The sequence below is a fragment of the Bradyrhizobium sp. Leo78 genome (assembly GCF_059512425.1).
The window spans coordinates 1-115343 of the sequence record NZ_JCAMOT010000001.1 but is presented as its reverse complement, the minus strand read 5'-3'; the positions used below and the strand labels follow the sequence as shown (position 1 = coordinate 115343).

Below are 115343 nucleotides of genomic sequence, written 5' to 3'. Positions count from 1 at the left end.
CTGCAAATGATAGAGCACCTGGTTGCAGGCGATCCTGCCCTTACCCGAAACTTCCAGCATCTCGCCGAGATCATCGGCGTCGAAATTGCTGACGCCCCAGGACCGTATTTTCCCGGAGGCGACCAGTTCCTCGAACGCCGCGACGGTGTCCTCCAGCGGATAGGATCCGCGCCAGTGCAACAGATAGCAGTCGAGGTGGTCGGTCTTCAGCCGCTTCAGCGAGCGCTCGCAGGCAGTGATGGTGCCGCGGCGCGAGGCGTTGCTGGGCAGGACTTTCGAGACCAGGAACAATTCGTCGCGCCGGCCTTGAATCGCATCCGCGATCACGAGCTCGGCATCGCCGTACATCTCCGCAGTGTCGATATGGGTCATGCCGAGCTCGATGCCACGGCGCAGCGCCGCCACCGCCGCCTTGCGGTCGCCGCGGTCGAGATACCAGGTGCCCTGCCCGATCACGGAGACATTGGGGCCATGGTGGCCGAATTTTTTGGTGCGCATGATCGCCTCGCTCATCGGGGACGACCAACCCTAGACGATTGGTGAGGCGATGTCGCGGCAATACGCCCTGTCGTTCCTGCGAAAGCGGGACCCATAACCACAGGAAGATGTTGTGGCGCGAGTAAGCAGCTACAGCCACGCATCTCATCAAGTCCTGTGGTCATGGGTCCCGGGTCAAGCCCGGGACCACAGCGGAGTTTGTGGCGCGCGCATGCATGTCGCCGTCAGACGTTGAGGTTCATCCAGACCGCCTTTGGCTCGGTGAAATTGTCGATCGCGGCCGTGCCGTGCTCGCGGCCGAGGCCTGAATCGCGCTCGCCGCCCCAGGGCAACCGCACATCGGTGTAGCCATAGGTGTTGATCCACACCGTGCCGGCCCGCGCGCGCTTGGCAAAGCGCTGCACGCGGCCGATGTCGCTGCTCCAGACACCGGCGGCGAGGCTGTAGGCGGTGCCGTTGGCGATCCGAAGCGCATCGGCCTCGTCCTTGAACTTGATCACGCTGACGACGGGCCCAAAGATCTCCTCCTGCGAGATCCGCATCTCGTGCTTCACATTGGCGAACACAGCCGGGCTGATGAAATAGCCGCGATCGCCGACGCGGTCGCCACCGGTCACAAGCAACGCGCCTTCCTGCTTGCCGATGTCGACGTAATCGAGAATGGTCTTCATCTGCTTGTCCGAAATCACCGGTCCGAGCGCCGTGGCGCGGTCCTGGGGATCGCCGATGCGGAGCGCGCTTGCGCGTGCGGCCAAGCGTTCGACCACCTCGTCATAGACGCTCTCCTGCACCAGCACACGCGAGCCGGCCGAGCAGACCTGCCCGGCGTTGAAGAAGATGCCGGCGGCCGCAGCCTTCGCCGCGGCATCGAGGTTCGCGTCCTCGAAGATGACGTTGGCCGACTTGCCACCGAGCTCCAGCGACACGCGTTTGAAATTGCCGGCTGCGCCGCGCATGATACCGCGACCCACACCGGGCGAGCCGGTGAACGTGACCTTGTCGACGTCAGGGTGATTGACCAGCGCCTCGCCGGCAATGCGGCCGGGGCCGGTGACGATATTGAGCACGCCGCGCGGCAGGCCGGCTTCAAGTGCGAGCTCGCCGATCCGGAGCGCTGACAGCGAGGTCAGCTCGGCCGGCTTCATGACGATGGTGCAGCCGCAAGCCAGTGCCGGCGCGAGCTTCCACATGCCGATCATCAGCGGAAAATTCCAGGGCACGATCGCGGCGACCACGCCGACCGGCTCGCGGACCGTGTAGGTGAGCGCATCGTCGCGGGTGCTCACCACATCGCCGCCGATCTTGTCGGCCCAGCCGGCGTAATACGTCAGCGTGTCGATTGCCGCCGGAAAGTCCTGCCGCAGCACCGCCGCGATCGGCTTGCCGGCATCGAGGCTTTCGAGCTCGACGATCTCGTCGGCATGCTGCTTCAAGAGCTCTGCCCATTTCAGAAGGATGTGCCCACGTTCGGCGGCGCGCATGGTGCGCCATGGTCCCTCAAAAGCGCGGCGCGCGGCAGCGACAGCGCGATCGACGTCCGCCGCTCCGCCTTCCGCAATCGTCGCGATCACTTCCTCGGTCGCGGGGCTGAGGGACTTGAATGTGCGTCCGGAGATGGCCGGGACGCGGGCGCCATCGATCAGCAGCAACTCTTCCGGGGCGGCGGAACGGCCGAGGGCCTCCCGCGCATAGTCATATGCAATTGACATCATATTTCCTCTTGGTTGGTATACCAAACCTAGGAGCATATGCCCTGCAGTAAATATGATATGTTCTGCCTATGGCTCGCGAAAATATGAAGTTTGTTTCATAATGAGAAGCTACGACGATGCTGCACATCGAGATTGAAACCATCTGGCGATTTCACCGCGAAGGCAGCCCGCAGACGGCTGTGGTGATCCTCGGCATCCTCAACGAGATCCGCAAAACCGGGAAAATCTCCAGCGCGGCCACTGACGCGCACCTGTCCTATCGCCACGTCTGGAACCTGATCGACCAATGGTCGGAGTTCTTCGGCGTGCCGCTGGTGGAGACCCAGCGCGGTAAGGGCTCGAAGCTGACGTCGTTCGGCGAGAAACTGGTCTGGGCCGGCGAGCGCATGCAGGCTCGCCTTGGCCCGCAACTCGAAAACCTCGCGCAGGAGCTGGTCACGGAGATCAAGCCGTTCCTGCACCAGCGTCCCTCGGTGATCCGCGTTCATGCGAGCCACGGTTTTGCGGTGTCAAAGCTGCGTGAATTCCTCGACCGCGAGCCCGGCATGGGCGTCGACCTCCGCTATGTCAGCAACCAGAACTCGCTGGTGTCGCTGGCGCAGGGCGCCTGCGACCTTTCCGGCGTGCACCTGCCACGCAGCGAATTGCGCGCGCAGGGCATCAAGGCGTGCCGCGACTGGCTCGATCCGCGCGAGGACCGCGTGATCAGTTTCGTCACGCGCGAAATGGGCCTGATGGTCAAGCGCGGCAATCCGCTCAAGATCAGCTCACTGAAGGATCTGGTCGATCGCAAGGCGCGCTTCGTCAACCGCGATCACGATTCGGGCACAAGGCAGCTTTTCGACCAGCTGCTGGCACTGCACCGGATTGCCGAGAGCAGGATCAATGGCGCACAGCAGATGGAATTCACCCATGCCGCCGTTGCCGCCTATGTCGCCAGCGGCATGGCGGATGCGAGCTTCGGCGTCGAAGCGGCCGCCCGCCAATTCGGGCTCGATTTCATCCGGCTACTGACGGAAGATTATTTCTTCGTCTGCAAGAAGGCGTTCCTCGAGTCAGAGCCGATGCGGCGCCTGCTCGAGATCATGAAGAGCGGCGCTTTCCACAAGGCCATCGACGCCCTTCCCGGCTACGTTGCCTCCGAAACCGGCAAGGTCAGTGGCGTGAAGGATTTCCTGGAACGCATGCACTCTGATCGCTGAGGCCGCGCCGGCCGTTCGCTGGCCGAAATTGCACTGCTCGAGCACCGGCTGCAGCAGGACCTGCCGACGCTCGGGATCTACCTCGGTGCCCAGCTCATGGCACGCGCGCTCGGCAGCCGCGTATTCGCCGGCCATGCCAAGGAGATCGGCTGGGGAACCATCGACCTCACGGGCGAAGGCGCCTCGTCCTGCCTGCGCCGCCTCGGGAAAGGGCCGACCGTGCTGCACTGGCACGGCGACACTTTCGATCTTCCGCAGCAAGCTGTGAGGCTCGCTTCAAACGCCAATTACGAGAACCAGGCCTCCGCCTATCGGCAGAACGCGCTTGCGCTCCAGCTCCATCTCGAGGCCGACCGGCGTCAGCTGGAAGAGTGGTATGTCGGCCACGCGGCCGAATTGTCGGCGTTAAAAACGGGGTGGCGGTTTGAGGCGGTCCATGATTCAAGCTTCTGATGTGGACAGCATGAATCGGACCCAGACGGCCGCCGGTGTTGGGGGCACCTCAAGCGTCCGTTGTTGGACTCGGCGACACCTTGGAACGACACCTTGGAGATTGGACACATGGCGCTCAAGCGGATGGACAACGTAGGAATCGTCGTCGAAGACCTCGGAGGGACGATTGATTTCTTTCGCGAACTCGGCCTCGAGCTCGAAGGGCGTGCCACGATCGAAGGAGAATGGGCCGGACGTGTCACCGGATTGGGCGATCAGCGTGTCGAGATTGCCATGATGCGCACACCGGACGGCCACAGCCGGCTCGAGCTCTCCCGCTTCCTCACGCCGCCTGTCGTCGCAGATCACCGGAACGCCCCGGTCAATGCCCTAGGCTACCTCCGCGTCATGTTCGCCGTGGACGACATCGACGAGACGCTTGAAAGGCTCCGCACGCGCGGCGCGCAGCTCGTAGGCGACGTAGTCCAGTATAAAGACGCGTATCGGCTCTGCTACATCCGTGGGCCTGAAGGGCTTCTGATCGGACTCGCCCAAGAACTCGGCTGAGCGCAATACGAAGACAAACGGCGAAGAGTGACCAATTTCGGCGAGCGCGCCCGAGGCCGCCCCGCCTGTTCGAGATCAATCCCTCCAACCGACGGCCTCTGCCGTCGTTACACCGCGGCCCCGATACTCGCTGACTGCTTGCTGCCAATATGATAGGCTGATGCCCCTAATCGAGGAGAATGGATGCCATGGTACGTGGCCCCTGTTGCGGGGGCGGGATGAAATAGGCGGCTAGGCCGCACGATGGGAGGAAACTATGACCATCGAAAGCATTCTGAGGCGGAAGGGCACCGAGGTTACGACAATAGCTCCGGACGCCAGCATCAAGAGGGCGGCAGACTGGCTCCGCGCAAAGAATATTGGCGCTCTCGTGGTGACAAGTGAGGACTCTGTTCTCGGCCTGATTTCCGAACGTGAAATCGTTCATGCATTTTCTCGCTATGGCCAGACAGCCGGGTCGATGCTGGTCAAAGAAATCATGCAATGCGGTGTGACCACCGTGTCTCCAGACGAGAGTGTCAATCGCGTGATGAAACTGATGACGCACCATCGCGTGCGCCACATGCCGGTACTGCGCGCTGGCAAGCTGGCCGGCATCATCAGCATCGGCGATGTCGTCAAAGATCGACTCGAGGATCTGGAGCTTGAGACGAAAATTCTGCGTGACGTCTACCACGCAGCGCGCTGACGGCCCGGGCGGCGGCTCATAGGTGCGCTGTCAATCGTCCGGCGCGCTTTCATATGGGCATCGCCGGGCTCGCGCCAGGCCAATGGAGCCGGCACCTGGCACAGTTCGGAACGAAGGCTCGCTTCCGCCCGTGACTCATTGGACACGTTCGCGGTCCACATGGAAAGGGTCGAAGTTGAGCGATCTTGGGACCGCGTGTACTGATTGGTAAAAGTCGAGGGTGCAATGGCGAGGCTTATCGCGCTGGCTGGCTTGCCCGGGGTCGGCAAGTCAAGCATTGCGCAGTATCTGGCGCGGCGCTGCGGAGCCATTTGGCTACGAATCGATTCAATGGATCAGGCGATCTGGGCATCGGGTACAGCGCCGAGCGATCTCTTTGACTGAAGCTACCGAGCAGCCCAAGCAATCGCCGCCGACAATTTAGCTCTCGGCTTGGACGTAATCGCGGACTGTGTAAACGATTGTCAGGAGGCACGGGACGGTTGGGAGACGGCAGCGCAACGTACCGGAGCCGAAGTTAAATGGCTCGAAGTCGTGTGTAGCGATTCCTTCGAGCACCGTCGGAGAATTGAAACAAGATCAAGCGACATTGTGGGACTGGCGTTGCCCGACTGGGATGCGGTCACCATCCGCTCCTACGACAAGTGGAATCGGGATCGTCTTGTTATCGACACAGCACATCGCAATTTGGAGATGTGCGTGGAAGAGGCTCTCGAACTCCTACGTGGATGACAACCGCTATTCGCCCCGAAGCGGAAAAGCTCAAAGCTCGACGAGGCCGATGGCCGGACGCAGCTGACAGCACAGGAACAGCGATTTCAAGCAGACGCCGAGAGCCTAAAGCTTGCCTAGGTGATATTCCCCCGCGTCGACAAAGCTGCGGAAAGCATCGCATCCAATAAAAACGTTGTGGCTGTGAACGGGCTCACAATGCAACCAGCGCGATCATGTTTTGATCTAAGCGCATCAACCATTGATAGAATGGGATGCGACGGTCGCCGGAGGGCTTCCCCAGGAAAGGGGTAAGACATGAACAGCAAACCTCCCACTCCGAAGCGGGGTGCTTTCCCTACGCCGAAAGAGGTGCGCGACAAAGCACCAAAGTACAACCCTGACGCATCCGACACAGCCGACGATCAGGAAGGCAAGGAGACAGACTCTTCGCCGGACCAGCAGCGGCACGAGGATGCTCAGCGTGGACCGAAGAACGAAGCAATGGAGCCTAAGCGGAAATAATCGAAGTTCATTTCAGCAAACGGAGACTACCATGGCAATTCAGCTTGGAGGAAGCGGACAAGGTAGATATCCCAAACGCGGAGCGACTCCCACGCCGAGGAGCGTTTTGGCAGCCGCCACTCCACATAGTGTCGTTGGCCTTGCAGCGGCACCTCCCCATTTCATCACGATCCCTCATAGGCTGTCCTCTTGGGGCAATTTCGATCACGGCGATTGCGTCACTGCCGAAGAAGCGTTCGCGAAGGCGTGTCACAATCCGGAAATCTTCATTTCGGACAACGAAGTGATACGATGGGCGACGAAACATGGGGTGCTGGAGGGGGCCTATCTGCATCAGGTGATGCTTTGGATGCAGGAAAACGGCTTCCATCAGAACCGGCACATCTATGATGACGGCCAGATCTATTCGGTCGACTGGACGAATCCCTCCACGTTAAACAGCGCAATTGCGACAGGTCCGGTCAAGATTGGCGTTGCCGCAACCCAAATCCAGACCGCATGGAACTCAACGAACGGCAAGACCGGATGGTTTGCCCTTGGATTCAACAAGGACACCAACGAGGACCATTGCGTCAGCCTTTGCGGATACGGCTCGCTCAACTGGCTCGCACAGCAGCTTCAGGTCACCGTGCCGGCCGGTGTCGACGGTACAAAGCTCGGCTATGCGATGTTCACATGGGACTCGATCGGTATCATCGATCAGCCTTCCATGATCGCCGTTACCGAAGAGGCATGGCTCAGAACCCCGACGACGATCGTCAAGCCCGCAAAGACGCCCGCGCAGGAAAGCGTCACGGCGTAGCACGCTTCAGTGGAATGACTGCACCGGCGCGGAGCCTGCTTCACCGGCAGAGCTTCGCGCCGCCCTACAAATCCGCGGGGCGTCTCTTGCAGGCGAAGAACGCGGTGACGGCGAGCGGGATTGCGAGCGCGATCCATGAGGTCGTGTCCCAGATGCCATCGCCGAGCAAGGCGGACACAAGGCCGAAAGCGACGATCACCGCGATGATCGCCGGCAACAGAAAGATCTGGGTGAGCGAACGACGGGCGTTGATCATCAGAGGTGCTCCGGAACTTGCACGGCGGGATATCGGGATTCGGCCAATTCACCCACCACTCTACTCCGCGGGCGGCGCATGCGGTGTTTCGGCCGGTTTGCCGAAACGGCGTTTCGCCTCTTCGCGCCAGCGCTGGAAGGTGACGTAGAGCATCGGCACCAGGAAAATGCCGATCGAGCTTGCGGCGAGCATGCCGCCGAACACCGCCGTGCCGACCGCCCTGCGGCTGATCTCGGCGGCACCGGTCGCGACCACCAGCGGCACCAGGCCGAGGATGAAGGCGATCGAGGTCATCATGACCGCGCGGAACCGCATCTGGGCGCCGAGCTCGGCGGCCTGCGCGATCGGCAATCCGCCCTCGCGCTGCTCCTTGGCAAACTCGACGATCAGGATGCCGTTCTTGGCGGCGAGCGCGATCAGCACCACGAGGCCGATCTGGCCGTAGAGGTCGAGGTTCAGGCCTGCGACCTTGATCGCGATGTACGAGCCGAGCACACCGACCGTGACCGCCAGCAGGACCGGGATCGGAATGGTCCAGCTCTCGTAGAGCGCAACCAGGAACAGATAGGCGAACAGCACCGCAAGCGCGAGGATGATGCCGGTCTGCCCCGAGGCCGCTTGCTCCTGATAGGCGGTGCCGGTCCATTCGTAGGAATAGCCGGCCGGCAGCGTCGCCCGCGAAATCTCCTCCATCGCGGCGATCGCGGTGCCTGACGAGACGCCCGGCGCCGGACTGCCGTTGATGGTGACCGAGCGGTAGTTGTTGTAGCGGGTGATGACCTGCGGTCCGGTGACGATCCTCACGCTCGCGATGGAGCGCATCGGCACCATCTCGCCGCCGCTGTTGCGGACATAGATCTGCCAGATGTCGGAGATGTCACCGCGATTGGCGGCCTCGCCCTCCACATTGACCTGCCAGGTGCGGCCGAACAGGTTGAAATTGTTGACGTAGATGCCGCCCAGCGTCGCCTGGAGCGCGGTGAACACGTCGGCCATGTTCAGCCCGAGCGCCTGCGCCTTGGCGCGGTCGATGTCGAGATAGATCGACGGATTGGTCGCGGTGAAGGTCGAGAACACGCGCGCCAGCCGCGGATCGCGGTTGGCCGCATTGATCAGGCCGGTCATCGTGCTGCCGAGCGCGGCCGGATCCTGCCCCTCAAGCGCATCGAGCTGATATTCGAAGCCGCCGGAGGTCGAAAGCCCGATGATCGGCGGCAGGTTGAACGGCAGGATATTGGCCTGCCGGATCTGCGCGCCCTCACCAAACATCCGCCGGATCGTCGCCTGCACCGAATCCGCCGCGGCCTGCCGATCGGCGAACGGTTTCATGCGCGCCACCATGAAGGCCGAGTTCGGCTCGCTCGCGCCGTCGAGCAGCGAGAAGCCGATGATCGAGAGCACGTGCTCGACCTGCGGCATGTTCTTCAAGAGCGCCTCGACCTGCTTGGTCACCTCGCTGGTGCGCGACACCGACGCACCGTCAGGCAATTGCACCGAGATGAAGAAGGCGCCCTGATCCTCCTCGGGCAGGAAGCCCGTCGGAGTTATTCGCGACACGCCGAGAACGCCGCCGGCAAACACCAGCACCGCGACCAGCGACAATATCGCCACCCGCAGCAGCCGGCGCACCATGCCGGCATAACGGTCGCGCACCCAATCGATGCCGCCGAGCACGCGCCCCATGATGCCGCGGCGCGGCCCGGTATGCCGCAGGAACACGGCGCAGAGTGCCGGCGACAGCGTCAGCGCGTTCAGCGCCGAAATCACCATCGCCGCGCTGATCGTCACCGCGAACTGGCGAAACAGGGTTCCGGAGATGCCGGGGATGAACGCGATCGGCACGAACACCGACAACAGCACCAGCGAAATCGCGATGATCGGCGCGGTGATCTGCGCCATCGCCTTTTTGGTGGCCTCCGCCGGCGACAGCTCGGGCTCGCTCTCCATCACGCGTTCGACGTTCTCGACCACGACGATGGCGTCGTCGACCACGATGCCGATGGCAAGCACCATCGCAAGCAGCGACACGGTGTTGGCGGAATAGCCGAGGATGAGGAGAACCGCGAAGGTGCCGATCAGGCTGACCGGCACTGCGACCGCCGGGATCACCGTGGCGCGCAAATTGCCGAGGAACAGGAACACGACGATCACGACCAGCACGAAGGCTTCGCCGAGCGTCTTCAGCACTTCCTTGATGGTATCGGAGACGAAGGTCGTGGAGTCGTACTGCACCAGATAGGTCAGACCCGGGGGAAACCGTTCCGACAATCTGGTGAGCGTCGACTGCACCGCGGCGGCGGTGGTCACCGCATTGGCGCCCGGCGCAAGATAGATGCCGATCGGTACGCCGGGCTGGCCGTCGATCCGGGACTCGCTGTCCATGTTCTGGGCGCCGATCTCGACCCGGGCGACGTCGCTGACCCGGAGCACCGAGCCGTCCGGATTGGCGCGCAGCACGATATTGCCGAACTGGGCCGCCGTCGTGAGCCGCCCTTGCGTCTGCACGTTGAACTGGAACTGCTGGTCCTCGGCGATCGGACGGGCGCCGATGCGGCCGACCGGCGCCTGCACGCTCTGCGCCCGGATCGCCGCGATCACATCCGAGGGCGCCAGATTGAGGCTGGTGAGCCGCTGCGTATCGAACCAGATCCGCATCGAGTAGTTCAGCTTCGCGAACAGCGAGGCCTGGCCGACGCCCGGCGTGCGCGAGATCGCATCGAGCACGTTGATGATCGCGTAGTTGGTGATGAACAGCGGATCCTGCTGGCCGCTCTTGCTGTACAGCACGATGAACTGCAGCACGGCCGAGGATTTCTTCTGCACGACCAGGCCTTGCGCCTGCACCTCGGTCGGCAGTTGCGCGAGCGCGCTCTGGACGCGGTTGTTGACGTTGACGGTGTTGATATCAGGATTGGTGCCGAGCGCGAACGAGACGGTCAGCGTGTAGCTGCCGTCATTGCCGCTGGTCGACTTCATGTAGAGCATCTTGTCGACGCCGACGACCTGGGCTTCGAGCGGCTGCGCAACGCTCGATTCCACCACTTCGGCGGAGGCGCCGGGGAAATTGGCGGTGACGGTGACCTGTGGCGGCACGATGTCCGGAAACTGCGCCACCGGAATTTGCAACAGCGCCAGCGCGCCCGCGATGGTGATGACCAGCGCGATGACGATGGCAAGCCGCGGACGATCGACGAAGATGGCGGAAATCATGGGCTGGTGCCCGCAGGCTTCGGACCGATCGCGCCGCTGCTCCGGGGCGAGCCGGTGTTTTCCGCCGTTTCCTTCAGGCTCGACTGGATCAGCGCGCTTGCCGGTGCCGGCGCCACGGGCTGGCCGGGCCGCACCCGCTGCATCCCTTCAGCGATCACCTTCTCTCCGACCGAAAGCCCAGAGGTCACCGAAGCGATGGTCGCGGTCGACTGTCCAAGGACGATCCGCCGCTGCTCCGCCTTGTTGTCGGCCCCGAGCACGAAGACATAGTCGCCCTGCTGGTCCGACAGCACGGCCGAGCGCGGGATCGCCACCACGTCGACCGGCTGCGCGCCCTCGAGCAGGACGGTGACGAACTCGTTGTCGGTGAGCTGGCGCACCGTGACGTTGTCCGCCGACGACAGACGAGGCAGTATGGGATTGGGGATAATGCCGCGCAGCGTGATGGTATCGGTGTTCTGCGCGATCGTGTTGTTGACGAAGTTGAGCTCGCCGACCTGGTCATAGAGCTTGCCGTCGGGCAGACGGATCCTGATCACCACCGCCTTGAACCCGCCCAGCGTCGCGTAACGGTCTCGCAGCACGAGGCCTTCGCGCACCGACACCGGGAAGGTCACATACATCGGGTCCTGGCTCACGATGGTCGTGAGCACGCCTGAACTCGGGCTGACGACGTTGCCCTCGGTCACGGCCGTGCGGCCGATCTTGCCGTCGATCGGCGAGCGGATCTGGGTGTAGTCCAGATTGATCTTTGAGAGGTCGACTTGTGCCTGGGCAGCCTGCACCTGCGCTTCCAGGCTCTGCTCGTTGGCGAGCGCAGCATCATAGGTGGACTGCTGGCCGGCCGGGCCGCCGAGCAGGGCCTTGGCGCGGCCGGTCGTCAGCTTGGCGTTGACGAGGGTGGCCTGCAATTGCGCGACCTGCGCCTTCTTGGACTCAAGGTCCGCCTCGAACGGGCCGCGCTCGAGTTCATAGAGCATATCCCCGGTCTTGACCTCGGCGCCTTCGACGAAGTTCCGCTTTTCCAGGAAGGCGGTGACGCGGGCGACCACGTTGACCCGATTGGTGGCCTCGATCCGCCCCAGAAACTCGTTGGATTGCGTCACGGGCCGCTTGACCGCCTCGATGATACCGACCGCGGGAGGTCCCGCGGCCTGCTGGGCCTCGGCGGCGGTCAGCGCGCCGAACATGGCGCTGCCCAACGCGACGACCCCGGCGAGCCGGGCCATTGTTATCCCTGCAAGATTCACTGTTCGCGCCTTTGTCCCGTTTGACCCGGATCAATAGCATCCGCATCGGGAAAGCCAACGGTATGAACGTATGGCAGCGCTCAATCGATGCTCTCTCGATGGCCAGATCGCCGTGTCGCACCAAAATGTGATGGCGGAGGAAGGGATCAGGTCCGCAGGCCTCCGCTGGTAGCGCTGTGTGGCCCCGCCGCTACTGGAACGAACTTTTTTGGCCAGGCGCTGCACAACCTGTTGAATGTTGCTTGCTGCACGATGGGCCAGCAAGCCAAGCTTGGCTAGGCGCCGTGGGGCCGGTCGCCGGGGAGCTTTCCGATGGCAAAGCTCGGGATTTGCACGGCAGTCCTTCTTGCGATTGTCGGCGGATCGGAGACAAGGGCAGCCGACGTCGCGCCGACCAAGGCGCCGCCGGCAGCGTCCACGACGCCGCGCCCCTGCACCGACCCGTCGGACTTCGTCACGACCAACTGCCAGCTCACCTGGGAAGGCATCACGGTCTTCGGCATCATCGACACCGGCTTCGGCTGGCAAAGCCACGGTGCCTCGTTTGATCCGCGATCTGCAGTTGCAGCGTCCTACCTGGTCCAGAAACAGAACCGCTTGGCGACATGGACGCTCGCGCCCAATGCCTTGAGCAATTCGACCATTGGCATCAAGGGAACCAGGCCAATCGGCGAGGACTTTTCTTTCGTCTTTGACCTCGATGCCGGCTTCGACCCCTATTCGCTGCGATTCTCGAATGGACCCGGAGCTATCGCCGCGAATGCCGGCCTCCCGCAAAACCTGCAAACCGCCTATTCGGATTCAAGCCGGGCGGGCCAGTGGTACAACGGCCAGGGTTACGTCGGCGTCAGCTCCCCCACCTATGGCACGCTGACCCTCTTCCGACAGAACTCGCTGACGCTGGACGCCGTGTTCGATTACGATCCGTTCGGCGCCTCCTACGGTTTCTCGGCGATCGGCTTCCAGGGAATAACCTGCGGCGGCGGCAACACCGAAAATTGCAGACACTCGACGTCATTGAAGTACCGGTACAACTTCAACCATTTCCGGGCGGCGGCGCTGTGGCAGTTCGGCGGCTATGACGAGAACAATGCGTCCAATGGCGCCTATCAATTCCAGCTCGGCGGCGACATTCCGATCCGCGGCAATGACGTGCTCTCGGTCGATGCGATCTACAGCCATGTCAAGGATTCCGTGTCGCTCGCGCTTGCACCGGGAGCCAACAACGCGTTCGGGACGCCGATCGCCCCGTTCCTGCCGCAGACGCTGACGGCGACGATCTCCGACAACACCGCCGCGATGTTCGTGGCGAGATACACGACCAAGTCGCTGAAGCTGTACGCCGGTTACGAATACATTCGATACGAGCCGCCGAGCAATCCGCAGCTCGCCTTCACCGACATCGCCGGAAATTTCCTCTGCCGGGGCTGCGATGCCTTCAACGGCACGAACATCAATAATGCGGCGTTCGGCGTGAACGGGCTCGGCAACAAGACCTTTCAGGTCATGTGGGCCGGCATGAAATACGCCGTGAACGACGATCTGGATGTGATCGCCGCCTATTATCACTACATCCAGAATTCCTTCTTCGGCACTGCCGCCGGAGGCGCCTCCTTCTGCTCCTCCAGCACGCACGCGCAATGCGCCGGCACGTTCGACGCAATCTCTGCCGCGGTCGATTGGAGATTTGCGCCGAAATGGGATGCCTATTTCGGCGTGATGTTCACGCAGGTCAATGGCGGCCTGGCGTCCGGCTTTTTCCAGCACAGCAACGTCGCGCCCACAGCCGGGCTGCGCTTCCGCTTTTGAGACGGCGGATCTACGCTGACCGTTGCGACCAGCCTACCGGCGCCTCGATATCGAAATTGGCGAGCTCATAGCCGCGCCGGAAATCGACGATGTGCTTGTCCATCCAGGACCGCGCCTCGGCGGGATTACGCATCGAGAGCGCTTGCAGGATCTTCTCATGGGCGAACACCAGGCGCTCGCCCGCATTCAAGCGGGAGAACACCCGCAAGAAAGCCGGATAGAATAGCTGGCTCATCGGCTCGCGGCTGAGCTGCAGGGCGCGGTTGCGCGAGGCTCGCGCGATGATCTGATGAAACTCGATGTCGAGCGCAACGAGGCTCTGCTTGTCCTCGAGCGCGGCCTTGGTGTTCTCGACATTGGCGCGCAGCGCGGCCAGCAGGTCCTCGTCGATCCGCATCGCGGCGCATTCCGCCAGCACCGGCTCGAAACAGCGCATGCTTTCCCAGAGTTCGAAGAAGCTGATCTCCTGCAGCACGATCGCGGCCGTCACCTTCTCCGAAATGTCGGCCTCGCGCGGCGCGGTGACATAGAGCAATTTGCCGCCGTCGTGACGGCGGACGAGGCCGTTCTGCTCCAGCACCCGGATCGCTTCCCGGACCGTCGAGCGGTGCACACCAAAGCTTGCCGCCAGCGCGATCTCCGCCGGCACCCGGTCGCCGACCGCCCAGTCGCCCGACATGATCTTGGCCTCGATGCTGCGCACCACCAGCCGGTAGACCGGCTCGTTGCGCTCCTGGGCGTTGTTGCTGAGATCCGCTACAGACATCAGGCGACGCCTCGCGCGAACTCGCGGTCGCGCAATTCGCGGCGACGGATCTTGCCGGTGATCGTCATCGGAAGCTCGGCGATGTACGCGATCGCGCGCGGATATTTGTAAGGCGCGGTGACCGACTTGACGTGGTCCTGCAATTCGCGCGTCAGCTCCGGCGACGGCGCATGGCCTTGCCGCAGCACGACGAACGCCTTCACGATCTCCCCACGCTCGGCATCGGGGCTGCCGACCACCGCACACATCTGCACCGCCGGATGCTCGGCCAGCGCGTTCTCGACCTCGATCGGGCCGATGCGGTATCCGGCTGAATTGATGACATCGTCCGAGCGCCCGCGATACCAGAGATAGCCATCGGCATCCTTCTCCGCGCGATCGCTGGTCAGAAACCAGCGCCCGTCCGGACCATCGATAAAGCAGGCCGCGGTGCGCTCCGCATCCTTCCAGTAGCCGAGCATCAATTGCGGGTGTGGCACTTTCAGTGCGAGGTCGCCCTCCTGCCCCGGCGGCAAGCGGTTGCCCTTGGCGTCGATCACATCAAGGTCGGAGCCCGGCGATGGGCGCCCCATCGAGCCGTAACGGACCGGCTCGGTTGGATAGTTCAGCGCGACCATCAGGGCTTCGGTCTGCCCATAGGCTTCATCGATGCGGATGCCGGTCGCCGCTTCCCAGCGCTCGGCGACGACGGGGTTCATGGCTTCGCCCGCAGTGACGACGCGGCGCAGCCGGCCGAGATCATCGCGCGCGCGGACTTCGCCGACGACCCGCGACAACTCCGTGCCGGGCGCGCAGTAGACGGTGACCTGGTGCTTGCGCAGCAGTGCGAGCCGGTCCTTCGGCACGAACGGGCCGTCGAAGAAAAACGAGCAGGCGCCGCAGCTCAGCGGCCCGAAGATGATGCTGGTCCCCGCCTTGCTCCAGCCGGTGTCTGCCGTGCACCAGATCACCTCGCCGGGACGCAGATCGAGCCAGTAGATCGCGGAGACCCGCCACGCATAGATCGCGCGCGCCGCATGGACGACGGCCTTCGGGTGGCCGGTCGAGCCTGACGTATAATACATGATCGCGGGATCTTCGGCCCGGACGATCGCCGGCTCGATCGTCTCGGAGGCGCGCGCCATTTCGCTGTTCCAATCGAGCCAGCCTGACGTCTGGCCGAGCGCGATCCGCACCGGGATGAGCTCCTCCACGGATGCGAATTTGCCGGTCTGCTCGGGACGGCAGATCGCCGCCTTGGCCTCGGCATTGGCGACGCGATATTCGATATCGCGCGCCGTCAGCATCTCGATGCACGGGATCGGCACCGCGCCGATCTTCATCGCCGCAATCAGCGCGACGAACCATTCGGGTAGCCGCGGCAGCATGATGATGACGCGGTCACCCTTTTCGACGCCGTTCGCCCGCAACACATTCGCGAGCCGGTTCGATAGCAATGACAGATCGGAATAGCTGTAGCGTCGCGTCTCGCCCGCGGCATTCTCCCAGATCAGCGCCGGCCCATCCTGCTCGCGGGCGCGGCGGTCGATGATGTCAGTGCCGAAGTTGAAGGTCTCCGGCACCTGCCAGCGGAAATTGGCGCACAGGCTTTCATAGCCTTCGACCGCAGGCTCTTTGGGCGGTGACCAGACATCTCGCATCGTTTCCTCCTGCTCGCGCGTTTTGCGCTTGTTGTTCTGTTTCTGCGGCGCGCTCTTACCGCCGCCTATCTCGCGCCGTGAGTCACGATCCGCCGTCCGATCGCCCAGCGGTGCACTTCGGACGGGCCGTCATAGATGCGGAAGGCGCGGACGTCGCGATAGAACCGCTCGACCACCGTGTCGCGGGTGGTGCCGAGCCCGCCGAGGATCTGCAGCGAACGGTCCGCGACGCGCGCGATCGCTTCCGAGCAGATCACCTTGGCCATCGAGCTCTCGGTCGAGGCCCGCTCGCCTTTGTCGAGCAGCCAGGCCGTATGCCAGATCGTCAGTTGCGCCTGGTGGATATCCATCGCGTTGTCGGCCAGCATGAAGGAGACGCCCTCGTGCTCGCCGAGCGGCTTGCTGAACGCCTTGCGACGCCGCGCGTACTCGGTCGCGATCTCCTGGGCGCGGATCGCTGCGCCGAGCCAGCGCATGCAGTGCGTGAGCCGCGCCGGCGCGAGGCGAACCTGGGCGTGGCGAAAGCCCTGTCCGATCTCGCCGAGCACGGCGTCGGACGGCACGCGAAGTCCATTGAAGCGGACCACCGCATGCCCGCCGACAAAGCTGGAATCGATAGTGTCGAGCGTGCGCTCGATCGTGATCGCGGGGTCGGACATGTCGGCGAGGAACATGGTCGCGGCCCCCTCCATTCCTGCGCCGCTCGTCTTCGCCATGATGATCGCAAAGGCCGCGCCTTCGGCGCCGGTGATCAGCCATTTCTCGCCGTCGATGACCCAGTCATTGCCGTCGCGCCGCGCCGTGGTCTGCAACTGGCCGGGATCGGAGCCCGCGCCGGGAGCGGGCTCCGTCATGCAGAAGCAGGAGCGGATATCTCCGGTCGCGAGCGGCTTCAAATAGCGCTCGCGCTGGTCCGGCCGCGCCACGACATCGAGGAGATGGATGTTGCCCTCATCAGGCGCGGCGCAATGCAGCGCCACGGGACCGAGCATGGAATAGCCGGCGGCGGTGAACACGGCGGCGCGGCCGATATGCGACAGATGCTGGCCGCCATATTCCGCCGGCGCATGTGGCGCGAGTACGCCGGTCTTGCGCGCGAGCGCGTTGAGCTCGCGCCGTAGCTCGTCGGTCGGCCCATGGGAGGTCCAGCGCTTGTCCTTCTCGAACGGGACCACCGTGTCCTTGACGAAGGCTTTGACGCGATCGGCCAATTCGGACACGCGCGGCGGCAGCGAAAAGTTCATGTCGAGTTGATGCATCGTCAGTTTCCTCGCTCAGTTCCGGTCGCTGCGTCGCGCGCGACCAGGAGAATGTCTTCGCCAAGACGGGCGAAGTCGGCATAGCGACTGTCCTTCACCGCGCCGTTGACCCATTGCCGGTGCAGTTGCAAGAATACGATCCCGAGCTTGAACAGCGCGAGCACGCGCATCGCCGGCAGGTCATCGATATCCAGCCCGGTCAGGTCGGCATAGCGCCGCGCAACCTCGGCACGCCGCCAGAATCCAGCATGAGTCGTCGGCATCTGTTGCAGGCGCTGCAACGCCGGCGGATCATCCGGCTGCGCCCAGTAGCTCAAGAGCGTCGCCAGATCGAACAGCGGATCGCCCCGCGTGCCCATGTCCCAATCGACTAGCGCGACCGGCGAAAGCGTCTGCGGATTCAGGATCAGATTGTCGAGCTTGAAATCGCAGTGCAGCAGCGTCGACGCCCGCTCGCGGAATGTCTGCCGGGACAGCCACTGCGAAATGTCCTGCAGCAGACCTCGCAACGCGCCGTCCTCGGCAACCAGCGCGCCGCGTTTCGACCAGCCGGCAATCGCGCGGGCGATGAACCCCTCGGGGCGGCCAAGATCCTCGAGTCCGACCGCGCGCGCATCGACCCCGTGCAACGCGGCCAATGTTGCAACCATCATCTCCGAAAGAATCCCGGGTGCATCGTCGCGTCCTTGCAGCGGCGACAGATCTGCGCCGCGGATGACGAGCCCTGCCCGATACTCGATCAGTTGGAAGGGAACGCCGATGACGCTGCGGTCGCTGCAATAATGCAGCCCCCTCGCGATGAACGGGAGCGCATCGGCAAGGCGCGACAGGATGCGATGCTCGCGCGCCATGTCGTGGGCGCCCGGCGGCAGATCGCCGTCGGGCGGACGGCGCAGGACAGTCGGTGCGCCGTTGACGATCAGGAGATAGTTGCGATTGGCGAGGCCACCGGCGAACTGCCGGATCGGCTGCGCCAGATCGACATTCATGCCGTGGGCTTCCAGATAGCGCGCAAGGCGATCCCAATCGGCCGGCGCGGTTTCCGCGGCCGACAGCAGTCCCGGATTTCCTGATAGCGACGGATCAGCAATCACGCGCGCCTCGACCTCCCTGTTCCGAATATCAAGGTTGGAGCCCTCGCCTCCCGCCGCTTGGACGGCCCGGGATCCATTATTGTCGGACCAAAAGTTAGCGCCAGGACAGCCGAACTTGCAACTGGCAATAGCGAAATCGACACTTCGCGCCAAGCTATTCTCATAAGCTTTTGTGATTTATAGATATTTTTCGAAACGGCTTCCGAGAAGCCAGATCCACCGGAACGCATATGTCGGACAATAAATTAATGCTCCCGGGCACCGAAGCGATGACGGTAGGCGGTCGGGCTGATGCCGGCGACTTTCCGGAAGCGCGATCGGAAGGTAACCGCGGATTCGAATCCGACCGAGCTTGCAATCTGATCGACCGAAGCCACGCTGGTTTCGAGCAGTTCCTGCGCCCGGCGAATGCGCATCTTGAGCAGCCATTGCAGCGGCGTCGTTCCGGTCTGCTCCTGGAAGCGTCGCGCCAGTGTCCTCGGACTCATGCGCGCCCGGTCGGCCAGCGACCGAACCGTGAGCGTGCGGTCGAGATTGGCGCTCATCCAGTCGAGCAGCGAGGCCAGGCTGGCGGCGGATTTTGGCGGTTCGTGCCTGATGAACTGGGACTGGCCGCCGTCCCTGACCAGGGGAGCAACGGCGAGCCGCGCCGCGTCGGCCGCGACCGCTTGACCGTGATCGCGTCGTAGCAGATGCAGGCACATGTCCACTCCCGCTGAGGCTCCGGCGGAGGTGATCAGGCGCCCCTCGTCGACGAACAGCACGTTTGGATCGACCTGGATGCGCGGATAGCGCCGTGCGAACTCGTCTGCGCAGATCCAATGCGTCGTGGCCCGGCGTCCATCCAGGAGGCCAGTTGCCGCCAGAACGAAGGCTCCCGAACAGATCGACGCCAGTCTGGCGCCGCGCTCCCAGGCAGATTGAAGCGCCCCAAGCACGGCCGGGGAGACCGGAGCGGTCGGATCTTCCACTCCCGGCACCAGGACCGTATCGGCCGACGCGAGCTCCTCAAGGCCCCACTCCGTTTGTAACGTGAAATTCCTCGACCGAACTTCGCTCGCTTCGCTGCACACGCGGACACTATAGCTGGCGACGCCCGCCGCTCCACTCGCGCGGCCGAACACCTCGCACGGGACCGACAGGTCGAACGGCACGAACCCGTCCATCGCGAGAACTGAAACTTTATGCATGACCACCTCGGAGCGAGCATTTTCCAGGGCGAACATAGCCGAAACGCGTTTTGGCAGGAAATGATCGCAGGTTGTCATTTCGGTCACTCACCGAATGCGCGAGGCATTGTCTATGCATGCCGGCGGTCTCGAAGCGAGAAGGTGGGCGTGTCCAACGATTACGAATCGACGCAGTTGCGGTGGCTTGGAATGCTGTCGGTCCTCGAGGCGACAACGCTGGTCCTGCTTGTCGCAGTCGCCGTGCCACTGAAGCATATCGCCGGCTGGAACGTCGCCGTCCATGTCATGGGGCCGGTCCACGGCCTTGCGTTTCTCGGCTATTGCTGGGCTGCGATCCAGGCGATCGCGGAAGGCGGCTGGAGCCGATCGGAGGCGGTGCGGCTGTTCGCGGTCGCGTTCATCCCGTTCGCGGGCTTTGCCAATGCGCGGCTCATTGCACGAAAGTCCGCGGCCTTGCGCACCGGTGTGGTCCAGTGAGCCTTGCTACGCTTTACCCATGGCTGAAGGCGTTGCATGTCGTCAGCGCTTTCTTTTTTGTAGCCGGTACCGTCACCACGTCGATGGTGCTGGCAGCGGAGCGCGCGAATCCGGGGTCGGTCGAGCCCGTTGCGGGTTTTCTGGCCAAATCGGAACGCTGGCTGACCACGCCGGCCATGCTGCTGGTCTGGGCTTTCGGCTTGACGTTGGCGGTCACGGCCGGGTGGTTCTCAAGCACCTGGCTGCAAATCAAGTTTGCCTTTGTCGTTGTGCTCTCGGCCGTACATGGAATCCAGTCAGGCCAGCTCCGGCGCCTTGTCAGGAATAAGGCGCTAAAACCCCGGACAACGCTGCCCTTGATCCTCGTCTGCGTGATGGCGGTGGTCGTGCTGGTCGTGGTCAAGCCTTAGCCGCGCCCGCCTTGGGGCGCAGGCCATCCTGAGAGTGGAGCGAGATCTGCTGCCGAAGCAGCCAGCGGATCTCCGAAGGGGTATCGATCTCGCGAATGTCCTCCGCCAGCGACGCTGCGCGCTGGCGATATCTCGGATCATCCAGCACCGAGCGTACAGCGGGACGCAATTGCTCTGCGGTGGGTGCGTTGGTCGCCAGATTGACGCCGACCCCGGACCAGGCGACGCGGATGCTGACATCGCCGCGGTCGGCTGCCGTTCCCGCTGCGACGATGGGAACGCCGTAACTCAAGGCTTGATTGACACTGCCGTAACCGCCGTTCGTCACGAATGCATCGGCTTTCGACAACGCCCACTCAAACGGGAGATACTGCGCGACCCGCACATTTCCAGGCAGGGGTCCACCGAGCGCGTCGATCGGACGCCCGCCGGTCGTCACCATGACGAGAACATCCCGCTCGTTCGCCAGCGCCTCCAGCGTCGGCAGGGTCAGCTCGCTGAAATCGTTGTTGGTCAACGTGCCCTGGGTCACAAGGACGACCTTGCGTGAACCGTCCAACTCGTAGGCCCACGACGGCACTGGCGCCTGGTTCGGCGTAATCGGCAGCGGGCCGACGAAGTGCACCGAACTTGGCAGCCGGCGGCGCGGCAGTTCGAACCGCGGCACCGTGAGCTGCAGATAGATATCGGGCAGCTCCACCATCGCGTCATAAAGATTCAAACGCAGCGGCCTGCTCCCGATCTGGGCCAGGTACTCGTTCACGCATCGTCCGGCCGGGCCAAAGACGGATTGTTCGTAGGTTTGAAAGAGCGAGGCATACTCCCTTAGTTGCTGGTCGTTGCGCGCGGGCCGAATGCCTGCATCGTTCGGGGCGCCGTCGTCTCGACGTGACAGGAGGTAGGTGGTTCCAAGCAGGGCCACGGACGGCCGCTGCGCACGAGGACCAAGCAGCATCGGCAACACACCCAGCATGAGATGATCGCCGATGATGATGTCGGGAGGAAACTCCTGCATGACGATTTTGATGCTCTCATACTGAGCCAGCATAAAATTGGCGAAACCCTGCTCCAGGATCAGCCGCAACTGCTGTGCGCCCGGCGCCGCTGTCATGATTTCCGGAAACAGTTTGGCGGCGTCTCGCGTATCGACGTCGGCCGCCGGCACGAAACTGCGGAATTGAGCGCCGATCTTTTCGACACGGTCTCGCAGATAGCTCGATGTCAGGCCCATGACATTCCAGCCGTCGGCGATCAGTATCCGCCCGACTCCCAATACTGGATGGAGATGTCCCATCATCGGGGACGAGACGAGAAGCGCCTTCATGCACGGTCTCCGTTGAGCTGAGCAGTTGAGCCGCGGTCATTGACGGCTCGTCGGCTGCGACGGGCCAAGCACGGCGTCTCATTATTGTTCGGTCGCTGTTACGGCAAAGTCACCGGAATGGACGAATGCGCTACAGCCGCAACAATCGGTCGAATCAGCTTCGCGTTACGGAAGTAACAGAGCGCGTGCGGACTGAAATCAACGCGCAATATTGCGCTGACAGTGTTGGGCGAGGTCCTTCGATCCGGCGCTCAGTTGACTGACAGAACTTCGACAAGCTCAATCCAAATGACGGCGCTTCCAGGCAAGACGGACTCGCTCGCGTTCACGTGCCTGCTCGGTTTGATGGCCACCCTTCCGGGCTTCGGCACCGACATGGCACTGCCGGCCCTCGCGGACACAGCCACGTCTCTTGCAGTTCCGGTACATAGTGCCGGCCTGACGATCAGCAGTTACATGATCAGCTTCGGCCTTGCGCCGCTGCTGTTCGGGCCGCTGTCGGATCGATACGGTCGCAAACCGATGGTCACGCTTGGCACCATCATCTTCATCATGGCATCGGTCGGATGCGCGCTGGCACCGTCGCTGCCGGTGTTGATTGCATGCCGCGTCATCCAAGGCATCGGCGCGGCGGCCATGACCCTTGCCATCGCGATCGCCCGTGACGCGTTCGACGATACTGTCGTCCGCCAAAAACTGTCGAATATCGTGATGGCGATCTACGTCTCCCCGATCGCCGCGCCGATGGCCGGAGCGGCTTTGCTCGACCTTGCGGGCTGGCGCGCGATCTATGCAAGCCTTGCAGCGCTCGGAATTGTCTTGCTGGTAGGCCAGCGCTTTGGCCCCGACTATGACCTGAAGCCGCGATCGGCGACCCGCTTGAGCCTTCTGGCGCTTATCGGAGATTATCGCTGCGTCCTGTCGCATCCGACCTGCCGCGCATATCTCCTTGCCGCCGCGGCGTCCTTCGGGGTTCTCGCCGCCTATGCGACCGGATCGGCCCTTTTCCTTGTCCAGGTCGCCGGGATGAGCTCAAGTCAATATGGAATCATATTCGGCCTGACTGCATTCGCCGGAATGGCTGGAGCGTTCGTCGACGGCCGGCTCAACGCGCGCGGAGTTCCATCGCATTATTCGTTGTCGATCGGATTTGCCATCCAGGTTCTTACATCGTCGATCCTGCTGGCCATGACGCTGCTGAGCTGGACGCCGACCACCGTCGTCATCCTGCTATTCGTCACGCTCACATTCAGCGGAGGGATCGCGGCGCCGGGCCTCATGCAGGGAGCGCTGCAAGCGCTGCCGGACATGGCGGGCACCGTCAGCGCCGCAACCAACAGTCTTGTGATGATATCAGGCTCATTGACCAGCGCGCTCACGGCCGTTCTCTTCGACGGCCGGACGGCACTGTCGATGGCCGGCGTGATGGAATTCTGCGCTCTCGTTGCGCTGCTATTCTTGGGAATGGCAGTCGGACGAGCCAGGCAACAGGCCGTGATACACATACCGCCGTCGTCCCGGGCTTGACCCGGGACCCATGACCACAGGCCCCTGTTGTGTGCTCGGCTGCAGCCACTTGCTTGCGCCACAACCACTCCCTGTGGTTATGGGTCCTTGCTTTCGCAGGGACGACAGCGCGGCTGAGGTCTGCGCCTTGTACCACCAACATAGGCCAACGAGCGAAACTCGCTCGTTGGCCCTGGACCTCACGCTACCTCACAGCGTCTTGTCGACCTGCGCGTAGCCGCCTTTGCCGTCCCACTTATAGACGACATAATCGATGGCCTTGATGTCACCCTTTGCATCGAAGGCCAACTTGCCGATCACGGTGTCCCATTCGCCGGCCTTTATGGCATCGACCACCTTCTTCGGGTCGGTCGTACCGGCCTTCGCCACCGCCTGCGACCACACCTGGAACGCCGCATAGGTGTAGAGCGTGTAACCCTCGGGATCGATGTTCTTGGCCTTGAACTTCTCGACGATGGCCTTTGCGGTCGGCTTTTCGCGAGGATCGGGACCGAAGGTGAACAATGTGCCCTCCGCAATAGGCCCGGTGATCGAGGCGAACTCGCGGTCGTTGATCGCATCGCCCGCCATCAGCACCGTCTTGAGCCCTTGATCGCGCATCTGGCGCAGGATCAGGCCCGCTTCCTGATGATAGCCGCCGACATAGACCAGATCGATGTTCTCGCGCTTGAGCCGAGACACGATGGAATTGAAATCCTTGTCGCCCTTGTTGAAGGACTCGAACATCTTCTCGGTGACGCCGGCCTTGTTGAGCGCCTTCTTGGTTTCGTCGGCAAGTCCCTTGCCGTAGGTGGTCTTGTCGTTGAGGATCGCGATGTTCTTGCCGGCGAAGTTCTTGGCGATGTAGCCGGCGGCAACCAGGCCCTGCTGGTCGTCGCGGCCGCAGACCCTCAGCACGTTCCACAGCTTGCGCTCGGTAAGCAGCGGATTGGTCGAGCCCGGCGAAATCTGCAGCACGTTGCCGTCCGCATAGGCTTCCGAGGCCGGGATCGACGACGAAGAACAATAGTGGCCGGCGACGAACGGAATTCTCGCGCTGGCGATCTTCTCGGCGATCGAGCGCGCCTGCTTCGGATCGCAGGCATCGTCGTTGACATCAAGCACTAGCTTCCTGTTGAGGAGACCGCCGGCGGCGTTGATATCGGCCACCGCCTGCTCGGCGCCGTTCTGGAACTGGCGGCCGAACGCAGCTTCGCCGCCAGTGATCGAAGAGGCAACCGCCACCCTGATGTCCTGGGCCAGCGCTGCAGAGGACAGCACAAGTGACACACCTAGTGTTAGACCGAAGAGCTTGACCACTTTCATACGAAAGTCCTTGGGGTTGTTTTAGAGAGACGGCGACTGCGCCGGTCCCTTCATAGCATGGCCGGCTGACATCGGCGCGATGTCAGCGTATTTTTTTTACCAATGGTGCTGGCTGCATCGAGGGCGAGGTGGCGTGAGCTCTGTTATGCGTTATCGCCAGGAAGGCCGCCGCGGCCCCGCGTTACGGCCGTAGCCGTATTTTCCCGCGTCGGAATGTTCCGGAAACATGGCCGCGCCAGAGTCTCGGCGACTGATATTTGCAGGGAGATATCGATGTCGCACATCGACCAACTGTTCTACACCCGCCCATATCCGAAACAGATCCAACAGGCGCCGAACGCTCCGCGATGGTATGTCTCGATCAGCGCGATGGTGACGTTCCTGCTGTCGAAGATGAGGGAAGAACTGGCGATACGCCAGGCCATGGCAGAGCTGCGGGATCTCGACGACCGAATGCTGCGCGACGTCGGATTATCCCGCTACGATATTGCATCCATCCGCAGGCGCGAAACCTAGCCGGTTACACAGCGCGCAAGGACCTCGATCGCTGATGATCAACGGCGCGCACCGCGCGCCCGTTGAATTCGCGCGCCGACACGGTTTGCATTTCGATAGGACAGCATCATGAAGCACGAAACTCTGTTGCAGACATCGGCTGCGACCTCGGGCCTGGTCAGAAGGTTGGTTCGAGCCCAGGGTGATCCGGCGAAGCAACGTATACGCGCATGGCTTGGCAATATCTGTGACGAGAAACTCTTGAACTTCGGACTCTCGGCGGCCGATATCGCGCTCTTGCGGGCGCGTTGCCCTGAGAACTCTGATGCATCGGGTCGCAAATTGGAGGCCCGACGAATCGCGTGAGAGCTTCAGCGAGACGAATCGCGCCGGCACTCTGTCGGCGTGACTCCGAAACGGCGGCGGAACCGCTGGTTGAAGTAGGAGACCTCGCCGAAGCCGCATGCGAGCGCGATCTCGCTGATCTTGAGACGATCTCCCTGCTCGCTCGTAAGCATCTGCCGCGCCTGCTGCAGGCGACGCTCCAGCAGACGCTCCGTGAAGCTCTGGCCCGTCTCGTGCAAGAGATCCTGCACATATCTGGTCGAGAGACCGAGATGGCGGGCAACGTTCGCTGCTGAGAAACCGGCACTCATGAAGCTTCGATCGATCTCGGCAATAATGTCGTGAATGCGCGATGCCCGCAGGCCACGCGTCGTGGCGATCTGCGCGGCATCACCGCGCGCGCCGAGCACCAGCGCGGTCAGGTCGAGAAGGGTGGTGCGAATATGCCCGTCGAGCTGCGGATCGTGGGGCGCACGCGACAGCTTCACGACGCTTTCGATATAGCGCCGCAAGTGCGCAACGGCCGGCCGCTGCGGATCGAGCGGCCGCGCCAACAGGTCGTCTGCCTGGCTGACCAGCGCGGTCAGCTGATCCCGGCTGACCGTCAACGTCGTCCAGGCAAAGGGCGTATCGGACGCCATGTCGGTCGGCACGCCATTTGTCCCGAGAAATACGCCGCCGGAAGGGAGATTCGCTTCGCGGTGTGACTGATCTACTCGCAGCGTGCCCGTACCGCGGTGGAAGACGAGGCAGAAGTCGTCATCGGGGCCGCGAGAAATCGCGCTTCTCGATCGCCTGACCCTGCCGAAGGTGCCGCCGAATCGTGTGACGTGAATGTCCTGAAAGCCGGACCAGCGAAGAAAGCCGGAAAACGGTCGGTCCTCGAACCTCGTGATGTCGACGCAACAGGTGAGCGCCTCCACTTTCTCGTACCAGAGGGAAAACCTTCGATCGTCTTCGAGCGGCGGATCGAGATTGTCGGAGTGGAAGCTTGATTGATGCATTGTTCTTGAAATTGCACTTACACACGCATGCTACCGGGGCTAATCGACGCGGGCCATGAGTAACTCTGCCGCAGCGCGCCCTGAATCGCGCGCATGCCGCTTCGGGTTGTTGCGCAACGGCCACAGGGACGAACGGTTTAGCGGGAGCGCGCTCGGGCTAAAATCCGGTGCGGGCGAGAACAAGACCATCGGTGCAACCCCTGCCATGTTGCGACACGGCTGCTGCGAGGAACTGCGTCGAGCTCCCCCCTGCGAGGTCGCGACGCGCTCGCCCAGCCTTCACATGTCGCCGTTCCATGACGGCGATGCATTGGAAAACCCTTTCTCCAGGGAAATTTAGGGGCGTGGTAATGAAGACGTTTCTACTCGGCACTGTCTTTGGTTTTGGCCTGGCGGCGGGCCCGACCTTTGCCGCCGATCTGTCCTATCCGGTCAAGGCGCCGCCCATCGCGGCCGTCCCAGTGTTCTCCTGGACCGGCTTCTATATCGGCGCCAATGTCGGCTTTGGCGGCGACAAGTTCAACTATCCGTTCCAGGCATTCCAGCGGCAGCTTCAGGCGGAAGCGCCTGCGCTCGAATCGAGCATCGCCGGCAATCTCAACCTGAACTCGAGCGGTTTCTTCGGCGGTGGCCAGATCGGCTACAATTATCAGTTCGCCAACAATGTGGTCGCCGGCATCGAAGCCGATTTCGAATGGTCGGGTATCGAGGGCAAGCTCGCGGGCGCCGCGCTCTTCACCGCTCCGGGCGTTGTCGGCAACGCAAGCTTCGACATCGGATCCGAGATCGAATGGTTCGGCACCGTTCGCGGTCGCCTCGGCTACACCTGGGACAGGGTCCTTCTCTACGCGACCGGCGGCGCGGCTTACGGCAAGGTCAAATCGCACGCCAGCTTCAACGCCAATGGACTTGTCGGTCCGCTGCCGGCCGTGATCTCGGCGAGCGACACGCAATGGGGCTGGACCGCGGGCGCCGGTCTCGAATACGCCCTCGCGCCGAACTGGTCCTTCAAGACCGAATATCTCTACGTCGACCTTGGCAGCCACACCGTGTTCAACAGCGCGGTCGATGACGTCGCCAACGGCTTCTTCTCGAGCGCCAGCATGGACGTCAGCACCAAGCTTCACACGGTCAAGGCCGGCGTCAATTACAGGTTCTGAGCGAATCCACGATCTTCAATGACCTGAGGGCTGCGGCATCGCCGCAGCCCTCGCCGTTTCCGGCTCTGCTCAACCGCCACCGAATCGATCGAATTGTAGTGAATTCGCTCTCGTTACTTTAAGGTCGGGCGGATAGCTGGTCGTGCTGGGGAAAGGTCCGGAGTTGTGGTCCTTGTTCGATATGTTCACCGTCGGGCTGTTGGCCGAGGCCGCATGCGCGATTGGCTGCTTGATCGTTGTGATCACATGGGTGCGGGATCGCTCCACTAAGTCCTATTCCTGGTGGATCCTCGGGTTCCTGCTGTCCTTTCTTGGCGTCATCCTTGCCGCACAGCGCCAGACGCTGCCCCAGCTCTCGGCCTTCGGCGTTCCCGGCTTTTTCGCCCTGTTTGGCGCGGGCGCGCTCTGGTGCGGTGTGCGTGTTTTCGACCAACGACCGCTACCTGTATTGGCCTTGCTGCCGCCGCTGATCTGGGCAGTGGGCCTGCCGTTCGCGTATCCGAGCTACGCGCTTCGCCAGATCGATTACAATCTCGCGATCGGCACGATGACCCTGCTGATCGGCCTCGATCTCTGGCGTTCATCGTCCCGGGAACTTTCGCCGCGGCTCTGCATCGCGCTGATCTGCCTGTTTGAGACGGTCGTCAGTTACAGCCAGGCCATTGCCATCTTCGTCATGCGCGACGAAATCGGCGCGGGCCCGCTCCGGGGGTGGCTCACCTTTGCGCCGTTCCAATCCGCCGTCGCGATGGTGGCGATCGTCGTCCTCGGCATTCTGATGATCGGCGAGCGTTCCGAGCGCCGGCTCCGCGATCTCGCGATGAACGATCAGTTGACTGGCGTCCTCAATCGACGCGGCTTCTTCGAGACCTGCGCAGCCCGGCTTGCCAAACTATCCGGCAAGTCGTGCGAGATCGCGATTGCCCTCTTTGACATCGACTACTTCAAGGCCATCAACGACAAGCATGGCCATCCTGCCGGAGACGAGGTCATCGCCGAGTTCGCCAGGCGTGCCGCGCGGGCGATCCGCCAGGGCGACGTCTTCGGCAGGATCGGCGGGGAAGAGTTCGCGCTGCTGCTGCCGAACACCACGATCAACGATGCAAGGCTCGTCGTCGATCGAGTTCGCGCCACGTTCAGCGATGCGCCGATCCTTCATGACAACATTCAAATCATGGCCACCGCGAGCGCCGGGATATCGATCGCCGACGCTCGAGACATCGTCTTGGATCGGCTGATGTCGGCGGCCGATTCCGCCCTGTACGCGGCGAAGAAGGCGGGACGCAATCGGACCAGCATCCTGCACCCGGTGACGCCGACCGATCGCGACGCTGCGCCGATCGTCCGCAGCTCGTCCTGACTTTGCCTGGAGCCTAGCCGTCGAACCCCGCCGGGATGAAGGCCGGCAGCTTCTCCTCGATGAACTGCTTCACCTGCGGCGAATTGAAGACCTGGATGAACGCCTTCAGGCGCGGATCGTCCTTTTTGTCGGCACGGGCGGTGAAGCGCAGCACCAGGCCGTCATCGATGGTTCGGTCGATGATCAGCGCCGATTTCGGATCGCCGCCGGCCGGGATCAGATAGGTGACGTTGACGAGCGCCAGCGTGACGTCGTCAAGCGAACGGTAGGTCTGCGCGGGATCGAGTTCGACGATCTTCAAATTCTTGGGATTTTCGATGATGTCGAACTTGCTCACCGAAAAACCCTTGCCCGGCGTCAGCTTGATCAGGCCGGCGCGTTCGAGCAGGATCAATCCGCGCGCCCCGTTCAAGGGCTCGTTCGGAATCGCCACACTGTCGCCGGACTTGATCTCGTCGAGGCTCTTGATCGTCTTCGAGAACAATCCGACCGGCGCGATCACGCCCACCTTGTCGACCTGAACGAGATTGAAGCCGCGCTGCTTGTTCTGCAGCGCCAGGTAAGTCCCGTGCTGGAACAGGTTCGCATCGACATCGCCGCTGTTGACCACTTCGTTCAGCGCCACCCAGTCGCTGAGCTCGACAATCCTGACGTCCTGCCCCTTCTCCTTGGCGAGCTTGGCCGCATAGCCAGCCAACTGCCCGACCGGGCCGGCACTGGTCGCGATCTTCAGCGGCTCGTCGGCAACCGCGGCTGTGGTGAGGGCAAGCAACAGGCCGGCGGCCTGCGCCATACGCATGAACGTCTTCATCTTGTCAGGTCCATCCCTTCTCGAAGGATCGTATGAGGCGGCCTCACGAGCGCCGTTGACGAATGATGCTTGCCGATCTCTGCTCTGTCGAGAGATCGGAGAAAATAGCGATGCGCGTGCTGCCGCTTTGCCCTGGGGCGGCGGTAATCTTTCATCCGGTGCGGCAAATTGAAAACAACGTCGTCCGGCTTGCGTGATACGTTTTCGCGAAACACAAAACCTTTGCCGGAGAACGGCTGATGACGAGACCGCGAGAACTTCGCTTCAACGCGTTCAACATGACCGCGCCGAGCCACAATTGGGCCGGCCTGTGGTCGCATCCGCGCGATGCGTCGATCGACTACAACACGCTTCATTATTGGACCGACTATGCCAGGACCGCGGAGCGCGGCCTGCTTGACGGCATCTTCCTTGCCGATGTCTTTGGCGTCTACGATGTCTATGGCGGCAATCCGGATACGGCGATCAGCCACGCCGTCCAGTTGCCCAACGCCGAGCCGACGCTACTGGTCTCCGCAATGGCGCTGGTCACCGAGCATATCGGCTTCGGCATCACGTCGAACCTGACGTTCGAGCATCCCTATCAATTCGCGCGCCGCTTCTCGACACTCGATCATCTCACCAAAGGACGGATCGGCTGGAACATCGTGACCGGCTATCTCGACAGTGGCGCTCGCGGGATGGGCCTGCCCACCGCCCGCGCCCATGACGAACGCTACGACGCGGCGGAGGATTTTCTCGCCGCCGTCTACAAGCTCTGGGAAGGCAGTTGGGAGGATGACGCGGTCCGCCGCGACCGCGAAACGCGCGTGTTTACCGATCCGGCGAAAGTCCATCGTGTCAGGCACGAAGGCTCGCATTATCGCGTCGACGGCATCCATCTCGCCGAACCGTCGCCGCAGCGCACGCCATTGTTGTATCAGGCGGGAACGTCACGGCGCGGCCGCGCCTTCGCCGCGAGGCATGCGGAAGCGATCTTCCTCAACGGCCAGACCAGGCCGATCCTCGCCCGCGCCGTCCGCGAGATCAGGGAGGCCGCCAAGGAGTTCGGGCGCGATCCCTATGACATCAGGCTGTTCGCCGGCGCCACCGTTATCGTCGCGCCGACTCGCGCCGAAGCCAACGATCTACTCGCGGACTATGCCCGCCATGTCGACCAAGCCGGGCAACTCGCGCTGCTCTCGGGATGGACCGGCATCGACTTCTCGACCTACCGTCCCGAAGAGGCCGTGCAATATGTCGAGAGCAATGCGATCCAGTCGATGGTCGAGAATTTTACGCTGCGCAGCGAGCGGCCGGTGAAGATCGGCGACCTTGCCAGCTTGAGCCACCTCGGCGCACGCTCACCCTTCGTGGTCGGCTCGCCGCAGGACGTGGCCGACGAACTGATCGCCTGGGCGGAAGAGACCGACGTGGACGGATTCAACCTGTTCCGTCTTGTCGTGCCGGAATCGCTGAACGCGTTCGTCGATCTGGTGGTGCCCGAACTGCAATCCCGCGGCGTCTACAAGACCGCCTATCGCGACGGCACCTTACGGGAGAAGCTGTTTCCGGGACGCGGACCGCGCCTGCATGCGACGCATCCGGGCGCGGGATTTCGCCGCCTGGCGACCGATGCCGTTCGATCCAACGCCGCCGAATAGTGTATTAGCCGTTCGGCAGCGCGAAGCGAACAAACGCCGCGTAGGGTGGGCAAAGGCGCTCTTTGCGCCGTGCCCACCATCAAGCACTCCGCTCGCAATGGTGGGCACGCTTCGCTTTGCCCACCCTACGTCAGGTCTATCACCACGTGGCGATATAGGTGCCCTTGAAGCGCTTATCGAGGAACTCCTTCACCTGTTGCGAGTGATAGGCGTCGACGAGTTGCTTGACCCAGGGCTTGTCCTTATCTTCCTCGCGTACAGCGATGATGTTGACCCACGGGCCATCTTTCGACTCATGCGCAATCGCATCGGTCGCGGGATTGAGGCCGGCCTGCACCGCGTAATTGTTGTTGATCGAGACGAGGTCGACGTCCTGCAGCGAGCGCGGGAGCTGCGCCGCGTCGAGCTCGACGAAACGCAATTTCTTCGGATTGTCGGTGATGTCGGCAATCGTCGAGGCGACGTTGTTCGGGTCCTTCAGCTTGATCACGCCGTGAAGGGCAAGGATCATCAGTCCACGCGCGCCGTTCGAGGGATCGTTGGCGATCGCCACCCGCGCGCCCTCCGGCAGATCCGACAGCTTCTTGTATTTCAGCGAGTAGACGCCCTGCGGCGAAGCGATGGTATTGGCGACCTTCACGATCTTCCAGCCGGTCTTGGAGATCTGGTTCTTCAGATAAGGCTCATGCTGGAACGAGTTCGCTTCCAGATCCTTCAGCGCCAGCGCCTGATTGGGAATGACGTAGTCGGTGAATTCGACGACCTTGATGTCGAGGCCGCGTTCGGCGGCCACTTTCTTCACCACCTCGATGATTTCGGCGTGGGGCCCGGCAGTGACGCCTACCCGGATGGTTTCGGCCCGTGCGGCGCCGGCAAACAATGCGGCTGCCGCAACGATCGCGGTAAAGATTCGCATAAAGCTCTCCAAAGATCACACAAACGTAACTCGGCTGGCACTAGCGCCGATCATTGGTGGCTTCAACCGCCTGCGCGACAAAACGACGAAACGGCTGCGATCATTCAGCGTGGGGAACAAAACATTTGCTCTACATGGTGCAGCGCGATGCTTCTGTTCTCCGCAGCCGATCGGTCCTCCGTACGAACGGATGATGCAGCACGGTGACAGCATGTCACGCGAAACGTAATTCTCTTAATTGTCGTCCGCGGAGAATTTTGCCCCACATCGGACGACTTCTCCGGAATTGCCACCGGCACGCGATTGATCGCAAATGAGGTTCCGGAATTCATCTGCATTATTTTGGAAGCCACAGATATGTTGTTCTCGCCTCGCCCGCGTTCGCAAGTTCCAGCCGCCTCCCGGATCAAACCCATCACGCGCCGGCTCGCCATGAGCGCGCTTGGCGTGCTGGCGATGATCTCGCTGGCGCGGCCTGCGATCTCGGAGGAAATCCGGATCGGCTACCAGAAATCCTCGACGCTCACCGCGATCCTCAAGACCAATGGTGAATTGGAGAAGGCGCTCGCGCCGCTTGGGATCACCGTGTCGTGGCACGAATTCACCAGCGGATTGCCACTGCTCGAGGCCATCAATGTCGGCAGCGTCGATTTCGGCGCCGACGTCGCAGACACCGTGCCGATCTTTGCGCAGGCCGCCGGCGCCAAGCTCGCCTATGTCGCCGAGGAAGCCGCATCGCCGTCGGCGCAGGCGATTTTGGTGCCGAAGGACTCGGCCGTGAAATCTGTGGCCGATCTCAAGGGCAAGAAGGTCGCGGTGACAAAAGGCGCCGGCAGCCATTTCCTGTTGCTTGCAGCGCTCGCCAAGTCCGGCCTCACCTTCAAGGACATCACGCCCGCCTACCTGACGCCGGCCGACGGCCGCGCCGCCTTCGTCAGCAACAATGTCGATGCCTGGGTGGCCTGGGATCCCTTCCTCACCAGCGCCAGCCGCCAGTCCGGCGCGCGGACCCTTTCCGACGGCAGCAACGGGCTCGCAAGCTATAAGCGTTACTATGTCGCCTCGGCTGCCTTTGCCGATCGCCGCGGCGACGCGCTCAACGTGATCTTCAACAAGCTTGCCGAGACCGGGAAGTGGGTGAAGGCCAACCCCAAGGATGCCGCGACCATTCTCGCCGGCCTCTGGGGCATCGACGCCGCGGCAGTGGAAGAAGCCAACAGCCACCGCTCCTATAACGTCGGCGCAGTCACCGTCCCCGGCCTGTCGGAGCAGCAGCGCATCGCCGATGCGTTCGTCGCCGAAGGCTTGATCCCGAAGAAGGTCAATACCACCGACGTCAAGATCTGGGCGCCGAAAGGATCCTGACGGCGCCCGCGAGGGCTCAACGATGGCGCAGCCGGCGGTTGACCCGGCGCGCCAGATAGTCGCCGGCGGTCTGCACTGTCTGCACCAGCGCGATCAGGACCACCACCACGGCCAGCATCATGCCCGGCATGAAGCGCTGATAGCCGTAGCGGATGCCGAGATCGCCCAGCCCGCCGCCGCCGACTGCGCCGACCATCGCCGAATAGCCGAGCAGGCTGACCACCGCGAGCGTCAGCGACAGCACGAGCCCCGGCAGCGCCTCGGGGATCAGGACCTTGAGCACGACCTGCAGCGGGGTGGCGCCGAACGACGACGCGGTTTCGATCAGACCGGCATCGACCTCGCGGATCGCGCCCTCGACAAGGCGCGCGATGAACGGCGTCGAGGCGATGGTGAGCGGCACGATCGCCGCTCCCGAGCCGATCGAGGTTCCTGCGACAAGGCGCGTGAACGGGATGATCGCGACGACCAGGATGATGAAGGGCGTGGAACGCGTCGCGTTGACGATGACGCCAAGGATCGCATTCGCAGCCGGCGCGGCAAACAATTCGCCCTTGCGGCTGGTCGCGAGGAACACGCCGATCGACAGGCCGAAGAACGTGCCGAGCGAGGCGGAGACCGCGACCATGAACAGGCTTTCGCCGGTCGCCTGGATGATGAGATTGATGAGTTCAGGCGACATAGCCGAGGCGCTCCGCGGAAAACCGATGTTGGACAAGGAAAGACAGCACGCGCGCAACCACGGCCTCATCGCCGGGCACGCCAAGCGTCAATGACCCGACCTGCTGGCCACCGATCTCGTCAATCCGCGCCGACAACAGCGCCGCGTCGATCGCGAGCTCGCGCGACAGGCGCGCCACCAGCCGGTCGCCGCCATCGCCGCGGACGAGCACGCGGATCACGGCCTGGCCACCTGGCGTCGGTTGCTGCTGCAGCCGGCTCGACAAGGAAACCGGAACCGCGTCGCCGAGGACCTCGGAGAGAAAGCTCTGGGTAATCGCATGTTGCGGATGGGTGAAGATGTCGGCGACATGACCGCGCTCGACGATGTGCCCGGCATCGAGCACGATCACCTCCTTGGCGAGCTGTCGTACGACCGACATCTCGTGGGTGATCAGGATGATGGTCACGCCGAGCTCACGGTTGATATTGGCGAGCAGGTCGAGAATCGAGCGCGTCGTCTGCGGATCGAGGGCCGAGGTTGCCTCGTCCGACAACAGCACGTTCGGCCGGGTCGCCAGTGCACGCGCGATGCCGATGCGCTGCTTCTGGCCGCCGGATAGCTCCGACGGATAGCGATTGCGCTTGTCGGCGATATCGACGAGGTCGAGCAGCTCGGTGACGCGCGCGGCGATTTCGGCTTTCGACCAGCCGGCGATTTCAAGCGGCAAGGCGATATTGTCCGCCGCCGTCCGCGACGACAGCAGGTTGAAATGCTGGAAGATCATGCCGATCGAGCGTTGGGCCAGCCGCAGCTCGCGACCGGAAAGCGCCGAGATGTCGCTGCCATCGACGATGACGCGGCCGGTCGTCGGTTTCTCCAGCCCGTTGATCAGCCGGACTAGGCTCGACTTGCCGGCGCCGGAGCGGCCGATCACGCCGGTGATCGCGCCGCGCGGAATTGCGAAGTCGATGTCCTGCAGCGCCGTGACGCTCGGCTTACCGCGATAGGCGGGGTAGGTTTTCGAGACGGCCTCGAACCGCACCATCGCCTCCTTGGAGACGACATCGGGGGCGACGGGCGGAAATGCCTCCGGCGGTCGTGAGGCCGCGAGAGATTGATGCACATTCATTGCTGAAATCCGGTCTTTCGGCTGCGCGTTGCACTGCAAAATTACGCGAGCAGGGGCCGCTGGCAATTCCAGATATCGGCGGAGACGTAGGCCAAGCTTTCGTCGCTCGCCTTGGCAAGAGAAATTCCTTCCGCCAGACTGTGTGCTGGTTTTTTGGGCACCGACCGATCGCTAGCGTGAACCTGCCAACAATGCAGTTCCGTCGGCCGCCGCCGCGGACTGCGCCTGCCGCACGCGCGGGATGACCTCCCTGGCAAAACGCTCCATCTCGGCCTCGAACGGCTGGAACTGCAGCATGAACAGCTCGATGCCTGCTGTGTGGAATGCAAGGATGCGCGACGCCACCTCGTCATAGCTGCCGACAAGGCCGGCCGCCGTGCCGCCATTGCTGCCGACCCGCGCGGACTTCTGCATCGTCTGCATCATCACGACCTTCGGATCGGTGTTCTGCTTCTGGATCGCCCGCAGCGGCGCATCCTTGGCGGCGAGGTCCAGGAGCCGCCGGTACGCCGCCTGCGCCTCGTCGTTGGTCTGCCGCGCGACCACGAACGCCGAAAGGCCGAAGCGCAAGGGCGCCGAGAGCCGCGGGCGCGCCGCGACATCGGCAATCAGCGCCGCGACATCCGCCAGCGGCTGGCCGTTGATGAACCAGACGTCGCCGTGATCGGCGACCAGCGCCCGCGCCGGCTCGGATTCGCCGCCGACATAGATCAGCGGCCGTTGCCGGTAGAGGTCGGCGGGCCGGAGCGCATAGTCGCGCACGTCGAAATGCTCGCCCTTGTAGGTCAGGTGTTCGCCCTGCATCAGGCGCGACACCACACTGATCCATTCGCGGCCATAGGCATAGCGCGCGTCATGCTCGGCAAAGCCGATGCCCGCCTTTTCGAGCTCGGGCTTATTCCAGGCATTGACGAGATTGATCGCGAAGCGGCCGCGGCTGATGTTCTCGATGCCGAGCGCCATCTTCGCCAGCACCACCGGATGATAGAGATACGGCTTGATCGCGGCGATGATCTCGATCCGGCTCGTCAGTGCCGCAAGCGCCGCCGCCGCGCTCCACGCCTCCAGCTGATCGAGATCCTCTTGATGCGGATTGATGGTGTGCTGCGCGACCAGCGTGGAGTCATAGCCGAGCCGCTCCGCTGCCAGCACCAGATCGCGGTTGCGTTCCCACGACGCATCATACGGCTCCTCCGGATCGTGATGCGCGGCACGCGGTCCATGAACCAATGCCCAGATGCCGAAACGAAGCGGTCGTGCCGTCATTTGTGATTTCTCTCGAATTGCGCGCATCATGCCGTGGCGGAAGCGCGGCTGTTTTCGCCAAAGCGCGAAGCGAGATCAAGCGCAGCCGCGGTGAAAGATATTCTTTGCCGTCTTGCGCGCGCAAAGAAACCAGAAAACTCTCCGGCACCAGACAATTGGAAAACCGCTCTATTTCTGTCCGGCTAAATTCGTGGGACATTTTGCGACGTATGGAAGGGCGTGCACTCACGCGGCGGAGCGCCGCAGTTGGGTGGGTGCTCCGATGTGCCTCGCGCGTGGCATCCTGATGTCGCTTCATCGGCGCGCGCATCATGCAACACGATGAAGCGAGGACGACGTTGTCTTGAGCAACCTGGAACAAACCGTTTCCCCGGCCGAATTTGATGGGACCGAGAGCAAGGACGGCGCGGCTGCATCCCCGCGGAAACCATTCGAGCTGAGCCGCCGCGGACTGCAACTGCTCTCCTGGCTCGCACCGGTGACGCTGCTCGTCGTTTGGGAAGTGCTGGCGCAGGCCGGATGGCTGTCGCCGCACGTGTTGCCGGCACCAAGCAAGGTCGTCAGGACGGCGTTCAAGCTTGTGACCACCGGAAGCCTGCTCAACGATCTCGGCATCAGCCTGCTGCGTGCTGTGGCCGGCTTTGCGATCGGCGGCGCCATCGGCTTTGCGCTTGGCACGCTGGTCGGCTTCTCGCGCATCGCGGAGGCCGCAATCGACCGCAGCGTACAGATGATCCGCGCGATCCCGTTCCTGGCGGCGCTGCCGCTCGTGATCGTCTGGCTCGGCGTTGGAGAGGCCGAGAAGATCTTCCTGGTCGCGCTTGGCGTCACCTTCCCGATCTACATCAACACGACATTGGGAATTCGCCAGGTGGATCCGAAACTGATCGAACTCGGACGCATCCAGGGTCTTGGCACGCTTGAATTGATCCGGCGGATCATCCTGCCGGGCGCCCTGCCTTCGATCCTGACCGGCGTGCGCTATGCACTCGCGACCGCATGGCTCGCCTTGGTGGTGGCCGAGACCATCGGCGCGCAGTCCGGCATCGGCTTCCTCGCGATGGATGCCCGCGAATTCCTGCGCACGGACGTGATCGTACTGACGATCGTGATCTATGCGCTGATCGGCGTCGCTGCGGACGCGATCGCGCGCTTGCTCGAGCGGCGCTTGCTCGCCTGGCACCCGAACTATGGAGGCGCGCGATGACCCTTCATGTCGTGCCCTCCTCCGTTGCCTCGCCCGCGGTGGTGGTGACCAACCTGCGCCGCGCCTATGGCAAGCGCGTGGTGATCGATAACCTCAATCTGCGCATCGAGCGCGGCGAGTTCGTCGCGCTGCTCGGCGAAAGCGGTTGCGGCAAGACCACGCTGCTGCGCGCGCTGGCCGGGCTCGACCCAATCGACGGCGGCCGCATCGTGGCGCCGCGACGGCCGGCTGTCGTGTTCCAGGAGCACCGCCTGCTGCCGTGGGACAGTCTTTGGCGCAACGTGTCGCTCGGGCTTCAGGTGAAGGATCCGCGCGAGCGCGCCGCAGCAGCGCTGGCCGAGGTCGGCCTCGGCGACCGGCTCGATGACTGGCCGCGCAATCTTTCCGGCGGGCAGGCCCAGCGCGTCGCGCTGGCGCGCGCCCTGGTGCAGCAGCCGGAGCTATTGCTGCTCGATGAACCCTTTGCCGCGCTCGACGCGCTGACCCGTATCCGCATGCACGATCTCGTCCGCGAACTGGTGGCAAACCATCGGCCGGGCGTCCTGCTCGTGACACATGACGTGGACGAAGCGATTGCGCTCGCCGACCGCATCCTCGTGATGCGCGAGGGCCGGATCGCGTTTGAGCATCGAACCAAAAGGGATGGCGCTGGCCGCATTGCGCGATCCGAGCTGCTCGCAGAGCTTGGCGTCGTTGCGTCTCACCATACAGCTTGAGCTCTTCGGAAGGACCGTTCATCCATGTCTGACTTCTCGTCTGCAAAGCCCTCCCGCCGACGTTTTCTCGGCTCCGCCGCCGCGGGCCTTGGCGTGCTTGGCGGCTTCGGCTTGCCCAAGACCGCGCGGTCGGCGACCGGCCGCACCACCGACACGGTCCGCCTGACCTGGGGACTCAGCGGCCTCAACCTGATCGCAAAGGAGCGCGGCGAGTTCGACAAGCTCTTGGCAAAGGACGGCATCAAGGTCGAATGGCTGGGACCGTTCCCGAACCATGCCCCGACGCTGCAGGCGGTGACGGGCGGCAGCGCGGACTTCAGCTTCGGCGGCAGCACCACGCCGGCGCTGGCCGCGATCATCGCCGGCTCGCCGCTGGTATTCACGCAATTCGTCGTTTACGAGCCACGCACCACCGCGATCATCGCCAAGGACGATTCCGGCATCAACAAGATCGAAGATCTCGTCGGCAAATCGGTTGCGGTGAACCGTTCAGGGCTCGGCGAATTCCTTCTGGTCGCGGCTTTGGAGAAGCACAAGGTCGACCGCTCCGCGGTGAAATTCGTCTATCTCAATCCGCCCGACGCGGCGCCGGCGCTGGCCTCCGGCAAGGTCGATGCGTGGTCGATGTGGAGCCCCGGCGTCGACATTGCGCGGCTCGAATACAAGGCGCACGATATCTTCCTGGAGGGGCGCGACCTTGATTTCCAGATCGACTACACCTCCTATCTGACCACCCGCAAATTCGCGACCGACAATCCGGCGCTGGTCCGCGCTGTCAACGACGCCTTCCGCGCCGAGGGCAAATGGATTTCCGAGAACAGCAAGGACGCGGAGTACATCGCGCAGAAGGCGGGCAAGTACAGCGACCAGGTGCGTGACCAGTTCATCGCGCTGCAGCGGAAGTACCGCTACTTTCCGGTCAATGACGAGAAATTTCTCGCCGACTTGCAGAAGGCCGCCGACTGGCTGGTGGCGCGCAAGGTCTTGCCTGAGCCGGTCAAGATCACCGACCACCTCGCGCAGCTCTGAACGATCATTCCAACTCCATCCAGGTCAAACGATGAACAAGCCTGTATCTGCACTTTCCTTGGGATCGTCGCACCGTCTCGATCCCCGCTCACCAGATGTTGAAGCGCTCCTGAAACATATTGCCGAAGGCGCCAGCGAGCGCGAGCGCGACCGTGTCCTTCCGTTCCAGGAGATCGACCTGATCCGCAAGGCGCGGCTCGGCGCGCTGCGGCTGCCAACGGCGGCCGGCGGTGCCGGCAGCACGATCCGCGAATTGTTCGAGGTCGTGATCCGCCTTGGCGAGGCCGACGCCAACGTCGCGCATATTCTGCGCAACCACTTCAGCGTGGTCGAGCGTCTGGTGCGCACGCCCAAGGACGAGCAGAGCCGCGAATGGCAGAAGGCGGTCGCGGGAGGCGCCATCATCGGACTTGCGACCACGGAGCTGGAGAGCCCGAAGGTCGGCGACATCACGCCCAACACGACGCTGACGCCCGATGCGAACGGTGACTTCCTGCTGAACGGCACGAAATATTACAGCGCCGGCACGCTGTATTCGGACTACGTCCTGGTGCGCGCCGCCGATCCGTCCGGAGCGACTGGCGCCACGATCATCCCGGTGAAGCGAGAAGGCGTCGAGCTGATCGACGATTGGGACGGGCTCGGTCAGCGGCTGACGACAACCGGTACCACCCATTTCCGCAACGTGAAGGTCAAACGGCAGGAGGTCGTGTTCGATGCGCCTGACATCGGCTACGGCGTGCCCTATTCGAACACGTTCGCGCAACTGTTCCTGACTGCGATCGTCGCCGGCATCGCGCGCTGCAGCCTGCGCGAGGCCGCTGCCCTCGTCCGCTCCCGCAAGCGGACCTTCTACTATGCGCCAAGCCAGATCCCGACCGACGATCCGCTGCTGCAGCAGACCGTCGGCCAGATCGCAAGCGGCGCGTTCGCCGCGGAGACCGTCGTGCTCGCTGCGGCCGACGCGCTTGACGTCGCGACCGATGCGTTCGACGCGGGTGCCGCCAACGCGGTCGAGGCCGCGCACAAGGCCGCGCTGCTGTCGGCAAAGGCCAAGATCGTGGCGGACGAATTCGCGATCCGCGCCGGCAGCCTGTTGTTCGACGTCGGCGGCGCCTCCGCCACCAAGAAGGTCACGAACTTCGACCGCCACTGGCGCAATGCGCGGACCCTGTCCTCACACAACCCAACGACCTTCAAGGCGCGCTCGATCGGACAATACGAGATCAGCGGCACACCGCTGCCGGCGAAGGGCTTCTTCTAGAGCATGCGTCGGAAAAGCCCGTCCCGGGTTGCCGTGCTGACGCTGCCGGAACGCGCTCCGACTTTGACCTGAAGGTGTGATCTCGATCACAAATAAATCGGGCCAACCGCGCTAACGTCCGCCCCGCTTGCTGAATGTCTGCGGGGACAAAATCGATGGACGATGAGTTTTGCAGAGAAAGAGCGCGCGCGGTTCGGGCTATTGCGGAGCAAGCAGATCCATTCATCAAGCGGCGCCTGCTGCAGTTGGCTCACCACTATGAGCGACGCATTCGCCTGTCTGAAGGCAACAAGGATGACAGGGACCCGGATCGGAAGGTGCCGACCGAGTCCCAGATGAAGTCCGCCCGTGGCACCTAGCCCAGCACCGGCAGCGTGATGATCTCGTAGCCGTGGCTGATGCTGCGTTTCAAGACGGGATCTTCAATGACATAATCGAAGCGGCTGGCCGGGCGGATGCCACCCTTGGCAGCGAAAGTGCCGCAGAACATGGCACAGCCATCAGGCAGTCGGGCAGTGCCAAATCCGCGCTCGATCAGATCGGGCACCGGCAGCATTCCGCTCAGCGCGCCTTCCTGATAAAGCACGCGTTCGCCGTCGATCGTCGCCCAGGATCGCAGCATGATCTGATCCCAGTGGCTTTCGATGTCAGCGAGATCCCACAGCATTGGCGCCACAGGCTTGTCGCACATCTGCTTTGATACCGTGATGTTGTAGGTCTCGACCTTGCGGTCGGTATGATCGGAGCCGACGCCGACGAACGTACGCCCTTCGAATCCAAACAGTACGAACTCGACCTCCCCGCTCGACTCGGTGCCGGTGCATTCAATGCTGCCGGCGGTCGTCAGCCTGCGCGCGGCACATCGGTAATAGATCGGGGTCGAGGCCGGGGGCGCGATGCCGATCGCCGCAAGCTCGGCAATGTGCTCGTCGCGCGCGACCGGATCGCGCCCGGTCCAGCCGGCGATCACCGCCTGCGTGATCGACAGTTTGAGCGGCGTCGTGGCGTTCTTGGCAACCAAAGTGAATTCGATATCGTTCTTCATGTCCGTTCCATGTGGCGTGCTCGATTTTCTTGAGCCGAGCTTTACAGGCTACGATCCGGGGTGAGTTGATTGCGATTGACGCGCAGTTCGATGACGGTCGGTAGATCCGCCCTTGCCGCCCGGGCAAAGGCATCGGGGAATTGATCGTGGTGATCGACGATCTCGCCGTGCGCCCCATACGACTTCGCCAGGGCCCCGAAATCTGGATTCAGCAAGTCCGTGCCGCTCGGCCTGGCCGGAAAATGGTTTTCCTGATGCATCCGGATCGAACCGTACATGCCGTTGTTGACAATGATGACAATGATCGGAAGCTTGTGCTGAACCGCGGTCGCGAACTCCTGCGACGCCATCATGAAACAGCCGTCGCCGGCGAGACAGACCACCGTACGCTTCGGGTGACGCAGCTTCGCTGCGATCGCGGCCGGCAGCCCATAGCCCATCGAGCCGGACTTCGGCGCAATCTGGGTACCGAGTTGCCGGTAGCAGTAGTAGCGATGCAGCCAGATCGTGTAGTTCCCGGCGCCATTGGTGACAACGGCATCATCAGGCAACACGCGATTGAGATGGGCGATCACCTTGGAGAGATCGAAGCTCGCTGTCGCCGGCCGAGGTGACTGATAATCGACCAGAGCCTGGCGTGACTCCTCGCGCCATGTAGCCCATGGCTTCGCATCCAGTGGCCGCAGCTTCGCAAGCGCGGCCACGAAATTGGACGATTTCGATTGGATCGCGAGCGTCGGATTATAGGTCCGGCCGAGCTCCTCGGCTCCCGGAAACACGTGGATCAGGACTTGCTTCGGCGTCGGCACGGCGAGCAACGAAAAATGGTTGGTGGTGACATCACCAAGCCTGTCCCCGATCACCAGGAGCAGGTCTGCCGCTTTCACGCGCTCCATCAACGCCTTGCTGCAGCCGAGACTGAGATCGCCGACATAGTGCGGGCTTCGATTGTCGAGCACATCCTGCGACCGGAACCCTGCAACGACCGGCAGATCGTTGCGCACAACGAACGCGTCGAATTGCTTAGCCGCCTCCGGCGTCCAGCCGAGATTGCCGACGATGACGAGCGGCTTCCGGGCACGACCGAGCAGCTCGCCGACCTGCGCTATTTGCTGATCTGACGGCGCGGTCTGGACAATCTGCGCAGGGAGCGCATCGGCGACATCGCTCGTGCTACTCAGGACGTCTTCGGGGAGCGACAGCACCACCGGGCCGGGGCGTCCCTGCATCGCGATGTGGACTGCACGATTGACGAACTCGGGAATCTGGTCCGGTGACTGGACCTCGCCGACCCACTTCGTCATGTCGTCGAACGTTCTGACGTAGTTGATCTCCTGGAACGCCTCGCGACCGCGGTGGCTGCGCGGCACCTGTCCGATGATCAGGATCATCGGCGTCGAATCCTGCCAGGCGGTGTGCAACCCGATCGCGGCGTGCATCGCGCCGGGGCCGCGGCTGACGACGCAAACGCCGGGACGTCCGGAAATCTTGCCGTCCGCTTCCGCCGTGTGCGAAGCCGTGGCCTCATGACGACAGGTGACGAAGTGGATGCCTGCATCCAGCAGCGAATCGAAAATCGGCAGCGCGCTCTCGCCGGGCACGCCGAACATTCGGTCGATGCCATTGACGCGCAATGCGGAGACCAATAGCTGGCCGCCGCTGCGCAAAGCCGTTACCGGACCGGCCGGTTGCTCCGGATCATGCTTGTTCACGCTCGTTCCTGATTGCGTTACGGCGCCTTGCTGGCCGCTCACTCCTGGAAGACTTCGACGCGGCGCTGCCGCACCGTCGGCATCATGATCGAGATCAGCAAGGCTGCCGAGATCAGGAGCAGCGCGAGACTTATCGGCCGCTGCAGGAAGACCATCGGATCGCCATGCGAGGTGATCAGGCTGCGCCGAAAGTTCTCCTCGACCATGGGTCCGAGCACAAAGCCCATCAACAATGGCGCCGGCTCGGCGTCGAGCTTGCGCAGGACGTAACCCAGCAGGGAAAAGCCGACCGTCATGTAAACGTCAAAACTCGAATTATTCACCGAGTAGACACCGATGGCGCAGACGACGACGATGACCAGATAAAGCAGCCGGTAGGGAACCGCGAGCAAACGAACCCAGATCCCGATCATCGGCAGATTGATGATCACCAGCATTGCGTTGCCGAGGAACATGCTGGCGATCAGGCCCCAGAACAGGTCTGGCTGCCGGGAGATGATCATCGGTCCGGGCGCGATGCCGTGCAGCGTCAACGCACCGACCATCAGCGCCATGGTGGCGCTGGTCGGGATACCCATCGTCAGCAGCGGCACGAACGAAGTCTGCGCCGCAGCGTTGTTGGCGCTTTCCGGCCCCGCCACGCCTTCAATGGCGCCATTGCCGAACCGTGACCGATCCTTGGCGACGCGCTTCTCGAGGGCGTAGGCGGAGAACGACGCGATGGTCGCGCCACCGCCCGGCAGGATGCCGAACAGCGTACCGAGCGCGGTGCCGCGCAGAACCGCGCCCCATGCCCCTCGCAATGCGCTGAATGACGGCCAGATGGTACCGATCCGCATCTTGTTGACGATGCGGACCGATGCCCCTTCGAGATTGGAGATCACTTCGGCGACGCCGAAAAGCCCCATGACCAGCGCGACGAAATTGATGCCGTCGGACAGTTCAACAAGGCCGAAGGTCATGCGGGCTTCGCCGGTGTTGAGGTCCATGCCGACCATGCCGAGCAGCAGGCCGAGAAAGATCATCGCGATGGCGCGAAACGCGGAGCCGTTGGCGAGCACCACGGCCGAAACGAGCCCGAGCACCATCAGCGAGAAATAGTCCGGCGACGCGAACTGCTGCGTCATCAAGGCGAGCGGCGGTCCAAGCAGCGCGATGACGACGGTGCCGATGCATCCCGCGATGAAGGAGCCGATGGCCGCAATCGCGAGCGCCTCGCTCGCCCTGCCCTGCTGGGCCATTTTGTAGCCGTCGATGGCGGTGACCACGGAGGTGGATTCGCCGGGAATGTTGACCAGGATCGCCGTCGTCGACCCGCCATACTGCGCGCCGTAGTAGATGCCGGCCAGCATGATGATCGCGGAGACCGGACTGAGCGCATAGGTCGCCGGCAGCAACAGCGAGATCGTGGCGACCGGACCAAGGCCCGGCAACACACCGATCAACGTGCCGCAGATGGCACCGACCAGGCAGAAGAAGAGATTTATCGGCGTCGCGGCGACGGCGAAGCCATGACCAAGCTGGGCGAAGACATCGGTCATGGCAAGAGGTCCACCGGAATCTTGAGAAGCCACACAAAGATCACGGCCGAGGCCGCCGCGAGCAGCACGCCGCTCACGAGGCTCTGCCGCCAACGCGTCTCGACGGAGGCAAAATGCGCAATGGCCACCTGCGCGAGGATCGCGATGATCAACCCGGCGCGCTCGACCAGCACGCCGAAAGCCGTGAACGACAGCAGGATGCAGATCAACGGCCGCAGATGGAACGATCCAATCGGACTGCCTTCGGCGAGCAGCCCCTTGACGGCGAGGCAAAGCCCCATGCCGAGCAGAACGAGCGCAAGCCCGAGGGGGAAGTAGCCCGGCCCCATCTCCAGGACGGTGCCAACTGAAAGCGTTCGAATATAAAGCAGTGCCACGATCGCAACCGCGATCAGCAGCAAGCCGGAATAGAAGTCGGTATTGTTGCCGCGTCCGGCAGATGACCTCATGCTGATATTGCCTCCCGCTGACCTATCCCGAGGCCAGTCAGTTCTTCTTCTCGGCGATTTCCTTGAGGAGCTCCCACCACTGTTCGACTTCAGCTGCGATCTGCGCCTTGTATTCGTCAGGCGTGGTGAACACGGTCGAGGCGCCGACCACCGCCATGCTCTTCTTGACCTCGGGGTCCGCCGCCATCTTCTTCAGCACGTCCGACAGTTTGGCGATGATCGGGTCCGGCGTGCTGGCCGGCGCCATCAGGCCGTTCCATGACTCGACGCTGTAGCCCGGCGTCACCGTTTCAGACACCGTCGGCAATTGCGGCGCGAACTCGTTGCGCTTGGCCGAGGTCACCGCCAGCGCGCGCACCTTGTTGGCTTCCATCTGCGGCAACGCATCGGTCATGTTGGTGAATGACAAATTGACCTCGCCCGACACTACAGCAGCCGTGGCCGGCGAACCGCCCTTGAACGGAACGTGGGTCATCTTGGTGCCGTTCCGCGCATCGAAGAGCTGCACCGAGTAATGCATCAGGCCGCCGGCGCCGCTGGACCCATAGCTCAGCTTGCCGGGGTTGGCTTTCGCGTAGGCAACGAGATCCTGCATCGTGTTGATCGGGAGCGACGGGTTGACGATCACGGTCTGCGGAATCGTGCTGACGACACTGACCGGCTTGAAACTCTTCACCGGATCGTACGATGTCGTTTGCGCGACCGGAGCGACCGAAATGGCGCCGACGCTGCAGATGCAGAGCGTGTAACCGTCGCCCGGCGACTTCGCCACGAGGTCGGAGCCGACAATGCCGCCGCCGCCGGCGCGATTGTCGACGATCACCGTCTGTCCCAATTCCTTCTCGAGATATCGCGCGGTGATGCGCGCGACTGAATCGGTGTAGCCGCCGGGCGCATAAGGCACGACCAGCTTGATGGTTTTGCTCGGCCACTCCTGCGCCGATGCCGCCGTGGCGCTCAATGCCATGCCTGCCGACAGAATGGCCGCCGCAATTCGCATCATCTTTCGTTTCCCCGCCTGTGATCTATTGAGTGAAGATGGTTCAGGTGATGTTCGATCCCGCAAGGCCGAGAGCGTTCCTGGCGACCGCCTCGCCCGCGGTGAATTCACTGAGCTCTACCGGCGTCGGCGCGAATTCGACCCGCCGGAACTTGTCCTGATCCTCGAACGGCACCGTGGCGTCGATGCCGAGCTTGGTACGCACGCCCTCTTTGCTGACGCGCACATATTCGTGGCCGCGCGCACCAGGGATCATGAACAGGTCGGCGGACGCTTCCATCCGCGTCGCCACCGCATATTCCACGTCGATGGGATCGCGGATGTCGATATCGTGGTCGACCACGGTGATGAGATCGAGATCCTTCAACGCACCGAATGCGGCCAGGATCGCGTTGCGCTGAAGCCCGTTGTGCTGACGGCTCTGCTTGTGGACCTGGATCACCGCGTGGAAGCGATGCAGACCGCCTGACGTCATCTCGACGTCAGTCACGATTGGAATCGCCGACTGCAGCACTTTCAAAAGGCTGGCTTCGAGTACATATTTCCGCAGGATGATGGTCTCGCGTCCGAAGCCGTTGATGACGTGGTAGATCGGACGCAGCCGATGCGTGACCGCGGTGATCTTCAGGACCGGCGCGTCGGCCGCCGGCGCGGCGAAGCCGACGAACTCGCCGAATGGCCCCTCGGGAGCGACCTCGTCGGCGAGGATCTCACCTTCGAGGACAAACTCGCTCTCCGCCGGCACCAGGATGTCTTGCGACACTGCCTTACCGACCGTGAGCGGACGGCCCGCGAGCCCGCCCGCGACGGCAAGCTCGTCGGCGCTTTCCGGCATCTGCGACCCCATAGTCGCCGCGGTAAAGTGCAGCGCGAGGTCGGTACCGATGCAGACCGCGACCGGCAGCGACCTGCCCTGCTCCTTGGCGCGCTCGAACGCCAGCCGCAAGTGACGACCGAAGTCGAGCTTAATCGCGACGCGGTCCGGCCCCAAGAGCTGCAGGCGATGGTAGGAGGCGTTGTAGATGCCGGTGACCGGATCCTTCACCACCACGATGCCGGCGGTGATGTAGCGGCCCGCATCGCCCGGTGCGTGAAACAACGCGGGTATGATCTTCGTAATATCAAAGCCGGTGCGGAGCACCACTTCCTGAACAGGAACTTCTTTCACGAGCTCGGGCTTCAGCGGACCACCGAGGGCGCGCTGCACGAGACCGCGGATGCCCCTGAAATCCAGCCCGAAACCCGCTTCGCAGTTTTCTCTCGAACTCAGGAGATTGCCGACGACCGGAACGTCCGCGCCCTTGACCGACGGAAACAGCAGGACCTGCTTGCCGTCGTGCTTCTTCAACATCGCGGCGAGCTCGAGGTGCGGATCGACCGGCTTTTCATAGGTGAGGATGCGGCCACGTTGCGCCAGACGGGCCAGCGCCGAACGGAAACGCGTATCGAGAACTTCAGGCTGCAAGATCGATCCCATCTAAATTACTAAACAAGAATAGCTAAGCAATAAAGCTAGTCAAGCCTGCTTGCTAGGCACGCCGTGCTGAAGATGTGCGCGCCGTGCGCGCAGACTTAGTTGGAAGGTCCAAGCGCTCGATCGACAATCGCGTCGATCAGCGAGAGCTGCGCCGCACTCGGCTCGCCTTGGCGCTCTTGCAGCGCAAAATCAATCACGGCTCGCAATGCGCTGACGATGTCCTTACGCTGCAGTGCACGCGAGCGCGCCGGCAGCTTCGCAAGCCATTGCGCGAGCGCTTCATTCTGCAACCGTTCGGCGGACAGTTCGGCCGCCTTGATGCTCGACCGCAATTTCTCGGTCTGCTCGTTTGGCGCCGGCGCAGGCCCCGATTTCAACGTCGTGCGGAGCGCGCGCAGCGGAAGCACGATCCGCTCACGCCAGTCGCGACATGCTGCATCCATCCCTGCAATATCGGATGGCGTCAGCGCGATCCCACGGCGGACGGCGGCGAACGTGGCCATCAACAACATCATGACGTCGACGGCGCATTCGTTCTGTAATGCAAGGCAGGCATCGGCGATGCCCGGCTCGGCATAAAGCTCCAGCGCAAACGCCCAGCTTTCCGCATCGATTGCCTGGCTCGCGCCGGCCGTGGCGCCGTTCTCTTCCCCTGACGCCGCGCCGCTCAACGCGGTTCCTTGGCATCGGCAGGCGCAAGCCCCCGCCAACGACTGACCACGTTAGTCGAGATATCAAAGAGGTCGAGGACGCGGCCGAGCGTATGATCAACCATCTGATCGAGGCTTTCCGGACGCGCGTAGAACGCGGGCACCGGCGGGTAGACGATGGCGCCGATTTCGGTCGCGGCCACCATCGACTTGAGATGGCCGAGATGCAGCGGCGCCTCACGCACCATCAGCACGAGCCGGCGACGCTCTTTGAGGACCACGTCGGCAGCGCGGGTCACCAGCGACGACGTCACGCCGCTGGCGATCTCGGCGAGGCTCCGCATCGAACACGGCGCGATCACCATTCCGAGCGTCTTGAACGAGCCGCTCGAGATCGAGGCGCCGATATTATCGACCTGGTGGACGACATCAGCCAAGGCCGTCACGTCAGAGACCTTGAGGTCGAGCTCCTGGGTCAGCGTGATCTTTGCCGAACGGCTCATCACCAGATGAGTCTCGATCGGCATCGACTTCAACAGTCGCAGCAGCCGGACGCCATAAATGGCGCCCGATGCTCCGGTGATGCCGACGATCAGACGCCTCGGCTCGCCCTCAGGCGGGATCGAAATAGTGAATCTCCATCAGAAGGCAGCCGGTCACCGACTTGAACGGTCCATGATAGACGCCCGGCGGGCGGCATGCATAGGTATTCGGCTTGAACGACTCGCCGCCATTGCCCTGCTCGTCATTACCGACGATCAGGTCGCCCGAAAACAGGAACACCTCTTCCCAATATTCGTGCACGAACGGCTTGGTCGTGTAAACGCCCGGCTCGAACCGAAGCAGCCGGGTGCGGCTGCCGCGCTTGTTCACTTCATCCAGGGCGCCCGAGAGGATTTTCTGCTGGATACCGGCCGGATAGCCCGGGGGCGTCTCCCACCCGCTGGACATATCGATGGCGCGAAACTCGTCGTGAAGCTTGTTGATTGCCATTTTTCGACTTTCCTGAAGTTTAGGCGACCGCTCGGGACGATGAAGCCGGTTTTTGGCCGTTGGTCAATTCGTCCGTCAGATCGTAGCTCGACAGCATCTTGTCGAGCAACGCCGCCGACTTCTGCCAGTCATAGGTGCGGAAGGCATGCCCCTTGGTGACGAAGGTCGCACCGGCATAGAACATCTCATATTGCGCATGCCGCGAGGCGAATTCCGATCCGACCGCATCCCAGGCGAGCTTGTAGAACTTCACCTTGTCCACGGCGCCGGCGGCCGGCGATTGCTGGGTCTTGCCGATCAGCTTGGCCAGATCCGGATTGTCGAAATCCTTCACGGAGGACGGCAGCATGATCATGCCGCCGCCGGCAAGCTCGCGCAGCGCGTTGATGATCTTGGCATAGAGCTGCTGCGTCATGGTCTGCGCCCCGTAGAGCATCTGCCGATCCGGCACAAAGTAAACGCCGCGCTGCTGGCCCTTGGTCTCCATCGCGACCATGAACGCTTCCACCATGCTGACCTCGGCGGCGAGCTGGCCGAGCGTCTCCTTGACCTGCGGGAAACCGATGATGCCATTGGTTTCCGCGATACGGTGCGCGATTCCCGCAAGGAAGCGCAACTTGATCGAGAGCCGGATCATGGCCTGGTAGTTCTGGTAGACGTGCGCCGGCGTGACGTGGAACTGCTTCTGGCACATCGCGATGTCATCGACGATGAACACCCTGTTCCAGGGCACCTTAACCTCATCGAAATACAGAACCGCATCGTTCTCGTCGAAGCGGCTCGCCAGCGGGCTGTCGAACACCGCCCCGGCCCCCGCCTCGTAGGATTTGCGCGAGAGGATCTTGAGTCCCTTGGTGTTCATCGGGATCGCAAAGGAGATCGCGTATTTTTCATCGCCCGGCTGCAACGGCTGGATGCAGGTGACGAACACCTCATTGGCCATGATCCCGCCGGTCGCCAGCATCTTGGCGCCGCGCACAACGATGCCGTCAGCATCGCGCGACACGATGCCCGCGGTCAGGTAGGGATCGGCCTGCCCAGCGGCGCTCTTCGAGCGATCGGCCTGCGGATTGATGATGACGTAGGTCAGATAGAGATCGTTGTCGCGCGCGTAGCGATAATAATCCGCAAGAGCCTTGGCGCGCTCCTTGTCATAGGCCTCGAAGACCTCGAGCCCCATATACATGCCCGCAATGCACGAGGCGACATGGTCCGGCGCTCGCCCCATGAAGCCGGCATGCAGCTCTGTCCACGCTTCCAGCCCGCGCCGGCGCCTGACCAGCGCCTCATAGCTGCCCGGCAACTCCCAAATGCGATTGGCGCGGGTGCCGGTGTCGGTCTCAAACGTCATGAGCTCGCGATTTTCCGGCGCGCTTTGGAAGTCGAACATCCGACCGACCGAAGCCACGGCGCCGCGAAACGCCGGATGCGTGGTGACATCGGTCACCAGCTCGCCATCAAGATAAACTTCGCGTCCGTCGCGTAGGCTCGCAATGTGCTGTGCGCCAGTCTTGATCATGAAGGCCTCGAGATCTCCTGGATGGATTTACTAGTAGTGCATTGGAAGCGGCCATTCCGGGCTGCTTTCGGTTCCGGCAAGGCTGCGATAGGCCCCGCGAAAGAATATAAGCGGTTCTTTAGGAGGATGGGCGGAAAACCGCACGACCCTCCCGACGAAGATCACATGGTCACCTCCGTCATACTGCGCGTAAGGCACGCATTCGAAATGCGCCAGCGCGCCGGCGATCAGCGGCGCCGACATATGGCCGATCGTGTGCTCCACCGCAGTCCATTTATCGCCGAGCGCCCGGGCGAATTGGTTCGACAGATGCTCCTGATCGTGCCCCAGGATGTTCACGGCATAACCCTTGGCCTCCGTCATCGCGGTCAGGCTGAAGGCCTTGCGGTCGATCGAGAACAGGATCAGTGGCGGATCGACCGAGACGGAATTAAACGAGCTCATGGTCAGCCCGATCGCACTTCCGTCGGCAGCCTGCGCGGTGATCACGGCAACCCCGGTGGCAAACTGCCCCAACGCCCGGCGGAAGGCACGCGAGTCGATATCTGTGGTTGCGGTCATCAGGAGTCACAAGCCCATAATTAGCTTTATAACAAAGCTATATTATCGAGGTAAAAAGACCGCTGTCAAGCAAGCCGATGCCGATCTTTGCGGCAGCGCAACGCAAGCTGTTCGTGCTTGTGCCAGACGACATATCGCGGCGCAACAGCGAGGAATTCATGCAGAGCAAGACAAGATCACGGACAGCCAAGACCAATCGGAAGGCACAAAAGCCTGGAATTGAGCCAACGGTCTCGATCCCGCATTTGATGATGGATGGGTCCGACTGGGCCTTTCGGCACTTCATTCACGATGCGCTCGCCTTTTTTACAAGATTGCAGGCGGTACGGAGCCAACTCGGCGCGGTGCTCGGTCTGTCCGGAACGCAGTATACGGTGCTGATTGCGGTCGCACATCTGAGCGGCGAGAACAGGAAGATTGGAGTGAACCAGATCGCCGAACATCTGCACTTCAGCAGCGCCTTCGCCACAATCGAGATCAACAAGCTCGCTGCCAGGGGCCTTATCCACAAGCACGTCGATTCGGTGGATCGGCGGAGGGTCATCCTGACAGTGAGCCCGAAGGGCCGAGCCTTGCTCAGCGAGTTGGCGGCGGTGCAGCGTCCGGTCAATGACATCCTGTTTCGCGGGTTGTCGGCAACCGACTTCCGGAAAATGCGCAAGCTGATGTCCGGCATGGTCTATGCCGCGGACGAGGCGACACACCTGATCGAGAATAGGTTACGCTGCCGCCAGCGGGCGATGTGGGATCGTGAGGCTTCCTGATTGCCCCCAGTTCTTGTGGCCCGTTATCCACGTCAGATTGGCGCCTGCCGCGTTCTTGCTTCGCAACTAAGCTATTGCTCAAACATATTTGATGCGGCAGGATTTGCAGCAACTGGTTTGGGAGAAACTCATCAAATGAAACTCGATGTCAGGCGCCTGCTCTGTTTCACCGATCATAAGGAGATCGAGGCTGGCCAGCGCCACGCGAGGCCGCTGCGCCGTGTCGCCGCGGTCGCGATCATCCAGAACCCCTACGCCGGCCGCTACGTCGAAGACCTGTCCGAAGGGACCGCTGCCAGCGCGGAGATTGGAGCAGTGCTGGCCAAGCTGGCGCTCGAAGCGCTCGGGCCGCACAAGGCCGAAAGCTATGGCAAGGGCGGGGTCGTCGGCCTCGGCGGCGAACTCGAGCACGCCAACGCCTTGCTGACCACCACCTTTGCGACGCCGCTGCGGGAGGCCGTCGGCGGCGCCAAGGCCTGGATCCCCTCCTTCACGAAACTCGCGGCGCCAGGGTGCCTGATCGACGTTCCGTTGGCCCATAAGGACGCCCTTTACGTCCGCTCACACTACGACGGCGTCTCGGTGACGCTGCCGACCGACGCACCGGCCGCCGACGAAATCGCGCTGATCGTCTGCCTCGCCAATCGCGGCCGCCTCAACGCGCGTGTTGGAGGCCTGTCTGCTGACGCCATCGTCGGCGAGGACGGACTACACTAACCCCAGCGACAGGACTCTCCATGCGCACCGCGATCGTCAACATCGGCACCATCGTGACGGGCGACCTTGCCGCTCCCTTTGCCAAGGGCGACGGCATCTTGATCAATGATGGCAGGATCGTCGAGATCGGAACGCTTTCCGCTGACGCGGTCGCAGCTTGCGATGTGGTGATTGATGCCGCGGGAACGACGGCGGTGCCCGGGCTGATCGACAGCCACGTGCACATCACTTTCGGCGACTACACCCCGCGCCAGCGCGTGGTCGGCTATCTCGAAAGCTATCTGCACGGCGGCACGACGACGGCGATCACCGCATCGGAAGTGCATGTGCCTGGCCGACCGAAGGATGCGACCGGCGTCAAGGCGTTGGCGCTGGCGGCGCGGGCGTGCTTCCTGGATTATCGTCCCGGCGGCGTGCGGGTTCACGCCGGCTCGGTCATTCTCGAGCCCGGCCTCACCGAGGGTGATCTTGAGGAACTCGCAGGGGCCGGCATCTGGCTCGCCAAGGCAGGGTTCGGCGCCTTCGCCACGCCTTTCGACTATGCACCGCTGATGCAGGCGGCGCGACGATTGGGCATGGTGACCACCATGCACACCGGCGGCTCCTCGATCCCCGGCTCGTCAGGGATCTGGGCCGAGCATGTGCTGGCGTCCAATCCGACCGTGTCCTTTCACGTCAATGGCGGTCCGGTGGCGATGCCGGAGGCGGGCTTTGCCCGGCTGGTCAACGAGAGCACCATTGCCTTGCAGCTTTGCACCGCGGGCAATCTGCGCACCGCGCTCCTGACCGCCAAACTGCTCGACGAAGCGGGGCAGCCGGAGCGGCTGTTGATCGCCACCGATACGCCGACCGGAAGCGGCATCATGCCGCTCGGCATGTTCTACACGATCAGCCACCTGGCAAGTCTCGGCGGCATGCCGCCGGAACAGGCGATCGCCGCGGCCACCGGCAACAATGCGCGCGTCTATCGGCTCAACACCGGTTTGCTGCAACCCGGCAAGGAAGCCGACGTGCTCCTGATCGATGCCTGCGCCGGCGGCTCGCAGGACGACGCCTTGTCGGCCTTGCGCAACGGCGACGTCCCCGCGGTATCCGCCGTATTGACGGCGGGCATTCCGCGCTTCGTGGGTCGCAGCCGCAACACGCCGGCGGGCATCCGCAACGTGCGCGTCGCGGAAAACCGCCTGCCCCGCGACTTCTCAGGCGCCGCGCATTAGACCCGACGCGTTTTCCGCGCAGATAAGTCTGCGCAATCTGCGTAAACTTGATTGCTATGCGAACCGGGTCCACCCTCGGATCAAGTCCGAGGGCATGCTTCGCTCGAAAACGCTTCTAGTTCTCAAAATCCGGCAACCGGTACTTGCTCGCCAACCGGTCGGCAAGGCCCGAGGCGCGATCCCAGTCATAGGTGCGATAGCTGTGGCCGCGGGTGACGAACTGCGCACCGGCGTAGAACATCTCGTATTGCAGATGACGCGAGGCGAATTCCGAGCCGACCGCATCCCAGGTCATTTTCAGCATCTTGACCCGCTGCTCGCCGCTCATCGCCGGCGAGATCTGCGTCAGCGAGATGATGTCGGCCAATTCCGGATTGGCGAAATCCCGCACCGATGACGGCAGCATCAACAGCGCCCCACCGGCCAGTTCACGGATGGTGCTGATGATCTGCGGGTACATTTCCTGCGACTGGACCTGCGCCGCATAAAGCAGATGCTTGTTGGGCAGGAAATATTCGCCGCGCATGGCGCCGCCGGCTTCCATGCCGAACACCATGCCCTCGATCAGCGCCGCCTGGGAGGCGAGCTTGCCGAGCGTATCGACCACTGGCGGAAAATTGATGGTACCGATGGCCTGCGCGATGCCGCGCGCCAGGCCGACCAGAAACCGCAGCTTGACCGAAAGCCGGATCTGCGCCTGATAGTTCTGATAGATATGCGCCGGCGTATCGTGAAGCTGTGCCCGGCACATGTCGGTGTTGCGCAGCAGGAAAACGCGCTCCCACGGCACCTTGACGTCGTCGAAGAACACCAGGGCGTCGTTCTCGTCGTAGCGATAGGCCAGCGGATTGTCGTACTCGCTGACCGCGTGCGCCTCGAACGACTTCCGCGACAGCATTTTCAATCCCTTGGTGCCCATCGGCAGCGCACAGGAAAATGCCAGATGCTCCTCACCCGGCCGGAGGGGCTGGCCGGAGCCGACAAACAGCTCATTGGCCATGATCGCACTGGTGGCAAACAGCTTGGCGCCGCGAATGGTGATGCCGGAAGCGTCCTCGTCGACGATGCGGGCCACCATGTCCTCGGCGCCCTTGCCCTGGCTGCCGAACGCCTTGGAGCGGTCGCCCTGCACGTTGTTGATGACGTAGGTCATGAACAGGTCGCTCTTGCGGGCGTAGTCGAACCAGTCGCGAAACGCCTGGGCGCGCTTCGGGTCATAATTTTCGAAAACCTCGATGCCCATCATCATGCCGGACATCGAAGACGCGACGTGGTCCGGCGATCGGCCGAGGTAGCCGCAGGACAATTCGGCCCACTCCACCAGCGCCTTCCGGCGCTCGACCAGATCCTCATAGCTCCTGGGGAGCTGCCAGGCCCGGCTGATGCGCCGGCCGCCGCCGACGTCAAAGGTCATCCGCTGCAGATTGTCGGGATGCGCCTGATAATCGTACAGCACACCGGCCGATTCGACGGCATGACGATAGGCAGGATGCGTCGATACATCGGCAACGCGCTCGCCGTCGAGAAAAACCGCCCTGCCGTCCCGCACGCTTGCGACGTGCTCGGCGCCGTTCTTGACCAAACCGCCCACAGCCGCCCCGGATGATGCCTCGTCCATCGCGATCCCCCAAAAAACATCGAACAAATGGCACCTCGTGCCAGCCCGATGCAGGATTAGATAGCTAATATCCGAAGCTATTATGGGCTGAATGTCAAGGCGGCAATCAACGCTGTGCCCCTCCGGGCACAAGCATTGCAATGACAAGCATTGCAATTGCCATTGGGACCGTTCAATCTTCCGACGAACCCAATCAATGAGATGATCCCTTGGCCAAGACAGCAGCGCGCGCCATCACCACCAAACCCGGCGCCGGACGCATCGCCCATCGCACTGCGCTCACAACCTCCCGCCCTGAACTGCTCGTAGACGGCTCCGACCAGCAGTTTCGCAAACTGGTGCACAGCCTGTTCGGATTTCTGGCCCGGCATCAAACACTGCGCGATGGCCATGCCGCCGTCATCGGTCTTCCCGGGATCGAATACACCACGCTGATCGCGATCCGGCATCTGGCGGCGCAAGGCGACGTCCACGTCAAGACCGTCGCCGACCACCTCCATCTCAGTGGCGCCTTCGTCACCACCGTGACCAACAAGCTGGAAAGCAAGGGCTTGATCGAAAAGGCTGCGCATCAGGGTGACCGCCGACGGCTCTCGCTCAGCGTCACGTCGCGGGGCGTCGAATTGCTCGAGCGGCTGGCGCCGACGCAAATGCAGATCAACGACGTGGAATTTGGCTGCCTGAGCGCGCGGGAGTTCGAGATGTTGCTCGACCTGGTGCAGCGCCTGGTGGAGTCGAGCGACCGCGCTATCGCGCTGCAGCGATACCTGGCCGAAACCAACGTCCAGCCGATGGCCTCGCCATCGCGTAAATCCTCGTCCAAGCCGCGGAAGACCGGCAAGGCGTGACAGGTTGCCGCAAACTTCACCGCAGTGCCGAAAAAATAGCTTCCAAAGAGAACTAATCTACAAAGCTGCGAAATTTTCGTTTGTCAAAGAGCCAAATCTGTTGGAGCATTAGCTACGCGCGGGGCCACTGGCACGCCGCGTGCATTGCACCCTTCCGAGATCGGCTGCTGTAGGCAGCCATGGTTAATAGCAACGGAAAGAAGTCGATGTTGAAGGTCATATTGAACCCGTCGCGGCTGCTAGGCACCCTCGCCGTGATCTCGCTGAGCGCGGGCAGCGCATTGGCGCAAGCCCCGGAGATCGCGCTTGGCGCGGTCGTGCCGAGCAGCGGCCCATTCGCCGAATGGGGCCGCAGCAACAGCGTCACGCTGAAGATGCTGGAGAAGCAGACCAATGATGCCGGCGGCATCAACGGCGCCAAGCTGAAGATCACCATTCTCGACGACGGCGCCAAGCCGGCCCAGGCGGCGAGCTCGCTGCGCAAACTGGCGGGCGACGAAAAGGTTCTCGCAGTCGCAGGCCCGCTGACCAGCAGTGCCGCGGAAGTGACGTTTCCTGTCGCCAACGAGATGAAGGTGGTCGCAACCTCGCAGGCTTCCTCGAAGCCTGGAGTAGCCAAGCTGAACCGCCCGTGGGCGTTCCGCAACACCATCGACGAAGGCGTGCTCGCCAAAACGACGGTGCCCTATTTCAAGAAGGCGTTCAACATCAAGACCGTCGGCATCATCTTCGATGCCAAGGACGCCACCGCAGCGACCGTCGGCAAGGCGATCATGCCCGCCGCGCTGAAGGCGAACGAGATCGCCATCGTCAATGAATCCGACCCGCTGTCCTTCAACACCGGCGATCTCGACGTCAGTGCCCAGGTCACCAAGCTGAAGTCGCTGAACCCGGACGGTGTGGTCGTCAGCGCGGACTATAGCCAGGCCATCACCGTGCTGCGCGAGATGAAGCGCCAGGGCCTGATCAAGCCGGTCGTCGGCGCCACCCAGTTGATTTCGTCGGCGATCCTCAAGGCCGCGCCGGAAATTCCGATCATTGCGCCGGCGACCTTCTTCGCCACCATGAAAGGCGAAGCGGCCGAGAAGTTCGTCGCCAGTCTGCAGCCACTGCTGCGCAAGGAGAGCGGCTTGCCGGCCGAGATCGAACCGAGCATGTATGACGCCAACATCTATGAGATCGTCAGCATGTATATCGATGCGATCAAGAAATCCGGTGTGACCGGCAAGCCTGCAGACGTCGAGGCCGATCGCGCCAAGATCCGCGACCATCTTGCCAAGCTGGAAGGCTTCCAGGGCCTCGGCGGACCGATTGGCTTCAACGACGACGGCGATGCGATCAAGGCGTTTTACGTGCTGCAGGGTCAGAACGGCGCCTGGGACACCAAGGTCCGCGGCTGCAGCTCCGCGCCCAACCACGCCGGCTGCTGATCGACCCGGCAATCATTCGGTGGCCGGGTTCGCCCGGCCCCTCTCTTCAACATCCGACCGACTGAACATTCATGCTGTGGCAGCAACTCGTGAACGGCCTCACGCTAGGAGCGATCTACACGCTGCTGGCGCTGTCGTTCTCCATCGTGATGGGAATTCTCGGCATCCTCAATCTGGCGATCGCCGAACTCTTCATGATCGGCGGCTATTTCGGATTCACGCTGATCGCCGCAAACTTTCCCCTTCCCGTCGCCGTGCTCGGCGGCATGGCGGGCGCGGCCATTGCCGCTATGGTGATCGAGAGGATTGGCTATCAGCCGTTGCGGGGTACTCCTGTCGTCACGCCGATGCTGAGCACGCTCGGCTTCTCGATCATCCTGCAGAACGTCGCGACAAATTTCTGGGGCTCCGACCCGCTGCAACTGCCTGATGAGTATCTGGGGCGGCAGTATACGCTCGGCCCGGTCAATATCGGCCAGATGCAGCTCATCGTTGTCGGCGCCACCATCGTGCTGGTGACGCTGATCGCCTATACCGTGCAGCGAACCACCGTTGGCCGGGCGCTGCGGGCGGTCGCCGAAAACCGCGAAGTGTCGCGCCTGCTCGGCGTCTCGGCGGACCGGCTGACCTTGTTTGCCTTCGCCCTGTCAGGCGCGCTTGCCGGCGTTGCCGGCGTCCTGATCGCGCTGCATTACGGCGCTATCACGCCATATCTTGGCGTCGAAATCGGGCTGAAGGCGGTCGCTGTGATGGTGATCGGCGGCACCACCAACATCTGGGGCGCGCTGCTCGCAGGTCCCCTGATCGGCGTGGTCGAGGTGCTCACGGTGGCTTATGGCGGCTCGCAGGTCCGCGACTTCGTCGTGTACGGCTTCATGATTCTGATCCTTTTGCTGCGCCCACAAGGTCTGCTCGGCGGCGCGCGTTCCGACCAGGGCCAGCGCGTGTGATGTCGACCTATTATGCCAGCCTGTTCGCTGAAGCCGGCATCCTGCTGCTCGGCGCGCTCAGCGTTTACATCATCCTCGCCACCGGCCAATTGTCGCTCGGCAATGCGGCCTTCATGGCGATCGGCGCCTATCTGAGCTCCTACCTCACGGTCGAACTCGGCATGCCGCTCACGCCGGCGCTGATCGTCTCTGCGATCGCGGCCGGCATTATCGGCGTGATCGTGGGCTTCCCGGCTCTTCGGCTGAAAGGCATCTATCTTGCGATGGCCACGCTCGGCTTCGGCGAGATGATGCGCAGCTTCTTCATCAACTTCCCTGCAATGGGTGGGTCCGGCGGCTTTCACGGCATGGCGCACATTTCGGTCGGGTATATCTGGGCATGGGCCGGCGGCATCCTTGTCGTATTGATCCTCGTCGAGCGTTCGCGCGTATGGCTCGAGATGCAGGCCGTGCATGACGACGAGACCGCGGCGGGACTGGTCGGCCTAAACACCGTGGCGATCAAGGTGGGCGCATTCGGGATCGGCGCGGCTGTTGCTGCGATCTCCGGTGGGCTGTTCGCGCACCATCACGTCTATATCGAACCCGCCAATTTCGGCTTCGAGCGCTCGATCGACTTCGTGCTCGCGACCATCCTCGGCGGCTCCACGCTCGGGCTGGGCTCGCTGATCGGCGCGATATTGCTGGTCTTCCTGCCCGAATTCCTGCGGCCGATCGCGGACTGGCGTCTCGCCGCCTTCGGTACGCTGCTGATCCTGGTGCTCCTGGTGCGTCGCCAGGGCATCGTCGACCGCACGCTGCTGCGTGGGCTCACGTTCAGGAAGGCGGCATCATGAGCGCGCCGCTTCTTCAACTTGGCGAGGTCACCAAGAGTTTCGGCGGCATCCATGCGCTTTCCGCCGTGACCAGCGGCGTGCCTGAGGGCAAGATCGTCGGCATCATCGGTCCCAACGGCGCTGGAAAGACGACGCTGTTCAACGTCATCACCGGGGCCTACCGCGCCGATTCCGGCACGGTTCGCCTGAATGGCACGGCGCTGAATGGGCTGCCTCCCCACCAAATCGCGCGCGAAGGCATTGCGCGAACCTTCCAGAATATCCGCCTCTTCCCCAGCATGACGGTCTGGGAGCATCTGCTCGTTGCGCAGCCGCACCGCGAATCCTGGTGGCGCCGATTGCTGCCGGTCGGCTGGGGCGACCCCGCCGCGCAGGTGCGCGCGGTGGAGGTGATGGAGTTCTTCGGCCTGACGGACTTACGCGACCGCCCTGCCAAATCGCTGCCTTATGGAATGCAGCGCCGGGTGGAGATGGCGCGTGCCCTCACCGCGCGGCCGAAGCTGTTGCTGCTCGACGAGCCCGTGGCCGGCATGAACCATGACGAGGCCGAAGAGATCCGGCAACTGATGCTGAAGCTTCGCGCAACCGGATTGACGATCCTCCTCATCGAGCACGACATGAACTTCGTGATGCGGTTGTGCGATTATCTCTATGTGCTCGATTTCGGCGTGCTGATCGCGGAAGGCGCACCAAGCGAAGTCCGCACGAATCCTCGCGTCCTCGACGCCTATCTCGGTAAGGACGAATGATACTCTCGGCTCGTGGGCTGCAGGTCCGGTATGGCGCCATCGCCGCGGTGCGCGGCGTGGACATCGACGTCGCTGAAGGCGAAATCGTCGCGTTGCTCGGTGCCAATGGCGCGGGCAAGAGCACGATCGCCCGGGCGATCGCGGGCCTCCTGCCGTTCCAGGGCGAGATCGTCTACAAGGACCAAAAGCTGAGGCCGAATGATGCCGAACGCAACGTTCGCCGCGGCGTCGTGCTGGTGCCCGAAGGGCGCGGCATCCTCGGACGCATGACGGTCGAGGAAAACCTCGCGATGGGGATCTATACCCGCGCGGACAAGAGCCAGGCGATCGCGGACCTCAAGCGCATGCAGGAGCGCTTTCCGATCCTCGGGCAGCGGCGTCACAACGCGGCGAGCCTGCTCAGCGGCGGCGAGCAGCAATTGCTGGCGACCGCGCGCGCGCTATTGTCGAAACCGCGCCTGTTGCTGCTGGACGAACCGTCGCTCGGCCTTGCGCCCCAAGCCACGGCTTACCTCTTTGGCGTCATTGCCGAGACCCGCGCCGAAGGACTATCTGTGCTATTGGTTGAGCAAAAGGCGCGTCAGACGTTGAAGGTGGCGGACCGGGCGTACGTGCTCGAGACCGGTCGCGTGGTGGCATCGGGGCCGGCGCAGAAGATGATCGAAGATCCCGCGGTCTCGGATGCCTTCTTGGGAGGACCGGGTTGAATTCAGCCCAGAACTTGAGCCCGGCGCATCTTGAGACCGACGTGCTCGTGATCGGTGCCGGCGGCGCCGGCATGTACGCGGCGCTGGAAGCTGCGCGTGCCGGTGCGTCCGTGATTCTCGCCGATCGCAGCCTGATTGGTCGCGGCGGCGCAACGGTGATGGCGCAAATGACGGTGGCGGCTGCGCTTGGCGAGCAGACGCCCGATCACTGGGAGTACCATCTGGCGGATACGCTCGCGGCAGGCCGCGGACTGTGTGACGAGCGCCTCGCCGCGCTGCTTTGCGAGGATGGGCCGCGGCGGCTGCGCGAGATGGACGACTGGAAGGTGGGCTGGGCGCGGGAGGACGGCCACATCAAGCAGGCTCAGGCGCCAGGCCACGACCGTCCCCGCTGCGCCTATGTCGATTTTCTCTCGACGGGTCCCGCGGTCTCCAGGACACTGCGCACCCGACTGAAAAGTGCGAGCGATGTGCGCCTGATCGGCGATCTCGTGATCGTCGATATCGCCATACAGGACGGCGAGGCCTGCGGGGCAGTCGCGTTGCACCTGCCGACCGGTCGCGCGGTGACACTCGCCGCGAAAGCCGTAATCATCGCAACTGGCGGCCTTACCGGCCTCTATCGCCGCAACAGCGCCTCCGCCAACATGGCCGGCGATGGCTATGCGCTGGCCTTGCGCGCCGGGGCGGAGTTGATCGACATGGAGTTCGTTCAGTTCTTCCCGATTGGCCATCTGGCACCGCGTCTGATCGGCATGGATCCGATCATGTGGGATCCGTTCCGCTACAAGCTGGGCGGCAGGCTGCTCAACTCTGAACGCCGGGAATTCGAAACGGCCTATGCGAGCCAGGATTCCCGCAGTGACGGTCGTTACGTCCTGACTCGCGATCTCGCGACCTATGCGATCACCAAGGAGGTCGAGGCCGGTCGCGGCAGCCCGGCGGGCGGCGCCTATCTCAGCTTCCGGCACGTACCCGAGGGGGAGATACGCCGCGCATTCGGACCCGTCGTGGATCGTCTTCTTGCCAACGGTATCGACCTTGCTCGACAGGACGTCGAGGTCGCGCCGATCGCCCACTACACGATGGGCGGGGTTCGGGTCGACGAGACGCTCCAGACGCGCATACCGGGACTTTATGCCGGCGGCGAGGTCGTGGGCGGCGCCAATGGCGCCAACCGGCTGTCCGGCAATGCGATTACCGAAGCGCTGGTCTTTGGCGCGCGCGCCGGTCGCAACGCCGCGGAACGAGCAAAGGCACAAAGCCTGTCCTGGTCAGCAGAGGCGGTTCGCCCCGTGCTTGATCTGCTGCGCAGCGCGACAAGACGAGATGCGCCCAATCCTGCGGCCGCGATTGCCGGGTTGCAGACGGTGATGGCCGATAAGGTTGGTCCTTTCCGAACAGAAGCCAAGCTTCGCTCGGCGCTTTCTTCGATCCTGCAGCTCAGCCAGGAGATCGGCAATGTTCCGCTTTCGACCGGGGCGCCGTTCGACACGATGATGACTGACTGGCTGGACCTTCGGAACATGCTGCTGGTGGCGCGGTCGGTCACCGAAGCTGCGCTGGCGCGCGGCGAAAGCCGCGGCGCGCATCAACGGGAAGACCAACCGAGGCTGTCGGAGAACTGGTGCGTCAACCAGACCATCAGCCTGTCACAAGGCGATATCAGCCTGCGCAGGATCGCGCCGGCCAATGGAGGGCCCGTGGCATGAACACAACTCTGCGCATTCGGCGCGGTAACGCCGGGGAAACGCCGCGGTTCGAAGAGTTCGACGTCACGTTCGAGCCAGGCCAATCCGTGCTCGATGGCCTTCGCATGGTACGTCGACTGATCGACCCCACCCTCGCCTATCGGTACTCCTGCATCAACGCCAACGCGTGCAAGGAGTGCATGATGCTCATTGACGGCACAGTCGACTACGCCTGCACGGTGCGCCTCAAACAGGGCGTCATGACGCTGGCGCCGCTGCCGAAGAAAGCGCTGATAAGAGACCTCGTCACCGAAATCGCGCCACCCGACGAGCGTCTATAGCCGCGTTTGAAGCAACAATTTGCGATCATTCCGCGATCATCGCCACTATCGCGAGCGAGATTTCACGGGAATCGGCGGCTCATAGGCTCGGACGGCCGGAGCCGTTCCGACGAACTTCTCGCAATCGACGACAGTGATTTGCCCGCAGCATCCTTGAGCCAGCCGTGACGTGCCGACGTCGCGCGTCAGCACATTGGGATTGCCATGGAGGCAAAGCGGATTCTCCGCGCCATCAGGGGCGGGATCGTACCAGGCGCCAGTCGGCAAATTGACGACGCCCCGCATGACATCGTCGGTCACCTTAACCGCCGCGAGGCAGGCGCCGCGCGCATTGAAGATCCTGATGATATCGCCGTCGACGATCCCGCGCGGCGCGGCGTCGTCCGGATGCATCCGCGCGACTTCCCTGCCCTCGATCTTCCGGGACTGGCTATAGTCACCGAAATCGAGCTGGCCATGAAGTCGCGTCGCCGGCTGATTGGCAACCAGCCACAATGGAGCCGTCGCGTCCGGCTGCTCGGTCGAGGCGAGCCAGGTCGGGTGGCCCGGGCAATCGTCATAGCCGTAGCCGGCGATCGTCTTGGAGAATATCTCGATCTTGCCGCTGGGCGTCGGCAGCGGATTTGCCTCCGGCGTCGTTCGAAAACGACGCAGGATGCCTCCGTCGTCCGGCTCCGACGGAAGCGCCAGTTCGCCGCGATCCCAGAACTCCTCGAAATCAGGTGCGTCCCAGCCACGCTCGACCAGCGCGCGCCGCGTTGGCTCATAGAGATGGCGCATCCACTGCGCGGCATCGCGTCCCTCGGCAAAGACTCTCGCGCCGCCAAGCCGCTCGGCGAGATCGCAGAGAATTGCGAAGTCGTCACGTGCTTCACCGACGGGGGGCGCAACCTTGCGCATCGCGATCAATCGCGGATCGGTCGCCGCCGCGCCGATATCATCGCGCTCCAGCGTCATCGTCGCAGGCAGCACAATATCTGCAGACCGCGCCATCGCCGTCCAGGCGAGTTCATGGACCACGATCGTGTCAGGGCGCGCGAATGCCTGACGCAGACGATGAATATCCTGATGATGATGGAACGGGTTGCCGCCCGCCCAATAGACGAGCTTGATGTCGGGATAATGCAGTTCGCCGCCATTATACGCGAATGGCGCCCCCGGATTCAGCAGCATGTCGGAAATCCGCGCCACTGGAATGAATTCGCGAACCGGGTTGCTGCCTTGCGGCATCGTCGGAATCGGCACGGCGTTGACCCGACGGCCGGTGTGCCCCATCGCACCGAGCGCATAATTGTAGCCGCCGCCGGGCAGGCCGATCTGACCGACCATTGCGGCAAGGACTGCAGCGGCCCACACCGGCTGCTCGCCATATTGCGCCCGCTGCAGCGCATGGGCCACGGCAATGAGGCTGCGGCCATGCACAAGGGAGCGCGCGATATCCCTGATCGTGTCGGCCGCAATTCCGCTGATTGCGGCAGCCCAATCGGCATGCTTGGGCTGTCCGTCGCGGTCACCGCGAAGATAGCACTCGAACACGTCGAAGCCGGTCGTGTAGCGGTCGACAAACGCACGGTCGCAAAGATTTTCCGCGAGCAAGGTGTGCGCCATCGCGAGCATCACGGCAACGTCGGTGCCCGGACGAATCGGAATCCACTCGGCCCTGGCCTCGGGCGGGAAATCGTCGCGCAACGGGCTGATCGAGATGAACCGCGTGCCTCGCTTGACCGCCTCGCGCATGGCGTCGGGCTCGACGTGCCGGCTCAGCCCGCCGCTGGCGATCATCGAGTTCTTGATCGGCATGCCGCCGAACGCGAGCACGATTTCAGTGTGGGTCCGTAGCTGGTCCCAGGTGACGTTGCGGCGCGAAAGCGCCTCGAACGGCCCCATCACATGCGGCAGAACGACTGCCGATGCGCCCGCGCTGTAGCTGTTGACCGAACGCACATAGCCCCCGCAAACCAGGTTGAGAAAGCGGTGGATCTGGCTTTGCGCATGATGAAAACGTCCCGCGCTGGCCCAGCCGTACGAGCCTCCATAGATTGCGCGCGGGCCGAAATTGTCGCGAACGCGCGCGAGCTCGCCGGCGAGCAGATCGAGCGCGGTGTCCCACCCGCATTCGACGAAATCGTCGCCGATTTCGCGCCGCTGCGGGCCTGGCCCATGCTCGAGCCAGTTGCGGCGGACCATCGGCTTGAGGATACGCGCCTTGTGGCGCAAGGCACCTTTGAAATTGCCGAGGATCGGCGATGGCGCAGGATCGCCGCCGTAAGGCAGGATCGCGACATCCTGACCATCCCAGCGCGCCGAAAACGCTCCCCAATGCGCACTGTGCGTCGCGAAGGCCTCGTTATGATCGGTCGCGTTGGAATGCGTCATGCGAGGTTGCCCCGTCTATCAATCGCCTCAAGAGTTACAGCAACGATGCCTCGATAACGAACGGCCCGCGCTGTCGAAGCGCAGCATCGAACACTTCAGCGAAACGCTGAACGGTCGTCACGCGTTCCGCAGCTACGCCCATGCCGCCGGCAAGCTTGACCCAATCGATCTCGGGATCCTCGATGTCGAGCATGCGGCGGGCATTCTGGCCGGGGTTGGCGACGCCAACCTTGCGCATTTCGCCGTGGAGGATTGCATAGCCGCGGTTGGCAAAGACGATGGTGACGATATCGAGCTTCTCGCGTGCTTGCGTCCAGAGCCCCTGAAGCGTGTAGAGGCCGCTGCCATCAGCCTGAAGCGAGATGACCTTCCTTCCCGGACAGGCGATCGCGGCCCCCGCCGCCATCGGCACTCCGATGCCGATGGCGCCGCCCGTAATCTGGAGATAGTCGTGCGCGGGCGCGTTGTAGGACAGCTCGTAGAAGCCGGAGGACGTGATCGCCTCGTCGCACACGATCGCGTTCTTCGGCAGCTTCGCGGCAACCACGCGATTGATCATTTCGGCGGTCAGAGGACCGTCGGCCTGGAAGGACATCTCGGCTGGCGGCAGCTCGCTCGTCTGCACACCTGCCGTCGACTTGGCGCCGACAGCTTCCGCAAGATGGGCGAGAATTCCCTTCAGATCGTGACCGAGCCCACCGAGCTCGACCACGCTGCACCCCTCAGGTGCGAGGCGACCCGACTGGGTTGGGTAGCCAAAGAACGTGACCGGCTCCTTGGCGCCGATCAGCACGATCATATCGAGCCCTGCCAATGCGGCACGACCCGGCTCCCAGGCGAAGGATATCTTCTCGATCGGCGCCCGACCGCGCCCGCGCTCGATGCGCCCGTTGACGCCCTGTGCAAACAGCCGCGCGCCGGTCTTGGCGCAAATCCTTTCGGCATCGGCAAGCGCATCGGCGCGCAAAGCCTGCCCAGACAACATCAGCGCCGCCTTGCAACCGCGGCGCAAACGATCGACGACCGCCTTGAACTTGTCCGGATCGACTTCGCGCCGCGGCGGCGGCGAACGCCTGGCGAGCGGAGCCGCGGCTGATCGCTCCGACCAGGCCATATCCGCCGGCAAGAGCAGCGTCGCGATGCCGTTCGCCAAGCTTGCGTCCCAGGCATCCGCGACATCCTGCTCGATCGAGGCGGCACTGCCGATCCGGCGCACGAACGCCGACATCGGCCGGGCGAGCGTTTCGATGTCGCTCGTCAGCGGCGCGTCGAGCGGAAGATGCGCGGTCGAATGCTCGCCGACGATATTGATGATCGGCGTGCCGGCGCGCCTGGCGTTGTGCAGGTTGGCGAGCCCGTTCGCCAGACCGGGGCCGAGATGCAGCAGGGTCGCCGCGGGCCGGTCCGTCATCCGGCCATAGCCATCGGCAGCTCCGGTGACGACGCCCTCGAACAGCCCAAGCACGCAGCGCATGTCCTGCCGACGATCGAGCGCGGCGACAAAGTGCATCTCCGACGTGCCCGGATTGGCGAAGCAGGTATCGACGCCAAGCGCGAGCAGCGCGTCGCAGAGATGATCCGCACCAGTTTTCATGTCATTGCGCCCCGTGTTTCCCGTTCGCGAGCGCCTAGGCGAAACATACGTTGGCCGACGGCTCGTGAGGTCGACCGAACAACGAACGCCCAGGAATGGCCTCGAGCAGCTCGCGGGTGTAAGCGTGCTGCGGCGCGCCGAATACCGATTGCGTCTCACCCTGCTCGACGATTTCGCCGCGCCGCATCACGACGATCCTGTCGGCGATCTCCGATGCGACACGCAGGTCATGCGTGATGAACAGCATTGCGAGGTTCATTTCTTCGCGCAGCTCGGCCAATAGCTCCAGAATGTGCTGTTGCACGGAAACGTCGAGCGCCGAAACCGCCTCGTCCGCGACCAGCACCAGCGGCTTCAACGCGATGGCGCGCGCGATACAGATACGCTGGCGTTGCCCGCCGGAGAATTCATGAGGATAGCGTTCATATGCGCTCTCCTTCAGCCCAACTCGCGCCAACAATCGCTTTGCGTCCGCAATCGCCTCGATTGGCGGCGTTCCATAGGTCATCGGTCCGCGCGCGATGGCTTCACCGACCTTCTGTCGTGCATCGAGGGCTGCAAAGGGATCCTGAAAGACGATCTGCACCTTGCGGCGCATCGCGCGCAATTGCGCGCCTTTCAGTTTGAGAAAGTCGCCCCCATCAAAATCGATCGAACCGGTGTCGGGCTCGATCAGCCGCATGATCATGCGCGCGAGCGTCGATTTGCCCGATCCGGACTCACCAACGACGGCGACGGTCTCGCGCGGCCGCAGCGTGAGAGCGACGTCCTGCACGGCCGATACCCGTCGCACCGGCCTGAACGCGCCCTGACGCGACGCGAATACCTTGTTGAGACCGCGGGCTTCCAACAATGGATCGCTGCCCAGCGCCTGGCTGTGCGTCGTTGGGGGGCGCCCGCCCGGCACTGCCGCAATGAGCGCCTTGGTGTAGTCATTCTTGGGGGCGCGAAGCACCTCATCGACCGTGCCCTGCTCGACCACACAGCCGTTGCGCATGACAACGACACGGTCGGCTATGTCGGCGACGACACCAAAGTCGTGCGTGATGAACAGGACGCCCATTCCCCGCTCGACCTGCAACTTCCGGATCAAGCCGAGGATTTGCTTCTGCGTGGTGACGTCGAGTGCGGTGGTCGGCTCGTCGGCGAGCAGCAGTGCCGGCTCGTTTGCCATCGCGATCGCGATCATGATGCGCTGGCGCTGACCGCCGGAGAGCTGGAATGGATAGCTGCGGGCGAGCGCCGGAGGATCGGGCAGGCCGACCGCCGCGATCAGTTCGACGACCCGCGCGTCCAGCTCGGAACGGTACAGCTTCGCGCCGGCGTGCGTGACGATGGCTTCCGCGATCTGCTGACCGACACGCGTCAGCGGATTGAGCGCGCTGAGCGGCTCCTGGAAGATCATGGATATCGGGCCGCCCCGCAGCGCCCGCATTGCCCCTTCATCCGCTGTCGCGAGGTCCGTATCCTTGAAACGGATGGCACCGCCGGTGACGTGAAGAGCCGGCGGCAACAGCCTGAGCACGGCGTGCGCGGTGATCGACTTACCCGAGCCGGACTCGCCGACCAAGCAAACGATCTCGTTCCGACGCACGGCGAGCGAGACGTTTTCCACCGCGAACTGCCGGTCGCCGCCCTTTGGCAAAGCAACGGACAGATTTTCGATTGCAAGCAGCGGTTCGTCCGTCATGCACCTCGCGCCTTCCGCGACAGTCTCGGGTTCAGGGTATCGTTCAGTCCTTCGCCAACGAGGTTGATCGCCAGCACGGTGAGGAAGATGGCTACACCGGGGAACACGCTCATCCACCACGCTTGACGCATCACCGAACGGGACGCGCCGATCATGAATCCCCACGACATCAGATTGGGGTCACCGAGCCCCATGAAGCTCAGCGCACTTTCGATCAGGATCGAACTGGCGATCATCAACGAGCCGGTCACGATGATCGGCGACACCGCGTTCGGCAGGATATGGCGCAACACCACCGACATCGGCGGCTGCCCCTGACAGACCGCGGCCTGCACGAACTCCCGGCTCCGCAGCCGAAGAAACTCGGCGCGCGTCAGCCGGGCGAGCTGCGGCCAGCTCACAGCGCCGATCGCGAGGATCACGTTGGTCAGAGAAGGTCCGAGCGTCGCCACCAGCAGGATGGCAAGAATGAAGCCAGGAATCGTCTGGAACAACTCGACGAAGCGCATCAGAAAGTCGTCGACGCGGCCGCCGAAATAGCCGGCAACGGCTCCCACGGTGACGCCGATCGCGAGCGCGGCAAGTGTCGACGAGACGCCTATGAGAAGCGAGACCCGCGCGCCATAGGCGATGCAGGCGGCGACGTCGCGGCCGAGCATGTCGGAGCCGAGCCACCTCTCGCCGTCGAACGGCGGCTGGAACGGCGCGGCCACCATATCCCAGGGATCGACGGGAAACAGGGTCGGCGCCACGATGGCCAGCACAACGACTCCGGTCAGGATGACCAGTCCGATGACGCCGGCCGGATGCCGAAGAAAGGATGCCAGGTTCTCCACGGCCGCCTCACCTCACACTTCGTACGGAGATGCGCGGATCCACCATGCGATAGACCGCCTCGGTGAGCAGGTTCAGCCCGATCACCACAATCGACATGACCAGGAAGATGCCTTGCATGACCGGATAGTCGCGCTGCAGCACGGCGTCATAGATCAGCCGCCCCAGGCCGGGCCAGGCGAACACGGTCTCGACAACAACCGCGCCACCAACCACCGCGCCGGCCTGCATTCCGGCGACCGTGATAACGGGCAGGATCGCGTTGCGAAGCAGATGGTGCATCACGATCCGGGACTCGGTCACGCCCTTGGCGCGCGCCGTCTTGATGAAATCCTGCTGCTTGACCTCGATGATCGAGGAACGCATCAGCCTGGCGTAGATCGCGAGATAGACAGCGGCCAGTGACAAAGTCGGCAGGACCATGTGCGAGGCAATGTCCGCGATGCGCTGCCACGCCGTCATCTCGACGCCGACGGTCACGTAGCCGAATGGCGGAAGCCAATTGAGCTGCACGGAAAACAACAGCACGAGCATCAGGCCAAGCCAGAACACCGGCAAGGCATAAAGCAGCAGCGAGACGATCGTAAAGAACGTGTCGGACCATTTTCCCGCACGTGTGCCGGCTATCGTTCCCAACGCCGTACCGAAGACCAGGGACAGGATGAACGCCGTACCCGTGAGCAGCAAGGTCGCGGGCAGCCGCTCGAGCAGCAGCGACAACACGGTCCGCTGTTGCCGATAGGAATAGCCGAGATCAAGCGTCAGCGTCTTCTTCAGGGAGCTCGCCAGTTGCACCAGGTACGGCTGATCGAGGCCATAGGCCGATCGTATCTGGCGGAGCAATGTTTCGTCGGCAGCACCGCTTTGTCCTGCGATCACCTGCGCCGGGTCGCCGGGCGCCGCGTGAACGAGAATAAAGTTGAAGGTCGCGATGACCAGGATCACGCCGATGATCTTCACCGCTCCGGCGGCGGCGCCCAGCACGTAGGCCGACAAGCGGCCTCCGTACCGGGTGATGGCGACGACGCTCATTCGAACCGGACCGCGCCGAAGGTTTCGTGAACGCCGATGGCGGTCGTGGTCACATTCTTGAGCTTCTTGTCGGTGAACGTCGGAAAGTCCTGTTCGAGCAGCCACACGATCGGCACATCCTCGACCAGAGCCTTCTGCACCGCGCTGTACAGTTCCTGCCGCTTCTCGTCCGGCGAGGCGGTCGCTGCTTCCTCGAAAAGACGATCGACTTCCGGATTTGAATATCCGGCCGTGTTGGAGAACATGATGCCCTTGCGGATGTTCGACGAAATGTAGGTGCGCGATACGCCGATAGCGGGATCTCCGAGCTGATAGACGAGATTCGTCGTCATCGAATACTCCCCGTTGCTGACCTTCTGGATCCAGCCCGCGACATCGGTGCCTTCAAACTGCAGGTCGATTCCGACCCGCAGCAGCGACTGGCGCAAGAACTCTGCGACGCGACGATAGAGCTCGCCCGATGGCGTGACCAGGAACGGAACGGTGATCCGCTTGCCATCGGCGCCCGGCTTCAATCCCATCTCGTCGAGAAGAGCTTTTGCCTTGTCCGGTGAGTATTCGTACTGCTTTACGTTCTTGTCGTAGAACCGGGTCTTCGACGAGATCGGACCGGTCGCAACCTTGCCGAGACCGAAGTAGACACGCTGGAGCAGAGCCTTGCGGTCGATCGCGTACATCACCGCCTGACGGAAGCGCTTGTCGTTCATCGGCGCAATGCGGTTGTTCAGCTCGAGCCACAAATGTGGCGCGAAGTACTCATATCCCTTTGTCGTCATGTCGAGATGGGGCAGCTTGGTGAGGCGAGCCACATCGTACTGCTCGATGTCGCTCCACTGCGTCAGCTTGACGGTCCCCTGCTCGAGCGCGACCGAACGCGCTGCCGCATCCGGAATGACGCGGTAGATGATCTCGTCGATGTGAGGCTCCCCGGCGCGGTAGTAGCCGTCATGCTTGACCAGGTGGATGTGCGATCCCCGCACCCATTCCTTCAGCTTGAAGGGACCGCAGCCGATCGCCTTGTCATTCGCAGGATTGGTCTTGAAGTCGGTGCCTTCGTAGATGTGCTTCGGCAGGATCGGCGCCGTGGTGCAATCGAATGCTCCGAGGAACGGAGAAAACGGCGACTTGAGCTTGAACACGACCGTCAGCGGATCGGGAGCTTCGGCGCTATCGATGCGGGTGAATATCGGCCGGGCCCGCGCGTGGGTCTCGGGCAGGATCTTGGTCATCGAGAAGATGACGTCGTCGGCCGTCAGCGGCTTGCCGTCGTGGAAGGTGATGTTCGGGAACAGCTTGAACGTATAGGTCAACCCGTCGGGAGAGGCGCTCCAGGATTGCGCCAGGCCGGGGATCGGTTTCAGGTCAAAGTCGTAGCGAAGCAGGCTCTCGTAGATCTTGCCGCAGATCGTCAGCGTCGGCTGGAGCTGGCTGATCGCGGAGACCAGCATGGCCGGCTCCGGATGGGTAATCGTGCTGAGCGTGCCGCCGCGCGTCTGCCCCGCGGCACGGTGCAAGCCGAGCGGGATCCCCGCGACGCTAGCCATTCCCGCGGCCAGTCCCAACTTGCCGAATTCACGCCTGTTCATTCCCATGATATCCCCCCTTCCTGTTGACATGGCTCTCTGGACGAGACGCGCCGGCCGCAGATGCGGCGGCGACCATCACAGCTTCTTCAATCCGCACCAGTTGGCGACGAAGAGCGCGATGCTCAGTGTGATCTTGCGGACGCTTTCGAGATCGACGCGCTCATTGAACGCATGCGGCCCGATGCCGTAATGGCCGTAGCACAGCGCCGGAATTCCATAGTCGACGTTGTAGTAGCGCGTATCGGTAACGGCGGTGCCAATCTGCAACTGCATCGGCTCGTTGAAGACCACCTGATGCACCGAGGAGAGCACCTGCTCGGCTTCGCTTCCGGGCTCCAAGACCGACGGATCTGCCTGGAAGCCGCTCCAGATCAGTTCGGCCGGATTGCTCGACAGGAAGCTGTCGGTGGCCTGTGCGTCGGCCAGGCACTTCTCGATGCCACGCATCGCCTCCTGCGGGCTAGTGCCGGGAAGCAGGCCGAGCCGGCAATCGAACTCGCACCAGGCCGCCGTCGAGCTTGCCCAATCGCCGCCCTTGATGATGCCGACATTGAACTTGATCGGCGATTTGACAGTCTTGAACCACGGATGATCCACGGCCTGTTCGTTGAGCCGCTTGGTGTAGTCCTGGAACGCACGGATCACGTGCATGGCCGACAAAATGGCGCTGGTGCCTGTCTCGGAGTAGGCGACATGGGCCGGCGTGCCTCGCACTCGCACGCGGAACCAGATCGCGCCGACCTGCGCGCGCAAGAGCTTTTGGCCGATCGGCTCGGGGATGAGGCACGCGTCGGCGCGATAGCCGCGCATCAACGTCGACAGCGCGCCGTTGCCGGTGCTTTCTTCCTCGGTGACGGTCTGCACGTGGATGCGGCCCTGCGGCGCGTAGCCCGCGGCCCGGATCGCATCGAGCGCGAAAATCATCGCCGACACGCCGGCCTTCATGTCCTGAGCGCCGCGGCCGTGCATCCAGCCGTCGCGCACCACGCCGTCAAATGGCGGAAAATCCCAGAAATCCGCCGGGCCTTCCGGCACCACGTCGATATGACCCTGGAGGATCAGGCTGCGCCCCTTCCCGCCGCCCTCATAAGTCGCCACAACTTGCCTCGAGCCGGCAAGATCGATCCCATCCATCGGAGCCGCCTTCGGATGGCTCATCAGATCGACGTCGGCGAGACTGAAAGCATCGACCTTGTAGCCGCGCTCGGCCAGGCGCTCGGCCATCCAGGCCTGGAGCGGAGCCTCCTGACCGCGGAGACTGCGGAATTGTACCAGGCGCGCGAGGAAGGCCACCTGATCGTCAAAGTTGCGATCGACGGCAGCCCGCAATTCCTCCGCGAGGCTATTGGTCTTGGTCAGCTCAGTTTCCAAGGTCGTCTCCTGTTCGCAGGGGTTATTTCGCCCGAGTGCTCGTTGTTGGTTTGGTTGATGTTCGTCGGTCGCGGGGTTCAGGCGACGAGGCAGGATTCGAGGATCGAAAGCCCCTCGTCCACAATGTCGTCCGATGCCGTGAGCGGGACCAGAATCCGAATCGTGTTCGCGGTCGTGCCGCAGGACAGCAGGATCAGGCCGTTCTGGTGCGCAAGCCTGGTGACCTGACTGGTGGCTTCGGCGTCCGGCTCGTTGCTCCCCCGCTGCTTGAGCACATCGAAGGCGATCATCGCGCCCAATCCGCGAGCCCGGGAAATCGGCAGCAGATGATTGGCCTGGGCAAAGCGATCGATCGCATCGCGCAAGCGCGCACCGATCTCATTGGCGCGCGCGAGAAGGTTCTCCTGTTCGAACACATCGAGCACCGCAAGCGCAGCCGCGCACGCCAGCGGATGACCGGCATAGGTGCCCCCGAGGCCACCCGGCTCCGCCGCGTCCATGATCGCGGCACGCCCGATCACGCCAGATAGCGGCAAGCCACCGGCAAGGCTCTTCGCGACACAAATGAGGTCTGGCTTGACGTCGTAGTGCTCCATCGCGAACATTTTTCCAGTCCGACCGAATCCGGTCTGAACCTCGTCCGCGATCAGCACGATCCCATTCTCGTCGCAGATGCGGCGCAGCCCACGCATCAGTTCGGGAGGAGCCTGGTGGAAGCCGCCTTCGCCTTGCACAGGCTCGATGATGATCGCCGCCACCTGGGACGCATCGATGTCGGCCTTGAAAATGAAGCCGATATAGCGCAGCGCGTCGTCGACGCTAATCTCGCTGCCACTGATCGGAAATGGTACATGCCACACGCCGGGCAGAGGGGAAACAACACCCTTCTTATAGGGCACGACTTTTCCCGTCATCACCGACGCAAAAGCAGTGCGCCCGTGGAAGCCTCCGGTGAACGCGATGACCCCGCTGCGGCCGGTTGCCGCACGAGCGATCTTGACCGCATTCTCGGTGGCCTCGGCACCGGTTGTCAGCAGTATCGACTTCAGCGGCCCGCTGATCGGCGCCAGCGCGTTGAGACGCTCGGCGAGCTCAACATAGGAGTCATACGGAGCGACCTGGAAACAGGTATGCGTAAAGCGATCCAACTGATCGCGAACCGCCTTGATCACCTGCGGATGGCGGTGACCGGTGTTGAGAACCGCGATACCACCGGCAAAATCGACGTAACGTCGTCCCTCGACGTCCCAAAGCTCGCTGTTGAGTGCCCGATCAGCGAAAACCGGTGTGGCATGACCAACACCACGGACCACCGCAGACTGCCTGCGTGACATCAGTTCGGAGTTTAGCGCCATTCTTACTTCCCCAAGTTGAGGGGACCGTAGTTGGCGGTATCGAACGAACAACCAGTTTTATTATCGCGCTATGGTGACTCACATGCACCAGTCGGGCCGATCAGTGCGCTGGCCAGCACATTTTGTAGCCAATTCCGCAGTGCAACAATCGCCGGGTCGCGCCATCGCTCCTTCAAAGCGACCAATTGGTACGTTCCCATGTAGACGGAGGTGGAGAGCAGCTCGACCAATGCACCAGTGCGAAGGTCGTCCTCGACAAGGACGTCATTTGCGATTGCCACGCCCTGCCCAAGCCGCGCCGCCTCGATGGCGAGGTGGGCATGCCAAAGACGCTGGCCGCCGAGCTGCGGCAAATCGACCAATCCGGCCAGCCGAAACCAGCGCTCCCATTGCTCCGTCGATTCCTCGTGGATCAACGCGATCGACGCCAAGTCCGTCAGGCTCGTGATGGCGGGATGACGCGCCAGATAGCTCGGGCTGGCCACCGGGAAGACCCTCGGCCGGATCAAGGGCTCGGACGCTAGATCGAGATGCGTGGTGATCACATCAGCATAGACGATCTCGGCATCGGCCTCACCGCGCGAGAGATCGGGGTGCGACAAGGTTGGCTGCAGGTTGACTTCCCATCGGTTCGGTGGACCCGTCAATTCGGGAAGCCTCTGCAGCAGGCGGCGGTTGGCGATGCCAGGAATACACCAGATGTTAAGCGTGGTTCGCGACGGAGGACGTACCGCAACCGTGGCGCGCGCGATGATGTCGAACGCTTGCGACAACTGCTCATAGAGGAACGAGCCTCGTTCGGTCAGCATGACGCCGCGACCCTGAGCCCGGACGAGCGTGACGCCGAGGCTTTCCTGCAGGTTTTGGATATGACGCGACACGACCGTATGGCTCACCGCCAACTCGTCGCCAGCGGCACGCATGCTGCCGGTGCGGCCAACAGCTTCAAAAGCTCTCAATGCGACGAGGGATGGAACCCGGGGCCTGGTCATAACAGTGTGGGCAATCAGCGCTTCAATTGCCGAGGGTTATGCCCCACCTAAATGTTTTCTTCAATTAGAACAGACACATCGTTGGGTGGCCCGTTCGGTAATGGGTATGAACGGTCGACTCGCTCACTCCTTGTATAGCTGGCGTTAAGCCTATTCCGGCTGCTTCGGCAGGAAGTCGATCATCAGACGTGCTATATCGTCGACCTTCTCGTCTAGCGCGAAGTGACCGGCATCCAACAGATGAATCTCCGCGTCCGGCAGGTCGCGCCTGAACGCCTCCGCGCCCGCTGCAATGAAGGACGGATCATAGCGCCCCCACACGATGAGCGTCGGTGGCTTATGCTCGCGCAGAAATGCCTGCCATGCGGGGTAAGAGGCCACGTTCGTGCGATAGTCGTAAAGCAGGTCCGCCTGGATTTCCCGCTGGCCAGGTCGGGACAGGAACGCATATTCGTCGGTCCATGTATCGGGATTGTAGCGCTCGGGATTGGGGCTGCTGCCGATGTGACGGGCCTTGGCGCCTTCGAGCGAAGTGAAAGCGTCGACCTGCTCCGGGTGCGCATCTCGATCGGCCCAATATTGCGCAATGCCGCTCCATTTGGCGCCGAGCCCTTCCCTGTAGGCGTTCGCATTCTGGATCACAAGCGCGCGCACCCGCTCGGGATGAGCCACCATGATGCGGTAGCCAACCGGACCGCCATAATCCTGCAGGTACAGGACATAGCGGCTGATCTTGAGCTGCTCGAGCAAGGCGTTCGTGGTCTCAGCGAGATGGTCGAACGTGTAAGCGAAACGCAAGGGCGGCGGAGCCTCGCTCTGGCCGAACCCCGGATAGTCAGGTGCGATCAGGCGAAAGCGCGTGGCAAGAAGCGGAAGCAAAGTATCGAACATCCGCGAGGAGGACGGAAAGCCGTGCAACAGCACAATCGTCGGCGCGTCGCTCGGCCCCGCTTCACGATAGAAGATGCTGACACCATCCACCTGCGTACGATGATAGGTGATCGTGGCCGAGGTCGATGGCAAGGCTGCGGCCTGGGCGCCATGACCCATGGCCAGCGCGGCGACGGCCGATAGAACGGTTGGAAGCTTCATATCCTTACCTCCGGCAATGCGACTGGCCGACTTGCGACCGAAACGCGAAGAGACAAGTCCTTCGAACAGCGACACGCGACGACGTCGGTATCCGCTGAATATCTGTTGCAAGAAGATATAGGCTCGATCTCCATCCTGAAAATTCAAATAATGAGATACGTATCATCTCATTTGACGATATCGGAATCTCTCCGCGAAGCGATGGGCATGGTCAGAGCGAAGCCGATGGAATTTGGCCTGCTCGACGCCATATTGAGTTGTGTCGCCAGAACGGTCGGAGATCGATAAGCTTTTCGCCGATCCGATGGATACCGCTGAACTCAGAAACACTTGTTCGCAAACTTGGGAGAACAGCAGGATGGCTAAAGCGTACGAAATCATCGACCATGATTATGATGTGGTGATCGTCGGTGCAGGAGGCGCCGGATTGCGCGCGGCACTGGGCATGGCATCGTCAGGCCTCAAGACCGCCTGCGTTACAAAAGTCTTTCCGACACGCAGCCACACCGTCGCCGCACAGGGCGGCATGGCGGCATCGCTTGGAAACATGGGTGATGGCGACGATTGGCGCTTTCACATGTACGACACGGTCAAGGGCTCCGACTGGCTCGGTGATCAGAACGCAATCGAATACATGTGCCGCGAAGCCGTGCCCGCGGTGCTGGAACTGGAGCACTATGGGGTACCCTTCTCGCGCACCGGAGATGGTCGGATCTATCAACGTCCCTTTGGTGGCCAGACCATCGAGTACGGAAAGAAGATGGCCCAGCGCACCTGTGCGGCGGCCGATCGGACAGGCCATGCCATCCTGCATACGCTCTATCAGCAGTGTCTGACGCACGGCACGGAGTTTTTCATCGAATATTTCGCGCTGGACCTGCTGATGGATGATGACGGCGCCTGTCGTGGCCTGTTGGCGTGGAACATGGAAGATGGGACCATCCACCGCTTCAATGCTCACCGCACTGTGCTGGCCACCGGAGGTTACGGCCGCGTCTACTTCTCCTGCACCGCCGCCCACACCTCTACCGGCGACGGCAACGCGATGGCCCTGAGGGCCGGGTTGCCGCTCGAGGACATGGAATTCACACAGTTTCACCCGAGCGGCATCTACGGCTCCGGTTGCCTGATCACGGAAGGGGCGCGCGGCGAAGGCGGCTATCTCACCAATTCCGAAGGCGAGCGCTTCATGGAGCGTTATGCGCCAAGCGCGAAGGATCTTGCCGGGCGCGACGTCGTGTGCCGCGCCATGACGATTGAGATCAACGAAGGGCGTGGCTGCGGTCCGCGCAAGGACTACATCGAACTACACCTGGAGCACCTCGATCCGGAACTCCTGCACACGCGCCTGCCGGGCATCAGCGAGACCGCCAAAATCTTCGCGGGCGTCGACGTCACACGCCAGCCGATTCCGGTGCTGCCCACCGTCCATTACAACATGGGCGGAGTTCCGACCAATCTGCATGGCGAAGCCGTCACGTCTCGCCATGGCGATCCGGAAACGGTCGTCCCAGGACTGATGGCGATCGGGGAAGCGGCTTGCGTTTCCGTGCATGGAGCGAACCGCCTCGGCTCCAATTCGCTTCTCGACATCATCGTGTTTGGGCGAGCTGCCGCTCATCGCGTGATCGAGACCCTGCGTCCGCAAGAGGGCCACGCACCGGCGTCCGACGAGGCGACCGATCGTGCCATCGCGCATCTCGATCGCATCAGGTGGGCCAAAGGCAAGGCTGTCGCCGGCGACATCAGGCTCGCCATGCAACAGACCATGCAGCGCCACTGCGCCGTATTCCGCACCGGCGCGCTGCTGGACGACGGTTTGACAAAACTTAACGAGGTGATCGCCACGATGCGGGATGACATTGGCGTGACCGATCACACGATGATCTTCAACACCGATCTGGCCGAAACACTCGAACTGGACAACATGCTTGCGCAGGCCAGCGTCAGCCTTCATTCAGCGATCGGTCGCAAGGAAAGCCGCGGCGCGCATGCGCGGGAAGATTTCCCCAAACGCGATGACGAAAATTGGCTGAAGCACAGCCTGTGCTGGCTCGATGATGGTGGCCGCGCGCGGCTCGATTACAGACCAGTGCATTTACAGCCGCTCTCAAACGAGGTGCAGTCAATCCCGCCAAGAGAGCGCGTGTATTGATTGAGGGGGACCGCTCAATGCTGGATGTCGCTCAGTTCAAGAGAACCGGTGGCCGATGTTAGCCAACCTTGCATGAATAACGCTGTCTGCACCGGACAGGACGGTTTCGCCTCATCGCTTACCGCGTTGCAGGCAACAACGGTGGTCGCCTGGGCAATCGCCGTCAAGCGTGTCACGCCTGAAGACGATGAGTTGCGCCTGCGATGGTTGCCCCATCCGAACCTCCCGACGCCGGTCAAAGGACCGACACCCGCAGAGATCGCGTTCTGGCTGGCCGCAGTCTCCCCGCCGGAGAAAGGCGCCACGCCCGGCCCTACCGCGCTTCCTCTTGAGCAAAGCGCCGCGCTGCTTGACGTGCAGGAGACGGACCACTTGGCGCGACTCCGGCATCATGAGGACCGGCGCAGCTATCTGGCCGCCCATGCGGGAGCGCGCCTGATCCTTGGACATGCAGTAGGTCGACCGCCGAATGCGCTGCGGTTTGCACCATCGGCGAACGGCAAGCCGGTCCTTCTGGTCGATCCGCAGGAAATCGACTTCAGCCTCAGTCATGCCAGGGGCGCCGTTGCCGTCGCCGCAGCACGCATGCCCATCGGGGTCGACGTCGAACTCCTACGCGAAGTAGATCATCTGGATTCCATCAGCGAGCTGGTGCTGGCCGCCGAAGAACAAGCTGCTCTGCGGAAAGCGCCGGAGATATCCCGGTCCCGATTGTTTCTCCGCTATTGGACCCTCAAGGAGGCATTGCTGAAAGCGGCCGGACTAGGTTTCGCAGTTCCGCCAAATGAGGTCATCGTCGATGCGGGACCAAGCCCAACGGTCCTCGCAGTACCTCCTGCGCTTGGATCTGTCGCGCAATGGCACCTCCTCGCCTCTGCTGATTTCTGACGGAAGCGCCGACAAAATACGCCGTGGACGAAAATCCACAGTGGTAGTTGCTGGAGGCCAGCGCGGAAAGAGCGTCTCGTCTTCAAACAGCGCACACTGGAAATCAGTTGCTCGGGTAGATCTTTCCCGGATTCATGATTCCTCTCGGGTCCAGCGCCGTCTTTACCGCCTTCATGAGCGCCACCCCCTCACCGTGCTCCGTTTCCATGTGCACGATCTTGTGCAGCCCTACGCCGTGTTCGCCTGAGCATGTGCCTCCCATCGCAATGGCTCGGCGCGCGGTGCGAAAGGCGAGCGCCTCGGCGCGCTCAGTCTCTTGCGCGTCCTTCGGATCGAACAGGATTCCGAGATGGAAATTGCCATCACCGACATGGCCGACGATCGGCGCCGTCAGGCCAGATGCGACAATGTCCGCCTTGGTCTCCAACAGGCAGGCCGGCAGCGCCGAAATCGGCACGCAGGCATCGGTACCCATATTGGCCTTGCCGGGCTCAAGCGCCATCACAGCTTGATAGGAATTGTGGCGCGCCTTCCACAACCGCGTCCGGTCTTCCGGCCGCTCGGCGAATTGAAACGCGCCGCCGCCGTGATCCGCTGTTATCGCTTGCATCATCTCCACTTCTTCGCGCACTCCGTTCGGCGTGCCGTGGAACTCGAGAAAGAGCGTCGGCGTCTCCACATAATCCAGCTTCGAATAGCGGATTGCGGCGCGCATCTGCACCTCGTCGAGCAGTTCAATGCGCGCCATCTTCAGATTGGACTGCAGCGCCGTCACGACAGCGGCGACAGCGCCCTCAAGCGAGGCAAACTGGCAGACGGCCGCAACAGTGGTCTCCGGCTGCCCGTAAAGCCTGAGCTGGATTTCGGTGATGACGCCGAGCGTTCCTTCGCTGCCGACATAGAGATGGGTGAGATCAAGGCCGGCAGATGACTTCCGCGCGCGGCTACCGGTGCGGACGATGCGGCCATCGGGCGTGACGACGGTGAGGCCGAGAATATTCTCACGCATCGTGCCATAGCGCACCGCATTGGTGCCGGAGGCCCGCGTGGCGGCCATGCCGCCGATCGAGGCGTTGGCGCCTGGATCGACCGGAAAGAACAGGCCGGTGTCGCGAACATGCGCGTTCAGCGCTTCGCGCGTCACGCCCGCCTGGACCCGGCAGTCGAGCGAGTCCGGTGTGACCTCAAGGATTTTGTCAAAGCGCGTCATGTCGAGCGACACGCCGCCGGCAAGGGCTGCGAGCTGGCCCTCAAGCGAGGACCCCGCGCCGAATGGCGTGACCGGTACGCGGTGTTCGTTACACAGCGCGAGAACGAAGGCGACCTCCTCGTTGGTCTCGGGAAAGACCACGAGGTCTGGCACACCGACTGCCGGCAGACCCTCGCCGTGGCTATGCAGGTCGAGCACGGCCTGCGAGACGGTGACACGCGCGCCCAGGCGTTCGGCGAGCCTCGCGCGCACAGCGGCGATGACTTCAGTTGTTGGGCGCGGCAGGGTGTGGGCGTTCATGTCGGCTTCCATTGGTGACCCTGCTTCCATCTGCACCACGGCGATCCGCCTTTCAAGCCGCGACGGCGCCGGCTCTCGTGAGCACCAGATCCAGCCCGATGGCTTATTCGGCGGCCTCGCCGTGGCCGAGATAGGCGCCCATCAGGCGGGGATCACGCGCGACCTCGGCGGCGCTGCCCTCGGCGACGATGCGTCCCGAGCTCAGCACATAACCGCGATGCGCGACCGCGAGCGCCATGCGGGCATTCTGCTCAACCAGCAGGATCGCGGTCCCCTGCCGATTGATTTCCACGAGCTTGCCGAACACCTGCTCGACCAGCAGCGGAGCCAGTCCGAGCGACGGCTCGTCGAGCAGCAAGAGGCGCGGACGACTCATCAATGCGCGGGCAACGGCGAGCATCTGCTGCTCCCCGCCTGAGAGCGAAAAGGCCAGCGATGCCGACAGGCGCTTGAGGTTGGGGAATAGTTCGAGCATTTCCTCGATCAATCCCGCCAGTTCGCCGTGCGGCCGTCCATAGGCGCCGATCTTGAGATTCTCGATCACGGTCAATCCGCCGAACAGCCGCCGGCGCTCGGGAACGAGCGCCAGTCCCATTCCGACCAGACGCTCGGTCGGCTCCCTGATCAGCTCCTGACCTGTGAAGCGCACCGAGCCCGAGGCCTGCGCCAGACGCGCGATCGCCTTCAGCGTGGAGGATTTGCCTGCCCCGTTGTTGCCGAGCAGCGCCACGAACTCGCCGACACCGACCTTCAGCGACACCTGCCGCACCGCCTCGATGTCACCATAGCGGACCACGAGATCGGAGACCTCGAGCAGCGGCGCGCCGGTACCTTCGCTCGCGCGGCCGACCTGTTCATGGAGCTCCGCCTCGCGGTCGGCGCGGCCGAGATAGGCCTCGATGACGGCGTCGTTGCGCTGGATCTCGGCCGGCGCGCCCTCCGCCAGCACCTTGCCGAAATTGAGCACGGTGATCCGGTCGGCGAGCGTCATCACCACTTCCATCTCGTGCTCGATCAAGAGGATCGTCATCCCGCGTGCATGCATCTGGCGGATCACCTCGATCAGGCGTGCGGTCTCGGCGTGGTTGAGACCGCCATGCGGCTCGTCAAGCAGCACGAGGCGCGGCTCCAGCGCAAGCGCCTTGGCGATTTCGAGCAACCGCCTTTGTCCCTGCGGCAACGAGGCGGCATTCGCATCGGCAACGTCGGCAAGCCCGACGAACGCAATGATCTCGTCGACCCGGCGTGCGTTTTCCTGGTCGAAGCGCCACGGATGAGCCCTGCCGTGCCGCGCGGCAAGGACGTTCTGGCGCACGGTCATCGAGCCGAACAGGCGGGTGTTCTGGAACGTGCGTGCCAGCCCCATTGCCGCGAGCTGGTGCAATGGCTTCGACGTGACGATGGCGCTTTCGAAGCGCACCTCGCCTCCGGTCGGCGTATAGATGCCGCTGATGATGTTGAACAGCGTGGTCTTGCCCGAGCCGTTGGGGCCAATCACAGCATGGATCGTGCCCTGCGCGACGGTGAGCGATACGTCTTCGAGCGCCGTCAGGCCGCCGAAGCGTTTGGTGACGCCGGAGAGTTCAAGCAGCGCGTTCATGATGCGTCACGTCCGATCGTGCATAGGATTTTTCGCGCCGGCGAAGACTGTGGAAGGCGGAGAGAACCAGTCCGGAGAGACCGGCGGGGAAGAAGGTGATCACGAGGATGACCATGACGCCGAAGACGGCAAAGTAGTATTCCTGCATGAAGCGCAACAGCTCCGGCACGAAAGTGTAGAGGATGGCCCCGAGCACGGCGCCAAGGGGGCTGCCGAGGCCGCCGACCACCGCCATGGCGAGGTAGGAGAAGGTCGACTGCCACGAGAAGACGTCGGGGCTGATATAGCCGCGCAGCAGCACGTAGCAGATGCCGGCAAGACCGCCATAAGCGGCCGAAATCACGAACAGCATGATCTTGAGCCGCGAGATGTCGACGCCGATGGCCTGCGCGGCCAGCGCGTCGTCGCGTAGCGCGCGGATGCGCAGACCCAGCGGACCATTGGCGATCCAGACCTGAAGCAGATAGGCGCAAGCGACGATCGCGAGCAGTACCCACAGCATCTTGTCGTTCTCGCCGGCAAGCCCGATGCCCGGGATCGCGGTGATGCCGTTGGCGCCGTTGGTGAGGCCCTCCCAGTTCACCAGCAGCCGCTCGACGATCAGCGCGAAAGCCAGCGTGCACAGGGCGAGGCAATGCCCCTTCAGCCGCAATGTCGGCCAGCCCAGCGCCATCCCCACCGCGGCGGAGATTGCGATCGCGCCGATCGCGGCGACCGGTACCGGCATGCCTGCGGCCTGAAGCAGCGTGAATCCATACGCCCCGATGCCGAAGAATGCGCATTGTGCGAGCGACATCTGGCCACCGAAGCCGAGAATGAAATTGAGCCCGAGGACCAGGAGGATGTTGATCAATGTCACGTCTGCGACCTGCAGATAGTACACCGACAGGAATTGCGGCAGGAGGAGGCCGCATAGGATCGCCGCGCCGATCACCAGAAGGGCGAGCGTACGCATCGTCAGCGTGTTTCCGTCGGCAGTCATTTATGGACGCTCCAGTTCGAGTTCACCGAAAATGCCCTGCGGGCGGAACATCAGAACTGCGATCAAGACGCCGAACGCGATCACGTCGATATATTCCGACGAAATGTAGAAGGAGCCCGCCGACTCGATGACGCCGAAGATCAGGCCACCGACGAGCGCGCCGGGGATCGAGCCGAAGCCGCCGAGGATGGTCGCCGCGAAGGCACGGAGCGACAGGTTAACGCCCATGTCGGAAGATACGTAAGACAGCGGCGCGACCAGCCAGCCCGCCAAGGCTGCGAGCATGGTGGCGTAGGCAAAGATGAAAGCGATGATGCGGGCTGTGGGGATGCCCATCAGCCGCGCGGCTTCGGCGTCCTGCGCGGTGGCGCGCATCGCGCGACCGAGCGCCGTATGCTGAAACAGCGCGTGCTGGATCGCCATCATCACCGCGAGCGCCGCCAGGATGACGAGATACTGCGCGTAGATCGTGGAGCCGAAGAGCTGCACCGAGGTCGTGCCCAGGGGGCCAGCGAAGTTGAGAGGCTGCGGTCCCCAGATGATCACGGCGATATTCTGCAACGCCATGGACAGGCCGAGCGTTGCCACGATCGCCGACAATTGCGGCGCGTTGCGCAGGGGATGGTAGATTCCCCAAGCCAGCGCGGCGCCGAAGAGGCCAAGGATCACCAGCATCGCGCCGAGGTTCAGCCACAGCGGCATCCCGAGACGATTGGCGAGCCAGCCGACCGAGACGAAGGCGCCGAGCATCACGAGGTCTCCCTGAGCAAAATTGACCAGGGAGACCGCATTCCAGATCAGCGTGTAGCCGAGCGCCACCAGCGCATAGGCGGCGCCGACCGCCAATCCCACCAATACGATCTGAATAAAAGTCTGCAACATCGTAAGATCCCATCCCGGTGCCGGCCACCGGAGGTCCGGCGGCGTCGCGCGCGTTAGCTGCTGATGGCCTTGACGATCTCCGGCTTGCCGCCGGCGACCTTGGTGATGATGCCGGAATGGGTCATATCGCCGTTGCCGGTCCAGCCATAGCGTGTGACGATGCCCGGGAAGTCACGGATCGCGGTCAGGGCCTGCTGGATTCCCTCGCCCGTAATGGCATCGGCGCGCTCCATCGCCGCAATGATCAGCTTTGCCGCGTCGTGATAGACCGTGGCGTAGAGTTCCGGCTCGTCACCGGGATGGGTCGCCGAATAGAGCTTCTTCCAGTTCTGCACCCGCTCGTCGGGATTGTCCTTGACGAACTCGCCGATCGCCATGCATCCGTCGGCGCCCTCTCCGGCGAGGCCGAGGAAAATCGGCTGCGAGAATGCCGTGTTGCCGGCGATGCCGAATTTGACGCCGAGGGTCTTGCTCTGCTTGGCAATGAGCCCGGCCGGTTGATCGTCAGTCCAGACGATGATGCCGTCGACACCGGCCTGCTGGAAGGCCAGGATCTGCGAGGTGTAATCTTTGGTCGCGTCGGTGTGGGCCTGCACCAGCGCAGGCTCGACGCCGCGCTTGGTCAAGGAGGCCTTGACCACGCCCATGCCGGATTGCCCAAAGGCCGTGTTGACGTAGCCAAGTCCGATCTTCTTCCATTGCAGATCTTCGGTGACGTATTTGACCAGAAGGTCCGCGCCGATCGCATCATTCAGGCGGACGCGAAACACCCAGGGGCTGCCTTGCTGGGTGACGACCGGACCGGTTGCGCCCGTCAGGCACGGGATCTTGTATTTCGCGAGCAACGGCAGGTTCGGCAAGATACCCGGCGTGTAGTGCGGACCCACCAGTGCCACGACTTCGTCCTGGGTCGCGAGCTTGGTGACGGCATTGGCCGCCGCAGTGGGGTTCGGCCCGAGATCGTCGGCGATGCGCACTTCGATCATGCGCCCCTTGATGCCGCCCTTGTCGTTGACCTGCTTCACCGCAATCGCGACGCCGTTCTTCATCCACTGGCCGTTCTGGGCGAACTGACCCGTCATCGGTCCGGAAATGCCGATGCGGATGGGATCGGCGGCGCGTGCACGGCCAAGGATCGCCGGCATTGCGAGCGGCGCAGCGGCGATGCCCTTGATCAGACTGCGTCGAGAGAAGCGCAAGGTAGAGACCATGGCAGTTTCCTCACTTGGTTTTGCGATGCCGCCTCGTCTCGAGCGGCTAGTTTTGCGAGCAGGATCGGCTCAGTTATCCGAGCGGAGCGGACGAAGGCCGAAGACACAGGCGGCCGAGAGCAGCGCCATCGCGACCATGTAGCCGGCCACCCAATAGGCCGAGCCGTACTCGGCAAGCAGTGCGGTTGCGATCAGCGGCGAGAGGCCGCCGCCGAGGATCGGGCCGAGCTGCTGCACGAGCGAGAGGCCGCTGTAGCGAATGCGCGCCGGAAACAGCTCCGAGAAGTAGGCGCCCTGCGCGCCGTAGACCGAGCCATGACCAAGCGCGAGGCCGAGCGCGATCGCGAGCCAGATCATGCCGGTGTGCCCGGTGTTCAGCATCTGGAAGAAGACGAGCGCGAGCGCGGCCTGGAAGATCATGCCGCCTAAATAGACTGCGCGACGACCAATCCGGTCCGACAGCGCCCCGAACATCGGCAGCGTCAGGCATTCGAGCGCACAGCCAACGAGCACGCCGTTCAGGATCGTCTGGCTCGGCAGTCCGAGCTTGGTCTTGCAGTAGGTGATCGCGAACACGGCGTAGATGTTGAACAGCCCGCTTTCGGCGACCTTGGCACCGATACCGAACAAAATGTTGCCCTTGTGATTGCGGACCGCTTCGACCACCGGCACGCTGGCAGCCCCCTCCTCGCTCAGCACGCGCTTGAACGCCGGCGTCTCCGAGATCTTGAAGCGGATGAAGAGCCCGATTCCGACGAGGACGATCGAAAACAGGAACGGGATCCGCCAGCCCCAGGCGAGGAAGTCAGGCTCGCTCATGGAGGTCGACAGGATTCCCAAAAGCGCGATCGGGATCAGGAATCCGGCGGGCACGCCGATGTGGACGAGCGAGCTGAAGAAACCGCGCCGGTCGGCCGGCGCGTGCTCGACCGTCATCACCATGCCGCCGCCATATTCGCCGCCGATGCCAATTCCCTGCAACAGCCGCAGCCCGATGAGACAGATCGGCGCCAACACTCCGACCTGCTCATAGGTCGGCATGAGTCCGATGAGGAAAGTCCCAAGTCCCATGATCACGATAGTGATGAGCAGCGCCGTTTTTCGGCCGACGCGGTCCCCGAAATGGCCGAACAGCACGCCGCCGAGCGGCCTTGCACAATAGCCCACGAAGAACGTCGCGAAAGCGAGCAGCGATCCGACCAAGGGATCAGAACTCGGGAAGAAGATCTTGTTGAAGACGAGCGCGGTTGCGGTCGCGTAGAGCGTGAAGTCGTAATACTCGATCATGTTGCCGATGGCGCTCGCCACAGCAACCTTCCGGATGTCGCTGGACTCCCGACCCTTGATCGAAGCGGTCACTTGGTCTGCCACCCGGCTGGACCCGCTCGACCTAACCATTCCGCTCATGACGTCGTCCTCCGGCTTCGGCAGGAAGACATCCCTGCCCGGACTTTTGTCCGTATTGCGGACAACATGAGCAGCGAGTTATTCCACATGTCAAGTGGATTTTTCGGCCGCGTCACTACTCTCCTCTTAAATTTAGCGCGAACAACTCGATATGTTGCCGACCACGCTTGACGTCATGCGCGCATTTGTCATACAAAAATGTCCGTATTCCGGACAATAAGGAGGATAACGTGCCAGCGAAGATTACGGGGATCATCCCGCCCCTCACCACGCCGTTCGATCAGAACGGCGACATCGACGAAAAGGCCTTCCGTCGCCAAGTGAAGTTTTTGCTCGATAAGGGCGTGCATGGCGTCTGTGTTGGCGGCAGCACGGGTGAGGGTCACACGCTTACCGCCGACGAATTCCGGCGTTTGATCGAGGCCTGCGCAGAGGAGCTGAACGGCAAGGTGCCGCTCGTCGCCGGCATCATCGCCAACTCGACCCGCGAAGCGATTGCCCGCGCCCGCGCCATCGAATCGCTCGACGTCGCCGCGCTCCAAATCACGCCGGTGCACTATCTCTTCAAGCCAGACGAGGATGCGACGGTCGGCCACTTCAAGACGCTGTCCGAGTCGGTCAAGCAGCCCGTCATCATTTACAACGTCGTGCCCTGGAACTACCTGAGCCCCGCGCTGCTGCTGCGGATCATGAACGAGCTGCCCGGCGTGATCGGCGTCAAGCAGAGCGCCGGCGACCTGAAGCTGATGGCCGATCTTTTGCTCGACGTGCCCGCGGGCAAGGTCGTGCTGACGGCGGTCGATGCGCTGCTCTATCCGTCCTTCGCGCTCGGCGCGCATGGCACGATCGCCGCGAACCCGGCCGCAGTGCCCGGCGCCTGCGTGGCACTGTGGAACGTGGTCGAACGCGGTGACCACGCGACCGCGATCGAGATCCACAAGCGCCTGTTGCGGTTCTGGAACACGATCGTCGGCGACAATCTCCCGGCCTGCGTGAAGCATGCCCTCACCCTCCAGGGATCGCCGAGCGGTCTTCCGCGGCAGCCGATGCCGGCTCCGACCAGCCGGCAAAAGGACGCGATCGCGGCTGCCCTCAAGCCCCTGCTCGAGGTCGAAGGCAGCGTGAGGCTGGTCGCAGCCGAGTGAGCGCACGACAAAGGGCGCGGCATTGCCGCCGCGCCCGATTCCGTCTAAGTCGGACTTGGTTCGCGTCCTGGATATTGCGTGGCGACGCCACCCGAAAGGTCCGACATGACTAGCGTCGACAGCGGTCGACAGAGCGTGAAGTCGCTCTTCAAGATGCTCGAGGTCCTGGAGGCCTTCTCCTCGACCGACCCCGAGCTGAGCGTTGTCGAGATCGCGCGACGTACCGGCCTACCGCGCACCACCGTCCATCGCATCGTCGATAGCCTGCGCAGCGTCGGGTTCCTGGAGCAGGATGCGAGCCGCGATCGCTACCGGCTTGGCATAAAACTGTTCGAGCTCGGCGGCAGCGCACTCATGAACCTCCCGCTGTATCGCGAGGCGCCGCCTTTCGTCGATACGCTTGCCAAGCTCAGCGGCGAGGATGTGCATCTTTGCGTCTTCGACGGCGCGCAGATGGTCTTCGTCAATCGCCGCAGCCAAATTGCTGCACGCCCGCACAACACCGTCATCACGATGGAAGCCTCGCCTTGTCACTCGACAGGCGTGGGTAAGGCGGCGCTCGCCTTCCAGAGCGACGCCGTGATCGACCGGGTCATCCGCGCCGGCCTGCCTCGCTTCACGCCGAGCACAATCGTTGAGCCCAAGCGGCTAAAGGCCGAACTGGCCGCGATCAGGTCCCGCGGCTATTCGGTGGACGATTGCGAGCATGAGCCGGAGCTGCGCTGCGTCGGCGCACCGATCCGCAACAGTGCGGGCCGCGTCTTCGCGGCAATTAGCGTGAGTGGTCCGAGCCGGCGCGTTACGGCTGAATGGGTGCCAGAGCTCGCCCGGACCGTGATGACGCACGCCGAGCTCCTGTCGATCCGACTGGGCTACCAGCCTGACTCGCACAGCCGAGCCACCGACGCTGCGCCGGAGCGCAACGCCCCCAAACGTCGTCAACGGACCACGGCAGGAACCGCACAAGGCGAACGTGGCGCCTGATCGAAGGGCTTCACCTTCCATCTTCGCCAGTCCGGGGCGCCGCGCGCAGCTAAGAGGTGACTAGCCCAGACGGTCGCCTCAATTGGCCCGTCGAATCTGCAAGACTCGCGAGGTAGTGCGCGGCATCACTAATGTCGGCGACGATCTCGCGTTCGGCACTATCGGCGTCACCCGCCACGATAGCCTTCAGCGCCGCGGTGTGGTGATCCCAACCCTTCAGCAGGACGACATATTCGGGGATCACGTAGGACAGCACCGGCCCGCAGCGCAGCCACATGTTCTCGATGGTCTCGACGAGCAGCGGGACCCCCGACATCGCGTAGATGCCGAAGTGAAACTTGCGGTGATGCTCGAGGTAGCTCTCGAGCTTGCGCGCAGCGATCAGCGACTGCATCGTCGAGAGCCGCTCTTGCAGCTTCCGCAGGGCGGCCTCGTCATGCCGCCGCAGGGCCGCCTCCCGCGCTGCGCGGCCTTCCAGCGCGCAACGCACCACCGTCAGGTCCGAAAGCTCGCGGCGGGACAGGTGCGGCACGATCGCGGAGTTGCGCGGCCCCTGCTGCAGCACGCCTTGCGCTACGAGACGGGTGACGGCGTCGCGCACCGGCGTGATTGACGTCCCGAAACTTTCGGCCAGCGAGCGCAAGGTCAAGACCGTGCCGGGCTCGAACCGCCCGGCCAGCAGCGCGTCCCGCAACTGCGCGTGCGCGAGATCCCACAGCGGTTCACGCTCGATTCGTTTCAATGCCGTCATACAACGCTCGGTATCGCGGCGCGCGACATCGCGCAAATCCCTCCTCCGGTCGGCCGTCTTGACCTACCGACGATGTTTGTTATAACAAACAACAAAACGGGAGGAAATACCACGATGAGAAAAGTTGCCGCGATCACTCTGGCATGCCTGATTTCGATGCTCCAGGCGCCCGCCAGCTACGGTCAGTCGGACTATCCCCAGCGGGACATCACCTTCATCGTGCCGTGGAACGCCGGTGGCTCGAACGACGTCGCGGCGCGGGCGCTCGATCCGATCCTGCGCGAACATGGGATCAAGATCGTCATCGAGAACGTCGTCGGCGCGACCGGCGTGATTGGCATGCGTCGGGTCGCAAGCGCAGCGCCGGACGGTTACACGCTAGGCATGGGGACCAGCTCGACGCTGGCGCTGATGGCGCAGGGCAAGGCGCCGCTGACGAATGCGCAGTTCACCCACATCGCGCGCGTCTCGACCGATCCGTTGATGCTCCTGGTCTCGACCAAGGCCGAGCAGAAATCGCTCGACGATTTCATCAAGTACATGAAGGGCAATCCCGACAAGGTCACGATCGGCACCCCCGGCAATTACAATCTGAACCACATCTTCGCCTTGATGACCGCGCGCGCGGCGGGCGTGAACTTCGTCAACGTGCCCTACACCGGCGGATCGAAAGTGGTGGCCGACCTGCTCGGTCAGCACGTCGATTCCGGCGTGTTGAAGCCGTCGGAAACACTTGGCCAGATCCAGGAAGGCCTGCTGAAGCCGATCGGCATCTTCGCCAATGAGCGGCTGGAGATGTTTCCGGACGTACCGACCTTCAAGGAGAAGGGCTACGACGTCTTTCCCTACGGCCCCGTCGTCCAGATGGCTTACGTCGTTGGTCCGGCAAACCTCCCCGACGATGTCCGCACCAAGCTGGTCACCGCGTTTCGCGCCGCCATTCAGGATCCGCGCTTCAAGGAATTCGCTAAGAAGAACGTGTTCCTTGTCGACGACCTGACCGGCGATGCGCTGACCAAGGAAGTCGACAACGTCGCGGCCACGCTCGGCACTGTGGCGTCTCAGGTCTTTCCGAAGGAATAGGCTGATGCGGCGGAATCGCTGCTCTTAACTCCAACGCTCTCCAACCAAGGTTCACGCGCTTGTCCATCAAGAAGATCACCTGTCACGTCGTCGCCGCTCCGGTGCAACGTCCTTTCACCTCCTCGCGCGGCTGGCTCTACAAGACGCGCGGCACCTGCTTGGTCGAGATCGAGACCGCTGACGGCATCGTCGGCTGGGGCGAGTGCTACGGCCCGTCAGCGGTCGCGAAAGCCTTTATCGAAACCCAGCTTGCCCCGCGCGTGATCGGCCACGACCCCTTCGACGTCGAGGTGATCTGGGAAGATCTCTACAACCGGATCAAGGATTACGGGCCGAAGGGCATGTCGATCGCAGCCATCAGCGGCATCGACATCGCGCTCTGGGACATTATCGGGAAAGCCTGCAACAAGCCTGTGCACAAGCTTGTCGGCGGCGCCTTCCGCACCGAGGTCGATGCTTACGCCACCGGGCTCTATTTCACCGACATGAACCGGCTGGTCGAGGAAGCGGTCGAGGAAGCGACGGGCTACGTTGAGGCCGGCTTCAAGGCAATAAAAATGAAGATCGGGCTTGGTTCAATCAAGCGTGACTTCGAGCGCGTGAAAGCCGTACGCGAAGCGATCGGCCCCGGCATCAAGCTGATGGTCGACGCCAATCACTGCTTCACTGTGCCGGCTGCAATCCGTCTCGGCCGCAAGCTCGAAGAGCTCGACATCGAGTGGTTCGAGGAGCCGATTTCGCCGGAAGACATCGACGGCTATGTGGAGGTCTCGCGCGCGCTCGACATGGCGGTCGCCGGCGGCGAGAACGAGTTCACCCGATGGGGCTTCCGCGACGCCATCGTGCGCAAGGCGATGGATATCGTGCAGCCCGATGTCTGCGCGGCGGGCGGCATTACCGAATGCAAGAAGATCGCGACGCTTGCCACGACGCATGGCGTGGAATGCGTCCCCCACGCCTGGGGGTCCGCGGTCGGCCTTGCCGCCACCATCCACTTCCTGGCGTCGATCCCGAACCAGCCGCCGAGCCTGTTTCCGATGCCGCCGATGCTGGAATTCGAGCAGGAGGAAAACCCGTTTCGCGATCACCTGGCGGTCGAACCGATCGTCCAGGTCAAGGGCAAGGTCGCGGTGCCGACCGGCGCCGGACTTGGCATCGAGATCGATCGCGGCGTGATCGATCGCTACCGGGTGGCGTGAACCGATGGTCCGCTCATGAAATTCGTCACCTTCAGCGAGCAAGGCTTTACGCGCGCCGGCGTGCTGCTGGACAACGGCAGCGAAATAATCGTCGACCTTGCGCATCCGGCGATGGGCGAAGCCCTCGGCGGCGCGGCACCGCAGGTGCAGGCCCTGATCGAAGCCGACCTGCCCAAAGTCGTGGAACGCATTCGCGTGCACGGCTTCGCTGCGGCAGCGCGGCTTTCGCGCGAGGCGGTCACGCTGATGGCGCCCCTGCCGGCGCCGCGGCGCATCTTCGGAATCGCACATAACTACCGCGACGCGCTGGCTGAACGCGGTATGGCGCCGCCCGAGAAACCGGTGCTGTTCATGAAGGCACCGCAAACGATCATTGGGCCGGAACAGCCCATCGTGCTGCCGGCAACGATCGGCGGGGTCACCTACGAGGCGGAACTCGCGGCCGTGATCGGCACGCGCGCCGAGAACGTCAGCAAGGAGCGTGCGCTCGATCACGTCGTCGCCTATGGCTGCTTCAACGATGTCAGCGCAAGCGAGATCATCAAGGCCGACGGCCATTTCGACCGCGGCAAGAACTACCCGACCTTCGGTCCGTTCGGACCTTACCTCGCCTCCCGCGATGAGGTACCAGATCCGCACGCGCTCACCGTGACGCTGAAAGTCGACGGCCGCATGCTGCAGTCCGGTTCGACGGCGAACATACTATTCGACGTCGCCGACCTCGTCTCCTATCTGTCGCGGCAACAGGCGCTCGAACCAGGCGACATCATCGCCACCGGCACGCCGGCCGGCGTGGCCGGGCTGCACAAGCCGCCGGCGTGGCTCAGGCCTGGTTCGACCGTCGAGGTCGAGGTTCAAGCCCTCGGCCGCCTGCAAAATCCAATCATCGAGGGGCCTGCGCCAGATGCCTGAGAAACCCGTCGTCCTCCTGACCAACGCCATGCACCCTGATGGCGAGGCGATTCTCACCCCGCACGTTCGGTTGATCGTCGCGCCGGACACCAGGCCGGAGACACTGCGCCAATGGGCAGCGGATGCCGACGGCATCATCGTGCGCGCGAAACTGCCCGACGACATCGTCGATCATGCACCGCGTCTGAAGGCTATCGTCCGTCACGGCGTCGGTCTCGACTTCATCCCGGTCGCCGCCGCCACGGCACGCGGCATCGCGGTTGCGAACCTGCCCGGAAGCAACACCAACGCGGTGGCCGAATATGTCATGTCGGCCTTGATGCATCTGCGGCGGCCGTTGCAGCGCGTGGACACGCTGATGCGCGCCGAAGGCTGGGCGACCAGCCGCGCGATGGCAGACGGCCTCACCGAGTTGAGCGGAACGACGCTCGGCATCCTCGGCGTCGGAACAATCGGGCGCCGCGTCGCCTCCATCGCGAGCAACGGTTTTGGAATGACTGTGCTCGGCACGTCGCGCCGAAAGGGATCGCTGCCGCCTGATGTCGAGGAAGTCACGCTCGTGGAGCTGTTCGCGCGGAGCAACGCCGTGGTGGTCTGTTGCGCACTGACAGACGAGACACGCAGGCTCGTCAGCCACGATCTGCTGGCGCACATGCGGCCGCAATCCGTCCTGGTGAACGTCTCGCGCGGCGCCGTGGTCGACACGCCCGCCATCATCTACGCGTTGCGGTCAGGCAAGCTCGCCGGTGCCGCGCTCGATGTATTCGATGTCCAGCCGCTGCCGTCCGACGACGCATTGTTCGATTGTCCCAACCTGCTGCTGACGCCGCATATCGCAGGGATCACCGCCACCAGCGGCCGTGCGATGGCGGTTGGCTCGGCCGAAGAAATGCTCCGAATCCTGCGCGGCGAGCAGCCGCTCAATCTCGTCAATCCCGAACACAAAGCGGTCTGAGGTCTTAAAATGCGTATCACATCGATCAAGGCGGTCCCGATCTCCTATCCCGTACCGCAGGGCCAGAACGTCAGGTTGGGCATCGGCCGCGCGGTGAAGCGCGACGCGGTGCTGGTCAAAGTCACGACGGATGAAGGCCTCGTTGGTTGGGGCGAAGCCCATCACGGCCGCTGCCCCGGCGCCATCGCCAAGCTGATCGACACCACGATCTCCGAATTGGTCGTCGGCATGGATGCGATGAACGTGGTCGGCGTCTGGCAGCGCGTCTACCAGATGCAGTTGGCGAGCCATGGCATGGGCTACGCCGCCGCGATGGCGCTCAGCGGCCTCGATCTGGCGCTGTGGGACATCCGCGCCAAGGCGGCGGGCTGGCCATTGTACCGGCTGCTCGGCGGCGCCTCAAAGCCGATCAAGGCCTATGCCGGCGGCATCTCGCTCGGATGGCAGGCGCCGGAGTCGCTGGCCCAGGAGGCGCTGGGCTACGTCGCGCAGGGCTATCGGGCGATCAAGCTTCGGGTCGGCGACAATCCGCGCGACGACGTCGCCCGCGCCACGGCGGTGCGCAAGGCGGTCGGAGACGCCATTGAAATTCTGGTCGACGCCAACACCGGCTACACGGTCGACGACGTACGTCGCGTGATGCCGGCCTATGACGAGCTGGAGATCGGATGGCTCGAGGAGCCGTTCCCGGCGCAGGATTATCGTTCGTACCGGACCGCCGCCTCGCTCGGCTCGACGCCGCTGGCGGCCGGCGAAAACCACTTTACGCGCTTCGAATTCACTCGCCTGATCGAGGATGGCGCCGTCAGCTTCGTGCAGCCGGACCTGTCCAAGACCGGCGGCGTCACCGAGGCGATGCGGATCGCCGGGATGGCCTATGCGTGGAAGCTGTCCTTCAACCCGCACACCTCCGCGACCGGCATCAACATGGCGGCAACCATCAACGTGCTCGCGGCGGTCGATGCCCCCGGCTATTTCGAGGGCGACGTCGCCAAGCACAATCCGTTCCGCGACGAGGTCGGCGGCGTTCCGTACAAGCTCGACGCCGAGGGTTGCGTCAAACCATCTGAAACACCTGGCCTCGGGGTCGAGATCAACGAGGCGTTCATCAACGCACATCCACTGATCGAGGGCCCTTGCTATGTCTGAACCGCTGCAGGCTGAAGTCAAATCGCGCGCAACGCGTCTTGCTTACTTCGCCTGCGGCGCGTTCCTTCTTCTGTTGACCGGCGCGGCCTCCGCGCAGACCCCGGCCGCGCCCGCAGCGGCCGATCCGGACACCTACCCCAGCCACACGATCCGCTACATCGTTCCCTATCCACCGGGCGGGTTCAATGACACGCTGGGACGGATCGTGTCGCAAAAACTCCAGGAGGCCTGGGGCGTTCCCGTGGTCGTCGAGAACCGCCCGGGCGGCGGCACGCTGATCGGGACCGACGCGGTCGCCAAATCCCCGCCCGATGGATACACCCTGCTCGGCGTGGCGTTTCCGTTCGGCTCTAACCCCAGCATCTACAGGAGCCTGCCTTACGACACCGTGAAGGATTTCACCCCACTGATTTTTGCGGGTCAGACGCAGAATCTTCTCGTTGTAAGACCCGCCATGCCGATCCATTCGATCAAGGATTTCCTCGACTACGCCCGAAAAAATCCCGGCAAGGTCTCTTACGGATCCACGGGCATCGGTTCGTCGAACCACCTCTCGATGGAGTTGTTCAAGAGCATGACCGGGATCGATATCGTGCACGTCCCTTACAAGGGAAGCGCACCGATGGTGAACGATCTGCTCGGCGACCATATCGATGCGGCCTTCGACAACACGCCGAACGTGCTGCCCCAGGTCAATGCCGGCAAGTTGCGCGCGCTCGGCGTCAGCAGCACGGCACGCTCGACGCTCGCGGAAGGCGTTCCGACGGTTACGGAAGCAGGCGTTCCCGGCTACGAGGTCACGGTCTGGTTCGGCATCGTCGGCCCCGCCGGGATGAAGCCGGAGATCGTCCGCAAGCTGAATTCAGAATTGAATGCGATCCTTGGGATGGATGACGTCAAGCGCCGCTTCCAGGATCAGGGCGTCGATCCCGTCGGCGGCTCCCCTTCGCAATTCGCTGATCACATTCGCAGCGAGATCCAGAAATGGGCCAAGGTCGTCAAGGACGCCAATATTCAGCCGGAGTGAACTTTCGTTGGACGTCACTGTGTCACTGCGCTTCGCCCGAATGGTTTGTTCTCGGCGATGAACCTTGCCGCCAGCACCAGGGCGCCCATCGAAAACTCCTTTCCATGGGCGGCGATCATTCGCTCAGAAAGTTCCGCCAGTTCCTTGAAGAATTGATCTTTGCTTTCGGCTTCATTTGGCGATCGGGTAGCTGTCATGATTTCCCTCCTGATGATCGCGGCAAGGCTCGCCACTTAGGCTCGGCTATTTGAAAATGTGCGGCGGAAACGTCACGATCGCCGCCTCCCCGCCGCTTGTTCCAAATGCAAGATGCTGACCATCGCGGGACCATTGCAAGCTGTGTACGGGGCCTCGACCGGGCGGTTTGACGATGAGTTCGTCGGCGTCTCCGATCCTGGCGACAACGACCATGCCGTCGCCGTAACCCGCTGCCACCAGGTGACGCTCCGGGTGCATATCCACCGCCTCGACGAGGACGAATCTGGCGCGGGCGGTCGCGAGGTTGGTCGGCTGTTCGCTGGCATCGCTGAGGCTGGAAACGTCCCACGCAATCACCCGATAGCCCCCGCTCGTCACAAGGACGCGGGAGTCTGCACTCCACGAAAGAGACGCAACGCTGGCAGGATAGCCGGGAATCCGGACGATCCGCGCATCGGAAAGGCGCACCAACACGATGCCCGTTTTTGCGACCGATATGGCCAGCCAGCTTCCGTCGGGACTCCATGACAAGGTTGAGATGGAGCCAAAATCGAATGAAGCCGCCGGCTCGGGTCGTGGCCCGAAGGCACGAACAAGCAGACAGCCGTCGACCCCCATCGCAAAGCGCCGACTATCCGATGATACGGCGATTGCCGATGCAGTTCCTCCCGCACGCTCTTGCAGCCAGCCGACGTCGCCATTGGAATCATAGGATATGACTGACCCGCCAGAAGCAGCCAGAATACCCCCAGCCTGCACTGGGGTGACGAGATCGATAGGGGAACCATGGTTTGCGGCTAACTGCGTGATGCCGGATGCCGACACGCCGACCAATCGGCTGCGATCACTTGCGATAAAGCCGGAAGCTCCGATCGGGGCGAGATGAAACGGAGCATCGCTGATTGCGACTTTCGTCAACGGCGGCACCGGTTTTCGTCGCGGTGAAATCGTTGTTCGGCCCTCGTCGAGCGCGATACGACAGCGATCCTGCGGCGGCTCGATATCAGTCAGGGGAGCTATCGCCAGCGCCCCATCGGCGAGGGCGAACGCAACTACCTGTCCCGCCAGGTCGAACGCCACACTGGTAACGAGCGCGCCTAAAGTCCAGTGCCGGCCAAGCAATTCATAGAGCGTTACGGTCTCTGCTTCCATCGTATCCATCGATCGCCTCACATTCGGAGGGGCTGACCCGCGGCGGCAATCCACCTGTCCAGTTCTTCGAGGCGTTGCTCCAGCGCGGCGCAATGCGCGTCGCATGCCGCCATTTTGGCATTTGCGTTTTGCAGGCGTCCGCGCGCGTCCTCTAGCTCCTTGGCGAGCGCATGCGAGGCGCCTGTTGCCGCAATCTCCTGCTCGATCCGCTGAATCTCGAACTCCGCCCCGCCGCCAAGCTGACGGTTCAGAAGGCTGCGCGATTGAGCGGACGATATCTCCTGAACGAACAGCAACCGCTGCTTCAGCATTTCGGCAAGCGTCGGAGAATCATCACTCATGAATCCGTCTCGACTTGAACCAGGATTCGCTGCAGGCCACCGACGTCAGATACGAAGTGTTGCTGCGCATCAGTGATGTGAGATTGCAGCGAGTCCCACAGATCGACCCGCAGCAACCGCGCCGGATCGCCGGCCATCGTCTCGAGCGTCTGCAGGCCGAACTGATGTCGCAAGCCGATACCCTGCAAGACGAAATCGGTCAGCTCGCGTGCATGCGTTTCGATGAAGGGGCGCAATAGTGGGTGTACGCCGTAGCTGATGCCGCGCTTTGCGAGTTCGGTCTCGATGAACACGATGAAATGCCGCACCAGGAGATTCTGGCTTTCGCCGATCAGGTGCACCATGAAGGTGACGTCGCTGTCGGCGCGGACAAGAATCTGCGACGCCAGCGTCGCCGCGGCGACCGGCTCTCCTCCGCTCTTCTGCTCATCCCAGACAGTTGCCATGCCTGCCCTGTCCTCAGCTCCGCGAGCGGTATTGATGCAGTTTGCGATACAGCGTGGCGCGCGAAAGCCCCAGCTTTTCGGCGGCGGCGGCAATATTGCCGCCCGCATTTGCGACGGCCCTCTCGATGGCCCGGCGCTCCATTTCGTCGAAGCGCGCGATCTCGTCACCTTCCGATATTGGGCCATCCTCCGCCGGCAAGCGCGCCTGAAGTGGCTGAGCCGCAGCTTCCCGGAAATCCTCCGGCAAGTCCCTGGGAGTGACGATGCCGGTGAGTGTCATAAGAACAAGGTTCTCGATCAGATTGCGCAGCTCGCGAACGTTTCCCGGCCAGCTATAGCGCCGCAGCAATTCCATCGTGGCGGCCTCGAAACGCAGCGGTTCGGTGCTATAGGTCGCGGCGAACTGTCTGTTGAAGTGATCGATCAGTATCTCGACATCGCCCAAGCGCTCGCGGAGCGGCGGGATGATGAACTTGACGACACCGATCCGGAAATACAGATCCTTTCGGAAACGTCCCTCCGCCACCTCCTGCTTCAAGTTCCGATTGGTCGACGCCACGAGCCGGACGTCCACAGGGCGCGGCTTGCTGTCACCGAGCCGGTAGACCGCGCGCTCTTCCAGCACACGGAGCAGATAGGGCTGCAGATCCAGTGGCATCTCACCGATCTCGTCGAGGCTGAGCACGCCGCCATTGGCAAATTCAAACCGTCCAGGCCTGCCCTCGCGCGTAGCGCCGGTGAAGGCGCCTGGCGCATGGCCGAACAATTCGCCGCCGAGAAGCTCTTTCGATACCGCACCGCAATTGAGGGCAACGAAGGGCTCCTTGCCCGTCTTCTGGCTGGCGGCGTGAACCAGGCGGGCAAATAGCTCCTTACCGACGCCTGTCTCGCCCTCGAGCAGGATTGCTGTCCGGCCGAGCGCCGCCCGCTCAACCTTCTCGACTGTTTGCAGCAATGCTTCACTGCATCCGACAATTGCGTCCTTGGCCGACATGAGTGCGGCGTGGGCTGTCGGCGACATCTGGGATACGGCAAGATTCACGCGCGGCCTCGATGCGAGCACCAGCATCGCGCCCTTCACCACGCCGTCGACCACTAATGGCTCGATCCGCTGCTCCCGCAGTTCCTCAGGCAGCCCATTCGCAAGCTCTCTGGACAAGAAGCCGTCGCTGCTCGGGAGAAGCTGCGTTCCGATGCTCAAGTCCTGCGATTGCGCAATCCGCCGCCAGCGAACCGAGGCCATGTCGTTGTGATGAACGACCCTGCCGAACCGATCAAGAATGACGACGCCGTCCGCGCTGTTCATCCCGGGCATTCGAGAAATGCTGGCCTCGAGTAGCTGCATTCTCTCGATGCGAATCTTCTCCGAGAGAGCGAGCTCGATATGATTGGCCGCGACCACCGCGAGCGCGACATTATGCCGGTGAAAGATCGCCTGAGGTCCGGAAAAATCGACAATGCCGATGATGCTGCCGTCGATCGGACTACGAATCGGGCTGCCGACACAGGTCCATGCCTTGATGCCCTCCGAAAAGTGCTCGGCCGCATGGACATGAACCGGTTTTCCCGTGATGAGTGCTGTGCCAATGCCGTTGGTGCCGGTAACCGTCTCGCCCCACGCTGCACCGACTTCCAGGCGAATATCGTGGCCTGCATCAATCGTCCGCTGATCGCCCCCCACGTCCAGCACGACGCCGTTCCTGTCTGTGATGACGACCATCGTGGCGGCGTCACCGAGCACCTCCGCGACGCGGCGGAAGGTCTCCGCACTCGAACCAAGCAAGTCATCATTCTTCAGACGCAGCTCGTAGAGATCATCCGGCGAGGCGACGAGATTGCTGCCCTTGCAATGAGCATTGACCCCGGACTGGACACTGCGCTGCCATGATTCCTCGATGACGCCTCGCACTGGCGCGTTCTCGCGCCTGAGGTCCCCGAACGTCAAAAAGTTTTCCCATGCCCTGTTGGTTTCTCGCTCATCGTATGGCCGCCCCTGCTCCGTATCCGTGGCGCCCGGAACTTTGTAGCCTTCCAGGGAAAACGGCGGCTTGGCCATGAGCGTTTCCGTCAGCATTGGAGCACCATACGTACGTTGGCAAACAGCAACCCGATCGGCAGAAACGACCTGAACCGGACCTGATCGGAATCGTCATCCCCACAGGCCGAGTTTACGGAGATCATTCGACGTTTTTGGCGATCGCATCCAACCCGAGACGGCTGGCGATGATCTGTTCCAGGCGTTCCTCGGACACCTCATCGGGCACGCTCACTCCTTCAAGGTCGGCGAGGACCTTGCAGAGCTCTTCATCCAGCGGATCGAAGATTCCGTTCTCGCGCGTCGCGAGAGCGAAGTATCGCGATTGGCCCGTTCCGCGCAGCTCGCCGACAAAATGGAGTTGCCGCCCCGACGCGAGATCAGCGATGACGACACGGCCGTTAAGGCTGATCCGCACATATGGTTCCAACTCTCTGGGACGGCCCGGCGGCGTCAACCAGAGCTTGCCTGATGGCTGAGGCTGCGGCGGGGGTGCGGAATTGCGCAATTCCTGCCAGCGCCCAGCCGTCAGATGATTGGCGATCGCGTCGATCTTCGTGCGGTTCTTCCGAATGAAGTCCTTCGCCGCGACCTCTTCCCGGCGCGGACCATCGCGCTTGGAAATGATGTGGACCATGTTTTCCTCCCGCCCGGTCGGATGACCGTGGAGGCTTGTGCACTGCCTCCTTCGGCTCACGCCGGAGCTTTTTAAGATTGTAGCCCGTTCTCGCTCATTGTCACCGTCCAATCATTCGATCACAAAGGTATGGATCGTCAGACGACGATGCGGAACGCTGACCGCATACAATGCCTCACGCGCGCCCTAGCTTCTCTGCCCCGCCCCCCAGTGCCGGTCCCTGGGTCGGGTCGATGTACTGCGGCACGTCCGCCACAAGCGTGTTGGTGGTCAGCACCAGCGTGGCAACGGAAGCCGCGTTTCGAAGCGCGGTATACGTCACCCGCACCGGATCGACGATGCCGGCTGAAACCATGTCGATGAAGACACCGTTGGCGGCATCGAACCCCACGCCCGCGGGTGCGCTCAGCAGGTCGGCCACGACTTTCTCCGCATCATAGCCCGCATTCCGGGCAATGAATGCGGCGGGACGGGATAGTGTTTCGCGCACCAACTTGATGCCCTCGCCGAGGTCGCCATTGACGTTGCCGAGCGTGCGCACGACCACCGGCGCGCACTGCGCCAATGCGGTGCCGCCGCCCGGCACGATGCCCTCCTCGGCTGCGGCACGCGCCGCACTGAGCGCATCGTCGATCAACTGGATCGTCCGTTTTTGCTCGACGGGCGTCACGCCACCCGCGAGGATCACCGCCGTTCCTCCCGAGAGCTTCGCCAGGCGCTCCTTGAGCTTGTCCTGCTCGATATTGGGTGGTGCCAGATCGTACTGCTTCGCCACCTGCTGGCGCCGCGCCGCGATCGCCGCTTCATCGCCTCCGCCGCGAATGATCACCGTTTCGCGTCCACTTGCCCGAACTTGTCGCGCGGTTCCCAGATCCGCAAGGCTGGCGCCTTCCAGCTTGCCGCCAAGCTCGCGAGCGATGACCCGTCCCCCTGTTATGATAGCGAGATCGTCCATCATCGCCTTGCGCCAGTGGCCGTAGTCGGGTGGATTCACCACCAGAACCTTGCCGCGGTTACCATCGCCAAGCAGCGTGACGACGACGTCAGGCGCGATCTCTTCAGCGACGATGACAAGCGGTCGCCCGGTCGAGGCGACCGCCGCGCGCACCGCCGACAGTTCGCCCGGAGCTTTGATCTTCAAGTCAGTCAGGAGAATGTAGGGCTGATCCAGCACCACCTCCATCTTTTCGACATCTGTCACCATGTGATGGGAGATGTAACCACGGTCGAACGACATGCCTTCGACCACTTCGAGCGTCGTGCTGGTCGTCAGCCCGTAATCGGAACTAATGATGCCATCCTTGCCGACACGCTCCACCGCCTCCGCGATTAGACCGCCAAGATGGGGGTCGGTAGAGGCGATCGTCGCCACCGCCTGCAGTGTCTTGCGATCGGATACAGCAATTGCCCCACTCTTGAGAGTCTCGACAACGACCTCGACGGCCCGGTCAATCCCCTTGCAGAGATCGACCGCCTTGGCGCCGCGCTCCAGGGCTGCAACGCCTCCTTGGATCAGGCCGTTTGCGATCACCATCGCCGTCGTTGTACCATCGCCGGCGACCTCGTTGGTCTGCATCGAGACCTCACGCACCACCTGCGCGCCCATGTTCTCGAAACGGTCAGGCAACTCGATTTCCGAGGCAATTGTGACGCCATCGCGTGACACCATGGGGGTGCCGATTGGCCTGTCGACCATTGCGTTCATGCCCTTGGGACCTAGGGTCGACTCGACCGCGGCGGCAAGCTTCTGGACTCCGCGCGCAAGAGCGCGACGGGCTTCTATGTCATGCAGCAGAACTTTCGCCATTATGTTTCACTCCCACGTGGCTATCTATTTTTGTCTGGTCGGGCGGACTTGCTGACCGCTCCGGTTGTTGGCACCCGCAAGCACGAGGCGCGTCACCTCATGCAACCGCGGTGGAATGCTTCTCGACTGGCCCGGCCGCCCGCACGGCACAGCCACTGCCGCAGCCTCCGCACGGCGCCACGTCGACGGCAGTCTGCCCCGCATCGCCGTCGGGCTCGCGATAGCGCGCCGCAAGAAGGCCCCTGCACAACGAGCTGTTAAACTCCATGTTGATCCGCACCCCCCGCAACCGCTGCAGATAAGAAGCAAGCTTGCGGCGCTTGATCGGATGTCCCTCGTAACTGACGAAGACCTGATCACCAGGCCGCCTAGCAAGGCGTTGTTCAACCAAAAGTTCGCGATAGCGCGGCTTCTGGCGCGCGGCCTGCTCCGAACCGAACGCGATTTCGTCATAGGTGCCTAGATTCATCTGACAAATCGCCTGGTCGTCATGACCAGCCTCTCGCAACGCCAGAATCATGACCTCCTGGCGTCGCTCGAACGCCTTGCGGCGGAACTTCTCACGCACCTCATCAAGCGAGCCTCCGGAAGCAAAGTCCCGGAGCGCGTCGCCGAACGATTTGCCCTCGCTGACGCCACGATTGATCTCTTCGGCGACCATGTGATCTCGAAGCTGCAGTCGCGTCTCGCTAACCCACGACAGCGAAGACACCGCCCGCTGCATGTCGTCGGCCATGAGGAAAGCGAAGTTCGCTGAGCACCAGTAGGTCGGCAAGCGGAAGACGATATCGACCCCGCCATCATCATCGACATTGACAAGCTCAACAAATCCAAGCTCGGTGACCGACTCGTCGAGCTCGGGATCGGTGACCAGCGCGAGGCGTTCCCATACCTCGCGGGTCCTTCGGTCATGATGCAGAAGGACAGCGTCCATCGTTGTCACTCCGCCGCGGTTGCGTGCGCGCTTCCCGCGAGCTTGCCCCTCTGCGCCTCGACATCCACCCCGTAGAGGCGCGCGGCGTTGAGACCGAGGATCTTCTTCTTTGCCTGCAGCGTCAGATCGACGCCGTGCTCCTGCTTCAGATCGTCGGGCAGCTCGAAGTTCCAGAATTTTTCGACGAGCCAGCGGGGCGTCCAGATGGCGTAATCGCTGCCGAAAAGAAGCTTGTCTTCGCCGACCCAGAACAGCAGTTCGCTGATCACTTCGGCGAAATAGCGTGGACGGCCATGGATGAACGGGAGCGCCACCGCGAGGCCGCCATAGACGTTGGTCTCCTGCACAGCGATCCAGCAGAAATCGTCCAGTCGCGGCAAGCCGCAATGCTCGATGATGAAATTAAGACCCTGGAAGTCGGTGGCTGCATGATCGACGTCGTGAACATCGAATGCATCCTTGTCCAATGGAATGATGGTCGGCCCCTTGTGGACGTGGATGTTCTTGATGCCAAGCTTTTCGCAGAGCTCGAGGCAACGATAGGCGTTTGGATCGGTCAACTTCCAGCCCCGTGACTCGCCCTTCCACTCCGCCGTATAGAGCTTCACGCCCTTTATGCCGAACGTCTCCTTCATATAATGAATGTATTCGAGCGCCCGCTCTCCATCCCGCGGATCAAAGGCGCCGTTGACAATGAAGCGATCCTTGTACCGCTTCGCCATTTCGGCGTTGCGGTCGATCGTGTTGAACCCGTTCTTGTAGAATTCGGTAAGGTACGTCGACTGCACGATCGCCATATCGTCCGGGCCGTCGACGAACAGATCGTGGTACATCTGCTCGGCGCTGTACTTCTCGAACTGGTCCTTGGGCCAGAGCTTATCCGGCGGGCTGAGTGAGGTATGATAGGCGTAGAAGCAGTCAATGAACTGCTTGCCGTGAATGTTCCGCTGGTTCGCCGGACTGCCGTCCCAGAAATGGGTGTGCCCATCGATGACGAAGACTTCCTCGCCGGTGGGGGTTATGAACATGATAATCTCCAAGGTTTTGCTAAGCGCTTTTCCATCAACGTCGGGACCGCCGACCGTGCGAGAAATTGGTGGGGCCGCGGTCACCAGGATACGACCCCACCCAGGCTCGGGAGTTGCAAGAGGTCACTTGCAAGAGGTCACTCGATGTATTCGAAGACCTCTTCCATGTTGCCGAACAGCGTCACCGTATTGTCGTCGATACGCACCATTCGGCCATAATGGGTCGAGGTGTTCACTTCGAAGATCTCGGCCGTCATGTCTTTGCCGAGAATTTCGCTGATCTCATCCATCTTGAAGACCAGCTTGCCCTCGCCGTCGATGCGGATCAGGGCCGGCTGGTAGGTCACGGTCACGTTCGGCTTCTTCGCCATGAACTCGGCGATGGCACGCGCTTCCACGCTGTCATTCATCGTGACGCCGCACTGATGAGAAATCGTCTGGTCGAAGACGATGTCTCCCATCTTCTGGAAGATGTTCTGGTTGGTCGCAGTTCTGGAAGCAACGGACATTGCAATTTACTCCTTGGGAAGGACGAGACCGAGCTCGCCGAGGATCTTCTTGATGCGTTCGACCGACTGTGCGCGGGCGTCGGCGTACTGCACCGGCTTCGAATGCGGCTGCGACCAGATCGGCTGCAGGCCGGCGGCCGCCTTGTTGGCGAGCGCCACGTGCTTGTCCACCCAGCCCTGGAACAGGTTCTTGTTGTGGGTGGCATGCTGATTGTCGGTCACCAGAAGATGCAGAAGGTCGATCGTGTTCGCGAGATTGCGCTCATAGTCGGCCTCGGCCGCCGAAATGACGGACGGCGTGATGAAGTCGCCGTTCGACGAGGCCACCTGCATCAGGAAGCCGCTACGAAACAGCTCGCCGACGAGCGGCTCGAACACGATGTTGATGGCGAAGTATTGCTCGAGATAGTCGGACGAACCCATGATCGATTCGACCGCTTCCCTTGCGCCTTGCCAGCCCTTGTCTTCCAACCAGGTGCGCTTGCCCGCCGCGTCGTCGAAGCCCGGAATGTCCATTCCGATCTCGGCGAGATAGAGCGTGATGTCCTGCGCAAGGCGAAGCTTGTAGGACGAGTTGGTCAATGTCGCATTGTTGATCATCTGCGTATAGCCGTAGCGCTGAGCCTGCATCAGCGACGTGCCGAGGCCGAACTCGACATGTTTCCACGCGCCGAGGTGGTTTTGCAGAATCTTGACCCACGCTTTGTTGAAAGCCTTCGGCGCGCCGGACTTGCGGCCGTTGGCGATCACCGATTGAACCATCCCTTCGATCTTGGACTGACGCTGGTAGTGGGTGCGCTCCCACTCCTGGTCGGGCGCACGGAATGCATGCCAGTTCGAGCTCAGCGCCGCAGTGTTGTCCTTGGTGTAGGCGCCCTTCCCGTTGGGGAAGGAGATGATCCAGTCCTGCAGCAAGTAGCGTTCCGGATCCGGCTGCACATCAACGGTCACGTCCTCGTAGTGCGTCGCCCGCTTGCTGCGCGGCTCGAAATACCTGTACCTGCGGCTGTCCGAATCCGGAAACACCGCAGCGCCTGCTGCACCGGATCCCACTGAAACGCTTGGAACTGCAGTCATAGTCTCCTCCTCCCATTGGTGGCTTTGCACTTGACGGACCGGCACTCGGAAAGTCTCAGTTGGTGGCCGGCGTGAACTTGTCGAAGAAGATGCGGTCCGCTTCGACATCGTTCATCTGCAGCACCGGCGTCAGCGCCTCGATCATCGGCGATGGTCCGCAGGCATAGACATCGACGTCTTCCCCGTATCCCGAGCTGCGCAGGTGTGCCCCGACCGCTTCATGCACGAAGCCCTTTTCCCCGCGCCAGGCTGTGTCGTCGGCTGCGTGAGAGAGGACAGGCACGAACGTAAAATCCGGATGCTTTGCCGAGAGTTCTGCAAAGCGATCGAGATAGAAAAGGTCGTTCTGCGTCCGGGCTCCGTAGAAGAAGCGCACTGGACGCGCTTCCCCGGAGCTGATGTGATCGTGGAGGATTGACCAGAGCGGCGACATTCCCGATCCGCCCCCGACCAGGATCATGGCTCCGTTTCGGTTTTCTCGCCGGAAGCAGGTGCCGTAAGGTCCCCTGATCCCGACCCTGGTTCCGAGGGCAAGGTCCCCGTCGAGCCGGGAGGAGAAACGTCCGTTCGGGTACTTCTTGATGATGAATGCGAGTTTTTGGCCTTCGAGCGGCGAATTTGCCATGGAAAACGAGCGCGTAATCGTCTCTGCCCCCGCGAGCGTGATGTCGACATATTGACCCGCCCAGAACTTCAGAGGTTGCTCCAGCGAGATCTCAAGGTGCCTGATGTCGTGGGTCAGCGCGGAGACGCTCGTCACTGTGCCCGTGAAGTCCCTGACCGGTATCGATTTCGACAGCACCTCTTCGTCATAGTTGAGGAGCTCTACTTCAAGATCCGAGTAGGCCAACGTGCGGCACAACAAAATGTAATCCTGACCGCGCTCCATCTCGTTGAGCGCGAACGTCGAGTATTTCTTCAGCTCCACATCGCCCTCGGTAAGGACGCATTTGCACGCTGAACATTGTCCCTCCTTGCAACCATGCGGCAACGCGATGCCTTGGCGGAAGGCGGCATCAAGGACGGTCTCGTTCTCCTCGACCTCGAATTCTATGCCTACCGGATGCAGGCGAACGACATTAGCGGGCGCGCCCATGGGGCCTCCTCAAACCAAGGCTTGCAGAACTTTCAGGGATTGAGAGAAGGAGCCGACCGAGCCGGCTCCTTCCGTTTGGGTCAGTTGCAGGGATTGATGGTGAATCCCTTGCGATACTCGGCGAGATGCGCCTCCCGGTCGGCCGGGCTCATTTCTCGCAGCGTCAGCAGCGGGCTCTTCAAGGTGTGGCCGCGGACATCGTCAAGCGTCCACATCTCCTTCTCGTCGAAGCGCAGGTGTGGCTGCGGCACCAGCGTCTTGCCGTCAGTGCGGACGAAGCCGAGGTCCTTGATCGCATCGGCGAGGTCCCAGCCATCGTAGCAGCTTTCCCATTCCCGCCGTCCGCTGAACCGGCCCATCGCGGGCGTCGGTCGTCCCTCGTATTCGCCGGCGAATGCCTGCACGGCAGTCCAGCGATCCAGCTCATGCGCGAAGGTATAGAGCTTGCCGTCAATCTCGTCCGTAACGATGTCCTCACGGATCAGGCAAGGCACCAGGCACGACCAGCAACGATGCGGATAGACGTAGCCGACATCGCTGTTGAAGAGGATGTTGGTCTGGCCGGGATGCGACAGCTTCTCGTACCATTTCCAGAATTCGCCGAACTGGGCGTACCAGCCCGGATATTTATGCTCGAACCACTCGAAGTCCTTGTCGGTCTGAGCTTCGATCCGCCAGAAGTTCACCGACCAGCCAACCGCGAAGAATTGCGCGACCCTGTGCACGTAGTGCTTCTCGGTCAGGCGCTTCCAGGCTGTCTGGACGTCGTCATGATGGATCTTGATGCCGTATTTCTCGAGCGGCAGCATATAGGTGCGATAATAGTCCTCGAATATCCAGCGATGCCACATCTCCGCATAGGACTCCTTGGTCTTGTCGCGGTTCGTGGTTCCATACTCGATGAAGGTTCCGATCGCGGCATCGACGATCGCGTGGTTCTGCCAGAAGGCATAGCGCAGGTCCCGCTCGATCAGCAGATGGTTGTCGGGCTCCTTGAGCATGGACATCAGCATCGAATGGCCGTTGCCGATGTGCCGGCTTTCGTCCGACTGCACGGAAAGGAACACGGTCGGAAGCGCGTAGTCGCCGTTGCGAGCGGCTTCGGACGGCATCGCCACGAACAGCGTGTTCGTGAAGGCAGTCTCAGCCACGACGGTCAGATAGATGTTCGCCGAAGTGATTGCGTCACCGGTGATGAAGCCCTCACCAAACTGACGGCCGATCGTGGTGGCGTAGCACTTGCCGAACGCCTCTTCCGTGATATCGAACCCGGCCGGATCGATGTAGTTCTCCATGTACCACTTCTTGAGGTTCATCTGGATCGTCGAGTGACGAAACTCGTCGACCATCTGCATCGTGAAGCCGGTGCGGAGATCCTCACCCGGAGCGAGACGGCCGACCATCGCCATCGAGCGCGCCGCCGATATCTCGGGGAACGGGATGATCGCCAGGAACAGCTTCATCCACTCGACCCATCGCGGCTCGACGTTGCGGAACATGTCGCCGCGCAGGGCCGCATCAAGCGCGCCATAGACGCGGTTGTCCTTTTCCTCCTGCATCGGGAAATAGGAGCGAAGGACCTGTTTCATCGGGTCCTTCGGCGCCTTCGTGATCTTGTAGTCCGTGGGGAAGGTCATCGCTTCCTGGACGTAGGAAGGATTCCAGCCGAGATCTGCAATCTTCTTTGCAGCGTCACCGACGGAAATGCCGCGCTGGGCGGTGATCTTGTTGAGCGTTAGCGTTCCAGACATCTAGTCTATCCTCCTGATCGAGTCAGAAACCACATCGATATTCCGCCTGCCCTGCGCCTCGACGGGCCGGGCAGTGCTTACCCGTGCGTTACGGGCCACCTCGCGGCCGTTCTCACGACCGGACGTTTGATATCGGCAAGGGTCTCAGGATGACTGTGGAGCGCCCTGCGGACGATCAGCAGCGATCATGGAACCAGCGGCCTCGATCGCAATTGCGTTGTCCCGCAGAAGATACGCCCTCAGCTCGACATCCCCTTCCCTCGTTCTTTTCGCGGCTCGCCCCAGACGATGGACCAGTCAGCGTTGTTGTGCTCAGGAGCTTTGCAATGGGCGTGCCAGCTCGTCCGAGCGCCTCGCCAGATGATTTCTGATGACGTGAGCGTGAGATGAGTGACGGTCGCGCCCGCACGGCTCTCGGCTTGACGACTGATCGAGACGCAAATTGCGACAGGAATTGCAAAATGAGAATCGCTGCAACGCAGAGGCGTCAGTTTGCATCGCAATGTTTGCGCCGCAATAGCGGTCACTCGCTTGGACCAAGTCCGCCATGGCATATGACGGGCGGACGCCAAATCCATCGCGAGCAAACGGATGCCCGCGATGGATTAGAACTCTTTGTCAAGGAATCAAAACTGCGCGTCCATGGATCTTGCCGGCGTTGAGATCGTGCAGTGCCTTGTTGGCGTCCGCGAGGCGATATTCGGCGGTTGCGAGTTCGACCAAACCCCGATCCGCAAGCGCCATCAACTCCGTTAGCTCGGCCCATGTACCGACCAGGTTGCCGATAATGTTTTTCTCGGTGATCACCATATCCACGGTCGGAACGCGGATGTCTTCACCGTAGCCAACAACGTAGTAGCTGCCCATCGGGCGGGTCATCGCCAGCCCCTTGGACGTCGTGCCTTTCTCGCCAACAAAATCGATCACGGCTTCCGCGCCGTTTCCGGCAGTCAATGCCAGAACGGCTGCCACTTCGTTGCCGTCAGCTTTCACCAGATGGTCGGTGCCCGATTTTTCGGCCAGCTTCAGCGACGCTTCGGACTTGTCGACAACGATGATATCGGCCGCACACATCGCCTTGAGACACTGGATTCCGATGTGGCCCAACCCACCTGCACCGATTACGACGCAGGATTCGCCCGGCAAAAGGTGACGAGAGGCCTTCTTGACCGCGCGATAGGCCGTGAGGCCCGCATCCGCATAAGGCGCCACATCCTTTGGTGCAAGAGTCCGTGGCAGCGGCACAATATTGCGTTCGGAGGTGCAAAGGAATTCTGCATAGCCGCCGTTGCAATCAAGCCCCGGAAACGTGCCGGGACCATGCATATCGAAGCCTCGGCGACACGCGAGACAGGTGCCACCGGTGATCTTCGGGTGAACGATGACCGGGTCACCCTTCTTTACTCCCTCGACTTCCTTGCCAACCTCTTCGATCCAACCTGCATTTTCGTGTCCCATGATGATGGGTAGCAGTTTGTCGCCGGTCGGATCCATATGCGGCTTCCATACACCTTCGATGATATGAAGGTCGGTCCTGCATACGCCAGCACCACCGATGCGGACGATGACATCAGTCGATTTAGTCAACTTGGGATCAGGCGCTTTTTCTTCGCTGACCCACTGGTCGTTGGAAAGCTTCTCGTCGTACGCTCTCAATACTTGGGCTCTCATGTTGTCCTCCGTCTGCCCGGCGAGCTTTGCGCTCGCCATCGCGGAGGCGCCTCAGCATTTTTCGTGCCAGCGGAGCTGTACAGCACAAGCGCGCGCATCTAAGCACGTCAGGAACGGCGAGGTCTTTGCCGCTGGCGGCTAGCTGGTAAATAGGAGCTCGTACCCACCGGTCGCTTGTCGGGCCAAGGCTTTCGAGGGTTAGAGGTCTTTTTCGGCGAGTTTGCGAAACTCGTCGGGCACGGAACGAGAAATGCCAAGCGCTGCCGGGCCGTATCCGATCGCATCCCATCCGAAGCGATCGCGGATCTTGTCGACGGCGCAATCAGCCGCCCAACGGGCCATGCCTATCCTGGTGCCGGGGCGGCGCGCTTCATCTTGAAGTTCAAGCGGGAGTTCGAGCTCGAGATCCCAGTGCTCCTCAAGATGCGACACGGAGATCGCCAATAGCGAGATGGTCTTCTGGTCCGGATGATCTGCAAGAATCGCTCGCACCAGTTCCTCGGCGATCTCAGCAAGAATCATGGTCGCGGAGATCGGCGCATCGAGCGTTACCGAGCGCGTCACCGAGCTCAGGTCGGCGAAGCGAACGCGGACCGTCACGGTTCGACCGGGCCTGGACTTCGCCCGGAGTCGCGTAGCGATGCGGTCCGCGAGGTGAAGCAGCGTGGGTCGAATAACCCGCTCTTCGGCCGGCTTCCTGCCAATCGCTGACTGCGCCCCTGCCGATCCGGCCCGGCAGTGAGACTTGATCTCCCGCGGATCGCGATTCCATGCCAGCGCCGCGAGTTTCTCGCCTGCAGCGGGACCGAGCAAGCGCTCGAGCGACCAACCCGGTGTCTTTGCCAGATGCCCGATGGTCAGCACGCCGATTTCGGCGAGCTGCGCCTTCGTGACGGGACCCACTCCCCACATCAGCTCGACGGGCAGGCGGTGAAGGAACTCCAGCTCGGTGTCGGGATCCACGACCACGAGCCCATCTGGCTTCGCCACTTGCGAGGCAATTTTCGCCAGATGCTTGGTGCGCGCCACACCGACCGAGATCCCAAGACCGATCTCCATCCGCACGCGTTGGCGGATTGTCTTTGCAATTTCGGCGGGCGTACCGAAGAGATGGGTGCAGCCGGCAACGTCGGCAAACGCCTCGTCGATGGAAATACGCTCCACCAGTGGCGTGAAATCGCCGATCACCTTGATGGCAGCATCACCCAGCCGTTGGTAGTCCTTGAAATGGCCGCCGACAAAAGTGAGTTGCGGACATAGCTGGCGTGCGTGCCGTCCCGGCATACCACCTCGAACCCCGAACGCCTTGGCTTCGTATGAGGCAGCAAGCACAACCCCGCCACCGACAGCGATAGGTCTGCCGCGCAGCGAAGGATCGAGCAGTTGCTCGACCGAGGCGTAAAAGGCATCAAGGTCTGCATGAAGGATGGTGGCCGCCGTTGCCATCCAGAGCGTTCACCGGTGAAATTTGACCGAAATTCACTGAGAACATAATGCGAACATGTTGGAACGCGTGTCAAGCCGGGTTTCACAAAGGCTGAGAAGCTATTGGCTGCTCAAGCCTGGGCCTGGTTGAGCGACCGTTCTCTCTTCAGCTCACGGGAACGCGATTGAGCGAAAGGCTCCTGTTGCACGGCCGTCATCAGGTCTCCGTACAGCATACCGATATCGAGACGAGACCATCATCCCCAGTGACGAGCGGACGGTACCTGATAAGGGCAGAGGTTGACATGCACCCTGCCGATAGTTGATCTTTTTGCTCGCGGAATTCAGCGGATCGAGATTGGACAGACCTAACAACCAAGGCTAGCAAACGACTACCCCGGTCACGCAAAGGGGAATCAGGCGCGGACATGCCGATCTCTGACAAGGAAATTCAAAGTACGTCCGACGCACCAAGGGACGGAGAGAAAAACACCCGCACCGCGACGCGCGCTCCTTCCATCATTGTCGGCATCGTTGCAGCTGCCGTCGTCGCGCTCTCTGTCTTCTATCTCTTGCGACCGGAACCACTGCTCGTCCAGGGCGAGGTCGATGCAACGCGGCTGGATATAGCCGCGCGTGTCGACGGGCGGGTCAAGGAAATTCCCGTCGAACGTGGCCAGAACGTTCCGGCTGGCGCTGTGCTCGTGCGGATCGACAATCCCGAAACTCTGGCCAAACACGAGCAAATGAAGGCAGCAAAGACTGTCGCCGAGGCTCAACTTGCCAACGTCCTCGTCGGAACACGGGTGGAAACCATTGCCGCACGGAAAGCGGCAATGGAGCGGGCGCAGGCTGCCCAGGTGCTTGCCCAGAAGACCTTTGACCGTACCTACACATTGACCCAGCAAGGCAATGCGCCGCAAGCCCGTCTCGACCAAGTGACCGACACGCTGCACGAAAGCGAGCGCGCAGTCGATCAGGCCAAATCGTCCTACGACCAGGCTGTCAATGGCTACACAAAGGAGGAGCGGGCGATCTCCAGGGCCAACGTCGAAAAGGCCAATGCCGATATCCAGAGCGTTCAATCGATCATCGATCAACTCGTGGTCTATGCCCCCGTCGCCTCGCAGATCTATCAGCGCAATATTGAGCCTGGCGAATACGTATCGCCGGGCGTGCCGCTGGTTACCTTGATCGATCTGGGCGACGTCTGGATTCACTTCGATCTTCGCGAGGATCTCGTCAAGGGCTTGAAGGTCGGCGATCGATTTGATGTCCGCATTCCGGCTCTCGATGACCGCCGCATCACCGTCGAGGTCAAGCTTATTGCAACCAAGGGCGAATATGCGAGCTGGCGGGCCACGCGTGCTTCGGGCGATTTCGATTTGCGGACGTTTTCGATTCGTGCCTACCCGGTCCAGCCGGTGCCCGAGCTGCGACCGGGTATGAGTGCCTATCTCGACTGGCGGTCGCGGCAATGAGGCTGGCGTCAAGACCGGGATTTCTGCTGGTCGCACAGCGCGAGTGCCAATGGCTGTTTCACGATCGTGTGGCGCTGCTTTTGATCTTTGGCGTGCCTCTCTTCGCGTTCGTGGTTCTCACAACGGTCTTCAGCCATCCGGTCATCCGGG

Annotated in this window: 104 protein-coding genes (1 of these 104 running past the window's edge); 42 read left to right on the top strand and 62 right to left on the bottom strand. The window is 62.6% G+C overall.

Annotated elements, in window-relative coordinates:
- On the bottom strand, positions 1 to 498 hold the 5' portion of the coding sequence (locus AC5ZG1_RS00520; protein WP_496131694.1) for an aldo/keto reductase. It extends 342 nt beyond the left edge of the window; the window shows 498 of its 840 coding nt (coding positions 1-498); its start codon is at positions 496 to 498; its stop codon lies off the left edge, out of view.
- A 224-nt stretch (positions 499 to 722) separates the two neighbouring features.
- Entirely contained in the window at positions 723 to 2207 is a 1485-nt protein-coding gene (locus AC5ZG1_RS00515; protein WP_496131693.1) for an aldehyde dehydrogenase family protein, read from the bottom strand.
- Between the two features lie 119 nt (positions 2208 to 2326).
- On the opposite strand from AC5ZG1_RS00515, the gene AC5ZG1_RS00510 reads away from it, so the two are divergent.
- The 5 genes from AC5ZG1_RS00510 (at position 2327) to AC5ZG1_RS00490 (ending at position 7137) form a co-directional block, all read left to right on the top strand.
- Complete coding sequence (locus AC5ZG1_RS00510; RefSeq protein ID WP_496131692.1) at positions 2327 to 3412, top strand: substrate-binding domain-containing protein; 1086 nt, start codon at positions 2327 to 2329, stop codon at positions 3410 to 3412.
- Between the two features lie 18 nt (positions 3413 to 3430).
- Positions 3431 to 3865 (top strand): glutamine amidotransferase-related protein, encoded by a 435-nt coding sequence (locus AC5ZG1_RS00505; RefSeq protein WP_130228861.1) that lies wholly within the window; start codon positions 3431 to 3433, stop codon positions 3863 to 3865.
- Positions 3866 to 3973: 108 nt separating this feature from the next.
- Complete coding sequence (locus AC5ZG1_RS00500) at positions 3974 to 4411, top strand: VOC family protein (protein ID WP_456641088.1); 438 nt, start codon at positions 3974 to 3976, stop codon at positions 4409 to 4411.
- Between the two features lie 256 nt (positions 4412 to 4667).
- Positions 4668 to 5099: a CBS domain-containing protein gene (locus AC5ZG1_RS00495; protein WP_208819746.1), complete on the top strand. Its 432-nt coding sequence runs from the start codon at positions 4668 to 4670 to the stop codon at positions 5097 to 5099.
- 1195 nt (positions 5100 to 6294) lie between these two features.
- A complete protein-coding gene (locus tag AC5ZG1_RS00490) occupies positions 6295 to 7137 on the top strand; it encodes a hypothetical protein (RefSeq protein ID WP_456641090.1) in 843 nt (280 codons plus the stop codon).
- A 64-nt stretch (positions 7138 to 7201) separates the two neighbouring features.
- Here the strand turns inward: AC5ZG1_RS00490 and AC5ZG1_RS00485 are convergent, their stop codons facing one another.
- From AC5ZG1_RS00485 to AC5ZG1_RS00475, 3 genes are read right to left on the bottom strand one after another with little or no spacing between them, the layout of a single operon-like run.
- Positions 7202 to 7393, bottom strand: a complete 192-nt coding sequence (locus AC5ZG1_RS00485) for a hypothetical protein (RefSeq protein ID WP_028162088.1) — start codon at positions 7391 to 7393, stop codon at positions 7202 to 7204.
- Between the two features lie 60 nt (positions 7394 to 7453).
- Positions 7454 to 10603, bottom strand: a complete 3150-nt coding sequence (locus AC5ZG1_RS00480) for an efflux RND transporter permease subunit (RefSeq protein WP_463327320.1) — start codon at positions 10601 to 10603, stop codon at positions 7454 to 7456.
- On the bottom strand, positions 10600 to 11832 hold the full coding sequence (locus tag AC5ZG1_RS00475) for an efflux RND transporter periplasmic adaptor subunit (protein ID WP_456641092.1): 1233 nt from the start codon (positions 11830 to 11832) through the stop codon (positions 10600 to 10602). The genes AC5ZG1_RS00480 and AC5ZG1_RS00475 overlap by 4 nt, the downstream gene beginning before the upstream one ends.
- Positions 11833 to 12165: 333 nt before the next feature.
- Between AC5ZG1_RS00475 and AC5ZG1_RS00470 the strand changes: the two genes are divergently transcribed.
- Positions 12166 to 13662, top strand: a complete 1497-nt coding sequence (locus AC5ZG1_RS00470; protein ID WP_496131691.1) for a porin — start codon at positions 12166 to 12168, stop codon at positions 13660 to 13662.
- 10 nt (positions 13663 to 13672) lie between these two features.
- Here AC5ZG1_RS00470 and AC5ZG1_RS00465 read toward each other — a convergent pair whose 3' ends face one another.
- The 5 genes from AC5ZG1_RS00465 to AC5ZG1_RS00445 form a co-directional block, all read right to left on the bottom strand.
- Positions 13673 to 14428: a FadR/GntR family transcriptional regulator gene (locus AC5ZG1_RS00465; protein WP_496131690.1), complete on the bottom strand. Its 756-nt coding sequence runs from the start codon at positions 14426 to 14428 to the stop codon at positions 13673 to 13675.
- Entirely contained in the window at positions 14428 to 16068 is a 1641-nt protein-coding gene (locus AC5ZG1_RS00460) for an acetate--CoA ligase (RefSeq protein ID WP_496131689.1), read from the bottom strand. Before AC5ZG1_RS00460 ends, AC5ZG1_RS00465 begins: the two co-directional genes overlap by 1 nt.
- A gap of 65 nt (positions 16069 to 16133) precedes the next feature.
- Positions 16134 to 17327, bottom strand: coding sequence for an acyl-CoA dehydrogenase family protein (locus AC5ZG1_RS00455; RefSeq protein WP_456641096.1), 1194 nt, complete (start codon positions 17325 to 17327; stop codon positions 16134 to 16136).
- Between the two features lie 2 nt (positions 17328 to 17329).
- Positions 17330 to 18421 carry a phosphotransferase family protein gene (locus tag AC5ZG1_RS00450; protein WP_456641097.1) on the bottom strand — a complete coding sequence of 364 codons (1092 nt, stop codon included), beginning with the start codon at positions 18419 to 18421 and terminating at the stop codon, positions 17330 to 17332.
- A 245-nt stretch (positions 18422 to 18666) separates the two neighbouring features.
- Positions 18667 to 19647 carry a GlxA family transcriptional regulator gene (locus AC5ZG1_RS00445; protein WP_456641098.1) on the bottom strand — a complete coding sequence of 327 codons (981 nt, stop codon included), beginning with the start codon at positions 19645 to 19647 and terminating at the stop codon, positions 18667 to 18669.
- Between the two features lie 111 nt (positions 19648 to 19758).
- Here AC5ZG1_RS00445 and AC5ZG1_RS00440 point away from each other — a divergent pair, with 111 nt between their 5' ends.
- Positions 19759 to 20088 (top strand): DUF3817 domain-containing protein, encoded by a 330-nt coding sequence (locus AC5ZG1_RS00440; RefSeq protein ID WP_456641099.1) that lies wholly within the window; start codon positions 19759 to 19761, stop codon positions 20086 to 20088.
- A gap of 32 nt (positions 20089 to 20120) precedes the next feature.
- Positions 20121 to 20498 (top strand): CopD family protein, encoded by a 378-nt coding sequence (locus AC5ZG1_RS00435; protein ID WP_474417779.1) that lies wholly within the window; start codon positions 20121 to 20123, stop codon positions 20496 to 20498.
- Here the strand turns inward: AC5ZG1_RS00435 and AC5ZG1_RS00430 are convergent.
- Complete coding sequence (locus AC5ZG1_RS00430) at positions 20488 to 21729, bottom strand: glycosyltransferase (protein WP_496131688.1); 1242 nt, start codon at positions 21727 to 21729, stop codon at positions 20488 to 20490. The genes AC5ZG1_RS00435 and AC5ZG1_RS00430 overlap by 11 nt on opposite strands.
- A gap of 381 nt (positions 21730 to 22110) precedes the next feature.
- Between AC5ZG1_RS00430 and AC5ZG1_RS00425 the strand changes: the two genes are divergently transcribed.
- Positions 22111 to 23349: a multidrug effflux MFS transporter gene (locus AC5ZG1_RS00425; protein ID WP_496131687.1), complete on the top strand. Its 1239-nt coding sequence runs from the start codon at positions 22111 to 22113 to the stop codon at positions 23347 to 23349.
- 189 nt (positions 23350 to 23538) lie between these two features.
- On the opposite strand, the gene AC5ZG1_RS00420 is transcribed toward AC5ZG1_RS00425, so the two are convergent.
- On the bottom strand, positions 23539 to 24654 hold the full coding sequence (locus AC5ZG1_RS00420; RefSeq protein ID WP_496131686.1) for a branched-chain amino acid ABC transporter substrate-binding protein: 1116 nt from the start codon (positions 24652 to 24654) through the stop codon (positions 23539 to 23541).
- A 273-nt stretch (positions 24655 to 24927) separates the two neighbouring features.
- On the opposite strand from AC5ZG1_RS00420, the gene AC5ZG1_RS00415 reads away from it, so the two are divergent.
- The gene (locus tag AC5ZG1_RS00415) at positions 24928 to 25170 is read left to right on the top strand and encodes a DUF1127 domain-containing protein (RefSeq protein ID WP_456641103.1); all 243 of its coding nucleotides are present in this window, start codon (positions 24928 to 24930) and stop codon (positions 25168 to 25170) included.
- A 350-nt stretch (positions 25171 to 25520) separates the two neighbouring features.
- On the opposite strand, the gene AC5ZG1_RS00410 is transcribed toward AC5ZG1_RS00415, so the two are convergent.
- Positions 25521 to 26498, bottom strand: a complete 978-nt coding sequence (locus tag AC5ZG1_RS00410; protein ID WP_496131685.1) for a helix-turn-helix transcriptional regulator — start codon at positions 26496 to 26498, stop codon at positions 25521 to 25523.
- A gap of 350 nt (positions 26499 to 26848) precedes the next feature.
- On the opposite strand from AC5ZG1_RS00410, the gene AC5ZG1_RS00405 reads away from it, so the two are divergent.
- Together AC5ZG1_RS00405 and AC5ZG1_RS00400 are read left to right on the top strand one after the other, a co-directional pair.
- A complete protein-coding gene (locus tag AC5ZG1_RS00405; protein ID WP_496131684.1) occupies positions 26849 to 27658 on the top strand; it encodes an outer membrane protein in 810 nt (269 codons plus the stop codon).
- 181 nt (positions 27659 to 27839) lie between these two features.
- The gene (locus AC5ZG1_RS00400) at positions 27840 to 29018 is read left to right on the top strand and encodes a GGDEF domain-containing protein (protein ID WP_496131683.1); all 1179 of its coding nucleotides are present in this window, start codon (positions 27840 to 27842) and stop codon (positions 29016 to 29018) included.
- A gap of 13 nt (positions 29019 to 29031) precedes the next feature.
- Here the strand turns inward: AC5ZG1_RS00400 and AC5ZG1_RS00395 are convergent, their stop codons facing one another.
- Positions 29032 to 29829, bottom strand: a complete 798-nt coding sequence (locus AC5ZG1_RS00395) for a MetQ/NlpA family ABC transporter substrate-binding protein (protein ID WP_496131682.1) — start codon at positions 29827 to 29829, stop codon at positions 29032 to 29034.
- Positions 29830 to 29891: 62 nt separating this feature from the next.
- On the opposite strand from AC5ZG1_RS00395, the gene AC5ZG1_RS00390 reads away from it, so the two are divergent.
- Complete coding sequence (locus AC5ZG1_RS00390; RefSeq protein WP_496131681.1) at positions 29892 to 30026, top strand: hypothetical protein; 135 nt, start codon at positions 29892 to 29894, stop codon at positions 30024 to 30026.
- 42 nt (positions 30027 to 30068) lie between these two features.
- Positions 30069 to 31472: an LLM class flavin-dependent oxidoreductase gene (locus AC5ZG1_RS00385; protein WP_496131680.1), complete on the top strand. Its 1404-nt coding sequence runs from the start codon at positions 30069 to 30071 to the stop codon at positions 31470 to 31472.
- A gap of 139 nt (positions 31473 to 31611) precedes the next feature.
- On the opposite strand, the gene AC5ZG1_RS00380 is transcribed toward AC5ZG1_RS00385, so the two are convergent.
- Entirely contained in the window at positions 31612 to 32388 is a 777-nt protein-coding gene (locus AC5ZG1_RS00380; protein ID WP_496131679.1) for a MetQ/NlpA family ABC transporter substrate-binding protein, read from the bottom strand.
- Between the two features lie 432 nt (positions 32389 to 32820).
- On the opposite strand from AC5ZG1_RS00380, the gene AC5ZG1_RS00375 reads away from it, so the two are divergent.
- Positions 32821 to 33753: an aliphatic sulfonate ABC transporter substrate-binding protein gene (locus AC5ZG1_RS00375; RefSeq protein ID WP_496131678.1), complete on the top strand. Its 933-nt coding sequence runs from the start codon at positions 32821 to 32823 to the stop codon at positions 33751 to 33753.
- A gap of 16 nt (positions 33754 to 33769) precedes the next feature.
- On the opposite strand, the gene AC5ZG1_RS00370 is transcribed toward AC5ZG1_RS00375, so the two are convergent.
- The 3 genes from AC5ZG1_RS00370 to AC5ZG1_RS00360 all read right to left on the bottom strand — a co-directional run bounded on the left by AC5ZG1_RS00370 (position 33770) and on the right by AC5ZG1_RS00360 (position 36812).
- The gene (locus AC5ZG1_RS00370; protein ID WP_496131677.1) at positions 33770 to 34435 is read right to left on the bottom strand and encodes a methionine ABC transporter permease; all 666 of its coding nucleotides are present in this window, start codon (positions 34433 to 34435) and stop codon (positions 33770 to 33772) included.
- A complete protein-coding gene (locus AC5ZG1_RS00365; protein WP_496131676.1) occupies positions 34425 to 35546 on the bottom strand; it encodes a methionine ABC transporter ATP-binding protein in 1122 nt (373 codons plus the stop codon). The genes AC5ZG1_RS00370 and AC5ZG1_RS00365 overlap by 11 nt, the downstream gene beginning before the upstream one ends.
- Positions 35547 to 35717: 171 nt before the next feature.
- On the bottom strand, positions 35718 to 36812 hold the full coding sequence (locus AC5ZG1_RS00360; protein WP_496131675.1) for an LLM class flavin-dependent oxidoreductase: 1095 nt from the start codon (positions 36810 to 36812) through the stop codon (positions 35718 to 35720).
- A gap of 436 nt (positions 36813 to 37248) precedes the next feature.
- Here AC5ZG1_RS00360 and AC5ZG1_RS00355 point away from each other — a divergent pair, with 436 nt between their 5' ends.
- The 5 genes from AC5ZG1_RS00355 (at position 37249) to AC5ZG1_RS00335 (ending at position 41387) form a co-directional block, all read left to right on the top strand.
- On the top strand, positions 37249 to 38019 hold the full coding sequence (locus AC5ZG1_RS00355) for an ABC transporter permease subunit (RefSeq protein WP_496131880.1): 771 nt from the start codon (positions 37249 to 37251) through the stop codon (positions 38017 to 38019).
- Entirely contained in the window at positions 38016 to 38735 is a 720-nt protein-coding gene (locus AC5ZG1_RS00350) for an ABC transporter ATP-binding protein (protein WP_028162062.1), read from the top strand. The genes AC5ZG1_RS00355 and AC5ZG1_RS00350 overlap by 4 nt, the downstream gene beginning before the upstream one ends.
- 24 nt (positions 38736 to 38759) lie before the next feature.
- Positions 38760 to 39764: an NrtA/SsuA/CpmA family ABC transporter substrate-binding protein gene (locus AC5ZG1_RS00345; RefSeq protein WP_496131674.1), complete on the top strand. Its 1005-nt coding sequence runs from the start codon at positions 38760 to 38762 to the stop codon at positions 39762 to 39764.
- Positions 39765 to 39795: 31 nt separating this feature from the next.
- Positions 39796 to 41028, top strand: a complete 1233-nt coding sequence (locus AC5ZG1_RS00340; protein WP_496131673.1) for an acyl-CoA dehydrogenase family protein — start codon at positions 39796 to 39798, stop codon at positions 41026 to 41028.
- A 155-nt stretch (positions 41029 to 41183) separates the two neighbouring features.
- Positions 41184 to 41387 (top strand): hypothetical protein, encoded by a 204-nt coding sequence (locus AC5ZG1_RS00335; RefSeq protein WP_130224220.1) that lies wholly within the window; start codon positions 41184 to 41186, stop codon positions 41385 to 41387.
- Here AC5ZG1_RS00335 and AC5ZG1_RS00330 read toward each other — a convergent pair.
- The 11 genes from AC5ZG1_RS00330 to AC5ZG1_RS00280 all read right to left on the bottom strand — a co-directional run bounded on the left by AC5ZG1_RS00330 (position 41384) and on the right by AC5ZG1_RS00280 (position 51975).
- Entirely contained in the window at positions 41384 to 42073 is a 690-nt protein-coding gene (locus AC5ZG1_RS00330) for a DUF2848 domain-containing protein (RefSeq protein WP_496131672.1), read from the bottom strand. The genes AC5ZG1_RS00335 and AC5ZG1_RS00330 overlap by 4 nt on opposite strands.
- Before the next feature lie 41 nt (positions 42074 to 42114).
- Entirely contained in the window at positions 42115 to 43785 is a 1671-nt protein-coding gene (locus AC5ZG1_RS00325) for a thiamine pyrophosphate-binding protein (RefSeq protein ID WP_496131671.1), read from the bottom strand.
- Between the two features lie 38 nt (positions 43786 to 43823).
- A complete protein-coding gene (locus AC5ZG1_RS00320) occupies positions 43824 to 45326 on the bottom strand; it encodes a tripartite tricarboxylate transporter permease (RefSeq protein ID WP_208819694.1) in 1503 nt (500 codons plus the stop codon).
- Positions 45323 to 45775 (bottom strand): tripartite tricarboxylate transporter TctB family protein, encoded by a 453-nt coding sequence (locus AC5ZG1_RS00315; protein WP_456641119.1) that lies wholly within the window; start codon positions 45773 to 45775, stop codon positions 45323 to 45325. Before AC5ZG1_RS00315 ends, AC5ZG1_RS00320 begins: the two co-directional genes overlap by 4 nt.
- 37 nt (positions 45776 to 45812) lie before the next feature.
- The gene (locus AC5ZG1_RS00310; protein WP_496131670.1) at positions 45813 to 46778 is read right to left on the bottom strand and encodes a Bug family tripartite tricarboxylate transporter substrate binding protein; all 966 of its coding nucleotides are present in this window, start codon (positions 46776 to 46778) and stop codon (positions 45813 to 45815) included.
- 40 nt (positions 46779 to 46818) lie between these two features.
- Complete coding sequence (locus AC5ZG1_RS00305; protein WP_165435085.1) at positions 46819 to 48240, bottom strand: UbiD family decarboxylase; 1422 nt, start codon at positions 48238 to 48240, stop codon at positions 46819 to 46821.
- Between the two features lie 107 nt (positions 48241 to 48347).
- The gene (locus AC5ZG1_RS00300; RefSeq protein WP_496131669.1) at positions 48348 to 48923 is read right to left on the bottom strand and encodes a TIGR02444 family protein; all 576 of its coding nucleotides are present in this window, start codon (positions 48921 to 48923) and stop codon (positions 48348 to 48350) included.
- Complete coding sequence (locus AC5ZG1_RS00295) at positions 48920 to 49525, bottom strand: UbiX family flavin prenyltransferase (protein ID WP_496131879.1); 606 nt, start codon at positions 49523 to 49525, stop codon at positions 48920 to 48922. Before AC5ZG1_RS00295 ends, AC5ZG1_RS00300 begins: the two co-directional genes overlap by 4 nt.
- Complete coding sequence (locus AC5ZG1_RS00290; RefSeq protein WP_028162054.1) at positions 49515 to 49895, bottom strand: cupin domain-containing protein; 381 nt, start codon at positions 49893 to 49895, stop codon at positions 49515 to 49517. The genes AC5ZG1_RS00295 and AC5ZG1_RS00290 overlap by 11 nt, the downstream gene beginning before the upstream one ends.
- A gap of 19 nt (positions 49896 to 49914) precedes the next feature.
- The gene (locus tag AC5ZG1_RS00285) at positions 49915 to 51414 is read right to left on the bottom strand and encodes a 4-hydroxyphenylacetate 3-hydroxylase family protein (protein WP_456641122.1); all 1500 of its coding nucleotides are present in this window, start codon (positions 51412 to 51414) and stop codon (positions 49915 to 49917) included.
- Positions 51415 to 51444: 30 nt separating this feature from the next.
- Positions 51445 to 51975, bottom strand: a complete 531-nt coding sequence (locus tag AC5ZG1_RS00280) for a flavin reductase family protein (RefSeq protein WP_496131668.1) — start codon at positions 51973 to 51975, stop codon at positions 51445 to 51447.
- Positions 51976 to 52052: 77 nt separating this feature from the next.
- Here AC5ZG1_RS00280 and AC5ZG1_RS00275 point away from each other — a divergent pair, with 77 nt between their 5' ends.
- The 3 genes from AC5ZG1_RS00275 (at position 52053) to AC5ZG1_RS00265 (ending at position 54673) form a co-directional block, all read left to right on the top strand.
- On the top strand, positions 52053 to 52739 hold the full coding sequence (locus tag AC5ZG1_RS00275; protein ID WP_496131667.1) for a MarR family winged helix-turn-helix transcriptional regulator: 687 nt from the start codon (positions 52053 to 52055) through the stop codon (positions 52737 to 52739).
- A 135-nt stretch (positions 52740 to 52874) separates the two neighbouring features.
- Positions 52875 to 53456, top strand: a complete 582-nt coding sequence (locus tag AC5ZG1_RS00270) for an amino acid synthesis family protein (RefSeq protein WP_496131666.1) — start codon at positions 52875 to 52877, stop codon at positions 53454 to 53456.
- A 20-nt stretch (positions 53457 to 53476) separates the two neighbouring features.
- Complete coding sequence (locus AC5ZG1_RS00265) at positions 53477 to 54673, top strand: amidohydrolase family protein (protein WP_496131665.1); 1197 nt, start codon at positions 53477 to 53479, stop codon at positions 54671 to 54673.
- A gap of 115 nt (positions 54674 to 54788) precedes the next feature.
- Here the strand turns inward: AC5ZG1_RS00265 and AC5ZG1_RS00260 are convergent, their stop codons facing one another.
- Positions 54789 to 56291, bottom strand: a complete 1503-nt coding sequence (locus AC5ZG1_RS00260) for a 4-hydroxyphenylacetate 3-hydroxylase family protein (RefSeq protein ID WP_496131664.1) — start codon at positions 56289 to 56291, stop codon at positions 54789 to 54791.
- Positions 56292 to 56500: 209 nt separating this feature from the next.
- Between AC5ZG1_RS00260 and AC5ZG1_RS00255 the strand changes: the two genes are divergently transcribed.
- From AC5ZG1_RS00255 to AC5ZG1_RS00220, 8 genes are all read left to right on the top strand, one after another.
- Positions 56501 to 57139 (top strand): MarR family winged helix-turn-helix transcriptional regulator, encoded by a 639-nt coding sequence (locus AC5ZG1_RS00255; protein ID WP_456641127.1) that lies wholly within the window; start codon positions 56501 to 56503, stop codon positions 57137 to 57139.
- 206 nt (positions 57140 to 57345) lie between these two features.
- Positions 57346 to 58569 (top strand): ABC transporter substrate-binding protein, encoded by a 1224-nt coding sequence (locus AC5ZG1_RS00250; RefSeq protein WP_456641128.1) that lies wholly within the window; start codon positions 57346 to 57348, stop codon positions 58567 to 58569.
- A 71-nt stretch (positions 58570 to 58640) separates the two neighbouring features.
- Positions 58641 to 59519 carry a branched-chain amino acid ABC transporter permease gene (locus tag AC5ZG1_RS00245; protein ID WP_028162045.1) on the top strand — a complete coding sequence of 293 codons (879 nt, stop codon included), beginning with the start codon at positions 58641 to 58643 and terminating at the stop codon, positions 59517 to 59519.
- Positions 59519 to 60355, top strand: coding sequence for a branched-chain amino acid ABC transporter permease (locus AC5ZG1_RS00240; protein WP_130224188.1), 837 nt, complete (start codon positions 59519 to 59521; stop codon positions 60353 to 60355). Before AC5ZG1_RS00245 ends, AC5ZG1_RS00240 begins: the two co-directional genes overlap by 1 nt.
- Positions 60352 to 61104 carry an ABC transporter ATP-binding protein gene (locus AC5ZG1_RS00235; RefSeq protein WP_130224186.1) on the top strand — a complete coding sequence of 251 codons (753 nt, stop codon included), beginning with the start codon at positions 60352 to 60354 and terminating at the stop codon, positions 61102 to 61104. Before AC5ZG1_RS00240 ends, AC5ZG1_RS00235 begins: the two co-directional genes overlap by 4 nt.
- A complete protein-coding gene (locus AC5ZG1_RS00230) occupies positions 61101 to 61811 on the top strand; it encodes an ABC transporter ATP-binding protein (RefSeq protein ID WP_130224184.1) in 711 nt (236 codons plus the stop codon). The genes AC5ZG1_RS00235 and AC5ZG1_RS00230 overlap by 4 nt, the downstream gene beginning before the upstream one ends.
- Positions 61808 to 63523: an FAD-binding protein gene (locus tag AC5ZG1_RS00225; RefSeq protein WP_496131663.1), complete on the top strand. Its 1716-nt coding sequence runs from the start codon at positions 61808 to 61810 to the stop codon at positions 63521 to 63523. Before AC5ZG1_RS00230 ends, AC5ZG1_RS00225 begins: the two co-directional genes overlap by 4 nt.
- Positions 63520 to 63843 carry a 2Fe-2S iron-sulfur cluster-binding protein gene (locus AC5ZG1_RS00220; RefSeq protein ID WP_028162040.1) on the top strand — a complete coding sequence of 108 codons (324 nt, stop codon included), beginning with the start codon at positions 63520 to 63522 and terminating at the stop codon, positions 63841 to 63843. The genes AC5ZG1_RS00225 and AC5ZG1_RS00220 overlap by 4 nt, the downstream gene beginning before the upstream one ends.
- 45 nt (positions 63844 to 63888) lie before the next feature.
- Here AC5ZG1_RS00220 and AC5ZG1_RS00215 read toward each other — a convergent pair whose 3' ends face one another.
- The 10 genes from AC5ZG1_RS00215 to AC5ZG1_RS00170 all read right to left on the bottom strand — a co-directional run bounded on the left by AC5ZG1_RS00215 (position 63889) and on the right by AC5ZG1_RS00170 (position 77765).
- On the bottom strand, positions 63889 to 66219 hold the full coding sequence (locus tag AC5ZG1_RS00215; protein ID WP_496131662.1) for a molybdopterin guanine dinucleotide-containing S/N-oxide reductase: 2331 nt from the start codon (positions 66217 to 66219) through the stop codon (positions 63889 to 63891).
- Between the two features lie 34 nt (positions 66220 to 66253).
- Positions 66254 to 67813: an acetolactate synthase large subunit gene (locus AC5ZG1_RS00210; RefSeq protein WP_456641134.1), complete on the bottom strand. Its 1560-nt coding sequence runs from the start codon at positions 67811 to 67813 to the stop codon at positions 66254 to 66256.
- 34 nt (positions 67814 to 67847) lie between these two features.
- Positions 67848 to 69503: an ABC transporter ATP-binding protein gene (locus AC5ZG1_RS00205; RefSeq protein WP_496131661.1), complete on the bottom strand. Its 1656-nt coding sequence runs from the start codon at positions 69501 to 69503 to the stop codon at positions 67848 to 67850.
- On the bottom strand, positions 69500 to 70339 hold the full coding sequence (locus tag AC5ZG1_RS00200; protein WP_496131660.1) for an ABC transporter permease: 840 nt from the start codon (positions 70337 to 70339) through the stop codon (positions 69500 to 69502). The genes AC5ZG1_RS00205 and AC5ZG1_RS00200 overlap by 4 nt, the downstream gene beginning before the upstream one ends.
- 7 nt (positions 70340 to 70346) lie before the next feature.
- Entirely contained in the window at positions 70347 to 71369 is a 1023-nt protein-coding gene (locus AC5ZG1_RS00195; protein WP_463327283.1) for an ABC transporter permease, read from the bottom strand.
- Positions 71366 to 72955, bottom strand: a complete 1590-nt coding sequence (locus AC5ZG1_RS00190; RefSeq protein WP_456641137.1) for an ABC transporter substrate-binding protein — start codon at positions 72953 to 72955, stop codon at positions 71366 to 71368. Before AC5ZG1_RS00190 ends, AC5ZG1_RS00195 begins: the two co-directional genes overlap by 4 nt.
- Before the next feature lie 75 nt (positions 72956 to 73030).
- Entirely contained in the window at positions 73031 to 74326 is a 1296-nt protein-coding gene (locus AC5ZG1_RS00185; RefSeq protein ID WP_130224172.1) for an ArgE/DapE family deacylase, read from the bottom strand.
- A 77-nt stretch (positions 74327 to 74403) separates the two neighbouring features.
- A complete protein-coding gene (gene gabT / locus AC5ZG1_RS00180) occupies positions 74404 to 75681 on the bottom strand; it encodes a 4-aminobutyrate--2-oxoglutarate transaminase (RefSeq protein ID WP_456641138.1) in 1278 nt (425 codons plus the stop codon).
- A gap of 68 nt (positions 75682 to 75749) precedes the next feature.
- Positions 75750 to 76673, bottom strand: coding sequence for a LysR substrate-binding domain-containing protein (locus tag AC5ZG1_RS00175; RefSeq protein WP_130224168.1), 924 nt, complete (start codon positions 76671 to 76673; stop codon positions 75750 to 75752).
- 150 nt (positions 76674 to 76823) lie between these two features.
- Positions 76824 to 77765: an alpha/beta fold hydrolase gene (locus AC5ZG1_RS00170; RefSeq protein WP_496131659.1), complete on the bottom strand. Its 942-nt coding sequence runs from the start codon at positions 77763 to 77765 to the stop codon at positions 76824 to 76826.
- 304 nt (positions 77766 to 78069) lie between these two features.
- Here AC5ZG1_RS00170 and sdhA point away from each other — a divergent pair, with 304 nt between their 5' ends.
- Positions 78070 to 79920 (top strand): succinate dehydrogenase flavoprotein subunit, encoded by a 1851-nt coding sequence (sdhA, locus tag AC5ZG1_RS00165; protein ID WP_496131658.1) that lies wholly within the window; start codon positions 78070 to 78072, stop codon positions 79918 to 79920.
- A 48-nt stretch (positions 79921 to 79968) separates the two neighbouring features.
- Positions 79969 to 80808 carry a 4'-phosphopantetheinyl transferase family protein gene (locus AC5ZG1_RS00160; protein WP_496131657.1) on the top strand — a complete coding sequence of 280 codons (840 nt, stop codon included), beginning with the start codon at positions 79969 to 79971 and terminating at the stop codon, positions 80806 to 80808.
- Positions 80809 to 80911: 103 nt separating this feature from the next.
- Here AC5ZG1_RS00160 and AC5ZG1_RS00155 read toward each other — a convergent pair whose 3' ends face one another.
- The 6 genes from AC5ZG1_RS00155 to AC5ZG1_RS00130 all read right to left on the bottom strand — a co-directional run bounded on the left by AC5ZG1_RS00155 (position 80912) and on the right by AC5ZG1_RS00130 (position 88400).
- Entirely contained in the window at positions 80912 to 82318 is a 1407-nt protein-coding gene (locus tag AC5ZG1_RS00155) for an FAD-binding oxidoreductase (RefSeq protein ID WP_456641142.1), read from the bottom strand.
- Between the two features lie 103 nt (positions 82319 to 82421).
- Positions 82422 to 83918: an ATP-binding cassette domain-containing protein gene (locus AC5ZG1_RS00150; RefSeq protein ID WP_456641143.1), complete on the bottom strand. Its 1497-nt coding sequence runs from the start codon at positions 83916 to 83918 to the stop codon at positions 82422 to 82424.
- Positions 83902 to 84900, bottom strand: a complete 999-nt coding sequence (locus AC5ZG1_RS00145; RefSeq protein WP_496131656.1) for a branched-chain amino acid ABC transporter permease — start codon at positions 84898 to 84900, stop codon at positions 83902 to 83904. Before AC5ZG1_RS00145 ends, AC5ZG1_RS00150 begins: the two co-directional genes overlap by 17 nt.
- The gene (locus tag AC5ZG1_RS00140; protein WP_456641144.1) at positions 84901 to 85782 is read right to left on the bottom strand and encodes a branched-chain amino acid ABC transporter permease; all 882 of its coding nucleotides are present in this window, start codon (positions 85780 to 85782) and stop codon (positions 84901 to 84903) included. It abuts the gene before it with no gap.
- 53 nt (positions 85783 to 85835) lie between these two features.
- Positions 85836 to 86993: an ABC transporter substrate-binding protein gene (locus AC5ZG1_RS00135; RefSeq protein ID WP_456641145.1), complete on the bottom strand. Its 1158-nt coding sequence runs from the start codon at positions 86991 to 86993 to the stop codon at positions 85836 to 85838.
- A gap of 69 nt (positions 86994 to 87062) precedes the next feature.
- Positions 87063 to 88400: an MFS transporter gene (locus AC5ZG1_RS00130; RefSeq protein ID WP_245474569.1), complete on the bottom strand. Its 1338-nt coding sequence runs from the start codon at positions 88398 to 88400 to the stop codon at positions 87063 to 87065.
- Between the two features lie 230 nt (positions 88401 to 88630).
- Between AC5ZG1_RS00130 and AC5ZG1_RS00125 the strand changes: the two genes are divergently transcribed.
- Together AC5ZG1_RS00125 and AC5ZG1_RS00120 are read left to right on the top strand one after the other, a co-directional pair.
- Positions 88631 to 89545 carry a dihydrodipicolinate synthase family protein gene (locus tag AC5ZG1_RS00125; protein WP_496131655.1) on the top strand — a complete coding sequence of 305 codons (915 nt, stop codon included), beginning with the start codon at positions 88631 to 88633 and terminating at the stop codon, positions 89543 to 89545.
- A gap of 105 nt (positions 89546 to 89650) precedes the next feature.
- A complete protein-coding gene (locus AC5ZG1_RS00120; RefSeq protein WP_496131654.1) occupies positions 89651 to 90529 on the top strand; it encodes an IclR family transcriptional regulator in 879 nt (292 codons plus the stop codon).
- A 49-nt stretch (positions 90530 to 90578) separates the two neighbouring features.
- On the opposite strand, the gene AC5ZG1_RS00115 is transcribed toward AC5ZG1_RS00120, so the two are convergent.
- Complete coding sequence (locus tag AC5ZG1_RS00115; RefSeq protein WP_245474568.1) at positions 90579 to 91316, bottom strand: GntR family transcriptional regulator; 738 nt, start codon at positions 91314 to 91316, stop codon at positions 90579 to 90581.
- Between the two features lie 78 nt (positions 91317 to 91394).
- Here AC5ZG1_RS00115 and AC5ZG1_RS00110 point away from each other — a divergent pair, with 78 nt between their 5' ends.
- The 6 genes from AC5ZG1_RS00110 to AC5ZG1_RS00085 are packed head-to-tail and all read left to right on the top strand — an operon-like array spanning position 91395 to position 97605.
- Positions 91395 to 92363, top strand: coding sequence for a Bug family tripartite tricarboxylate transporter substrate binding protein (locus AC5ZG1_RS00110; RefSeq protein WP_496131653.1), 969 nt, complete (start codon positions 91395 to 91397; stop codon positions 92361 to 92363).
- A 59-nt stretch (positions 92364 to 92422) separates the two neighbouring features.
- Positions 92423 to 93562 carry a mandelate racemase/muconate lactonizing enzyme family protein gene (locus AC5ZG1_RS00105; protein WP_456641149.1) on the top strand — a complete coding sequence of 380 codons (1140 nt, stop codon included), beginning with the start codon at positions 92423 to 92425 and terminating at the stop codon, positions 93560 to 93562.
- Between the two features lie 15 nt (positions 93563 to 93577).
- Positions 93578 to 94474 carry a fumarylacetoacetate hydrolase family protein gene (locus AC5ZG1_RS00100; RefSeq protein WP_456641150.1) on the top strand — a complete coding sequence of 299 codons (897 nt, stop codon included), beginning with the start codon at positions 93578 to 93580 and terminating at the stop codon, positions 94472 to 94474.
- Complete coding sequence (locus tag AC5ZG1_RS00095; protein WP_456641151.1) at positions 94467 to 95429, top strand: hydroxyacid dehydrogenase; 963 nt, start codon at positions 94467 to 94469, stop codon at positions 95427 to 95429. The genes AC5ZG1_RS00100 and AC5ZG1_RS00095 overlap by 8 nt, the downstream gene beginning before the upstream one ends.
- Positions 95430 to 95438: 9 nt before the next feature.
- The gene (locus AC5ZG1_RS00090; RefSeq protein ID WP_496131652.1) at positions 95439 to 96578 is read left to right on the top strand and encodes a mandelate racemase/muconate lactonizing enzyme family protein; all 1140 of its coding nucleotides are present in this window, start codon (positions 95439 to 95441) and stop codon (positions 96576 to 96578) included.
- Entirely contained in the window at positions 96571 to 97605 is a 1035-nt protein-coding gene (locus tag AC5ZG1_RS00085; RefSeq protein WP_496131651.1) for a Bug family tripartite tricarboxylate transporter substrate binding protein, read from the top strand. The genes AC5ZG1_RS00090 and AC5ZG1_RS00085 overlap by 8 nt, the downstream gene beginning before the upstream one ends.
- Positions 97606 to 97619: 14 nt before the next feature.
- Here AC5ZG1_RS00085 and AC5ZG1_RS00080 read toward each other — a convergent pair whose 3' ends face one another.
- The 15 genes from AC5ZG1_RS00080 to dinB all read right to left on the bottom strand — a co-directional run bounded on the left by AC5ZG1_RS00080 (position 97620) and on the right by dinB (position 113733).
- A complete protein-coding gene (locus AC5ZG1_RS00080) occupies positions 97620 to 97802 on the bottom strand; it encodes a hypothetical protein (protein WP_130224135.1) in 183 nt (60 codons plus the stop codon).
- Between the two features lie 46 nt (positions 97803 to 97848).
- Positions 97849 to 98964, bottom strand: coding sequence for a WD40 repeat domain-containing protein (locus AC5ZG1_RS00075; RefSeq protein WP_496131650.1), 1116 nt, complete (start codon positions 98962 to 98964; stop codon positions 97849 to 97851).
- Between the two features lie 8 nt (positions 98965 to 98972).
- Positions 98973 to 99266, bottom strand: coding sequence for a hypothetical protein (locus AC5ZG1_RS00070; protein WP_496131649.1), 294 nt, complete (start codon positions 99264 to 99266; stop codon positions 98973 to 98975).
- A 26-nt stretch (positions 99267 to 99292) separates the two neighbouring features.
- Positions 99293 to 99742: a hypothetical protein gene (locus AC5ZG1_RS00065; RefSeq protein WP_496131648.1), complete on the bottom strand. Its 450-nt coding sequence runs from the start codon at positions 99740 to 99742 to the stop codon at positions 99293 to 99295.
- Positions 99743 to 99755: 13 nt separating this feature from the next.
- On the bottom strand, positions 99756 to 101798 hold the full coding sequence (locus AC5ZG1_RS00060) for a sigma-54-dependent Fis family transcriptional regulator (protein ID WP_496131647.1): 2043 nt from the start codon (positions 101796 to 101798) through the stop codon (positions 99756 to 99758).
- A gap of 121 nt (positions 101799 to 101919) precedes the next feature.
- Positions 101920 to 102525 (bottom strand): hypothetical protein, encoded by a 606-nt coding sequence (locus tag AC5ZG1_RS00055; RefSeq protein ID WP_496131646.1) that lies wholly within the window; start codon positions 102523 to 102525, stop codon positions 101920 to 101922.
- 64 nt (positions 102526 to 102589) lie between these two features.
- Positions 102590 to 104221 carry a molecular chaperone GroEL gene (locus AC5ZG1_RS00050; RefSeq protein ID WP_130224123.1) on the bottom strand — a complete coding sequence of 544 codons (1632 nt, stop codon included), beginning with the start codon at positions 104219 to 104221 and terminating at the stop codon, positions 102590 to 102592.
- 97 nt (positions 104222 to 104318) lie between these two features.
- A complete protein-coding gene (locus AC5ZG1_RS00045; RefSeq protein ID WP_496131645.1) occupies positions 104319 to 105155 on the bottom strand; it encodes a metal-sulfur cluster assembly factor in 837 nt (278 codons plus the stop codon).
- A 5-nt stretch (positions 105156 to 105160) separates the two neighbouring features.
- A complete protein-coding gene (locus AC5ZG1_RS00040; RefSeq protein WP_456641161.1) occupies positions 105161 to 106183 on the bottom strand; it encodes an amidohydrolase family protein in 1023 nt (340 codons plus the stop codon).
- A 137-nt stretch (positions 106184 to 106320) separates the two neighbouring features.
- Positions 106321 to 106692, bottom strand: a complete 372-nt coding sequence (locus tag AC5ZG1_RS00035; protein WP_130224117.1) for an MmoB/DmpM family protein — start codon at positions 106690 to 106692, stop codon at positions 106321 to 106323.
- A gap of 6 nt (positions 106693 to 106698) precedes the next feature.
- On the bottom strand, positions 106699 to 107769 hold the full coding sequence (locus AC5ZG1_RS00030; protein ID WP_496131644.1) for an aromatic/alkene monooxygenase hydroxylase subunit beta: 1071 nt from the start codon (positions 107767 to 107769) through the stop codon (positions 106699 to 106701).
- A 55-nt stretch (positions 107770 to 107824) separates the two neighbouring features.
- Positions 107825 to 108865 (bottom strand): 2Fe-2S iron-sulfur cluster-binding protein, encoded by a 1041-nt coding sequence (locus AC5ZG1_RS00025; RefSeq protein WP_130224113.1) that lies wholly within the window; start codon positions 108863 to 108865, stop codon positions 107825 to 107827.
- A gap of 80 nt (positions 108866 to 108945) precedes the next feature.
- Complete coding sequence (locus AC5ZG1_RS00020) at positions 108946 to 110616, bottom strand: aromatic/alkene/methane monooxygenase hydroxylase/oxygenase subunit alpha (protein WP_456641163.1); 1671 nt, start codon at positions 110614 to 110616, stop codon at positions 108946 to 108948.
- Positions 110617 to 111234: 618 nt separating this feature from the next.
- A complete protein-coding gene (locus AC5ZG1_RS00015; RefSeq protein ID WP_496131643.1) occupies positions 111235 to 112287 on the bottom strand; it encodes an NAD(P)-dependent alcohol dehydrogenase in 1053 nt (350 codons plus the stop codon).
- Positions 112288 to 112485: 198 nt separating this feature from the next.
- Positions 112486 to 113733: a DNA polymerase IV gene (dinB, locus tag AC5ZG1_RS00010; RefSeq protein WP_496131642.1), complete on the bottom strand. Its 1248-nt coding sequence runs from the start codon at positions 113731 to 113733 to the stop codon at positions 112486 to 112488.
- Between the two features lie 407 nt (positions 113734 to 114140).
- On the opposite strand from dinB, the gene AC5ZG1_RS00005 reads away from it, so the two are divergent.
- A complete protein-coding gene (locus AC5ZG1_RS00005; protein WP_496131641.1) occupies positions 114141 to 115193 on the top strand; it encodes an HlyD family secretion protein in 1053 nt (350 codons plus the stop codon).
- Positions 115194 to 115343: the final 150 nt, after the last annotated feature.

Bases quoted from the DNA above. Each gene is read 5' to 3' on its own strand.
- AC5ZG1_RS00515 (WP_496131693.1), bottom strand. From the start codon at position 2,207: ATGTCAATTGCATATGACTATGCGCGGGAGGCCCTCGGCCGTTCCGCC.
- AC5ZG1_RS00510 (WP_496131692.1), top strand. From the start codon at position 2,327: ATGCTGCACATCGAGATTGAAACCATCTGGCGATTTCACCGCGAAGGC.
- AC5ZG1_RS00500 (WP_456641088.1), top strand. From the start codon at position 3,974: ATGGCGCTCAAGCGGATGGACAACGTAGGAATCGTCGTCGAAGACCTC.
- AC5ZG1_RS00495 (WP_208819746.1), top strand. From the start codon at position 4,668: ATGACCATCGAAAGCATTCTGAGGCGGAAGGGCACCGAGGTTACGACA.
- AC5ZG1_RS00485 (WP_028162088.1), bottom strand. From the start codon at position 7,393: ATGATCAACGCCCGTCGTTCGCTCACCCAGATCTTTCTGTTGCCGGCG.
- AC5ZG1_RS00480 (WP_463327320.1), bottom strand. From the start codon at position 10,603: ATGATTTCCGCCATCTTCGTCGATCGTCCGCGGCTTGCCATCGTCATC.
- AC5ZG1_RS00475 (WP_456641092.1), bottom strand. From the start codon at position 11,832: ATGGCCCGGCTCGCCGGGGTCGTCGCGTTGGGCAGCGCCATGTTCGGC.
- AC5ZG1_RS00470 (WP_496131691.1), top strand. From the start codon at position 12,166: ATGGCAAAGCTCGGGATTTGCACGGCAGTCCTTCTTGCGATTGTCGGC.
- AC5ZG1_RS00465 (WP_496131690.1), bottom strand. From the start codon at position 14,428: ATGTCTGTAGCGGATCTCAGCAACAACGCCCAGGAGCGCAACGAGCCG.
- AC5ZG1_RS00460 (WP_496131689.1), bottom strand. From the start codon at position 16,068: ATGCGAGATGTCTGGTCACCGCCCAAAGAGCCTGCGGTCGAAGGCTAT.
- AC5ZG1_RS00455 (WP_456641096.1), bottom strand. From the start codon at position 17,327: ATGCATCAACTCGACATGAACTTTTCGCTGCCGCCGCGCGTGTCCGAA.
- AC5ZG1_RS00445 (WP_456641098.1), bottom strand. From the start codon at position 19,647: ATGTTCGCCCTGGAAAATGCTCGCTCCGAGGTGGTCATGCATAAAGTT.
- AC5ZG1_RS00430 (WP_496131688.1), bottom strand. From the start codon at position 21,729: ATGGGCCTGACATCGAGCTATCTGCGAGACCGTGTCGAAAAGATCGGC.
- AC5ZG1_RS00425 (WP_496131687.1), top strand. From the start codon at position 22,111: ATGACGGCGCTTCCAGGCAAGACGGACTCGCTCGCGTTCACGTGCCTG.
- AC5ZG1_RS00420 (WP_496131686.1), bottom strand. From the start codon at position 24,654: ATGAAAGTGGTCAAGCTCTTCGGTCTAACACTAGGTGTGTCACTTGTG.
- AC5ZG1_RS00415 (WP_456641103.1), top strand. From the start codon at position 24,928: ATGTCGCACATCGACCAACTGTTCTACACCCGCCCATATCCGAAACAG.
- AC5ZG1_RS00410 (WP_496131685.1), bottom strand. From the start codon at position 26,498: ATGCATCAATCAAGCTTCCACTCCGACAATCTCGATCCGCCGCTCGAA.
- AC5ZG1_RS00405 (WP_496131684.1), top strand. From the start codon at position 26,849: ATGAAGACGTTTCTACTCGGCACTGTCTTTGGTTTTGGCCTGGCGGCG.
- AC5ZG1_RS00400 (WP_496131683.1), top strand. From the start codon at position 27,840: ATGTTCACCGTCGGGCTGTTGGCCGAGGCCGCATGCGCGATTGGCTGC.
- AC5ZG1_RS00395 (WP_496131682.1), bottom strand. From the start codon at position 29,829: ATGAAGACGTTCATGCGTATGGCGCAGGCCGCCGGCCTGTTGCTTGCC.
- AC5ZG1_RS00390 (WP_496131681.1), top strand. From the start codon at position 29,892: ATGATGCTTGCCGATCTCTGCTCTGTCGAGAGATCGGAGAAAATAGCG.
- AC5ZG1_RS00385 (WP_496131680.1), top strand. From the start codon at position 30,069: ATGACGAGACCGCGAGAACTTCGCTTCAACGCGTTCAACATGACCGCG.
- AC5ZG1_RS00380 (WP_496131679.1), bottom strand. From the start codon at position 32,388: ATGCGAATCTTTACCGCGATCGTTGCGGCAGCCGCATTGTTTGCCGGC.
- AC5ZG1_RS00375 (WP_496131678.1), top strand. From the start codon at position 32,821: ATGAGCGCGCTTGGCGTGCTGGCGATGATCTCGCTGGCGCGGCCTGCG.
- AC5ZG1_RS00370 (WP_496131677.1), bottom strand. From the start codon at position 34,435: ATGTCGCCTGAACTCATCAATCTCATCATCCAGGCGACCGGCGAAAGC.
- AC5ZG1_RS00365 (WP_496131676.1), bottom strand. From the start codon at position 35,546: ATGAATGTGCATCAATCTCTCGCGGCCTCACGACCGCCGGAGGCATTT.
- AC5ZG1_RS00360 (WP_496131675.1), bottom strand. From the start codon at position 36,812: ATGACGGCACGACCGCTTCGTTTCGGCATCTGGGCATTGGTTCATGGA.
- AC5ZG1_RS00350 (WP_028162062.1), top strand. From the start codon at position 38,016: ATGACCCTTCATGTCGTGCCCTCCTCCGTTGCCTCGCCCGCGGTGGTG.
- AC5ZG1_RS00345 (WP_496131674.1), top strand. From the start codon at position 38,760: ATGTCTGACTTCTCGTCTGCAAAGCCCTCCCGCCGACGTTTTCTCGGC.
- AC5ZG1_RS00340 (WP_496131673.1), top strand. From the start codon at position 39,796: ATGAACAAGCCTGTATCTGCACTTTCCTTGGGATCGTCGCACCGTCTC.
- AC5ZG1_RS00335 (WP_130224220.1), top strand. From the start codon at position 41,184: ATGGACGATGAGTTTTGCAGAGAAAGAGCGCGCGCGGTTCGGGCTATT.
- AC5ZG1_RS00330 (WP_496131672.1), bottom strand. From the start codon at position 42,073: ATGAAGAACGATATCGAATTCACTTTGGTTGCCAAGAACGCCACGACG.
- AC5ZG1_RS00320 (WP_208819694.1), bottom strand. From the start codon at position 45,326: ATGACCGATGTCTTCGCCCAGCTTGGTCATGGCTTCGCCGTCGCCGCG.
- AC5ZG1_RS00315 (WP_456641119.1), bottom strand. From the start codon at position 45,775: ATGAGGTCATCTGCCGGACGCGGCAACAATACCGACTTCTATTCCGGC.
- AC5ZG1_RS00310 (WP_496131670.1), bottom strand. From the start codon at position 46,778: ATGATGCGAATTGCGGCGGCCATTCTGTCGGCAGGCATGGCATTGAGC.
- AC5ZG1_RS00290 (WP_028162054.1), bottom strand. From the start codon at position 49,895: ATGGCAATCAACAAGCTTCACGACGAGTTTCGCGCCATCGATATGTCC.
- AC5ZG1_RS00285 (WP_456641122.1), bottom strand. From the start codon at position 51,414: ATGATCAAGACTGGCGCACAGCACATTGCGAGCCTACGCGACGGACGC.
- AC5ZG1_RS00280 (WP_496131668.1), bottom strand. From the start codon at position 51,975: ATGACCGCAACCACAGATATCGACTCGCGTGCCTTCCGCCGGGCGTTG.
- AC5ZG1_RS00275 (WP_496131667.1), top strand. From the start codon at position 52,053: ATGCCGATCTTTGCGGCAGCGCAACGCAAGCTGTTCGTGCTTGTGCCA.
- AC5ZG1_RS00270 (WP_496131666.1), top strand. From the start codon at position 52,875: ATGAAACTCGATGTCAGGCGCCTGCTCTGTTTCACCGATCATAAGGAG.
- AC5ZG1_RS00265 (WP_496131665.1), top strand. From the start codon at position 53,477: ATGCGCACCGCGATCGTCAACATCGGCACCATCGTGACGGGCGACCTT.
- AC5ZG1_RS00260 (WP_496131664.1), bottom strand. From the start codon at position 56,291: ATGGACGAGGCATCATCCGGGGCGGCTGTGGGCGGTTTGGTCAAGAAC.
- AC5ZG1_RS00250 (WP_456641128.1), top strand. From the start codon at position 57,346: ATGTTGAAGGTCATATTGAACCCGTCGCGGCTGCTAGGCACCCTCGCC.
- AC5ZG1_RS00245 (WP_028162045.1), top strand. From the start codon at position 58,641: ATGCTGTGGCAGCAACTCGTGAACGGCCTCACGCTAGGAGCGATCTAC.
- AC5ZG1_RS00240 (WP_130224188.1), top strand. From the start codon at position 59,519: ATGTCGACCTATTATGCCAGCCTGTTCGCTGAAGCCGGCATCCTGCTG.
- AC5ZG1_RS00235 (WP_130224186.1), top strand. From the start codon at position 60,352: ATGAGCGCGCCGCTTCTTCAACTTGGCGAGGTCACCAAGAGTTTCGGC.
- AC5ZG1_RS00230 (WP_130224184.1), top strand. From the start codon at position 61,101: ATGATACTCTCGGCTCGTGGGCTGCAGGTCCGGTATGGCGCCATCGCC.
- AC5ZG1_RS00220 (WP_028162040.1), top strand. From the start codon at position 63,520: ATGAACACAACTCTGCGCATTCGGCGCGGTAACGCCGGGGAAACGCCG.
- AC5ZG1_RS00215 (WP_496131662.1), bottom strand. From the start codon at position 66,219: ATGACGCATTCCAACGCGACCGATCATAACGAGGCCTTCGCGACGCAC.
- AC5ZG1_RS00210 (WP_456641134.1), bottom strand. From the start codon at position 67,813: ATGAAAACTGGTGCGGATCATCTCTGCGACGCGCTGCTCGCGCTTGGC.
- AC5ZG1_RS00205 (WP_496131661.1), bottom strand. From the start codon at position 69,503: ATGACGGACGAACCGCTGCTTGCAATCGAAAATCTGTCCGTTGCTTTG.
- AC5ZG1_RS00195 (WP_463327283.1), bottom strand. From the start codon at position 71,369: ATGAGCGTCGTCGCCATCACCCGGTACGGAGGCCGCTTGTCGGCCTAC.
- AC5ZG1_RS00190 (WP_456641137.1), bottom strand. From the start codon at position 72,955: ATGAACAGGCGTGAATTCGGCAAGTTGGGACTGGCCGCGGGAATGGCT.
- gabT (WP_456641138.1), bottom strand. From the start codon at position 75,681: ATGGCGCTAAACTCCGAACTGATGTCACGCAGGCAGTCTGCGGTGGTC.
- AC5ZG1_RS00175 (WP_130224168.1), bottom strand. From the start codon at position 76,673: ATGACCAGGCCCCGGGTTCCATCCCTCGTCGCATTGAGAGCTTTTGAA.
- AC5ZG1_RS00170 (WP_496131659.1), bottom strand. From the start codon at position 77,765: ATGAAGCTTCCAACCGTTCTATCGGCCGTCGCCGCGCTGGCCATGGGT.
- sdhA (WP_496131658.1), top strand. From the start codon at position 78,070: ATGGATACCGCTGAACTCAGAAACACTTGTTCGCAAACTTGGGAGAAC.
- AC5ZG1_RS00155 (WP_456641142.1), bottom strand. From the start codon at position 82,318: ATGAACGCCCACACCCTGCCGCGCCCAACAACTGAAGTCATCGCCGCT.
- AC5ZG1_RS00150 (WP_456641143.1), bottom strand. From the start codon at position 83,918: ATGAACGCGCTGCTTGAACTCTCCGGCGTCACCAAACGCTTCGGCGGC.
- AC5ZG1_RS00145 (WP_496131656.1), bottom strand. From the start codon at position 84,900: ATGACTGCCGACGGAAACACGCTGACGATGCGTACGCTCGCCCTTCTG.
- AC5ZG1_RS00140 (WP_456641144.1), bottom strand. From the start codon at position 85,782: ATGTTGCAGACTTTTATTCAGATCGTATTGGTGGGATTGGCGGTCGGC.
- AC5ZG1_RS00135 (WP_456641145.1), bottom strand. From the start codon at position 86,993: ATGGTCTCTACCTTGCGCTTCTCTCGACGCAGTCTGATCAAGGGCATC.
- AC5ZG1_RS00130 (WP_245474569.1), bottom strand. From the start codon at position 88,400: ATGAGCGGAATGGTTAGGTCGAGCGGGTCCAGCCGGGTGGCAGACCAA.
- AC5ZG1_RS00120 (WP_496131654.1), top strand. From the start codon at position 89,651: ATGACTAGCGTCGACAGCGGTCGACAGAGCGTGAAGTCGCTCTTCAAG.
- AC5ZG1_RS00110 (WP_496131653.1), top strand. From the start codon at position 91,395: ATGAGAAAAGTTGCCGCGATCACTCTGGCATGCCTGATTTCGATGCTC.
- AC5ZG1_RS00100 (WP_456641150.1), top strand. From the start codon at position 93,578: ATGAAATTCGTCACCTTCAGCGAGCAAGGCTTTACGCGCGCCGGCGTG.
- AC5ZG1_RS00095 (WP_456641151.1), top strand. From the start codon at position 94,467: ATGCCTGAGAAACCCGTCGTCCTCCTGACCAACGCCATGCACCCTGAT.
- AC5ZG1_RS00090 (WP_496131652.1), top strand. From the start codon at position 95,439: ATGCGTATCACATCGATCAAGGCGGTCCCGATCTCCTATCCCGTACCG.
- AC5ZG1_RS00085 (WP_496131651.1), top strand. From the start codon at position 96,571: ATGTCTGAACCGCTGCAGGCTGAAGTCAAATCGCGCGCAACGCGTCTT.
- AC5ZG1_RS00080 (WP_130224135.1), bottom strand. From the start codon at position 97,802: ATGACAGCTACCCGATCGCCAAATGAAGCCGAAAGCAAAGATCAATTC.
- AC5ZG1_RS00075 (WP_496131650.1), bottom strand. From the start codon at position 98,964: ATGGATACGATGGAAGCAGAGACCGTAACGCTCTATGAATTGCTTGGC.
- AC5ZG1_RS00070 (WP_496131649.1), bottom strand. From the start codon at position 99,266: ATGCTGAAGCAGCGGTTGCTGTTCGTTCAGGAGATATCGTCCGCTCAA.
- AC5ZG1_RS00065 (WP_496131648.1), bottom strand. From the start codon at position 99,742: ATGGCAACTGTCTGGGATGAGCAGAAGAGCGGAGGAGAGCCGGTCGCC.
- AC5ZG1_RS00060 (WP_496131647.1), bottom strand. From the start codon at position 101,798: ATGGCCAAGCCGCCGTTTTCCCTGGAAGGCTACAAAGTTCCGGGCGCC.
- AC5ZG1_RS00050 (WP_130224123.1), bottom strand. From the start codon at position 104,221: ATGGCGAAAGTTCTGCTGCATGACATAGAAGCCCGTCGCGCTCTTGCG.
- AC5ZG1_RS00045 (WP_496131645.1), bottom strand. From the start codon at position 105,155: ATGGACGCTGTCCTTCTGCATCATGACCGAAGGACCCGCGAGGTATGG.
- AC5ZG1_RS00040 (WP_456641161.1), bottom strand. From the start codon at position 106,183: ATGTTCATAACCCCCACCGGCGAGGAAGTCTTCGTCATCGATGGGCAC.
- AC5ZG1_RS00035 (WP_130224117.1), bottom strand. From the start codon at position 106,692: ATGTCCGTTGCTTCCAGAACTGCGACCAACCAGAACATCTTCCAGAAG.
- AC5ZG1_RS00030 (WP_496131644.1), bottom strand. From the start codon at position 107,769: ATGACTGCAGTTCCAAGCGTTTCAGTGGGATCCGGTGCAGCAGGCGCT.
- AC5ZG1_RS00025 (WP_130224113.1), bottom strand. From the start codon at position 108,865: ATGGGCGCGCCCGCTAATGTCGTTCGCCTGCATCCGGTAGGCATAGAA.
- AC5ZG1_RS00020 (WP_456641163.1), bottom strand. From the start codon at position 110,616: ATGTCTGGAACGCTAACGCTCAACAAGATCACCGCCCAGCGCGGCATT.
- AC5ZG1_RS00015 (WP_496131643.1), bottom strand. From the start codon at position 112,287: ATGAGAGCCCAAGTATTGAGAGCGTACGACGAGAAGCTTTCCAACGAC.
- dinB (WP_496131642.1), bottom strand. From the start codon at position 113,733: ATGGCAACGGCGGCCACCATCCTTCATGCAGACCTTGATGCCTTTTAC.
- AC5ZG1_RS00005 (WP_496131641.1), top strand. From the start codon at position 114,141: ATGCCGATCTCTGACAAGGAAATTCAAAGTACGTCCGACGCACCAAGG.